Annotated in this window: 89 protein-coding genes, 1 tRNA gene and 2 pseudogenes; 46 read left to right on the top strand and 46 right to left on the bottom strand. The window is 63.9% G+C overall.

What is annotated here, in order from left to right; translation table 11 throughout:
* From EYQ35_02850 to EYQ35_02840, 3 genes are all read right to left on the bottom strand, one after another.
* Positions 1 to 263, bottom strand: a 263-nt coding sequence (locus tag EYQ35_02850; protein ID HIF63081.1) for a hypothetical protein, incomplete at its 3' end; no start/stop codon positions are given.
* Positions 264 to 398: 135 nt separating this feature from the next.
* Positions 399 to 1,643, bottom strand: coding sequence for a hypothetical protein (locus EYQ35_02845; protein ID HIF63080.1), 1,245 nt, complete (start codon positions 1,641 to 1,643; stop codon positions 399 to 401).
* 3 nt (positions 1,644 to 1,646) lie between these two features.
* The gene (locus EYQ35_02840; protein ID HIF63079.1) at positions 1,647 to 2,180 is read right to left on the bottom strand and encodes a hypothetical protein; all 534 of its coding nucleotides are present in this window, start codon (positions 2,178 to 2,180) and stop codon (positions 1,647 to 1,649) included.
* Positions 2,181 to 2,236: 56 nt separating this feature from the next.
* Here EYQ35_02840 and EYQ35_02835 point away from each other — a divergent pair.
* The 3 genes and pseudogenes from EYQ35_02835 to EYQ35_02825 all read left to right on the top strand — a co-directional run bounded on the left by EYQ35_02835 (position 2,237) and on the right by EYQ35_02825 (position 4,160).
* Positions 2,237 to 2,341, top strand: a pseudogene (locus EYQ35_02835) (IS6 family transposase).
* A gap of 138 nt (positions 2,342 to 2,479) precedes the next feature.
* Positions 2,480 to 3,643, top strand: coding sequence for an amidohydrolase (locus EYQ35_02830; protein ID HIF63078.1), 1,164 nt, complete (start codon positions 2,480 to 2,482; stop codon positions 3,641 to 3,643).
* Between the two features lie 4 nt (positions 3,644 to 3,647).
* Positions 3,648 to 4,160, top strand: a complete 513-nt coding sequence (locus tag EYQ35_02825; protein ID HIF63077.1) for a hypothetical protein — start codon at positions 3,648 to 3,650, stop codon at positions 4,158 to 4,160.
* Between the two features lie 115 nt (positions 4,161 to 4,275).
* Here EYQ35_02825 and EYQ35_02820 read toward each other — a convergent pair whose 3' ends face one another.
* The gene (locus EYQ35_02820) at positions 4,276 to 4,782 is read right to left on the bottom strand and encodes a MarR family transcriptional regulator (protein HIF63076.1); all 507 of its coding nucleotides are present in this window, start codon (positions 4,780 to 4,782) and stop codon (positions 4,276 to 4,278) included.
* Between the two features lie 135 nt (positions 4,783 to 4,917).
* Here EYQ35_02820 and EYQ35_02815 point away from each other — a divergent pair, with 135 nt between their 5' ends.
* The gene (locus EYQ35_02815; protein ID HIF63075.1) at positions 4,918 to 6,168 is read left to right on the top strand and encodes an amidohydrolase family protein; all 1,251 of its coding nucleotides are present in this window, start codon (positions 4,918 to 4,920) and stop codon (positions 6,166 to 6,168) included.
* A 38-nt stretch (positions 6,169 to 6,206) separates the two neighbouring features.
* Here the strand turns inward: EYQ35_02815 and EYQ35_02810 are convergent, their stop codons facing one another.
* From EYQ35_02810 to EYQ35_02800, 3 genes are all read right to left on the bottom strand, one after another.
* Entirely contained in the window at positions 6,207 to 6,653 is a 447-nt protein-coding gene (locus EYQ35_02810; GenBank protein ID HIF63074.1) for a nuclear transport factor 2 family protein, read from the bottom strand.
* Between the two features lie 37 nt (positions 6,654 to 6,690).
* The gene (locus EYQ35_02805) at positions 6,691 to 7,614 is read right to left on the bottom strand and encodes an alpha/beta hydrolase (GenBank protein ID HIF63073.1); all 924 of its coding nucleotides are present in this window, start codon (positions 7,612 to 7,614) and stop codon (positions 6,691 to 6,693) included.
* 147 nt (positions 7,615 to 7,761) lie between these two features.
* Entirely contained in the window at positions 7,762 to 9,102 is a 1,341-nt protein-coding gene (locus EYQ35_02800) for a class A beta-lactamase-related serine hydrolase (GenBank protein HIF63072.1), read from the bottom strand.
* Between the two features lie 158 nt (positions 9,103 to 9,260).
* Here EYQ35_02800 and EYQ35_02795 point away from each other — a divergent pair, with 158 nt between their 5' ends.
* Complete coding sequence (locus tag EYQ35_02795; GenBank protein HIF63071.1) at positions 9,261 to 10,058, top strand: enoyl-CoA hydratase/isomerase family protein; 798 nt, start codon at positions 9,261 to 9,263, stop codon at positions 10,056 to 10,058.
* A 29-nt stretch (positions 10,059 to 10,087) separates the two neighbouring features.
* Here EYQ35_02795 and EYQ35_02790 read toward each other — a convergent pair whose 3' ends face one another.
* On the bottom strand, positions 10,088 to 12,253 hold the full coding sequence (locus tag EYQ35_02790; protein ID HIF63070.1) for a hypothetical protein: 2,166 nt from the start codon (positions 12,251 to 12,253) through the stop codon (positions 10,088 to 10,090).
* A 125-nt stretch (positions 12,254 to 12,378) separates the two neighbouring features.
* On the opposite strand from EYQ35_02790, the gene EYQ35_02785 reads away from it, so the two are divergent.
* The 9 genes from EYQ35_02785 (at position 12,379) to EYQ35_02745 (ending at position 23,385) form a co-directional block, all read left to right on the top strand.
* Positions 12,379 to 13,653, top strand: a complete 1,275-nt coding sequence (locus tag EYQ35_02785; protein ID HIF63069.1) for a sulfotransferase — start codon at positions 12,379 to 12,381, stop codon at positions 13,651 to 13,653.
* Positions 13,654 to 13,697: 44 nt separating this feature from the next.
* The gene (locus EYQ35_02780) at positions 13,698 to 14,804 is read left to right on the top strand and encodes a DUF1214 domain-containing protein (GenBank protein ID HIF63068.1); all 1,107 of its coding nucleotides are present in this window, start codon (positions 13,698 to 13,700) and stop codon (positions 14,802 to 14,804) included.
* A 113-nt stretch (positions 14,805 to 14,917) separates the two neighbouring features.
* Positions 14,918 to 16,873: a DUF3604 domain-containing protein gene (locus EYQ35_02775; GenBank protein HIF63067.1), complete on the top strand. Its 1,956-nt coding sequence runs from the start codon at positions 14,918 to 14,920 to the stop codon at positions 16,871 to 16,873.
* 2 nt (positions 16,874 to 16,875) lie between these two features.
* Positions 16,876 to 17,640, top strand: coding sequence for an SDR family oxidoreductase (locus tag EYQ35_02770; GenBank protein HIF63066.1), 765 nt, complete (start codon positions 16,876 to 16,878; stop codon positions 17,638 to 17,640).
* Positions 17,641 to 17,906: 266 nt separating this feature from the next.
* Complete coding sequence (locus tag EYQ35_02765) at positions 17,907 to 18,704, top strand: serine/threonine-protein phosphatase (GenBank protein ID HIF63065.1); 798 nt, start codon at positions 17,907 to 17,909, stop codon at positions 18,702 to 18,704.
* Between the two features lie 2 nt (positions 18,705 to 18,706).
* Entirely contained in the window at positions 18,707 to 19,483 is a 777-nt protein-coding gene (locus EYQ35_02760) for a DUF1295 domain-containing protein (protein HIF63064.1), read from the top strand.
* A gap of 167 nt (positions 19,484 to 19,650) precedes the next feature.
* Entirely contained in the window at positions 19,651 to 20,955 is a 1,305-nt protein-coding gene (locus EYQ35_02755; protein HIF63063.1) for a DUF1329 domain-containing protein, read from the top strand.
* 103 nt (positions 20,956 to 21,058) lie between these two features.
* The gene (locus EYQ35_02750; GenBank protein HIF63062.1) at positions 21,059 to 22,072 is read left to right on the top strand and encodes an acyltransferase; all 1,014 of its coding nucleotides are present in this window, start codon (positions 21,059 to 21,061) and stop codon (positions 22,070 to 22,072) included.
* Positions 21,775 to 23,385, top strand: coding sequence for an acyltransferase (locus EYQ35_02745; GenBank protein ID HIF63061.1), 1,611 nt, complete (start codon positions 21,775 to 21,777; stop codon positions 23,383 to 23,385). The genes EYQ35_02750 and EYQ35_02745 overlap by 298 nt, the downstream gene beginning before the upstream one ends.
* Here EYQ35_02745 and EYQ35_02740 read toward each other — a convergent pair.
* The 4 genes from EYQ35_02740 to EYQ35_02725 form a co-directional block, all read right to left on the bottom strand.
* Positions 23,288 to 23,695, bottom strand: a complete 408-nt coding sequence (locus tag EYQ35_02740) for a hypothetical protein (GenBank protein HIF63060.1) — start codon at positions 23,693 to 23,695, stop codon at positions 23,288 to 23,290. The two genes, EYQ35_02745 and EYQ35_02740, sit on opposite strands and share 98 nt — an antisense overlap.
* 7 nt (positions 23,696 to 23,702) lie before the next feature.
* The gene (locus EYQ35_02735) at positions 23,703 to 24,359 is read right to left on the bottom strand and encodes a hypothetical protein (protein ID HIF63059.1); all 657 of its coding nucleotides are present in this window, start codon (positions 24,357 to 24,359) and stop codon (positions 23,703 to 23,705) included.
* Positions 24,360 to 24,372: 13 nt separating this feature from the next.
* Entirely contained in the window at positions 24,373 to 24,621 is a 249-nt protein-coding gene (locus EYQ35_02730; protein HIF63058.1) for an acyl carrier protein, read from the bottom strand.
* A gap of 127 nt (positions 24,622 to 24,748) precedes the next feature.
* Complete coding sequence (locus EYQ35_02725) at positions 24,749 to 25,315, bottom strand: class I SAM-dependent methyltransferase (GenBank protein ID HIF63057.1); 567 nt, start codon at positions 25,313 to 25,315, stop codon at positions 24,749 to 24,751.
* Between the two features lie 118 nt (positions 25,316 to 25,433).
* Between EYQ35_02725 and EYQ35_02720 the strand changes: the two genes are divergently transcribed.
* Entirely contained in the window at positions 25,434 to 26,141 is a 708-nt protein-coding gene (locus tag EYQ35_02720; protein HIF63056.1) for a single-stranded DNA-binding protein, read from the top strand.
* A 14-nt stretch (positions 26,142 to 26,155) separates the two neighbouring features.
* Here EYQ35_02720 and EYQ35_02715 read toward each other — a convergent pair whose 3' ends face one another.
* The 4 genes and pseudogenes from EYQ35_02715 to EYQ35_02700 all read right to left on the bottom strand — a co-directional run bounded on the left by EYQ35_02715 (position 26,156) and on the right by EYQ35_02700 (position 30,707).
* Positions 26,156 to 26,905 (bottom strand): TerC family protein, encoded by a 750-nt coding sequence (locus EYQ35_02715; GenBank protein ID HIF63055.1) that lies wholly within the window; start codon positions 26,903 to 26,905, stop codon positions 26,156 to 26,158.
* 94 nt (positions 26,906 to 26,999) lie between these two features.
* Positions 27,000 to 28,621: pseudogene (locus tag EYQ35_02710) on the bottom strand (hypothetical protein).
* Positions 28,614 to 29,363, bottom strand: a complete 750-nt coding sequence (locus tag EYQ35_02705) for an SDR family oxidoreductase (protein ID HIF63054.1) — start codon at positions 29,361 to 29,363, stop codon at positions 28,614 to 28,616. The pseudogene EYQ35_02710 and the gene EYQ35_02705 overlap by 8 nt, the downstream one beginning before the upstream one ends.
* Before the next feature lie 30 nt (positions 29,364 to 29,393).
* A complete protein-coding gene (locus EYQ35_02700) occupies positions 29,394 to 30,707 on the bottom strand; it encodes an amidohydrolase (GenBank protein HIF63053.1) in 1,314 nt (437 codons plus the stop codon).
* A gap of 230 nt (positions 30,708 to 30,937) precedes the next feature.
* On the opposite strand from EYQ35_02700, the gene EYQ35_02695 reads away from it, so the two are divergent.
* The 4 genes from EYQ35_02695 (at position 30,938) to EYQ35_02680 (ending at position 34,099) form a co-directional block, all read left to right on the top strand.
* Entirely contained in the window at positions 30,938 to 31,624 is a 687-nt protein-coding gene (locus tag EYQ35_02695) for a hypothetical protein (protein ID HIF63052.1), read from the top strand.
* 125 nt (positions 31,625 to 31,749) lie between these two features.
* Positions 31,750 to 32,469, top strand: coding sequence for an SDR family oxidoreductase (locus tag EYQ35_02690; GenBank protein HIF63051.1), 720 nt, complete (start codon positions 31,750 to 31,752; stop codon positions 32,467 to 32,469).
* The gene (locus EYQ35_02685) at positions 32,466 to 33,299 is read left to right on the top strand and encodes a TIGR03619 family F420-dependent LLM class oxidoreductase (GenBank protein ID HIF63050.1); all 834 of its coding nucleotides are present in this window, start codon (positions 32,466 to 32,468) and stop codon (positions 33,297 to 33,299) included. Before EYQ35_02690 ends, EYQ35_02685 begins: the two co-directional genes overlap by 4 nt.
* The gene (locus EYQ35_02680) at positions 33,239 to 34,099 is read left to right on the top strand and encodes an SDR family NAD(P)-dependent oxidoreductase (GenBank protein HIF63049.1); all 861 of its coding nucleotides are present in this window, start codon (positions 33,239 to 33,241) and stop codon (positions 34,097 to 34,099) included. Before EYQ35_02685 ends, EYQ35_02680 begins: the two co-directional genes overlap by 61 nt.
* Before the next feature lie 30 nt (positions 34,100 to 34,129).
* On the opposite strand, the gene EYQ35_02675 is transcribed toward EYQ35_02680, so the two are convergent.
* From EYQ35_02675 to EYQ35_02660, 4 genes are all read right to left on the bottom strand, one after another.
* Positions 34,130 to 34,714, bottom strand: coding sequence for a hypothetical protein (locus EYQ35_02675; protein ID HIF63048.1), 585 nt, complete (start codon positions 34,712 to 34,714; stop codon positions 34,130 to 34,132).
* Between the two features lie 128 nt (positions 34,715 to 34,842).
* Positions 34,843 to 37,032 (bottom strand): hypothetical protein, encoded by a 2,190-nt coding sequence (locus tag EYQ35_02670; protein HIF63047.1) that lies wholly within the window; start codon positions 37,030 to 37,032, stop codon positions 34,843 to 34,845.
* Position 37,033: 1 nt separating this feature from the next.
* A complete protein-coding gene (locus EYQ35_02665; GenBank protein ID HIF63046.1) occupies positions 37,034 to 38,704 on the bottom strand; it encodes a hypothetical protein in 1,671 nt (556 codons plus the stop codon).
* Positions 38,704 to 40,632 (bottom strand): endonuclease/exonuclease/phosphatase family protein, encoded by a 1,929-nt coding sequence (locus EYQ35_02660; protein ID HIF63045.1) that lies wholly within the window; start codon positions 40,630 to 40,632, stop codon positions 38,704 to 38,706. The genes EYQ35_02665 and EYQ35_02660 overlap by 1 nt, the downstream gene beginning before the upstream one ends.
* A 245-nt stretch (positions 40,633 to 40,877) precedes the next feature.
* On the opposite strand from EYQ35_02660, the gene EYQ35_02655 reads away from it, so the two are divergent.
* From EYQ35_02655 to EYQ35_02635, 5 genes are all read left to right on the top strand, one after another.
* Positions 40,878 to 42,032: an acyl-CoA dehydrogenase gene (locus tag EYQ35_02655; GenBank protein HIF63044.1), complete on the top strand. Its 1,155-nt coding sequence runs from the start codon at positions 40,878 to 40,880 to the stop codon at positions 42,030 to 42,032.
* Between the two features lie 97 nt (positions 42,033 to 42,129).
* Positions 42,130 to 42,558, top strand: a complete 429-nt coding sequence (locus EYQ35_02650) for a Zn-ribbon domain-containing OB-fold protein (GenBank protein ID HIF63043.1) — start codon at positions 42,130 to 42,132, stop codon at positions 42,556 to 42,558.
* Between the two features lie 63 nt (positions 42,559 to 42,621).
* Entirely contained in the window at positions 42,622 to 43,764 is a 1,143-nt protein-coding gene (locus tag EYQ35_02645) for a thiolase family protein (protein HIF63042.1), read from the top strand.
* 121 nt (positions 43,765 to 43,885) lie between these two features.
* Positions 43,886 to 44,854, top strand: a complete 969-nt coding sequence (locus EYQ35_02640; protein ID HIF63041.1) for a hypothetical protein — start codon at positions 43,886 to 43,888, stop codon at positions 44,852 to 44,854.
* Positions 44,851 to 47,061, top strand: coding sequence for a metallophosphoesterase family protein (locus tag EYQ35_02635; protein HIF63040.1), 2,211 nt, complete (start codon positions 44,851 to 44,853; stop codon positions 47,059 to 47,061). The genes EYQ35_02640 and EYQ35_02635 overlap by 4 nt, the downstream gene beginning before the upstream one ends.
* Positions 47,062 to 47,067: 6 nt before the next feature.
* Here the strand turns inward: EYQ35_02635 and EYQ35_02630 are convergent, their stop codons facing one another.
* The 7 genes from EYQ35_02630 to EYQ35_02600 are packed head-to-tail and all read right to left on the bottom strand — an operon-like array spanning position 47,068 to position 54,987.
* Positions 47,068 to 47,880: an amidohydrolase gene (locus EYQ35_02630; GenBank protein HIF63039.1), complete on the bottom strand. Its 813-nt coding sequence runs from the start codon at positions 47,878 to 47,880 to the stop codon at positions 47,068 to 47,070.
* Complete coding sequence (locus EYQ35_02625; protein ID HIF63038.1) at positions 47,877 to 48,854, bottom strand: hypothetical protein; 978 nt, start codon at positions 48,852 to 48,854, stop codon at positions 47,877 to 47,879. Before EYQ35_02625 ends, EYQ35_02630 begins: the two co-directional genes overlap by 4 nt.
* Complete coding sequence (locus EYQ35_02620; GenBank protein HIF63037.1) at positions 48,851 to 50,038, bottom strand: acyl-CoA dehydrogenase; 1,188 nt, start codon at positions 50,036 to 50,038, stop codon at positions 48,851 to 48,853. The genes EYQ35_02625 and EYQ35_02620 overlap by 4 nt, the downstream gene beginning before the upstream one ends.
* Positions 50,039 to 50,055: 17 nt before the next feature.
* Positions 50,056 to 51,288: an MFS transporter gene (locus tag EYQ35_02615; protein ID HIF63036.1), complete on the bottom strand. Its 1,233-nt coding sequence runs from the start codon at positions 51,286 to 51,288 to the stop codon at positions 50,056 to 50,058.
* A gap of 29 nt (positions 51,289 to 51,317) precedes the next feature.
* Complete coding sequence (locus tag EYQ35_02610) at positions 51,318 to 52,541, bottom strand: CoA transferase (GenBank protein ID HIF63035.1); 1,224 nt, start codon at positions 52,539 to 52,541, stop codon at positions 51,318 to 51,320.
* Positions 52,538 to 53,791: a hypothetical protein gene (locus tag EYQ35_02605; protein HIF63034.1), complete on the bottom strand. Its 1,254-nt coding sequence runs from the start codon at positions 53,789 to 53,791 to the stop codon at positions 52,538 to 52,540. Before EYQ35_02605 ends, EYQ35_02610 begins: the two co-directional genes overlap by 4 nt.
* Positions 53,788 to 54,987, bottom strand: a complete 1,200-nt coding sequence (locus EYQ35_02600) for a CoA transferase (GenBank protein HIF63033.1) — start codon at positions 54,985 to 54,987, stop codon at positions 53,788 to 53,790. Before EYQ35_02600 ends, EYQ35_02605 begins: the two co-directional genes overlap by 4 nt.
* Before the next feature lie 68 nt (positions 54,988 to 55,055).
* Here EYQ35_02600 and EYQ35_02595 point away from each other — a divergent pair, with 68 nt between their 5' ends.
* On the top strand, positions 55,056 to 55,862 hold the full coding sequence (locus tag EYQ35_02595) for a glucose 1-dehydrogenase (GenBank protein HIF63032.1): 807 nt from the start codon (positions 55,056 to 55,058) through the stop codon (positions 55,860 to 55,862).
* Here the strand turns inward: EYQ35_02595 and EYQ35_02590 are convergent.
* Both EYQ35_02590 and EYQ35_02585 read right to left on the bottom strand, forming a co-directional pair.
* On the bottom strand, positions 55,859 to 57,532 hold the full coding sequence (locus EYQ35_02590; protein HIF63031.1) for a hypothetical protein: 1,674 nt from the start codon (positions 57,530 to 57,532) through the stop codon (positions 55,859 to 55,861). The two genes, EYQ35_02595 and EYQ35_02590, sit on opposite strands and share 4 nt — an antisense overlap.
* Before the next feature lie 13 nt (positions 57,533 to 57,545).
* Positions 57,546 to 58,751 carry a hypothetical protein gene (locus EYQ35_02585; protein HIF63030.1) on the bottom strand — a complete coding sequence of 402 codons (1,206 nt, stop codon included), beginning with the start codon at positions 58,749 to 58,751 and terminating at the stop codon, positions 57,546 to 57,548.
* Positions 58,752 to 58,918: 167 nt separating this feature from the next.
* On the opposite strand from EYQ35_02585, the gene EYQ35_02580 reads away from it, so the two are divergent.
* From EYQ35_02580 to EYQ35_02570, 3 genes are all read left to right on the top strand, one after another.
* Positions 58,919 to 61,033, top strand: coding sequence for a hypothetical protein (locus tag EYQ35_02580; protein HIF63029.1), 2,115 nt, complete (start codon positions 58,919 to 58,921; stop codon positions 61,031 to 61,033).
* A 49-nt stretch (positions 61,034 to 61,082) separates the two neighbouring features.
* Positions 61,083 to 61,544, top strand: coding sequence for a VOC family protein (locus EYQ35_02575; GenBank protein ID HIF63028.1), 462 nt, complete (start codon positions 61,083 to 61,085; stop codon positions 61,542 to 61,544).
* A 156-nt stretch (positions 61,545 to 61,700) separates the two neighbouring features.
* Positions 61,701 to 61,955, top strand: a complete 255-nt coding sequence (locus EYQ35_02570; protein HIF63027.1) for an RNA-binding protein — start codon at positions 61,701 to 61,703, stop codon at positions 61,953 to 61,955.
* 82 nt (positions 61,956 to 62,037) lie between these two features.
* Here the strand turns inward: EYQ35_02570 and EYQ35_02565 are convergent, their stop codons facing one another.
* The 5 genes from EYQ35_02565 to EYQ35_02545 are packed head-to-tail and all read right to left on the bottom strand — an operon-like array spanning position 62,038 to position 67,162.
* On the bottom strand, positions 62,038 to 63,153 hold the full coding sequence (locus EYQ35_02565; protein ID HIF63026.1) for a pilus assembly protein CpaD: 1,116 nt from the start codon (positions 63,151 to 63,153) through the stop codon (positions 62,038 to 62,040).
* Positions 63,153 to 63,989, bottom strand: a complete 837-nt coding sequence (locus tag EYQ35_02560) for an enoyl-CoA hydratase/isomerase family protein (GenBank protein HIF63025.1) — start codon at positions 63,987 to 63,989, stop codon at positions 63,153 to 63,155. The genes EYQ35_02565 and EYQ35_02560 overlap by 1 nt, the downstream gene beginning before the upstream one ends.
* Positions 63,990 to 64,032: 43 nt before the next feature.
* Positions 64,033 to 64,998 carry an acyl-CoA dehydrogenase gene (locus tag EYQ35_02555; protein ID HIF63024.1) on the bottom strand — a complete coding sequence of 322 codons (966 nt, stop codon included), beginning with the start codon at positions 64,996 to 64,998 and terminating at the stop codon, positions 64,033 to 64,035.
* 8 nt (positions 64,999 to 65,006) lie between these two features.
* A complete protein-coding gene (locus EYQ35_02550) occupies positions 65,007 to 65,969 on the bottom strand; it encodes an acyl-CoA dehydrogenase (protein ID HIF63023.1) in 963 nt (320 codons plus the stop codon).
* Between the two features lie 47 nt (positions 65,970 to 66,016).
* Positions 66,017 to 67,162 (bottom strand): acyl-CoA dehydrogenase, encoded by a 1,146-nt coding sequence (locus EYQ35_02545; protein HIF63022.1) that lies wholly within the window; start codon positions 67,160 to 67,162, stop codon positions 66,017 to 66,019.
* Between the two features lie 110 nt (positions 67,163 to 67,272).
* Here EYQ35_02545 and EYQ35_02540 point away from each other — a divergent pair, with 110 nt between their 5' ends.
* From EYQ35_02540 to EYQ35_02520, 5 genes are read left to right on the top strand one after another with little or no spacing between them, the layout of a single operon-like run.
* Positions 67,273 to 68,970 (top strand): long-chain fatty acid--CoA ligase, encoded by a 1,698-nt coding sequence (locus EYQ35_02540; GenBank protein ID HIF63021.1) that lies wholly within the window; start codon positions 67,273 to 67,275, stop codon positions 68,968 to 68,970.
* The gene (locus EYQ35_02535) at positions 68,939 to 69,691 is read left to right on the top strand and encodes a TetR/AcrR family transcriptional regulator (protein ID HIF63020.1); all 753 of its coding nucleotides are present in this window, start codon (positions 68,939 to 68,941) and stop codon (positions 69,689 to 69,691) included. Before EYQ35_02540 ends, EYQ35_02535 begins: the two co-directional genes overlap by 32 nt.
* Positions 69,688 to 70,950 (top strand): cytochrome P450, encoded by a 1,263-nt coding sequence (locus EYQ35_02530; protein ID HIF63019.1) that lies wholly within the window; start codon positions 69,688 to 69,690, stop codon positions 70,948 to 70,950. The genes EYQ35_02535 and EYQ35_02530 overlap by 4 nt, the downstream gene beginning before the upstream one ends.
* A gap of 2 nt (positions 70,951 to 70,952) precedes the next feature.
* On the top strand, positions 70,953 to 74,813 hold the full coding sequence (locus EYQ35_02525; GenBank protein HIF63018.1) for a hypothetical protein: 3,861 nt from the start codon (positions 70,953 to 70,955) through the stop codon (positions 74,811 to 74,813).
* A 22-nt stretch (positions 74,814 to 74,835) separates the two neighbouring features.
* Positions 74,836 to 75,777, top strand: coding sequence for a Rieske (2Fe-2S) protein (locus tag EYQ35_02520; GenBank protein HIF63017.1), 942 nt, complete (start codon positions 74,836 to 74,838; stop codon positions 75,775 to 75,777).
* Here EYQ35_02520 and EYQ35_02515 read toward each other — a convergent pair.
* Entirely contained in the window at positions 75,765 to 77,273 is a 1,509-nt protein-coding gene (locus tag EYQ35_02515; protein ID HIF63016.1) for an acyl-CoA synthetase, read from the bottom strand. The two genes, EYQ35_02520 and EYQ35_02515, sit on opposite strands and share 13 nt — an antisense overlap.
* Before the next feature lie 129 nt (positions 77,274 to 77,402).
* On the opposite strand from EYQ35_02515, the gene EYQ35_02510 reads away from it, so the two are divergent.
* From EYQ35_02510 to EYQ35_02500, 3 genes are all read left to right on the top strand, one after another.
* A complete protein-coding gene (locus EYQ35_02510; GenBank protein ID HIF63015.1) occupies positions 77,403 to 78,281 on the top strand; it encodes a TIGR03619 family F420-dependent LLM class oxidoreductase in 879 nt (292 codons plus the stop codon).
* A gap of 11 nt (positions 78,282 to 78,292) precedes the next feature.
* On the top strand, positions 78,293 to 78,742 hold the full coding sequence (locus EYQ35_02505) for a nuclear transport factor 2 family protein (protein ID HIF63014.1): 450 nt from the start codon (positions 78,293 to 78,295) through the stop codon (positions 78,740 to 78,742).
* Between the two features lie 169 nt (positions 78,743 to 78,911).
* On the top strand, positions 78,912 to 81,833 hold the full coding sequence (locus EYQ35_02500; GenBank protein HIF63013.1) for a hypothetical protein: 2,922 nt from the start codon (positions 78,912 to 78,914) through the stop codon (positions 81,831 to 81,833).
* On the opposite strand, the gene EYQ35_02495 is transcribed toward EYQ35_02500, so the two are convergent.
* Complete coding sequence (locus tag EYQ35_02495) at positions 81,823 to 83,127, bottom strand: MFS transporter (protein HIF63012.1); 1,305 nt, start codon at positions 83,125 to 83,127, stop codon at positions 81,823 to 81,825. The genes EYQ35_02500 and EYQ35_02495 overlap by 11 nt on opposite strands.
* Positions 83,128 to 83,141: 14 nt before the next feature.
* On the opposite strand from EYQ35_02495, the gene EYQ35_02490 reads away from it, so the two are divergent.
* Both EYQ35_02490 and EYQ35_02485 read left to right on the top strand, forming a co-directional pair.
* Positions 83,142 to 83,582, top strand: coding sequence for a PPOX class F420-dependent oxidoreductase (locus tag EYQ35_02490; protein ID HIF63011.1), 441 nt, complete (start codon positions 83,142 to 83,144; stop codon positions 83,580 to 83,582).
* Positions 83,579 to 84,655, top strand: coding sequence for a c-type cytochrome (locus EYQ35_02485; protein HIF63010.1), 1,077 nt, complete (start codon positions 83,579 to 83,581; stop codon positions 84,653 to 84,655). The genes EYQ35_02490 and EYQ35_02485 overlap by 4 nt, the downstream gene beginning before the upstream one ends.
* A 37-nt stretch (positions 84,656 to 84,692) precedes the next feature.
* On the opposite strand, the gene EYQ35_02480 is transcribed toward EYQ35_02485, so the two are convergent.
* Entirely contained in the window at positions 84,693 to 85,220 is a 528-nt protein-coding gene (locus tag EYQ35_02480; protein ID HIF63009.1) for a hypothetical protein, read from the bottom strand.
* Between the two features lie 179 nt (positions 85,221 to 85,399).
* Between EYQ35_02480 and EYQ35_02475 the strand changes: the two genes are divergently transcribed.
* Positions 85,400 to 85,984: a hypothetical protein gene (locus EYQ35_02475; GenBank protein HIF63008.1), complete on the top strand. Its 585-nt coding sequence runs from the start codon at positions 85,400 to 85,402 to the stop codon at positions 85,982 to 85,984.
* Positions 85,985 to 86,046: 62 nt separating this feature from the next.
* Here the strand turns inward: EYQ35_02475 and EYQ35_02470 are convergent, their stop codons facing one another.
* The 5 genes from EYQ35_02470 to EYQ35_02450 form a co-directional block, all read right to left on the bottom strand.
* Complete coding sequence (locus EYQ35_02470; GenBank protein HIF63007.1) at positions 86,047 to 86,838, bottom strand: sulfite exporter TauE/SafE family protein; 792 nt, start codon at positions 86,836 to 86,838, stop codon at positions 86,047 to 86,049.
* 56 nt (positions 86,839 to 86,894) lie between these two features.
* On the bottom strand, positions 86,895 to 88,247 hold the full coding sequence (locus tag EYQ35_02465; protein ID HIF63006.1) for a DUF1329 domain-containing protein: 1,353 nt from the start codon (positions 88,245 to 88,247) through the stop codon (positions 86,895 to 86,897).
* 66 nt (positions 88,248 to 88,313) lie between these two features.
* Positions 88,314 to 89,222, bottom strand: coding sequence for an NAD(P)-dependent oxidoreductase (locus tag EYQ35_02460; protein ID HIF63005.1), 909 nt, complete (start codon positions 89,220 to 89,222; stop codon positions 88,314 to 88,316).
* Between the two features lie 50 nt (positions 89,223 to 89,272).
* Positions 89,273 to 89,731 (bottom strand): low molecular weight phosphotyrosine protein phosphatase, encoded by a 459-nt coding sequence (locus EYQ35_02455; protein ID HIF63004.1) that lies wholly within the window; start codon positions 89,729 to 89,731, stop codon positions 89,273 to 89,275.
* Between the two features lie 70 nt (positions 89,732 to 89,801).
* Positions 89,802 to 90,794 carry an NADPH:quinone oxidoreductase family protein gene (locus tag EYQ35_02450; protein ID HIF63003.1) on the bottom strand — a complete coding sequence of 331 codons (993 nt, stop codon included), beginning with the start codon at positions 90,792 to 90,794 and terminating at the stop codon, positions 89,802 to 89,804.
* A gap of 163 nt (positions 90,795 to 90,957) precedes the next feature.
* Here EYQ35_02450 and EYQ35_02445 point away from each other — a divergent pair, with 163 nt between their 5' ends.
* The 3 genes from EYQ35_02445 (at position 90,958) to EYQ35_02435 (ending at position 92,667) form a co-directional block, all read left to right on the top strand.
* Entirely contained in the window at positions 90,958 to 91,578 is a 621-nt protein-coding gene (locus tag EYQ35_02445; GenBank protein HIF63002.1) for a class I SAM-dependent methyltransferase, read from the top strand.
* A gap of 237 nt (positions 91,579 to 91,815) precedes the next feature.
* Positions 91,816 to 92,034, top strand: coding sequence for a redoxin domain-containing protein (locus EYQ35_02440; protein ID HIF63001.1), 219 nt, complete (start codon positions 91,816 to 91,818; stop codon positions 92,032 to 92,034).
* A 75-nt stretch (positions 92,035 to 92,109) separates the two neighbouring features.
* On the top strand, positions 92,110 to 92,667 hold the full coding sequence (locus EYQ35_02435; GenBank protein HIF63000.1) for a thioredoxin family protein: 558 nt from the start codon (positions 92,110 to 92,112) through the stop codon (positions 92,665 to 92,667).
* Between the two features lie 31 nt (positions 92,668 to 92,698).
* Here EYQ35_02435 and EYQ35_02430 read toward each other — a convergent pair whose 3' ends face one another.
* The 4 genes from EYQ35_02430 to EYQ35_02415 all read right to left on the bottom strand — a co-directional run bounded on the left by EYQ35_02430 (position 92,699) and on the right by EYQ35_02415 (position 96,754).
* Positions 92,699 to 93,799 (bottom strand): prenyltransferase, encoded by a 1,101-nt coding sequence (locus tag EYQ35_02430; protein ID HIF62999.1) that lies wholly within the window; start codon positions 93,797 to 93,799, stop codon positions 92,699 to 92,701.
* Between the two features lie 5 nt (positions 93,800 to 93,804).
* A complete protein-coding gene (locus EYQ35_02425) occupies positions 93,805 to 94,533 on the bottom strand; it encodes a class I SAM-dependent methyltransferase (GenBank protein HIF62998.1) in 729 nt (242 codons plus the stop codon).
* The gene (locus EYQ35_02420; protein HIF62997.1) at positions 94,527 to 95,798 is read right to left on the bottom strand and encodes a glycosyltransferase family 1 protein; all 1,272 of its coding nucleotides are present in this window, start codon (positions 95,796 to 95,798) and stop codon (positions 94,527 to 94,529) included. Before EYQ35_02420 ends, EYQ35_02425 begins: the two co-directional genes overlap by 7 nt.
* A 182-nt stretch (positions 95,799 to 95,980) precedes the next feature.
* Positions 95,981 to 96,754 carry a crotonase/enoyl-CoA hydratase family protein gene (locus EYQ35_02415; GenBank protein ID HIF62996.1) on the bottom strand — a complete coding sequence of 258 codons (774 nt, stop codon included), beginning with the start codon at positions 96,752 to 96,754 and terminating at the stop codon, positions 95,981 to 95,983.
* Between the two features lie 256 nt (positions 96,755 to 97,010).
* On the opposite strand from EYQ35_02415, the gene EYQ35_02410 reads away from it, so the two are divergent.
* The 4 genes from EYQ35_02410 to EYQ35_02395 all read left to right on the top strand — a co-directional run bounded on the left by EYQ35_02410 (position 97,011) and on the right by EYQ35_02395 (position 101,229).
* Positions 97,011 to 97,751, top strand: a complete 741-nt coding sequence (locus EYQ35_02410) for a hypothetical protein (GenBank protein HIF62995.1) — start codon at positions 97,011 to 97,013, stop codon at positions 97,749 to 97,751.
* A gap of 866 nt (positions 97,752 to 98,617) precedes the next feature.
* Positions 98,618 to 100,123: a hypothetical protein gene (locus tag EYQ35_02405; GenBank protein ID HIF62994.1), complete on the top strand. Its 1,506-nt coding sequence runs from the start codon at positions 98,618 to 98,620 to the stop codon at positions 100,121 to 100,123.
* Between the two features lie 451 nt (positions 100,124 to 100,574).
* Positions 100,575 to 101,009 carry a nucleoside deaminase gene (locus tag EYQ35_02400; protein HIF62993.1) on the top strand — a complete coding sequence of 145 codons (435 nt, stop codon included), beginning with the start codon at positions 100,575 to 100,577 and terminating at the stop codon, positions 101,007 to 101,009.
* 130 nt (positions 101,010 to 101,139) lie between these two features.
* Positions 101,140 to 101,229: transfer RNA gene (locus EYQ35_02395), tRNA-Ser, on the top strand.
* Positions 101,230 to 101,290: the final 61 nt, after the last annotated feature.

The raw sequence follows: 101,290 nt of genomic DNA, 5'->3' as shown, positions 1-101,290 counted from the left end.
GGCACCATGCCGGCTTCCTCGCCGCTGGATGATTCCTGTCGTGGCCGCGGCGCGAGGCCGGGCATGGACCAGGTGTCCAGCATGGCCGGTGGCGCGACTATGCCGCCGTGCACGCTTTCGGCCGCGAACGCGGGGTCGGTGTACACCGGGTTGTGATCGGTCATGGCGTCGCACCAGTGCCGTATCATGGCCTGGTTGACGTCGTCGCGGGTCACGCGCGGCTCGGTAGCCACGCCCACGACCCTGCCCAGTGCCGCCAGCAATGCGTCGGGTGTCTTGTTCTTGTTATCGTCACTCACTGTTGTCGGGGTGCCGGTCGGCTTCCGGTGGAGATAGTGCCGTCTCCGCAGGTGGTACTCAAGGGTTGAACACCGGGGCCAGGCGATATCCGGGCCGGGTCAGTCCTCCACGGCTGTTTCCCCGAGGGCCGGTTCCTGGGAGACCGTGGTGTATGCTCCCTCCCGAACCTCGCGCAGGCGCGCGCGGGCCGCGGCCTTTTCGGGAGATACCGCTTCGGAGAAGCGGAACCCCGTATACATCACCCGCCGCTCGCGCTTAGCCGGGGGCTGGCTCATGTGCAACGTGCAGCTGAGGTGGGCCGTGATGTCGCCGGTACGGGTGGGCAGGTCGATTTCGGGCAGGTCGTGGTTGCCGGGACCGATGAGCGAAGGCCATAACAGTGCCCGGTGCGAACCGGCGGTGACCCGTAGTTGCCCCGAGTCCGAGTCGGCGCCGGTGACCGAGATCCCCACCGTCAGGCTGCAGCACTCGTAGCTGTGCCGCCCCAGGCTGCAGTCCTTGTGCCACGGAACGTCGGATATTCCCTCGACGACGCCAATGGGTTTGACCAGGGCCTCGATGCGGTTGTTCTCCAGCCCCGCGTGTACGTGACCATCGCCGGTAATACCGCCTATACTCAGAAAACGATCGTTCTGTAGCAGTTCCGCCGCGCCCTCGGACCGTTCGTCAAAAGCCTGCATGCGCACCAGCTGCCGTTTGCCGTCCCCGGTGGTGGCCCACCAGCTTCGCCCGTCGCCTTCCTCGTACGAAGGCCGGGCAAGGTCCATCTCGCTGGCAATGCGCGCCATTTCTTTTTCCCCGAACATGCCAGTGATGTGCAGGTAGCCGGCCTCGTGAAGGAACCATGACATCTCGTCAACTGGATCGTCGGGACCGAAGGCTCGGTGCAGGTCCAGTGCTTCTCCCTGCCGGTCAACGAAGGAGACCGCTCCCGGTGTGTGAAGGGTTCGTGAGTCGAGCGCGCCGCGCAGCACAAGCCACCAGTCGAGCAGGTGCCCGATGTTGCCCTCGGGCATGTCGAGCGCGCCTGAGACCATGAAGGTTATGGGCGTGAACTGGTCGCGGACAAGCCCGGCCAGTTGATCGTCCTTGAACTTGACGCGAGCGGCCCCCCGGGCCGGACCCGCTTGCACTACGACCCGGTCGCTGTCCCACGAAAGCGACCACGCATCGCCGCCGCTTTCGATGGTGATCGGTCGCAGCCCGAGCAGGCTCGCCCCGGGCATGACCAGTTCATGGTTGGCTTCGAGTGCAGCCGGAAGCTGGTCGGAAAAAAACTTCCCGGGGTCAAAGGCGGCAGGCTCGCCGTCTGTCCGGGTGCGGAAGTCTACGGACATTTTCATTGCTTACTGCGCATCCTGGGCACGCGGTTCGGCGGTTATCCCCTCGCGCGAAGCGTTCGCCAGCGCCCACCAGCCGATGATCGGAGTAACCACGGCCGCAAGCATGGCCGCCCACACGGCCTTGAACAGCACGAAGGAGTCTACGCTGAACGGTTGAGCCTGGCCGAGGGTGAGGGCCCACACTACCGGCACCGCGCCAAAGACAACTCCCAGTACACCGAGAAACAGGCCGCGCCTTGGAACAGAACGCTCGAACCAGCGCGAGTGGGGAAACTGTTGGTCGGGTAGCGGGGAAACCTTGCCCGACTTTACCTGTCGCGAGACCAGCGCGCTTACTATGACGCAGGTCAGAAAGGGCAGGATGAATCCCGTGGCCAGCAGGTCAACACCAACGCTCTGTTCACCCCACAGCGGTACGTTCTCCGCCCCCCTGAACAACGCCCACACGATCAACCCGTTGAGGAGGAAGTTAAAAATCGTCGGGCCGATGCCCTGGTCGACCAAAAGAAAACGACGGTGTTGTTCAGACAGTTGCACCCGGGTACCTCCAGCAGAGGGATGACGATAGTCGCGGGCCGCGCGCACGCAAGCCCGCCGTCTACAATTTATTCAATCCTGGGCGGCACCTGGTATCCGCAGATCACTATCGGAATCCCAGGATCAGTGCGTTCGCCGAATGGAGTAGGGCGGGTGCTTGAAGCCGGGAGCTAGGTTTCTGCGGTCGGGAGGCATCAGCTTGCCAATACCGTACCCTGAATATATATCTTGCTGGAAAGATATATTGAGGTTTACTACAAACAGAGAAGTTTGTACCAGGCAGTGATGGAGACATACCTATGCGCAACGGTTTAAAGGTGTTCGACGCCGACGCCCACGTGATCGAACCAAAGAACCTTTGGGAACGCTTCCTCGATAAAAAATACCAGCACCGCGTTTCCTGGAAGCAACCCTTTGAAGGTATGGACCGCTTTCGTCCAGCCACCGTCGATGGCCGTTATACCCAGAGTCACAAAACGCTCTACGGCCGTCAGCAAGAAGCGGTGCGCTGGAGCACTGATGAGATGCGCAAACGCTTTGGCGAGGTCATTGATAAGCAGTTCGATGGCCCAAGTACCGCTGCTGCCATGCGTCGTGAGGGAGTCGATCTGGCCGTACTCTACGGTCCCGGCTACGACATGTGGCTGGAGGGCATCGACCCCGACCTGCAAGCTGCCATGGCCCGAGCCTATAGTCGCTGGGGAGAAGAAATGCGCGACACTTCCGGCGGACTAATCCTCACCGCCGGCCCGGTACCGTTGAACGATATTACCCGGGCAGTGGAAGAAGTTCGCTACGCCTACGAACACCTCGGTACCCGATGCTTCTGGGCGCGTCCAAATCCATTTAACAAGCGTACCCTCGGCGATCCGTACTACGACCCCTTGTGGGAAATCCTGCAGGACCTGGACGTCAGTTTTGCCACCCATGAGTTTATGGGCCTGAATGGCTATTCTGCCAGTAGCGAACGCTTCGACAGCTTCGTTGAGTGGCACACCTGCGTACACCAGATGGAGGCGCAAATGGCTATGCTGGCGATGATTGTCAATGGTGTGTACGAACGCTTTCCCCGATTAAGAGTGGCCTATATGGAAGCAGGCTCCGCCTGGGTACCCGCCTGGCTGCATCGCATTGAAGAGCATGTTGAATTGGCCGGGTGGCTGGAAACTCCCCAGTGCACCAAAGCGCCCATCGAGTACTTTAAACGCAACTGCTTTGTCACCACGGAACCAGACGAGCATCTCGTTTACCATGCTATTGAAGAGCTAGGTGACGAGCGCATACTATTCGAAACCGACTTTCCCCACCCCGATTCCAGTTACCCCCACGCGGTAGAGGAATTCCTGAGCCAGGAGCGTCTGACCGATCAAAGCAAGCGCAAGATACTCTGGGACAATGCATTGGATTTTTATCGTTTTCCTGACAGCCACATGCCCACCGACTTCATAGAAGTGGAAGAGTAGAAACATGACCGGCACTGTTTACCACATCGCACCCATCCCGCCCAATAAAGAACATACCACCTATGTTGAAGCCGGCACGTTACGTATAGGCGTGGAATACCGCCTGCTTGATGATGCGGAACTCGCCACCCACTATACGGGTGACGACATGGACGTAATACAGGCGGCAACCCAGGGCGTGGCCGTGGAGGACAACGGTGTTTCTATCCACATCTTCGGCAGCGATGATGGCCACGAATACCTTCGCTTTGATATGTTCGAGCGAGAGCCACACTATCACTACATTGAGCCGAGCGGCGAAAAGCAAACCATCGTCGATTACGACCGGGCAGCCTTGGGCGACATGCTGACCTGGACTCTGAATCAACTCGCAACGCGCCTACCTGAAATGCTACGTTTCGCAGGTGGTGCCAGGCTGGCCTCCACACTGGATACCCCAGCAATCACCGAGAGCCTCAACAAGGTGAACGACCTGGCACGGGAAGCCGAGGCCGTCCTGCGCGCGCAGCACAACTAGCCTTGGGATATTGCACCCGGTAGCGAGAGGATAGCGCGGGGATCTGGGTTTACGGGAAATTTTGGTTTATCAAATACCAGGTAAGCATTCGGCAAACGGGTGCGAGCTTTCGAGGTTAACCCCGCTGGTAATCCTCAAAGGCTCGCACCAGGAATTGCAATGAGCGGTCCAACGTCTTGCCTCGTGTCACAGAGGCATCCTCCAGTAGTGCGTTTGAGCCCTCAACAAAGCGATGAAATGCCTTACCGTGGATATCGAAACCACGTTTGGTCAAGCGCACCAGGCTACCCCTGCCATCGGCGGGATCAGGTAATCGCTCTACCAACTCCATGGACTCCAGCCTCTTGATCATCTTGGTCATCCCCCCCGAAGAACGCTCCATGACGTTATACAGCGTACTGGGCGTAGCCTGGTAGGGTGCGCCCAGTCGTCTCAGGGACGCAAGCACCATAAAGTCACTCATGACCAGGTCCAGGGGAGACAAGCATTGCTGCTGGAAAGTAGCGAGAAGCAGATCCAGCCGAGCCAACCGTGTCATGGTTTTGAGCGCGGTGGTATCCTCGTCGGGAAATTCCCGTGCCCACGCCGAGAAAATATCTTCCACCCAATCCTGTTCTTTCACGTTCTTTCGCTCCCCGGCTGACAGGCTTCAAGAGTGACACTAGTAACGCCAAAAACCTGTCTGGTAAGACAGTTTCACCCTATACCGAGTTAATAATACACTAACAGCACGGCTTGGCCGTGCGAAGGAATTACCGTGAGTCGAATCGTTTTTACAAATGCCAGGCTATTGGATGGGGATCATCCTGCGCAGCCAGGCCAGACCGTAATTGTCGATGGAGGCCGCCTGGTTTATGTCGGCGACGACACTACTGCCAGGTTGGACCCGAGTGACCAACAGTTTGCATTGGATGGTCGCACCCTTATGCCAGGCATGTTTCAGGCTCATTGGCATGGTTCCTACAAGGGCCTGGATTTCAAGTGCCTGCCGGTTGGACTGGAACAACCCCCCGGCTACCTGATGCTGCTCGCTTCCACCCAGGCAAAATTGGCTTTGGATTGCGGGTTCACCAGCGTCATTGGGGCCGCCACCGGAGCCGCGTTGGATGCGCAGCTAAAAATGGCAATCGCAGATGGTATTGTCGAAGGACCCCGTATCTTTGCTTCCGGACGATGGCTTATCACCACCGGTGACTCTAACGATTTACCGGAGTATTCCTGGTGGGGCCTCACCAGTATGGGTGCGCAACGCATTTGTGACGGCCCTGACGAGTTTCGCAAAGGTGTGCGTCGGGAGATCCTGGAGGGAGCAGAGGTCATCAAGATATTCAACGACAGTGGCCACGCACTGCTCTACGGCTCAAGCTTTCTTTCCATGAACGCCGATGAACTCACTGCAGCAGTCGAAGCCACGCACCAACGGGGTAAACTGATTCGCTCTCACGTTACCGGCAAACAGGCCATTCTCGATTGTATCGACGCGGGTGTCGACATCCTGGATCACGTCGACCAACTCGATGTGGAGTGTATTGACCGTATCGTTGAAAGCGACACATTCGTCTGTCCCAGCGTCTACCTGCTGAAAGCCATTCTCGAAACCGTGAGCGCCCAGGGCGACGGCACCATCGACCAGCCGTTTTTCGAGGTCATGCAGCAGGACTTTGACAATATGTGCCGGATGCTGCCGCTGGCCGCCCGTGCCGGTGCAAAGTTCATGATTGGTGATGACTGGGGTACGGCGATGACACCCCACGGTGACTATCATAAAGAGATGCAACTCTACGTCGATTGCGGAGTAGCTGAATTGGACGTCATCCGCTGGGCAACCAGGCATCCAGCAGAATCCATGAATATGGGAAAAGAACTGGGCACAATCAGCACGGGTAAAATAGCCGATTTACTCGTGATCAACGGAGACCCCAGCGAGGATATCAGCGTCCTGGGAGACCAGGACAAACTGCAGCTTGTTATGACAGAAGGGAAAATTTGTAAAAATAACCTGGCGTAAATGTATAGGGCTAACCTGGCTTCAGGGCGCGCCCGGCTTTAATCGGTTGCCCGACTCCATGACGTGCCTGCGGGCACCAGGTACTCCATGTGCACGGCACGACACTTAAACTTCCACTGACCGTCAATACGCACGTAGTCGTCTTCGTAATACCCGGACCCGATCATACAGCCGCCTTCAGTTTGGCTGCGCAAATCGATATAGACATATCCACTTGCCTTATCACCGTCGAGATCAATCAGGTGATTGTGGACGAAAGGTTGTAACCACTGCTCTTCAACTTTTTCTTGCAACAGGGACCGCAGCTTCTCACGTCCCGAAACTCGCCCACCATAAGGTCCAAAATCGATAATGCCATCATCAGAAAAAAGATCGGCGGCCTCCAGTGGTTTTTCCTGCCAGATACAGTGTGCATATCGATGAACGAGGCCCTTGATATCTTCAAGGTCATTGAGTCGTAATATTTGCGATTCTATTTCAGTCACATTTCTATCCCCGTCCCTTCAGTTAACCAGCCCCTCTTTACATCCTTGTCCTGTCCAGTATGTAGCCACGAATTTTTGCCCACGCAGCAGTAGCCTCCGGTACTCCCGCATTCACCAGGCCATGCCAGCCCTGGATCATGCCAGGCCAGCTCTCCATGGTGACCTCCACGCCCGAACGCAGGGCGTTGATGGCAAGTGAAATTGCCCCTTCGCGGACTGTATCGAACTGACCTATCTGCAAATACATGGGAGGTAGGTCGCTCAAATCAGCAAATGCTGGCGACACGCGTGGATCATTGAGGTTCATTTTCCCTGCCACGTAATCTCGACCTCGATTGCGAACCCACTCCGGGGTCAAGAACGGATCTCGGCCATCTACTGATTCTCCAGAGACAGACAGGTCAAACCAGCCTGTCAGTGATACTAAGCAAGCCGGCATCGGCAGGTTCTTCTCTCGCAGCTGCAACAGTAATCCTACCGCGAGGCTGCCGCCGCAGGATTCCCCCAGCAGTATGACGTCGTCTGGATTTACGCCACTGTCCAGTAGACCACGGTAGGACTTGAAGCAGTCGTCAGCTGCGGCTGGGTAGGGGTACTCTGGAGCCAGCCGATAGTCAGGCATTACTACCCTGCAACCAGTCTGGCGTGCAATGATTTCGGCGTAGAAATGGTACTCATCAAGCGGGGTAGAGACGAAAGCACCACCATGGCAATGGAATACTATCCGGTTGCTTTCGTGTTCCTCCAACTCGTACTCGCCGCAACGAACGCCGCCGTACTCCGTTATCGTAATTCGTAAATCATCACCGACAGGATGGCCGTGGAATGGGGCGAACATTTTGCGCACGGCATTGTAGTCAGCCGCTGGATCGGCAAAATCGGAAGGTATGGCATCGATGATTGCTTGAAGTTCTTTACTGACAGGCATGACTGCTCCACTGTGATTGTGGAGGAGTAGCATAGCAGTCGAGTTTTAAATACGCAGGGCGCATCACCTGCCCTGGTCGACCAGGAGAAAACGACGGTGTTGTTCAGGCAGTTGCATCCGGTTACCTCCAGCAGGGGGATGACGATAGTCGCGGGCCGCGCGCACGCAAGCCCGCTGGCGTTACAACCCGAAGAAGGCGAAAGACTGGGCGATATAAACCGGGTAGGGCCGGCCGCTGTACGGGCCCGGCTGGTCCTGGGCGAGCACAACGCCCACCAGCCCCGTGGTGGGGCTGACTATGAACGTCGTCCCGAAGTATCCCGACCACCAGAAGTCGCCCTTGCGGTCGGTCATGATGGTGGCGTCGGGGTCAACCACTACCGCCATACCCAGGCCCCAGCCCAGCCCCTCGATGTCTTCTTCGGCGAGCACGCCCGAGGCGACGTGCGCGCGCGTCATCAGGCCAACGGTCTCGGGTTGGAGCAGGCGCACTCCGTTGTAGCTGCCCCGGTTCCACAGCATGAGCGCAAACTTGAGATAGTCGCCCGCCGTCGAGACCAGGCCACTACCGCCCGGTGTCCAGTCGGCCGGGTCGTGGTGAGGGTGCTCCACCAGCAGGAGGTCGCCGTCTTCGTCTTTCGTGTACACGCGCGCCATGTCGGCCTGCTCGTTGACCGGCGGCAGGAAGCCCGTTGAACTCATGCCCAGGGGTTCGAACACGCGCTCGACCAGGAACTCACCGAAGGGCTGTCCGGCGGCGACTTCGACCACGCGGGCCAGCACGTCGGCCGTCCAGCCGTAGCGCCAGCGCGTGCCGGGTTGTTCGTAAAGCGGCGCGGTGAGTATGCGGTTGACGCGCAGCTCCAGCGACCCCGCGCCCGCGTAGATGTCGCGCTCGGCCCACAGCCTGCCCAGGGGCGAAGGGTCTTGTTCGTGACCGATGCCGGCCGAAAAGCTCAGCAGGTGGCGTACGGTGAGCGGCTCTTGCAGGGGCTCGGTTGCAAGCGGTTCACCTGGAGAACTGTCGGTGGCCACGCGCAGGCTCGCTGCTACCGGCAGGTAGAGCGACACCGGGTCGTTGAGCGAAAGACGGCCTTCTTCAACCAGCATCATGGCGGCCACGGCGGTTACCGGCTTGGTCATCGACGCCAGCCTGAAGCGGGTGGACAACTGCATGGGCAGCCCGGCCTCGACGTCGGCGTAGCCAGCCGTGTGGGCGTGCACCACGCGACCGTCGCGGGCGAAGACGGCCACGTAACCCGAGTTAGTGCCGATGGCGGCGTTGAAATCGAGGAAAGCGTCCAGGGCCGCGGTCGAAAGGCTCGACAGTGCCTCGGGTTGGGCCAGGGCGGGGTCGGCGGCAGCGATGTTGACCGCCGCTTCGCTGTCCTGCCGCGTGGGCCCGCCGCAGGCAGTTGCGAGCAGGCAGGCAGCCGCACAAACGGCGAGCAGGCCGGCCGTTTTCCGACCGGCGGCGCTTTGCTGCCGCTGCCTGCCATTGACTGTGCGTTGCTGATGCATGATCCGGATGCCGGCCACAGTATAGCTGTTGCGCTTTCTGTTCCTATGTCGCGAGGGAGTGTCGCGTTGGGCTTGCTTCTCCGGGCCCCGCGGTTAGCGCGGTTCAGTTAGCCTGTGCGACTGCGCTATAGGGTGACTGCTGGCAGGCGGAGGGCGACATGCAGGTTCCATCTTTCAACACGATCGAGATCTCAGCGGCGGGCAACAGGGGCACGCTTGAGCTCGACCGCCCCGACAGTCTCAACCCGCTGGGCCCCGAGACCCTGGCCGAGCTTGCCCGGGCGGCGGATTTCCTGGCCGCTTGCTCCGAGCTGAAGGTCGTTGTCGTTTCGGGCAGGGGGCGCGCATTTTCTGCCGGCGCCGACGTGACGGCCTTTGCCGGCGGCGGGGGAGACAGTCCGACTGACCCCAGGGCCATGGCCGATCTCGGCCGCTTGATGGCCGACGCCATCGAGCGCATTCCGGCGGTGACGGTGGCCCGCATACAGGGACACTGCGTTGGCGGCGGCCTGGTGCTGGCGGCGGCCTGCGACCTCAGGGTGGCCGCCGATGACGTGCGTTTCGCGATACCCGAGATAGATCTCGGCATACCGCTTGCCTGGGGCGGCATCCCGAGGCTGGTGCGCGAGATCGGACCGGCGCTTACGAAAGAACTGGTAATGACCTGTCGTCCGTTCACAGCCGAGGAGGCGCGCGCCGCCGGTTTCGTCAACCGAGTGGTCGAGCCATCAAAACTCGAAGAGGAGACCGAGGCGTTGGCGGCCGAGCTGGCCGAAAAGCCCGCGCTCGCGTTGCTGTCGACCAAGCGCCACGTAAACGCCGTCACCGAGCAGGCCTGGGGCACGGCGCGAAGCTGGGCCGACGCCGACGGCCTGCTGGCAGGCCTGCGCGACCCCGAGGGCCGCGAGTCGGCCCTGCGCTATCTCGAAGGCCTGGCCGCGCGTCGCCAAGGCTGACAGCTCCGTCGCGTCGCCACCGGCCCGTCTCAGAAGCCGAAGCCCCCGAGCAGCGGCCACGGGCAGGGCTCCGCGTCGGGCTGGGCTGGGTACACGAAGGCGGCGATGAAGCACATTTCGTCCTCAGATAGCGCCCCGAAGTCCAGGTCGCAGTCGCGACACTCACCCGTTGTCGTCCCGGGGGGGCAGTCGGCGTCGGTGAAACACACGTAGTTGTTAGCTCGATCGCAGCTTGACGGGGAGCTGGTCTCACCCGGTTGCACGCAGCGGCGGGTGGTGTCGATAAGGACGCCGTTGTCCCACTCGCACTGGAACCACAGGCTCTCGCCAATATCCAGGTGCAGCGGCGGGTCGGTTACCAGTACGTCGGGGTGGTCCCAGTCGGTGGAGTAGTAGACCTGGTCGGTGGTGTCGCTCCAGCCGGTCGGCTGGCTGGTCCAGATTTTTATGCCGGTGCCGCGGCGGTGCTGGTGCGAGCTTACAGCGAAAGCGCACAGTCCGGAGGCCCCGCCGTTGGTGTACTGGCTGACGTCGCTGGTGCCTACCTGGTCCGGGGGCACGATGAACGCCAGGTTTCCAGGGAACGCCAGGCCCGCGGTGGCCAGGGTAGGCGTCGTAGACCCGTGGAAGTTGACGTATATCTCGGGGTATATGTCCACGTTGAAGTGGTTGACGTAGTGCGGGTTGAAACCGAACACCTGGCCCGGGATTATCTTGTAAGCGACGTTCTCCGGCAGGGTTAGTTCACCCACGGCATCCTGCGTGCCGATGCGGAAATACTTCTGCGCGAAGTTGTTGGCACAGCCTGCATCCAGGGGATCAAACGCTGTTGGTGTCGCCGGCGGTCCGGAATCGGGGATGTCCTCGAACAGTATGATGTGGTGGGTGCCGCTGTTGGCAATGATTTCTATACGGTCGATGTACCAGTCTTCGGTGACAGACGCGGGTACTTCGATCCACTGGCAGCCTTGGAATTCGGTGCCCGGTGCCACCGTAAACCCGGAAGGAGCCTCCATGTGCATCTGGAAGCCCTCGCCCGGGGCGGGCGGTGCGGGTGGGTCGACCGGGGCCCAGATGTCCTCGGGCTCCCCGCAGGTGGCGCCTGCCGGCCAACCGTCAAAGGGCGCGCCGGCCTCTATCCAGACCTTGAGCAGGTTGAGCTTGCCGGTCGAGTAAGTGTCTGAGCCCGGCGGCATGTTCTGTCCCAGGCAGCCGGCCGCTTGTCCGCCGGTCGTACACAGGGCGTCGAGCTGGTTGTTGGTCAGCAGCAGTTTTTCGTACATCAGGCTCTGTGAACCCGCCGTGCCCAGGCCAGGGTCACCAGGCATTATCCGGGCCATGCCCAGCGCGGTTGCGCCCGGCAGCAGCGGTGTCTCGCTTACGAGTTCGTCGTAGAGCGCCGCGGCGCCTATCTCGTCAATGTTGAGGTTCATGCCGCCCGCTGGCGCGCCGCCGCTGTGACACACGGTGGCCGCGGCGCAGCCGGTCTTGAAGACGATGTCGGCTATGTGTTCAAAGGCGCTGGCCGACGGGCAGTCGGTACACCTGAACTTGAGCTTGTCGCTGTCTTTTATGGGCTTGTTCTTTGGCGGCGCCGGTTCGGTTGTGACCTTGACCTTGAGTCTCTTTTTGCCCTTCTTGACCGAGGTGTCTACCACTATGGTGGCCTGGCTGGAGGTGCATTGCAGGCAGTTGCCACCACCGGCGCCCGGGTTTGCGCATGGCACGCCTGTGCTGCCCAGCAAGGCGTCGGCTGCCACCTGTAGCTCGGCCGCACCGGCGTCGTACTTGGGGTGGCCCAGGGGTTTGTTCTTTACCGCGACGCCACCCACAGGAATGCCGGCCGGCGTGCACAAGCCCATGTCTTCGTCGTCGGCCAGGCAGAGGCCCACGTTGAAGCTGCACAAGCCGTTGACGAGGCCGTCGCTGTCGCAGGCCAGGTCACCGTCGGTGCAGGCCAGGTCTTTCTGCTTCTTCTTGGGCGGTGCCGGGTAGTTCAGCTCAAGTCCGGTTTGGAAGAGGCTCACGCAGTCGGTTTTAGGACTGCCGCCTCCCTCGATGAGCCCGTCTTCGCTGGGATCGTCGTGCGCGATGGCGGCGATGGGGCCCAGAAGGAAGGCGGCTGCTGTGAGCAAGGCAGCGGCAAATAACAGCGCCGCTGCAGCCCGCGGGCGTACGATCGCATTAGTTGGCATGAAACTCCTCCCCGATCCTCAGCCGCAACGGAAGGGGCGGAGGGACCAAGCATCATTCAACTGCACTTGGCAGGGGTAACGCAAGGGGTTTTTATTTTTCCCGATGTCCGGGGGCGCGGGATTGCATGCGGCTGGGATGCTGCGTAGTTGTCGTCGGTAGGCTACGGCTCGGCCGGGCTGGCCGGGCTGGCCGGAAAAGACGGGAGAAGCAGGTGGCAGGGACTGATTTTAACGCAGAACAGCTGCTCGGCGAGGCGGCCGGGGACACCGGGCTCGAGGATTTCGGTGGACCGTGGCCGGGTCGGCAGGCCGACGGCAGCCTGCGTGAGGCTCTCGAAGTGCTGTGCGAAACGTACAAGGCCAACCCCTTCACCGAGCGCGGTCGTCGCCGCAACCGCCGCCGCCTCGTGCAACTGCTCTCCACCCGCTTGCGCGTGGAGAAGGCCTTCGTCGATCACCCCGAGATACTCGAGCAACCGTTGGCCGCACCAATGATACTGACCGGCTTGCCGAGGTCGGGTACCTCGGCCTTGTTCAACCTGCTGGCTTGCGATCCGTCGGCGCGAGCCTTGCTCCTGTGGGAGACGCAGTTTCCCGACCCCGCCGAGGGGCTGGCCCCGGGCGATCCTGACTCGGGCAAACACGACCCGCGCCGGCAGATGATAAAGGACTACTACGAGCAGGCTCGACAGAAGAACCCGGAGTTCACGAAGATCCACTTTGCCGATGCCGATACGCCCGAGGAGTGCGTGCTGTTGCACGCTTACTCACTCAACGGGGTGCACCTGGGAGTGGAGCCCATGCTCGAACCCTACGCATCCTGGTACAGGCAACAGGACCTGTTGCCGATGTACCGATACTATCGCGCCCAGTTGCAACTGCTCCACTGGCAACGGCCTGGTGAGCGATGGTTGCTCAAGGCGCCGGCGCATATGTGGGCCATCGACTCCCTGCTCGAGGTGTTCCCGGGTGCGAGCGTACTGTGGAGTCATCGCGACCCCCTGGCCTGCACGGCGTCTATCTGCAGCATGACCGACGCCATCCCGGCGGGAACGCTGGAGTGGGACAAGGGCAAGCTCGGCCCCCTGGTGATGGACTTCTATGCCAGCTCACTGGAGCGCGGGCTCGCCGTTCGCGACAAGAGTCCGGCCGGCCGGTTTTACGACGTGGGCCATGATGATTTTGTCGCCGATCCAAAGCTGCTGGTCGAGGGTGCGTATAAACACTTCGGCCTTGAGCTGGGCCAACAGGCGACCGACTCCATGCGGCAGCACACGGCGGCCAATCCCAGGGGTCGCCATGGTAGCCACGATTACAGGTTGGAGGAGTGGGGTATTTCGACAGGCGAGGTTCGCGAGCGTTTTGCTCCCTACATCGATCGCTTCGGTATAAGCTGCTGAGCCGTGGTGCAGTTTGATGGCAATGGCATAAGGAAAAATTGAACATGGACGATAGAGAAATGGCGCTTGCCAAGGTAGACAGTGGCCAGGCTTGGACCGAGTTCTGCCAACTGCTCGAGAAGGCCGGTGAGATTATACTGCGCCCCGACCTTGCTCGTTCCACTTTCGATCGCGCCGAGGGACTGCGCTACCTCAACCGCCTGCTCAGGGCTGGCTCGCAGACCTTCGCCGAGCAGACCGGGCCGAAATACCCGGCGTTTCGGGCCATGCCCGAGCTCGTGAAGATGGGCTTGGACAATCCGGACAACTACTACCTGGGCGCTTCGATCCGCGGCGACCTTGACTACAGGATAAGCGGCAAGCGTGGAAGCATTCACTACATGAGTTTTGCCGCGCAGAACCAGAACTTTGCCGCCAGCGATCGTATTACCGGCGGCGCCGGCCACCTCAACGACTCCGACCTCGTGCTCGAAGACGACGGCAGCTTTGAAATAATCGTGAGCGCCCGTGAGCAGCCGGGCAACTGGCTGCAGATGAACGAGGACACATCGCAGGTGTTGCTGAGGCAGACCTTCCTCGACCGCTCACGCGAGACCCCCGTGGAGGTGGCCATTGAGTGCCTGCAGGCTGACGGCCCCGCGCCGCCGTTGGATCCCGCGCGCGTGCCAGGGCAACTGTCGGGCACAGCCATGTACGCGCTGGGCTGTGCCGGCTGGTTTGCCGACTGGGTGACGGGCATGAGAGAGAAGGCGGAGGTCAACAGCTTTCACCTGCCCGACGCCGAGCATCATCGCCTCGTGGGCGGCGACCCCAACGTGCGCATCTGGCTGGGCCTGTGGGAACTCGGCGACGACGAGGCGCTGGTCATAGACCTCGAACCGCCCGCCTGTCGCTACTGGAACTTTCAACTGGCCAACTGCTGGGCCGAGTCGCTCGATTACGCCACGCGCCGCGTCCACATCAACAACGGCTCGGCCGTGGCCGAAGCCGACGGCAGTGTGCGCCTGGTGGTGGCCCATCGCGATCCGGGCCACGCCAACTGGATAGACACCGCCGGCCACGAGCACGGCAGCATGTGCGTAAGGTGGGTGCTTGCCCGTGAGCACCCGCAGCCGGTAACCAGCGTTGTGCCGCTGAGCGAGCTGGCCTGAAGCGCCGCCGGTGGTGAGGCTGGTTTTACGGGGCTCAAGAGGTTAATCAATGTCAGCCGCTCCGCGGGTGTCCGTCCACGCGGGTTACCGCCCTGGCTGGGCAAGGAGAATCCATGAAAATCACGACAGTTTTGTCCGCTGCGATGATGGCGTTCACGTTGCTACCCGCTTCGGCCCTGGCCGGCGACCAGGCGGCCGGTGACCAGCGCCCCTACGAGATCACCGAGCAACGCGAGGCTTGTGCCGACTACGACCCGCTCAGGCGGCCTTTTTTCGGCGACCTGCACGTGCACACCGGCTACTCCATGGACGCGGCCACGCAGTTTACCCGCAACACGCCGCGCGACGCCTACCGCTTTGCCCGCGGAGAGGAGGTTGGCCTGCAACCCTTCGACCGCGAGGGCCGCCCGCTGCGCCACGCGAGGCTGCGTCGCCCGCTCGATTTTACCTCGGTGACCGATCACTCCGAGATGCTGGGCGAGGTCAGGATCTGCAACAGCAATGACCTGCCCGGCAGTGACTCGGACATGTGCTGGCTCTACAAGCGCCTGGGGCCCCTGGCCACGCTGCCCATGCTCGCGCGCACCATGGTTGGACGCGAGCGTATGAAGTTCTGCGGTGAGGGGGGCAAGCTCTGCCTCGACGTGGCCGCCGACGTTTGGCAGGACATCCGCGATGCCGCCGAGGAGGCCTACGATCGTAGCCCGGAGTGCAGCTTCACGAGCTTCGTTGGCTACGAGTGGACGTCGATACTGGGCATGGGCATCAACATGCACCGCAACGTCATCTTCCGTAACGAAAACGTCCCCAACTTGCCGGTGAGCTGGGTAGACACACCGTCGGCCTACAACCTGTGGGAGCAGTTGCAGGACAAGTGCATCGATGGCGTAAAGGGCTGCGACGCGCTCACCATTCCCCACAACTCCAACCTGAGCGGGCCGGGCCTGATGTTCGAGTCGGCAAAGCTGGAGGGTCCGCTGCAGGCCGGTATCGAGGTGGATGCGGCCGAGGCCACGGCGCGCAGGCGCTGGGAGCCGCTGGTCGAGATCATGCAACACAAGGGCGATTCGGAGTGCATGATGGGCGGTGACACCACCGACGAGGCCTGCGGTTTTGAAAAACTTCCCTACGATAACTTCGCCGGCGTGGGGCGCTTTCGCGGCGTGGGTGCCGTGGCGGGAGGACACAAGTCGTCGATGGTGCGCGAGGCGCTCAAGAAGGGCCTGCTGCAGGACGAAAACGGCGTCGGTAACTCCCTGAAGTACGGCATAATTGCGAGCACCGACACCCACCTGGGCACGCCCGGCCTCGTGGCCGAAGACGAGTCGAAGGGGCACGGTGGCGCGGGCAATTCGGCGAGCACAGGGGTGCCCATCGGCCTGCCCGACAACTTCGAGTTCAACCCCGGTGGCCTGGCCGTGGTGTGGGCAGAAGAGAATGCCCGCGACTCCTTGTACGCGGCCATGACCCGCCGCGAGACTTACGGCACCAGCGGCACGCGCCCGGTACTCAGGTTTTTTGGCGGCTGGGGCTACGACGAGCAGATGTGCGATGACGATGGCTTCGCCTCTGCGGGCTACGAGGGCGGGGTACCCATGGGATCGGACCTTGCAGCGCGCCCCGACTTGGCGGGCAGTCCCTTGTTCGCGGTGCAGGCCATGCAGGACCCGGGCACGAGCGAGCACCCGGGTACGGCGCTTGACCGCGTGCAGATAGTAAAGGGCTGGGTCGAAGACGGCAGCACGCGCGAGAAGGTATACGACGTGGCTGGCGGCAATCTCAGGGCGTCGGTAAACGCCCGCACCTGTCGCACCAGCGGCATTGGACACTCGTCGCTGTGCACGGTGTGGAGCGACCCCGACTTCGACGCCGAGCAGCGCGCCTTTTACTACGCGCGCGTACTCGAGAACCCGGTCTGTCGCTGGAGTCAGAAACTCTGCGTCGAGGCCAAGGTTAATTGCTTGTGGCCCAACAAGGTGCACCCCGGTTTTGCAGCCTGCTGCAGCAAGGCCCACCGCAAGGTCGTGCAGGAGCGCGCCTGGTCGTCGCCGATCTGGTACACGCCTTGACGCTGACCCACAGCAGCGATGGCCGCAGTGTGAGCGGGCGGGCGGCGCTCATCACCGGTGCCGGCAGCGGCATAGGCCGCGCCACGGCGCTGTTGCTGGCGGCCGAGGGTGCGCGCGTAGCGGCGGCTGATTGCAACCTCGAGGCGGTCGAAAGCGTGGCGGCCGAAATAACGGCGGCCGGCGGCGAGGCCCTGGCCTGCCAGCTCGATGTCTGCGACGACTCGCAGGTGCGCTCCGTGGTGGCGCAGACAGTGGAGGCTTACGGCGCACTCGACATACTGGTCAACTGCGCGGGCATAGCCCTGCCCGCGGCCTTCGGCGACGAAGAGGCCTGGGAGCGTACGCTCGACGTCAACCTCAAGGGCAGCATGCGCACGATTCGCGCAGCGCTGCCCCAGCTGCGTGCTAGCGACGCTGGGCGCGTGGTCAACATCGCTTCCACCGACGCCCAGGTGGCCACGCCGATGATGAGCGCCTACACGGTCAGCAAGCACGGCGTAGTGGGGCTCACCCGCGCGCTGGCCGTTGAGCTGGCCGACAGCGGCGTGACCGTGAACGCGGTGATGCCGGGCCCGATCAATACCGGCATGACCGCGGCTATTGGAGAAGACGACCGGCGCCGCTTTGCCCGGAGGCGGGTGGCCCTGCGCCGTTACGGCGAACCCGGCGAAGTGGCCCAGGCCATACTCAACCTCGTGCTGCCCGCATCCAGCTATACCCAGGGCGCTTGCCTGCGCGTGGACGGCGGCATGCTGACAGTGGCCTGACCGCTGTCATGCGGCGGTAAAGCGGCTGACTCCCGGGGCAACGGGCCTCACGATGAAAAGCAAGGTTCCCAGTGTAGATAGTTTCGGCCTGGCCGAGGGCCAACGCGTGGCCGGCTGGGAGGGGGAAGTCTAATTGGTGCGCGAGATCGGCACGGGCATAGAGCGCAAGCTGATAACCCGCAAGTTTCGCACCGCCGGGGCGCTGCGGCGCTTCCTGGAGACAGCCGAATGGGAGTAAGCCGGCGCCCGCGTGCTAGAATCCTTGTATGCTCTCGTCCCTGCTTTTCAGCCGGGCCGACTGCGACCGGCCGCTAGCCACGGACTTCCTGGGTGCGGTCGCGGTTGCGTTCACCCGTCGCTCGCCCTCGCGCGAAACCTGCAACGAGGACGCTCTCGGGGTGTTTGAGTGGAACGGCAAGAGCGGTGTGTTGGCCGTGGCCGACGGCCTGGGCGGTTTGCCGCGCGGCGAGGAGGTCTCCGAGCGCGTGGTACAGGCACTGGCCGCCGCGCCGCGTGGGGGCACACTCGACCCGCTCTGCGATCGCGTGGAGCAACTCAACGGCGAATTGATCGAGTCTGATTTTCCCGGCGGCACAACGCTGGCGGCGGCCGTCGTGCGCGACGGTGTGCTCACCACCCACCACGTGGGCGACTCGGCTGTGCTGGTTGTTGGCCAGCGCGGCCGCGTGCGCCGCCACACCGTGGGGCACTCGCCTGTGGACAGGGCTTTGCGCGCCGGCCGTCTGAGCGAGCGCGACGCTCTTTTTCACCCCGAGCGCCACCTCGTGGGCAACATGGTGGGCGACCCCGACATGTGGGTCGAAAGCGGTCGACCGCTCTCGTTGGGGGCTCACGACACTGTGTTGTTGGCCACCGACGGCTTGTGGGATAACTTCTACCTGGCCGAGCTGGTCGACGTTATCAAAAGCGGCGACTTGCTGGGGGCGGCCGTGCATCTCGTAGATGAGCTCGCGGGTCGTATGCGCTCACCGGGGCGCGACCAGCCGGGCAAGGCTGACGACGTGGCCTTCGTACTATACCGGCCGGGAGCAAAGGGGAGCTGACTATGAATGGGCTGGTGACAAGAGAATTTTTTGACTGCTTCCTCGTGGCCATGACGGTCCTGGCCGTGGGCGTGTTCGTGTACCTGCAGCGCGCACCGGCGGGCTACGGAGTGCATCGCAGCCGGGCCTGGGGTGCAACGGTAGACAACCGCCTGGGCTGGGTGCTGATGGAGTCGCCGGTGGTGCTGGGCATGGCGTGGCTGTGGCTGGCCTCGGATCGTAGCTGGCTGGTGACACCGCTGGTGTTCATGGCGCTGTTCAACCTGCACTACTGCCAGCGCAGTTTTGTCTTTCCGCTGCTCATCCGGGGCCGCGGCGAGATGCCCTGGTCGATAGTCGCCAGCGGCGCGCTGTTCAACTCGGCCAATGCCTTCATGCAGGGAACCTGGATATTCTTTCTGTCGGCCGACGATCGCTACACGGCTGCCTGGCTTGCCACGCCGCAGTTCGTGCTGGGCACGGCCGTGTTCCTGTCGGGCTGGGTCATCAACCTGCATTCGGACAGCATCATCCGAAACCTGAGGCAGGCGGGCGACAGCGGCCACTACATTCCACGCGGCGGCATGTTTCGCTACGTGACGTCGGCCAATTACCTGGGCGAGCTGGTAGAGTGGCTGGGCTGGGCACTGCTCACCTGGTCCTGGGCCGGGGCGGTGTTTGCCTTGTGGACCTTTGCCAACCTGGCCCCGAGAGCCGCCACCCACCACCGCTGGTACCAGGAAAAATTCGGCGAGGACTACCCGGCCCGGCGAAAACGCCTTATACCCTTTATTTACTGAGCCTGTTCACCCGGCGCGGCGGCTTTTGCGACATATTTTTCTGGCCGGCATTTTTCTGAAAGTGACACTTCCGAAAGCCCGGTGCGCTTGCTAGACTGCGGGTTTGGCTGTCGCTGCAGTCGCGGCTGTGCAGCAATTTGTTAGTAAAGAGGGGACCATATCGCGATATGAAGACAATTAAATTGATGTTGGCTGCTGCCCTGTCGGTTGTTACAGTGATGGCCAGCCTGTTGCCCACGGCTTCGTCGGCCAATGATCTCAAGCCGGGTGAGACCATCAGCCGTCTGAACGTGGAGCGCATAAAGGACCTCGTATCGCCCGGCATCTACTGGACGGTAGAAAATGGCATGGACATGAAGATCGTGCCCTACCAGAAGATTTCCCCACCCCAGTTTTTTCTTGACGCCACTGAGAAGTACGGGTCCCAGGTCAGTCTCGAAGACGGCAGGTACATCCGCAACTGGGTCGCCGGCTTTGCGTTTCCTGACATCGACCCCAACGACCCGGATGCAGCGGTCAAGGTCATGTACAACCAGGAGCGCGGCAACTACTACATTACCGACGACATGCACGTGCACTCGGCCGACGCCGATACGGGTAGCCTGACGATTGATTCCAAGGGTGACCGTCACTACAGCGTGGAGCGGCACTTCATCGCCGACTGGATTCGCATGCTCAAGTACGAGGGCCGCCTGGTGCACGAGCCCATGCCGGCCATCACCGACAACCACGACGAGGTGCTGACCAAGCGCGGTATGTACCCGCTCATCGAGCCCTTCGACCTCAGGGGCGTGGGCACGGTGTTGTTTCGCTACAAGGACACCGCGCGCATGGACGACACGTGGCTGTACATACCCATGATTCGACGGGTACGACGCATGTCGAGCGCGCAGCGTAGCGACGCTCTTTTCGGACAGGACATCGACCAGGACAGCTACGGTGGATTTCGCGGTAACGTGGGCGAATTTGACTGGAAGCTGCTGGGCGTCAAGCCGGCGCTGGCTTCGTTTCACGGCGAAAACCTCCCGCCCAAGGTCTGCGAGCGCGACGGCGGCCTGACCTACTGCGAGAACTGGGAAGTCAGGCCCGAGGTCTACATCATCGAGGGCAAGCCGCTGATTCCCAGCTACGCGTACTCCAAGCGCATCATCTACGTGGACAAGGAAATCTTCATGGTTCCTTACGCCGACATGTACGACCGCGGCGAGCAGTTGTGGAAGAGCGTGTTGCTGAGCACCCGCTACTCGAAAAAACCCAACCCCAACACCGACTACGAGTACGATCGCGAGCGGCTGTTCGTGTACGCCTTTACCGTGATAGACATGCAGCTCATGCACGGCACGCGCGCGGCCATACCGGGAATGCAGTTTCCCGAGGAGACCGGTTGGTATCTCGACATAGGGCCGGAGGCTCCCCAGTCGGTGAGCGAGGACTGGTGGACCATAGCCGGTCTGCTCACGGGTACCCGCTGAGAAGCCCGCAAGGGCATAAGCAGGCAGGCCGATAACAACCGGGCGGCAGAAAACGGGCAGTAGCCCGTTGCCCGCCGGGTAAAAGACGGCTAACTTTTTAAGGGTGAGCGCCGCATCAGCCAATCAACGATTGCACTGGGCCGACTACGGCCGAGGCGTAGCAATATTGCTCGTCGTCAACGTGCACAGCGCTGCCGGCGTACAGGGCAGTACCCTGCCGATGCCCGAACCGTTCGGCACCTACTACTACGTGGGCATCACTTCTTTCATAATGCCCATGTTTTTCCTGTTATCGGGCCTGTTCGCCCGACGGTCTCTTGACCGGGGGCTGTGGTCCTACACGCGCGGCAAGTTGTGGGCAATCCTGTATCCCTACCTGCTGTGGTCTGTCGTGCTGGCGGGTGCCCGCTCGGTACTGGGGGCTTACGCAAATCAGCCCATGACCCTGGAGAGGGTGGCAAGCATCGCCTGGGATCCCATACAGCAGCTGTGGTTTCTCTACGTGTTGATGTTCTGCTTTTTGCTTTACGTGCTGCTTGCCCGGCTCCCCACCTGGTTACACCTGGCCGTTGCGATGGCGTTGCAGGTGGCACAGACAGGATTTCACCTGGGCATTCTCGACAAGTGCCTTGGCCACTACATCTATTTTGCCGTGGGTGTGGCCCTTGCCGGGAAGGCAGCGTCGATACTTGAGCGCATGCCCCCCCGGCAGGCGCTCGCCCTGGTGGGACTGTTTGCCGTGGCCTGCGCCCACTACATGTGGATGATGGTCACGCCCCTGCGCATCGAGACTCACCCGGTGATCGGCGTCTACCCGCAGTGGACCCACGTAGCCCTGCTCGGAATTTTTGCCACCCTCGCCGTCGGCGAGATGCTCGATCGCTGGAAGCCCCAAGCCTGGCTGATTTATATCGGGCGCTTATCAATGCCCATTTACCTGGCCCACCTCATAGCCACCGCCGGCACGCGGGTGGTGCTGCTGAAGTTTTTCGACCTGCAGGATGTTACCCTGCATATTATTCTGGGTACGGCCGCCGGCGTGATATTCCCCATATTGCTCTTCAGGTTTTCAAAGAGGCTCGGGGCAGAGCGCTGGTTTGGTTTTGGCACTGCCTGACCTTCTCCCGGGTCCGATCCCTTCCCCAGAGCCCTCGATTCGAGTTTTTTGGTACCCGCGCGTTTCTATGTAGCGCGGCAGTCACTCGCCGGCTTACCATAATAGAGGCAAGCCGGTCCCGGGGCTCGCTTGGGGATTCTCAGCTGCTTTCAATAGAAAACGACAATTCTACGCGCCTGGGCTGGGTGGACTACGCCCGTGGGGTCGCGATCCTGCTGGTGGTCAATGTTCACTGCGCGGCTGGTATACAAGGAAGTACGCTGGCGATGCCCGAGCCGTTCGGGTCGCTCTACTACGCGGGCATGCTCGGGTTCGCGGTGGGCCTCTTCTTTTTCCTGTCGGGCGTGATGGCTTCCGGGGCCACGGAGCGCAGCCCGGGTGTTTACCTGCGCGGCAAGTGGTGGGGAGTAGGGTACCCCTACCTGTTGTGGTCAACGGTACTGGTTGTGGGCCGCTCGGTCATGAACAACCAGGTGAACAACCCCATGGAGATCGACCGTCTCGCTACCATAGCCTGGGATCCCGTCCAGCAGATGTGGTTTCTCTACGCCTTGTTCTTTTGTTTTCTCGCATACGCGGTATTGCGGCGTCTCCCGTGGTGGCTGCATCTGGGCGTGGCGCTGGCCATGAATATGGGCCAGTCGACATTCCACGCGGGGGTACTCAACGAGTGCCTGGCCCACTACCTGTTCTTTTGCCTCGGTTCCCTGTCTGCGGCCTGGCTCAAGAGAGCAGCCGGGACGGTCAGGATGGGGCATGCCGTCGGGGTGCTGTTGGTCTACGGAGTGGCCGTGACCCACTACGTTTTTAGTATAGTGATGCCAGACATGTGGGGGGCGCACCCGGTGGTGGCTACCATGCCGCGGTGGATCCACGTACCGCTGCTCGGTACAGCTGCAGCAGTCGCTGTGTGTGCCGTGGTTGCTCGAGGCAGAACAGCCCCGTGGCTTGCCACGCTGGGGCGTTACTCGCTGGCCATTTACATGACGCATCTCTTTGCTACCGCGGGTACTCGTATTGTAATGCAGCAGGTACTCGGCGTTGACGGCGTGGCGATGCACGTGTTAGCAGGGACGATGGCTGGCATCGTATTTCCCCTGGCAATTTGCTTCCTGTCCCGCTCGCTGGGCGTGGGGTCCTTGATGGGTTTCGGTTCTGCGGCTGTTTCACCCACGACCCCCGGGGTATCGCCGTCGAACCCTCTCACCCCGGTCGTCAGTTCGGGGGAGCTTGTTCAACAAGCTCGACGAGCTGTTGCTCACCGGATAGCAGGAATACGATCCTCCTCCCGTCGAACGCTACAGCAGGGGTAGGGCGGGTCACCGGAAAGGCACCCGCCGCGCGCAGGTCGTTGACCGCGGCCTCAAGGTCTTCTACCTCGTAGCAGGTATGGTAGGTTCCTCCGTTTTCGGAACCCACGTAGCGTAGTACTGGCGAGTCGTCAGCCGCCGCCTCTACCAGCTCCACCCGAAAACCGTCGGGCTTGACGAAAAACTGTACGCGGACTTTCTGCAGGGGGTCGTGGATGATTTCGCTCTCGGTAGTGAAGCCCATTACGTCGGTCCACCAACCGGCGCTGTCGGCTATGCTCTTGACGGCGACTCCTACGTGGTGAAAACGCATGGCTCCGTTACTCCTGGCGGTCGACCCACACGTCGACGCGGTCGGGGCCGGTCTTCTGCACGTTCCAGCCCAGCCGCTTGTAGAGTATCAGGCTACCGAGGTTGCGCGGCTTGACGCTGCCGCCAAGTCGACCCGCTCCGGCGCGGAATACTTCGCCGGCAAAAAACTCGACCAGCCGTTCGGCGTGGCGTCCACCGCGACAGTCGGGGTGCACTGCCACGTCGAGGAAGCGCGCCTCGGGAAGCTCGCTTGGAGTGATGCCTGATTTTTTGAGGGTGTCGTCGGCGCGGGCCACGAAAATCTTCGAAACAAAGCCGAGGCGTTCGCCAATGCCTTTGCGCACGGTGGCCTCGGTGAACAGCCCGCGCACTACGCCGCTGGCAAAGGCCGCAAAACTACGGCGCAGCAGGCCGGTGTGAAAGGCCGGGTTCAGCGTGCCGACGGCCAGGCCCTGTATGTGCCCGTCGTCGTCCTGCAGTACGCAGGCTACGCTCTTCGGGTCATCAACCGCGCGTGAGTAGAGGGCTCCTATGGCCGCGTCGCCTAAGGCGGTCAGGAAATATCCTTCGAAACAGGCCTTGTGTAGCTCCACCACCCCGGCAAGGTCGGTAGAGGTCATGAGCCGGGGCTGGGTACGAAACCCGTTGTTTTCCTCGTTGCTCATGTCGCGCCCGCGGCTACCCGGCGTTGCTATAGCGCAGCATGGTGGCAACGACCTCTGGGAAGGACACCATTTCAAGCGCGTCGTCCACGTCGATCTGCACGCCGAAGTCCTCTTCAAGCGCCATGATGAGGTTTACGTGTTGCAGGCTGTCCCAGTTCTCGACGGTTTCCAGTGACGAGTTCTCGTCTAAGTCTGCCTCGTCGACGGCAAATATACCGGACATTATTTCTCGGACCTTCTGTTCAATTTTCAGCTGTGACATGGGTTGGCCAGGGCTCGCGCGGCGGCGGGCAGATCCTGTGTATCCAGTATAGCGGGCGCTGCGATGTTGTCGAGATGGTTTGGTGAGGTATGCGCCCTCGGGACTCGCCCCGGGTGGGGGAGCTGCATCAGCACCGCGCGAGCAGGCGCGCCACCGAGGACGCGGGCAGTTCAACTTCCTCGTACTTTATCTCTTCGAGCGCCGAGTACAGTTGCCTGAGCTCGCCCGGCGCCAGGGCATAAGATCGGCTGCGCAGGTGATTGTCTTCGCGGTCGCACTGAAGGTGGCTGAAGGTTTCGTAGACCAGGTGGCCACCGGGGGCTAGTGCTTCGAGCACGATGCCGGGTAGCTGTTCGCGGTCGAGGAAGCGTACTACCACCACCAGGTCGTAGGCCTTCTGTTGCGGTCGCCAGCTGTCGAGGTCGGCGGCTATCCAGTTTACCGACAGCCCGAGTTTACGGGCCCTCGCCTCGGCCAGCGCCAGCCCGGTGGGCGAGATGTCCAGCGCGTCGACCGTCCAGCCCTGCGCAGCCAACCAGGTCGCGTTGTGGCCGGTGCCGCAGGCCAGCTCCAGGGCGCGCCCCGGGGCGAGGCCAGCCACGCTGTCGGCCAACCAGGGGTCGGGCTGCGCAGGGGCCGCAACGCTGCGGCCCTCGTACTTTTCGTCCCATCGTCTGCGATCTGAATCGGCCATGCGCGGTGTTGTCGCGGCAGTGTTGTCTGCCGCGCATCGTCATGTTGCAGGCAGCGGGCGCAAAGGCAATGGTCGTCGCCATCGTGGCTGGCGAGAGAAAAACCGCGAAGAGCGAGCGATGCTGAAGCAGATCACCGATGAGCTCGTGGCTGACCTCGATGGCCTCACCTTCGGCCCGCCGGTCACGCACGTCTACAACCCCCTCGTTTACGCCCGGGAGGCGTGGGACTTGTACTGCGAAAAGTACGGCCAGGGGCGGCGGGAAATACTGCTTGTCGGGATGAATCCCGGGCCTTTCGGCATGGCGCAGGTCGGTGTGCCCTTCGGAGATATCGCCCTTGTACGCGGATGGCTGGGTATCGAGACGCCCATCGGCAAGCCAGCTCGCGAACACCCTGCGCGCCCTGTCCAGGGCTTCGACTGCCCCAGGAGTGAGGTCAGTGGGCGGCGGCTGTGGAGTTGGGCCAAGGACACCTTCGACACGCCCGAGGGATTTTTTTCTCGCTTCTTCGTGACCAACTACTGCCCGCTGGTCTTCATGGAGGAAGGGGGGCGCAACCGCGTCCCCGAGAAATTACCGAAAGCCGAACGCGCATTGATGTACAAGGCCTGCGACCGAGCGCTGCGACGGACGGTCGAGAGTTTCGAGCCGGAGTTTGTCGTGGGTGTTGGCAAGTTTGCCGAGAAGAAGGCCCGGGAGGTCGTCGGCGACCTCGACGTGATCATAGGCAGCCTGCCGCACCCGAGCCCGGCAAGTCCGTTGGCCAACAGGGGGTGGGCGTCGCTCGTCCGTCCCGCGCTGGAAGCAGTCGGAGTCCGCCTGTAGACCCGGCCCGGGCCTCAGTCGCCGGGGGGTAGTACTCGCCGCGGGTCGCCGGACCTGGCCATTCCCGTGCCGCGCATGCGTATATTGAGCATCTCGACGAAGAAGGAGAACGACATCGCAAAGTAAATGTAGCCGCGAGGAATGTGTACGTGCATTCCGTCGGCAATAAGCGCCACGCCCACCAGCAACAGGAAGCTGAGCGCGAGCATCTTGACGCTGGGGTGGCGGTTGACGAAGTCTCCCACGGAGGCGGCAAAGAACATCATGAAGCCTATGGCGATTACCACCGCCGCCATCATCACCTCCAGTTGTTCGGCCATGCCCACCGCGGTGATTACCGAGTCGATAGAGAACACCAGGTCGAGCACCAGTATCTGCGCCAGCACGGCAGCCATCGTGGTCCTGGACGACTGGCCGGCTTCTTCTACGTCGCTTTCCATGGTCGCGTGAATTTCTCGCGTGGCCTTGGCCAGCAGGAACAGGCCTCCCCCGGCGAGTATCAGGTCCCTCGGAGATATCTCGCGGCCCAGGGCCACGAACAAGGGTTCGGACAAGCGGATAATCCACACCACCGTAGTCAACAGCAGCAGGCGGCCGACCACCGCCCCGCCCAGGCCGGTGATCCTCGCCCGGTGCCTCTGTTCCTCGGGAAGGCGGTCGCAGAGAACGGTAATGAAAATGATGTTGTCTATGCCCAGCACTATTTCGAGCACTGTAAGGGTGGCGAGTGCCAACCAGGCTTGGGGGTCGGTGAGTAGTTCCACGGTTGTGGGCGCCGAGGGGCGCCACTGACAAGCAGTTTAGCACGTGCGGGCAACTGCGCGGCAGCCCGGCCTGTGTGTGGACCAGCGCCCGCGATCAGTCGCGGGCGAGCAGGAGGCACCCTGCCAGGGGGCCTCCTCCGGCCGCCGTAACGGCCACGGCGGGGTCGCCGGCTACCTGGCGGTCTTCGCCACGGCCCCACAGCTGTATGCAGGCTTCGTGCAGTAGTCCGTAGCCGTGCAGTCGCCCGCCAGACAGCTGGCCCCCATTGGTATTCAGCGGCAGTTCGCCGTCGAGCGCTATGCGTTGGCCGCCGTCGATGAAAGCACCGCCCTGGCCTCGTGGGCAGAAGCCCAGCGCTTCGAGCCAGGCGAGGGCTATGAAACTGAAGCCGTCGTATAGCTCGGCCACCTGCACGTCGGCGGGCGACAGGTCACTGCGTTTCCACATCATCGTGGCCGCGTCGCGGAGCGCCATGGTAGTGAGGTCGTCCCACTGGTCCCAGCTCGGGCGTCCGTGGATGGCCGAGCCCACGCCTTGTACCACCAGCGGTGGGTTGCGGGTGTCCGCTGCCGGTTCGACCGCCGACACGATCACGGCCGTTGCCCCGTCCACCGGCACGTCGCAGTCGTAGAGGCAGAACGGCGTGGAGATCATGCGCACCGACATGTAGTCGTCCAGGGTCATGGGGTCTCGGTAAATGGCGGCCGGGTTGAGGGCTGCGTTACGCCTGTCGTTGAGCGCGATCCACGCGAGCTGTTCCCGCGTGGTGCCGAACTCTATGAAGTGGCGCTGCGCGTACATGGCTATCCAGCAGGCGGCCGACGCCGCGCCGAAGGGCAGGCTCCACTGCATGTCGCCCGTGGCTCGAAAGTCTGCGCCCTGCGATGTGCCCAGGCCGGCGCGGTGCCCCTCGCCCTGCGCGGTGGATTCCCACACCGTGCGAAAGCAGAGCACGTGGCGGGCCAGCCCCGTGGCTACCGCCATGCACGCGTTGATCACCGAGCCGAACTGGCCGGGCTGTTCGAGGCCCCCGCAGTACCAGTCAAGATCAAGGCGCAGCGCTTCCTGCACCTGGCTCACGCCCGCGCCGCTGAATCCCGGCGCGCCGGGAACCATGGCCCCGGGGTAGGTAGACAACCCGTCTATGTCGCCGCGCTCGAGGCCGGCGTCTTCGAGGGCCTGCAAGCAGGCATCGACGGTGAGCGCCAGCGGGTCACGGCCCAGGCGGCGGCCGACCTCGGACTGGCCTATCCCGGTGATCGCGGCGTTGCCTTCCAGCGCGGTCGTCACGCGGGGCCGTCCACGGGTTTGAACAAGGGCAGGAAGACTCCTTCGCCCGCATTTTCAAACACGACCTCCAGTTGCAGTCCGTCAACGAGGTTTTCTATTTTGCAGTCGACGATATTGGTCATCAGTCGCAGGGTCGGCTGTTCTTCGATCGCCACCAGGGCGATGACGTAGGGAGGGTCGAAGCCCGGTATCCACGGCTGGTGATTGACCGTCCAGCTCAACAGCGAGGCGCGCCCCGACACGGAGCGGACCTCCAGGTCTCGTTGCATACACAGCGGGCAGTTCGGAAGCGGGGGGTGAACGTAGTGGCTGCAGGCGGCGCAGTGGAGAAAGTTGAGCTTGTTCTCGCCGCCGCCTTCCCAGAAGTGACGGTTGGAATCGGTCAGCAGCGGCAGCAGCCGGGTGACGCTGCCGGTTTCAGGCACGGATTATCTGTCCGCCGTCTACGGCGAGTATCTGGGCGGTGACCCAGGACGCGTCGTCCGACAGCAGGAACAGGCAGGTGCCTACCATGTCGGTGGGTTGACCCACCCGCTTGAGATGCAGTCCATTGACGATGTCGTCGATGATCCCGTCGGGTACCACTCCGCGGGTGGCCGCGGTGTCTACGGGCCCGGGAGCGATCGCGTTTACACGTATGTTGCGCCAGCCCATCTCGGCCGCCAGCGAGTGGGTTATGCCGTGCAGGGCCAGCTTGGCGATGCCGTAGTACCCCGCCGCCATCCACGCTGCGGTGGACGACTGGTTGACGATGGCTCCGCCACCGCGCTCGGTCATCGACTCGTAGACGGCCCGTGTTGCCAGCAGTGCGCCGTTTACGTTCACGCGCATGAAACGATCCCAGTAGTCCATGGGCATGTCGAGCATGGAGTGCATTTCCATGCCCGCGTAGATGGCCGCGTTGTTGACCAGGTAGTCGACGCCGCCGAAGGCTTCGACGGCCGCCTTGCCCATGGCAACGGTAGACTCTTCGTTGGACACGTCGGTTTCAACGAACAGCGCCCGCCCGCCCGCCGCTTCGATTTCGCCGGCCACGCGTTGGCCCTGCTCGGCGTTGAGCTCGGCCACCACGAGGGCGGCGCCCTCGGCAGCCAGTCCCTTGGCGTAGGCTTCGCCTATGCCTTGTCCCGCACCAGTGACCACGGCCACCTTGTCCTTGAAACGCATATTTTATTCTCCTCGTGTTGTGGGTTGGGGTCAGGCCTGTTCGAAGGGTGACGCGAAGGCCGTCGAAAGCTGGTCAATGATGTGCTGCGAAGTGACCGCTGCGTTGGGGTCATCCACGGGTGGGTTGCCGCCCTGGCTGCGGGGCTCGAGGTCCACGTGCCCGGCCCTGGCTCTCAGCGCCGCCACCGTGCATTCCTCGCGCGACAGGGTGGCGAACGGGTCGAGACGAAAAACCCTGAGCGCGTTCTCAAACGAAATCTTGTTGACCTCGTCGTCGGGGACTCCTTCCAGGCAACGGGCGAGGCTCTCGGGAGAGTGCGGCCAGGTGCTGTCGGAGTGCGGGTAGTCACACTCCCAGGTAATGTTGTCCACGCCGATGTGGTGGCGCAGCTCCACGCCGGTCTTATCGTCGATGAAGCAGGTGGTTATGTGCTCGCGAAATACCTGGCTGGGGGTTTTGCCGGCAAAGTCCTGGTGCGTCCACAGGTGGTGCTGCTTGTACACGTAGTCCATGCGTTCGAGAAGGTAGGGAATCCATCCTATGCCGCCCTCGGACAGCACTATGCTCAGGTCGGGGTAATCTCTCAGGACTCTAGACCAGACCAGGTCGGCAGCGCAGCCGAACACGTTGATCGGAGACACGGTTATCATCACGTCCACCGGTGAGTCCATGGAAGTAAACACCATGCCTTCTCCCGAGCCGATGTGTATGCACACCGAGGTGCCTTCGTCCGAGCAGGCCTGCCACAGGGGGTCCCAGTAGTGATCGTGGAGGCTGGGGAAGCCCAGCTTGGTCGGGTTCTCAGAGAAACTGATGGCGTGGCATCCCTTTTTGGCCAGTCGGCGGATTTCGTTGCCCATCTCGTCGGGGTCCCACAAGATGGGCGCTGCCAGTGGGATGAACCTGCCGGGGTGGGCACCACACCACTGGTCGACGTGCCAGTCGTTGTAGGCGCGCAGCATGACCAGCGCGAGTTCCTTGTCTTCGCAGTTGGCCCACAGCTGGCCGGCGAAGGAAGGAAAGGAAGGAAAACACATGGAGGCGAGCACGCCGTTGGCGTTCATGTCGTCGATGCGCGCGTCGACGTCCCAGGTCGCGCGCCTGAGCTGGTCGTAGGAAGTCGGCTCGACACCGTACTCTTTGGGCGGGCGACCGGCCACCGCGTTCAGCCCGATGTTGGGGATCTGTGCTCCCTCGAACAGCCACACGTCGCAGCCGTCCTTCTTGCGCACCACGCGCGGCGCGCGTGATTTCCACTTGTCGGCAAGGTGTTGCTCGAACATGTCGGGGGGCTCCACGACGTGGTCGTCCACGCTTACCAGAATCATGTCGTCAACTTGCATAGAGCTATTCTCCCAGGGTGCGGCAACGGGTACTTAAAACTGCGGCCGTGCCAAGTAAAGTGCCTCGTCGCCTGGCGCTCGCCCGGCGCAGTGATAATGACGGGACACCTGCTCGTGAGGCTACGCGGAGGGCAGCCTATGGATGGAACACTCGGTTGCTGTCCTCCGGTGTTATAACCGTGATATGGTCGAGCTGCCTTGGTGGCAGCATTTGGTGGAGGGCTTCGCAGTTGGTGAAATTACTGTTCTTCTGTTCTCGCTTGCCGCAACTCACACGGGCCGATTACGCCCGTATGTTGCTCGGCGACCACGTACCGCTGGCCCTCAAACATCACCCGACCATGCGGCGCTACACCGTTAACATTGTCCGGGACGAAGAAGGGGGGGCGTCGCCCGCGCCCGTGGACAGTATAGGGCAACTGTGTTTCGACTCCCTGCAGGATTACCAAGAGCGCCTTTACGACTCAGACGAGGGCGCCCGCGTGGTTCACGAAGACGTTGCCCGGTTCATGTCAGCGGCAACTTCCTGGGTTACCGGTGAGCGTGTCGTAAGGGCCGCGCCAGCAGGCGAGCTCGCAACAGTGACGGAGAACGACAAGTTGGTCGTGGCCCTTCGCCGAGTCGCGGGGCTGTCGGCCGAGAGCTTCGTTGACAGGCTGGCCAACGATCACCTGCCGTCGCTGATGACCGCTTGTCCGGGGCTGGTGGGTTGCGTGGCCAACGAGGTTGAGGATAGGTTGTCGGAGGGTGGTGAACGGTGGGATGCTTTTATCGAGTTCTGGCTGGCCCCGGGGGTCAGAGGCCTGGAACAGGAGCTGGCCGCGGCGCCTGGCCACGACGTGCTGCGTGCCGACTACGATCGCCTGGTCGCCGATCGTTGCCAGTGGAGCGTGCGGGAGTACGTTCAAAAACGCTGAACGGTCTGGTTCTTCACTTCGCGCTGGCGGGTGGATAGGTTGAACGCGGTGGGGAGTCAGTGAAAGGGACGCTGGACGGCAAAGCCGCGATTGTGACCGGTGCTGCGCGCGGGCTGGGACGCGCCATGGCGCTGGCGCTTGCCGACGCGGGAGCGTCGCTGGCCCTTTGTGACCGCGAGGGCGACGAGATTGCCCTGCTGGCCGAGGAGCTGCGTTCGCGTGGTAGCAAGGTGGTCGACGTCTGCCTTGACCTTCGTGACCCTGACGCTGTGCGCGCCTTCGTGCAGGCCGCGGTCGAGGGGCTGGGCCGTCTCGACGTGGTGATCAACAACGCCGGCGGCACCTTCGCGGGTGAATTTGTCGGCCTGAGCGACAAGGGCGTGGACTCCCTGGTCGACGAAAACTTCGGCAGCGTTGTCAACGTGATCCGCGCCGTCTCCGCACACCTGGGCGAGGGCGCTTCGATAATCAACATCACGTCGGTAGAAGCCCATCGCGCGGCGCCCGGGTTTGCCGTGTACGCGGCGATGAAAGCCGCTGTAGAAAGCCTCACCCGCTCGCTGGCCCTCGAACTGGGCGGGCGCGGTATAAGGGTCAACTGCATAGCCCCCGACGCTATCGTTACCGAGGGCATGCCGGTGGTCCCGAGCGGGTTGCCGCTTGCGCGCGAGGGCAGGGCAGAGGACGTGGCTGCTGCCGCTCTCTTCCTGGCCGGTGACGGCGCGGCTTTCATCACGGGAGACACGCTGCACGTTGACGGCGGCGAACACTGCGCGGGCGGATGGAGCAGGGGCGAGGACGGTTCGTTCCATCTTCCCACTTCGGTCGAGGACGACGAGCAGTGAAACTGGGGGTCGCTCTCGGGGTGCTCAACCCGGCCTTTCATCTCGAGGTGGCGGTGGAAGCCGACCGGCTCGGTTTCGAGTCATTGTGGTTGCCCGAGCACCTGGTTTTTCCCGTGGCAATGTCGGGGTCTCCGCTGGCCGGCGATCATCCGCCGGTCCCCCCCGACACGCCGGTGTTCGACTGTTTTGCGTACCTGTCCTTCCTGGCTGCACGCACCGAGCAGATAAAACTGGGCAGCCACGTCTACCTGCTGGGTCTCAGGCATCCGCTGGTCGGCGCGAGGGCCGTGCAGACGCTCGACCTGCTGTCGGGTGGCCGGGCGCTGTTCGGGGTCGGCGCTGGTTGGCTTGAGAGTGAGTGCCGGGTGGCTGGCGTGGAGTTTTCATCTCGTGGCCGGCGCCTCGAAGAGGCCATAGTCGTGTGCCGTCGGTTGTGGAACGAACGTGAGATCGAGCACCACGGCGAATTTTTTGACTTCGAACCCGTGATGTTCGAGCCCAAGCCGCCGACCGTCGGCGGACCCCCGGTTCACGTGGGGGGGCAGTCCAACGCGGCCTTGCGTCGAGCCGCCCGCGTGGGTGACGGTTGGATAGGGGTGGGTAACACCCCCGCGCAGTCGGCCGAACTGGTCGAGCGCCTGGATAGCTACCGCCGCGACGCGGGCACTGAGGCCAGGCCGTTTGAAAACTCGGTTGGCGCGGGAGTGGTCAGCCGCGACGACCTGTGCCGTTACGAGGACGCCGGCGTTGACCGGCTCGTGGTCGCGCCTTGGAGCAGGTCTCCGGAAGCGATCGACTCGCTGCGCGGCCTGGCCGAGGAATTGCTGTGACCGTACCCGCCGACTCCCGTGTCATCACACCTGGCGGCTCGGCCCTGGTCACGGGGGCGTCGAGTGGCATAGGCCGCGAGTTGTCCTTGGCGCTGGGACGGCGTGGGATGAAGCTGGCGCTGGTCGCCCGCCGCTTGCCCGAGCTCGAACTCCTGGCCACCGAGCTGATCGAGGCGGGCGCGCCGCGGCCACTGTTGCTCGACTGCGACGTGGCCGATCGCGCGCGCGTGGAAGAGTGCGCGGCCATGCTGGAGCGCGAGCTGGGCGCGGTCGACCTGTTGGTCAACAACGCGGGCTACGGGCATCACCGGTCCTTCCTGGACTGGGACCTTGACGATATGGAGAGAATGATCAGGGTCAACTACCTCGGCTCGTTGTACTGGACCCGCTTGTTGCTGCCGGCCATTGTTGCCAGGGGCCGCGGTCGCCTGGTCTTCGTCTCTTCGGTGGCCGGGCGCCTGGCGGTGCCCGGGGAGAGCGCCTACGCGGCGAGCAAGTTCGCGCTGAGCGGCCTTGCCGAGGCGCTGTCGTTGGAGCTGGAAGGCAGCGGCGTGAGCGTGCTGACGGTCTATCCCGGCACCGTGCGAACAGCGTTTTTTGACGATGAGGCGCTGGCCGCCATGCCCGCGGTGGCCAAGCGCAGCATGGTCGAGACCTCCGAGCTGGTGGAGCAGGTGCTGGCCGCCATCGAGAGCGGCCGTCGCGAACTGACCTGGCCGCGCTTCATCGCGGCGGGTTACGTGTTGCGCGCGTTGCTGCCGGCGTTATTCCGGCGCAGCGTATTGCGCAGCACTTCGTGACCCGGCACTTTCACCAGGCCACGAAACGGATCAGGGAATTAGGACTCCCGAGGCGCCCACCATCAGGCCTGTTTTGCAGGGGTTGTTGGGGTCGTCTACCACCGTGCCACCAGCATCGATGACAAGTTTGCAGGCGGCCCAGTCAGCCGGGAGGGGAGGTTCGTAGATCTCGAGCTTGTCTAATACCGCGGCCCGGTGAACCCCGGCGGGTATCAGCGCGAACTGCGACGACTGGTCAACCTTGGCGGCTCCCTTGCCCGACTTCAGTTCAACTGCAATGTTGAATTCAAAAACAGTTCCCATGCCGGGGAAGTTGCCGCCGAGCACCACGATGTATTCGTCGCCGGTCACCACGCCGGTGAGCTTCATCGAGTTGTCGGTACTAACCGGTATGCCCACTCCGTCCGTGACACCGGACAGTTTGGCCTTGCACTTGCCGTTGCCCTTCATCAGGACCTTGCCCGCCGCCATAGTCGGGAAGGCCGTGGCACCGGCCATGTCGGCAACGACAGGCACTACGCTTGACTGGTACTTGGTGCTTGCGGCCTGCGCGGAAACGGCAGCTATAACTACTACTGTGATAGCGACTGCGAAGATACTTAGATGGCGTGTCATGTGTGGCCTCCCTTGGCTTTCTCTGCCAACTGTAGTTCCACGGGGTGGTTTACGTCAAGGGCAGAGATCATGGCTACCCCCCCGACCGGGTGGGTCGGAACGCTGCACCGGCTGAAAAAAGAGCCGGTTCAGGGGCAGACGGCGGGCCGGGCGCTATTGATGGCCAGAAATTTTCCTTTTCCGTTGACGCCGGTGCCCTGATCAACCCTGAGGGTTCCTCCCCACAGGGCACAAACGAAGGGGTCGCTGCCACCGCCAGTGGTGAGGGCCACGGCCAGCGAGCCCTGCCCCGCTTCGTTTAGGGTGAAGTTTATAGTGGCACCTTTGCACAGGGCCTTGAACACTTTGCCCACCACCAGCTTCACCGACTTGCAGGCGCCGTTGACCTGTTGCGAGTCCTTGTAGCGGTAGCCCTTGGAGCCGGCCGGCTGACCGAGGCCTTTCCAACCGGAAGCCGGCAGTGAGAAGACCTGCTGCTCGGCCGTCGAAGGGTTGTAGAGTCTCAGCTCGGCACCACCGGTCAGTGGGTCCTGCGGTTGTCCGGCGACCGGCACCACCAGTTCCTCGTCCTTGCTCAGCACCAGGAGCTTTCGCTTGTCGGGGCGCAAGTCGAAATCCTTGAGCGACAACTTTCGTCCGCTCCACAAGCCCGCACAGCCGGGGGTCCCGGCCGCGCAGAACGCGTAGACCTTCGAGGGGACGTTGGCCACGATGGTCGAAGCGCTCGAAGTGTTGGCCGATCGTTCCCCCAACCCGTGTCCGATCACGAGTGTTCCGCCAGAAACTACTGCCGACGATGCCACCGAAGACCCCAGGTAGCGAGTGGCCAGCCGCTCGCCGCTGTCGGCGTCATAAAAACGCAACACGTTGGTGAACACCGTGCCCACCATGACCAGCCCGGGCACCGCGCTTACCGGCCCGAAGTTGGCGTCGGCGTGGCCGCCCCTCTCGCCGGTGTTCTGCCAGGTGACGCTGCCGTCGTCCATGTTGATGGCGTGTACCGTGGGCTGCTGCGGGTTGATGATGTCGAGTCCCGGCGCGGTGGCCGCGTAGACGAGGCGGCGGTCTTCGTCGATGGCCGGCGATGCCGTCATGCCACCGGCGTAACCACCGGGCACCAGGTTGGTAGCCCAGTAGGGCAGCGCCGAGGGGTCGACGTCGTCCCAGGCAACGCCCGTCGACTCGTTAACTCCGTCGCGGTCGATGACGTAGTAAGTGCCGTCCTTGCCCCCGATGCCCACGACCTCGCGGTCGTCGCCGTCGAAGTTTATCGTGAACAGGTTGGGGCTGGCGCCGAAGGCAAGGTCGAGGTTGTCTACCTCGCGCGGTCGCCACGTCCACGCCGGGGTGCCATCAAGATTGAGAGCCACCAGGGCTTCGTCGTACAGCGGCATGGTGGGGCCGGGCTTGGGCGTAGCCGGATCGCTGTCTGTGTTGCAGTTGCTGCTGCCGAAGTAGACCAGCCCACGTCCCTGGTCGACCGCGGCAGCCGACCACACGTTGCCGCAGCCGGTTATCGAACGGTCGAAGTCGCAGCCGGCTCGGGTTGACAGGAATCCTGCGGGCAGGCCCAGTTCTCCCTCGGTGTGGTATCCGTCAAAGCCGCGTATGTTGTCGGCCGGATCCGGCGTACAGGTGGCGCCGGTCTCGAGGTCAAAGTACCAGGCCAGGCGCCCGTCGGCGGCGTCGACGGCGAAGAATCCGCCTTTGCCGGTTTCCTGGTCGTTGACGTCCATGCCGAACATCACCATGCCGTTGGTTAGCACTACGGCAGTTTCGATCTCGTTGCGTTCTCCGTCAAAAGAACACAACCCAGGCGGGTCGGCACAGCCGGTGCCCGCCTCGAAGTGCCAGTTCTCTGTGCCCGTTGCGGCGTCGAGCGAGTACATGGTCTCGCCTCCCGAGACGAATACGGTGGTCGTGCCGCCCACGTCTTCGACATGGGCGGTGGCGGTGTTTGGATAGGAGGCGCCCGGTTGATCTGCAGTGACAAATCTCCACAACTCGCTGCCGTCGGCGAGGCGAAGTGCGTAGACGTTGCCGTCCCACGAGGAGATGAAAACCATCGGCACGGCGCCCTCGCCAGCGACTTCTACGGTGGCCACCGCAGGGGTGGCCGAGACTATCTTGCCGGTCTGGAAGGACCACTTCTCGACCAGTTGCGGGAGGTTCTCACGGGTGAGCGTGGTCTCGGCGGGGTTGTAGTAAGTGCGCAGAGGGCCACCTCCGAGCGCTGGCCAGTCGGCGGCGGCACATGGAATCGTTGGCAGGAGCAGGGCAACGGCGAGCAGGGCCAGCCCGGGTATATTGGGTTTCACGTCAGGGTGCCTCCAGGTCGCCGGGGAAGACCGCCACGCCGTCGGGAAACGAGAGGCCCGACTTTATGATTTCGGGGGTTCTTCCGTTGCCAGCCAGGTCGAGGCCTACGCGGCGGATCTTGCCGTCGGGGCCGGGACCGAGGCTGCCGCCGCTCACGACAAGGTTCATGTCGGCGTAGTAGATGTTTCCGTTGCAGTCGACGGCCACTTGCTGGGGGTGCCCCACGGACAGCGGAACCCCGGTTTCGTCCGGGTCGGGTTCGACTATGCGTCGCAGGAAGTCGCCGTCGCTGTTGTACTCCGAAATCATCCCGGTGAGGACGCTCGATATGTACCAGTTGCCGCCGGGAGCCGGGGTTATGCCAGTGGGCGTACCCACGTTCTCGGGGTCGGCCACGAACACCTCTACGGTGACAGTGTCGGCCATCGGGGCACCGGTCGAGTCCAGCGAGCCGCAGCCACCGGCCGCGTCGGGGCCGGTCGGGAAGGGTGGCGAGTATCGCCGTACGTGCAGGCCCCGCGCCGAAGCAACGTAGATGCGGCCCAGTTCATCGATGGCCACGTTGCCGGCTGTGCCGATATCAGTGGCAATTTTGCAGGAGTTGTTGCTGAGGTCGTTATTTGGGTAAGTCCCGGGGGCGCCTGGGTAGTGGTCAAAGGGCGCGAACCACATGATGAGCTGCCCGTTGAAAACCCCGCTGGCCTGGTTGCCCACCGAGGTGGTGAACAGGTTGCCCGACACGGGGTCGACCGCGCAGCCGTAGGGTTCCGGCCCGGCGTCGGGATAGCTGGGAGTGAGCTTGCCCACCTGTGTGCCGTCGGCCTCGAATACGCCCCAGCCCGCGGGAGGGGTGGGCTGGCCGGTATCTTCGCCGGCCACGAACCTGCCGCTGCCGTCGGCCAGTGCGCAGATCATGCCGTTGATGTCGCGGTTGTCGGCAAGCGACAGGCGACGTTCGTCGCCCGCGGCGGCAATGAGAATGTCTTCGAGCAAGGGGCCGTTGTCAATGGTGTCGAGATCGTAGCGGTGCAGGCGGTTGCCCTCGGCGCCGTAGAGTAACTCCGGGTCGCAGGCAGGCTCATCGGAGGGCACCAGCCCCTCTACTAAATCGTGGATGTCGTCCTCGACGGCGTTTCCGTTGCCGGTTGTTATGCACCCGCCCTTGGAATCCGCCTTGCCGAAGATCTTCTGCAGCTTGCTTCTCGCCTTGCGAAAAGACTTACCGAACTTCACCGCGTCGTTCTTTATCGTTTCTTTTGCTACCCCCTTTAACATGCCCGAGGCGGCCTTGCCTGCCACCTTCAGCTTGTCCGATCGGCACTTGTTGTCGCCGCTACCCGCGTCAAGCGCCGCTTCGATCAGCGCGTGCCAGCCGTCTATGGCAGTACCGACCGTGGCTTCGTCGCCGGGTTCGGCGCAGGTGACTTTCTTTTCGGCCTTGGCAAACAGTTTGGAGAACTTCGAATCGGCGGTGGCAAGGCAGCCAGCGTCGGTAGTTGCGCCGTCGCGCGCGGCCTTCGAACTGCACTTGGCCAGGCCCAGGGTCTTGACGGCAGCCGCCTTGTACTTGCCGGCCTGGCACTTGAGATCCGGGTCAACGCCCGCCGTCGAATTCGTGGCAACCGCCAACGCCAACCCGACCAGGCCCAGTACCGAGAAAGTCTTTACCATCAGTTCTTCCTCCGAGGGGTCGGGGTTTCAAGCGAGATAGTGGTCTGCAGCCCGACATGATCCGAGGTCCACAGCGTGGTTGCGCAGGTATCGGGGGCAAGGTCGCCAGGGCAGTCGCCGTCGGTGAGGCATGATACGGGCGTATCCCTTCGGCAAAGCGGCGAAGGGTCGTAGTCTTCGCAGTGGCTTCCGGCCGGGCATTCGCCGTCAACAGCGCAGGGCAGCGCCGGCTCGAAGCTACACCGGGCGTTGCCGTCCACGCCCGGTGTATCGGCAAAGCGAGTCGTCGGCCCGGTCTCGCTCGCGTCCGAAACAGTTCCCGACAGGGGGTGCAGTGCCGCAGGTACCAGCATGATGTTGTCGATGCGGCTGGCGGTCGTATCGGCGGCGTCGGTGAGGTTGTCTATGCCCGAGGTGCAGCCGCTGCGGTCGACGGGGGCGTTACAGGGAGCGTCGCTTCCGTCGAACAGGGTTGTCCAAGCGAGGGCCTCGAGCGTGAGTATGGCGGGATCGCTGCTCGCCTGCTGGTCCCCCGCGCTGCCCTTGTGGGCGTTGAAGTCAGCGCCTACCACGGCCGGGTGTCCGCTGCTGTGAGTGCGCGCCACGAAGTCGGCGAAGGAGGCTGCCTGCACATCGCGCTCGCTGTCATTGCAGAAGGCGCAGAGGTGGGCGGGGTATACGTCGAGTTGTCCCGCGGGCGACGAAACCACTATGCGGCCGAACACGCGGCGGTCGGGAAACGAGGCCACCAGTTCAATGTCGGGGAGTATCTCCCACTCCTCGGCCGACGCCGGCCAGCGACTGACCACCGCCTGTCCCGAACCGAAACCGTGTTCGGCGTAAAAGTAGGTGAGCCCGTGCGTTGCCGCGAGTTCGGCGACCAGGCCGGCGGCTGAACCGTTGGGTCCCAGCACCACCTCCTGCAGGGTGATCACGTCCGGGTCCGCGGCCACGACCTGCGCTGCCAACAGGGTAATGCGGTCGTCGATGTCGTCGTAGCCCACAACACCCGGGGTTATGTCCTGCAGCATGTTGAGGTTCGCCAGCTTGATGGCGAAGGGGAGCTCGGCCGTGCAGTCAGCGGCGCAGCCGTCGCCGTTGTCGTTGTTGCCGTCGTCGCACTGCTCACCCGGCTCGTTGATGAGCCCGTCGCCGCAGCCCTGCACCGACACGGTGGGCACGCAGAGCATCTTCTCCTTTACTGAGTCGAGCTTTTCATCGCCGAACTGGTTGGCCGTGAAGGTGTCGCTCACCTTGGCGAACTTGGCCTGGCCTTTTACCCTCTTGGCCTGGTAGCAGAGCAGGTGCGCGTCGGAGTCCTTTATGCCCTCTCCGTTCTTGTCCACGGGCAGGCACAGGCGCTTGGGTTTCTTCAGCTCGAGGTCGACAGGTTGGTTGAACGAGCTGTCCACCTGCACGGCTGCCGGCACGGTGTAGCCGCGTGGCTTCTTGACCTTGTAGCACTTGAAGTGATCGACGTCGTGGTTGAGGGGGTCGGGTGCCACGGGCGGTGCGGCGCTGCTGGCGGCCGTGGGTACCATGAGCGACTCGGCCTTGACCGTGTCCATGAAGTGCTCGGCAAACTGGTCGACCACCCGGTAGCTGCTTCTGCGTTCGTGTTTTGGCGAAGCCTTGGGAGCCTTGCCCTTGTAGCTTTCAAGGTGGGTGCTGTCGTCGGCGGGCGTGACTCCGTCCAGGGTCGCGGGCAGACAAAGTGACGCGGCTTTCTTGAGGTCCAGGGGAGTAGTTTCAAAGTGATCGCTGAGGGCAACCCCGGCAGCGCCGCCGAATTTCGTGGACCCCTTGGATTTTTTCGCCTTGTAGCAGACAAAGGCGTCGGTGGCCGCCAGCGCATCGGTGGCTGACAACGGCTGCAGCTCGGCGCCGGGCAACGCTGCGAACGCTGCCACGCTAAGGGCCGCCGCCATGAGTGGACGGCGGCCGGGGATGCGCGATATTGTCTTCAAGCTACGCCCCGGCCGGGGGGCACGAGCCCGCTCGGCCTTATAACCACGCGCAGCAAATCCGCTTTCTGTCAAGGGCAAAATACCGGGTCGCGGCACTGGTCTGCGGTTCCCGGGGGATGTGCCCTGCTGCGGCGAGCCCTTCCAATGGCCGCCACTGTTGACTAGAAAAGGGATTTGCGGGGCCGTTTTCCCCCGGGAGAAGGAGTTTGGACGCAGGATTTACAGATGAACAGCAGCTTTTGCGCGACAGCGCGCGTGGCTGGCTGGAGCGCGAATGTCCGATGGAGCTTGTGCGCTCGGTGCTGCTCGACGGCGAGGATGTTCCGGCCTCCTTCGGCCGGGGGCTGGCCGACATGGGCTGGAGCGGGCTGCTGGTTCCCCCCGAAAACGGGGGTACCGGCCTGGGTGCGGTCGAGCTGGCGCTGCTGGCAGAAGAGATGGGGCGCGTACTGGCGCCGGGCCCTTTCGTGGCCTCGAGTGTAGTCGGCGTGAGCGCGCTGCTCGCGGCCGCACAGCCTGGCGCCGAGAACAGCAGCGCGGCACACGAACTTGCTGCCGCGGTGGCCGACGGTAGCCGCACCGTCGCCTTGCTGGGCCAGGGCGCGGCCGGGAGCTCGGACAGCCTGCGCTGCTCGCCCGACGGAGGCGGCTTCGTGCTCGATGGCGTGATCGAAGCCGTGCCGGGTGTCGGCGACGTTGGCCACTTGCTCGTACCGGTGTCGCTTGAAGACGCGCCCGCGTTGTTGCTTGTCGACGCGGGCATCGAGGGCCTGGAGATCACGCGGCACGATTACATAGACCGTGGTCGGCGGCTGTGCACGGTAGCGTTCGCCTCTGTGAAGGCCAACGCCGACTGCCTCCTCGCTTCGGGCGAAAAAGCACTGGCAGCGGTCGCCCGCGCTTCTGATCTCGGTCGCGTCGCACTGGCTGCCGAAGCCTGTGGACTTGCGTCGCGCGTGCTCGAAATTACGGTCGACTACGCGAAGGTGCGCGAGCAGTTTGGTCGCCCGATAGGCAGCTTCCAGGCCATACAGCACAAGTGCGCCGACATGCTGGTGGCCGTCGAATGCGCGCGTTCGGCGGCTCTTTACGCTGCCTGGGCTTGCGATGCGGGTGAGCCTCACGCCCACGTGTCTGCCTGCATGGCCAAGGCAGCGGCGTCGCAGGCAGCCGTCGAGGTCGCCGAGCAAGGCATACAGGTGCACGGTGGCATGGGCTTTACCTGGGCGAGTGACATTCATCTTTTTTTCCGCCGGGCAAGGGCGCAGTACCACGAGCTCGGCGACCCTTCCTGGTGCCGCGAGCAGGTGGCCCGCGCGATGCTCGACGTTGGTGCCTACAGCTGCGCGTCGCACGGCTGACACGCCCGGCGGGGTTCCATCAACCACCGCGCACTGCTAGTCATCAAAACGTGTCGCGGCATGGTGGCGCAGGCCTGAACAGGAGTCCGGAGAGCAGATGAGTGAAAAAGTAGAATCGAGTGGCCCGCTGCCGGCGGTGCCTTACATCAAGTTGCCAGAGGGCGCCGACCCCTACCTGGAAGGACAGAAGTGCTCGTCCTGCGGGGCGGTGTACCTGGGCCAGCGCATGGCCTGCGGAAAGTGCTTTTCGCGCGAAAAGTTCGAAGCTGTAAAACTTTCGGATCGCGGCACCCTGCACGTGTTTTCTATCGTGCACCGGTCGTTTCCCGGCGTGGAGGTCCCTTTTGTTTCGGCCATAGTCGACCTCGAGGGTGGCGGTACAGTGAAGGGCAACCTCGTTGGTGTTGAGCCCGAGCCTGGCTCGGTGGAGCTGGGCATGCCCGTAGATGTGTTTTTTGACGACGCCGGTCGCAAGGACGGCGACGGTAACAGTTACGTTTCGTATTTTTTCAGGCCGGCAGCCTGAAGGAACAGCCGTTGACAAGCCGGCCGGCGCGAGCCGGGTAGAACAGGACAGACGAGGAACAAGATGGGTGACGTATATATACAGGGCGTAGACATGATCCGCTTCGGGCGATTTCCCGATCGTAGCCTGACATCACTGGGTGCCGAGGCGGCGCTGCTGGCGCTCGACGACGCGGGCCTGAACATGGGCGACATGCAGGCCGCGTGGTGCGGCAATCTCGGGCAGGCAGGCGGCATGGTAGGCCAGCGCGTTCTGCAGGAGATCGGGCAGACCGGCATACCGGTGGTCAACGTGGCCAACGCCTGCGCAACCGGTGCCACTGCCTTTCGCGAGGCCTGGATGGGGGTGAAGGCCGGCTTGTACGATGTCGTGCTGGCGGTCGGTGTCGAGCAGATGGGCCGTGGCCTGCTGGGCGGCGCGGGCGGTTCCAAGGGAATCTCGAAAGAGGGTTTGCTGGGGTCGGGCATCATGCCCTGCGTCTTTGCCGAGGCCGGCGTGGAGCACACGCGTAGTTACGGCACCACCTTTGAGCAGTTCGCCCAGGTGTCGGTCAAGAATCACCATCATTCCACGATGAACTCCAAGGCCATGTACCAGAAGGAGACCCCGCTCGAAGACGTGATGGGCGCCGAGATGATCTCGTACCCCAACACCAAGCTCATGTGCTCGGTCAACGTCGACGGCGCGGCCGCGGCGGTACTGGTGTCGGAAAAAAAGGCGCGCGAGCTGGGCTCGGGGCGCGCCGTCAAGGTGAGGGCGTCGGCCCTTACCAGCGACCCGTACAGTGACCGCGATCTCGTGATGCCGGATATCAACACCTGCACCCGCAACGCGGCCGCGGTGGCCTACGAGATGGCGGGCGTCGGGCCGGACGACCTCGACCTCGTTGAGTTGCACGACTGTTTCGCTACCGCCGAGATTCTTCACTACGAAAACCTCGGACTGTGCAAGGACGGTGACGCCGGCCGCTTGATAGACGAGGGCGAAACGGCGCTGGGCGGACGCATACCGGTCAACGTTTCCGGAGGTCTGCTTTCCAAGGGACACCCCCTGGGGGCCACTGGCATAGCCAACATCTACGAGGTTTCTACCCACCTGCGCGGCGAGGCCGGCGCGCGGCAGGTAGAAGGTGCCCGCCTGGGCCTGACCCACGTCATAGGGCTGGGCAGCGCCTGCGCGATTCACGTGTTGGAAAAGCCAGCCTGAGCGACAAAACCGGGGCCCGGCGGACGTCCCGGGTCATAAAAACCGACTTGGCCCCCCGACCGGGGGGGCGCTGCTCTGGACAAGCGGCTGGTAGCTGGGTTAACACTGGTGGGCTGCCCCCATGCAGGTTTTGCTCTACAGGTTTCTTGCCGTCGCCTCGATCGGCTTCTTCGCAATCGCGCAGCCCTGGGCAGGTGCCCAGCTGGCTCGTGCGCACAGCGACAAACCAGAGTCTATCGTGCGCCTGGGCGAGCGCGTGGCTGACCAGAACCTCGCCGCTCGCTACCGCGCAAGACAGCTGCTCAAGCGTGCGCGTTTTCACCGCGCCCGGGGCGAAGCCCGACAGGCACTGGCCGACCTCGAACTCGCGCGTGAGCTGGGATTAAAAGCACGCTCAGCCCGGGGTGAGCGTGGGCTCGTGTATGAAATACTCGGCGAGAACAAAAAGGCGCTTAGTCGTCTTGATAGGTTCCTCGCTAAGGGCGAACCCACGGTGGCCACTCTTAACGCCCGCGCTCGGCTGCTGGTCGCGGCGGGGCGCAAGCTGGACGCGCTGCGCGACTACGCGTCGTCGTTGCAGCTGGTCCCCGACATCGTGGTTTTCGTCGCCCGTGGTAAATTGCTCGAGGAGCTGGGCGACTACGACGCCGCCGTGGCCTGTTACCGCGAGGGCATAGGTCGCCTGGGCAGGGCAGTGCTACTCGAGATGGCGCTGGTCCGCTCGGAGCTTGAGCGTGGCCAGGGCGTAGCGGCACTAAGGATCATAGACGATCCGCGGGCGCCGGATCGCAAGGGTGCCGCGTGGAGCATCCTGCGCTCGCGCGCACTTCAACTAGGCAAACGGACGGACGACGCGTCTGCCGAGCTCGACCGCGCGTTGACCGAGGCAGGCCGACGGGTAGCTATCCGTGACACTGCCATAAGCAGGCTGGATCGCGCGCGCGTCCACGAGGCAATGGGTAACGCCGTGGCCGCGAGGGCCGACGTCGAGGCGGCGCTGAAACTCGCGCCCGCGTTGCAACGCGCGCTGGAAATGAAATCGAGACTGGCCACCGTGGGTGGAAATACCGGCGGTGAAGAAGAGGGATGACCATTATGAACACGAAGAACCCGACAGATTTTCTGGGCAGCAACATCGGACGGGCCGAGGGGGCCGTGTTGCCCGTACTGCTGGCAGTGGGGGTCGCAGCACTCGGCCTGCTTGCGGCGGCTCAGCCGGCGCAGGCGCAGCTCGACCGAGACCCTTACCTGCAGGCACTGTCGGGCACCTCGGCCACTATCTCCTGGCGCACCAGCACGCCGGAGGACAGCCGGGTACAGTACGGTTCAGCCCCGGGCCTGCTCACCAGTGAATCCACGCGCCTGCCGTCGGTCAAAACCCACGACGTCTCGCTCACCGACCTCGTACCCGGCACGCGCTACTACTATAGCGTGGGCAGCAGCAGCACCGTACACGCGGGCGACGATGCCGACCACTGGTTCGACACCGCCCCGGCCGCGGGCAGCGCGGCCCCGTTCACGGCCTGGCTGATCGGTGATTCGGGCAGCCTCGGTGTTTCGGGTGCGGGCATCAACCAGTTGATCATACGCAACCAGGCGCTGGCCTTCATGGGCGGTAACCCGGACATCGTCATTCACGCCGGAGACATCGCTTACCCCTGGGGTACACTGACTGCCTTTACCGACAACTACTTCGGGGTCTACGCCGATATCCTGCGCAACCACGTGGGCTGGCCCACGCCCGGCAACCACGATGAAACCGGGGTCACCGGATCAGACCCGGTGACCGAAACCGGCCCTTATTTCGAAGCTTTCTCGCCGCCTACCGCTGGCCAGTCGGGGGGCGTGGCGTCTGGCACCGAGCTCTACTACTCGTTCGACTACGGCAATGCTCACTTCATCTCGCTGGACTCACATTTCTCGTCTGCCACGGCCGGCTCGGCGATGATGCAGTGGCTGTTCGAGGATCTTGCGGCGACCACGCAGCCCTGGCTGATCGCCTTCTGGCATCACCCGCCCTACACCAAGGGTACCCACGACTCGGACCTGTTCAGCGACGGCCAGGGCCGCCACCAGAATATGCGCGAGAACGCGTTGAGCCTCCTCGAAGCCGGTGGCGTTGACCTCGTGCTCACGGGGCACTCGCACGCCTACGAAAGATCCTTTCTCGTTAACGGCGTCTACTGTCCTTCCTGTGGCGCGGCGCCTGATCTCGCCACGCCCGACTTCGCCACCATCTCGGCTGCCGGCCACGTGCTCGACGCGGGCGACGGCAGTCCGGCCGGTGACGGCGCCTACTCCAAGTCGCCGGGCCTGAACTCCAACGAGGGGGCGGTGCACATCGTAGCCGGTCACTCGGGCGGCTATCGCCTGGGCCTGGCCTCCCTGCACCCGGTGATGTATTTTGCCGAGGACGTTGGCGGATCGGTGGTGCTGGATTTTAACGGTAGCTCGGTGACCGTGAGCAACATCCAGCAGGGCGGTGCGGTGAGCGACAGCTTCACCATGGTCAAGCGCGTGGAAGCTTGCGCCCAGGATTCCGACTGCGATGACGCCAACCCATGCACCGACGACAGTTGCACGCTGCCGGCCGGCGACTGCGCTTACACGCCCAACAGCGCGGGTTGTTCGGACGGTGACGTGTGTAACGGCGTTGAGATATGTGACGGGGCGGGCGGCTGCATTATAGACGTGGCTCCGTTGGTCTGTGGTGACGGTGACTCCTGCACGGTGGACCTCTGCGACGCGGTCACCGGTTGCAACAACGTAGCGGTGGCGGAATACAGCTGCCTCGATGCCGCCAAGGTCCAGTTCGCCGTGAGCGACAAGGACGACGACAGCAAGGACAAGCTCAAGTGGGCCTGGATAAAGGGCGAGGCCCTCACCGTGGCTGACTTCGGGGACCTCGACGAGGAAACGACGTATTCCCTCTGCGTTTATGACTACCAGGGTGGCACCGCTGTTTACTCCACGCAGCTCGACGTGGGGCCCGGGGTACCCTTTGCCAAGGCAGGCAACAAGGGCTGGAAGTACAAGGACAAACTGGGAGTGGCCGATGGGTTGTCGAAGATAAAGATGGGCTCGGGTGCCGCCGGCAAGTCGAAGATCATAATGCTGGCCAAGGGCGCAAACGTGCCGCTGGCGGCTTCATTTTCTGCCGAGGCCATGTTCGCGGCTGACACCCAGCTCGGGGTGGGGTTGATCAACAGCGACGGCCAGTGCTGGAGAACCGTGTTTACTACTGCCGACGTAAAGAAGAACACCGCCTCGACGTTCAAGGCGAAGGCCAAGCAGTAGACGGGTTCAGCCGTCTTCGCCGAAGAACAGGCGTGCGGCGTTGCCGTGCAGGTAGGCAGCAAGAGTACTGTCGTCCAACTGCAGGCGGCGGGCTTCTTCCACGCAGCGGCCGATCGGGATCGCCGGGTGGTCGCTGGCAAACATGACCTTGCCCGGCGCGCGCTTTTCCATGAAAACCAATAGCTCGGTGGGCAGGTACTTCGGCAGGTAAGCCGAGGTCATCATGTAGAGGTTCGGGTACTTCAGCATCAGCCGGCAGGCAACACCCCACCAGGGGTCGGCGCCGTGCGCCATCACCAGCTTGAGATCAGGAAAATCCAGGCACACCCGGTCAAGGTGCAGTGGGTCCTGGCAGGCCGCGGGTGCGGGTGGGCCGGGTATGCCGGTGTTGATGGTCAGCGGCAGGCCGAGTTCGATGCACTTACTGTACACCGGGTAGTAAACCGGGTCGGTGGGCGGCAGGCCAAAGTAGAACGGCGTGATACGGGCCAGCACCAGCGGCTGCGACGCGGCCATGGCCGCCAGCTCGTTCACCGTCTTCATCAGCCGGCGGGGGTCCAGGTGCACGCCCAAGGCAAAGCGGTCGGGCTGTTTTTCGATGAAGGACAGGACGTGGGCCGAGGGCTTGCTGACGTCGGTGGTCAGGATGGCTCGCTCCACACCCAGCTCGTCCATGGTGGCCGTCATCTCTTCTATGCTGTAGTCGCGGAAGAAATCGTCGCCCTGCTTGAAGTATTTTTCGGCGACCTCGAGCAGGTAGTCGGGCGTCCCCAGCTCCGACATGTTTACGTTGACCCAGGCGTCTATTACCCGCTTCATGACCTAACGGCTCCCTCGCTGAAAAACTGGGACATCCACTGCCTGTAAACCGACAGCGGGCCGTCGGCTTCGCAGAGCAACGGCCGGCGGTGGTAGCGCTTGTGTTCCCAGATGACGATGTCCTGGGCCATCTGTTTTTCAAGATCGCGGATGATGGAGGCACCGATTCCCTCGATGAGCTTGTCGTCGCCATCGGCCTTGATGCTGTACGCAAAGCTCACGTCGGTGAGTTCATCGTCTATGGGAGTGGCGGTGTTGATCATCAGGGTTTCGAGTTCTCCGTGCACGCGTACGACCTGGAAGCCGGGGCCGTGGTCGTCGGTGTCGATGCCGCCGTCAATCTTGCCGCGGGGAGTCGACATCTTCATGCGCGAGCGGCACTTGAGAAGGTGGCCCTCGACCTCGGCAGTGGTGGCCGGTTGCGTAGCGGTGCCGTGTACATACTCAAAGTGCGCCTGGTCGACTGCGTTTTCGTTCATGTCGAGCCAGCGGCTCTTGATGGTCCACCTGCGTACCACCAGCGGAGACCAGTCTGCTGACTCCAACTCGGGTAGGGTCGGGATTTCAAAGGTGGGCGGGAGTCCGGCGTCGTGGTGCCAGGCCATGATGATGCCGTTGCTCTCGGACAGTGCCCAGCAGTGTATGCGGGCCCGTGGCGGAATGTGATCGCTGTAAGGAATATCACCGCAGCTGCCGTCGGCTTCCCACAGCCAGTTGTGAAAAGGGCAGCGTATGCCCGAACCATCAACCTTGCCGCCGTGGCCAAGGTGGGCACCCAGGTGCGGGCAGTAAGCGTCCACCGCGTGCGCGCCGCCCTCCTCGTCGCGGTAGAGCACCAGTTCACGGTCGAGCAGCGACAACGGCAGTACCTGCCCGGCAGCGAGTTCGTCGGAGTAGGCCAGGCGAAACCAGCCGTTCGCTACAGCGGGAAAGGGGAAGCGCCTATCGTCGGAGGTCGATTTGGCGGTGGTCATCGTCTTGGCAGCCCCAGTACTCGGTTTGCGATGATGTTGCGCTGGACTTCGGACGTGCCGGCATAAATGGTCGCGGCGCGCGACCACAGCAGTTCGTAGGCCCAGTAGCCCTCGTCCACCGCGTCGGGGTCGCCTGCGGGAATCATCGCCCGCGGCCCCAGCAGGTCGATGGCGGCTGACTTGACCTCCTGGTCGAGCTCGCTCCAGAGGATCTTGAGCGTGGAGCCTTCGGCGCCCGGCACGCCGCCGGCGTCAAGCGTGCTCGCGTGTCGCCAGGCCGACATGCGCAGTATCATCATGCGCCCGGCGAAATCGGCCAGTTGCTGTCTCACCAGCGGATCGTCGGCCGCGCGGCTGCCGTCTGCTCGCGGTTCGCGGGCCGCCTGTGCCAGCCTGTCCAGCTGCAGGGCCAGGCGAGCGTGTTGCGAAGAGCTGCCGCGTTCGTGGGCAAGGGTAGTCATGACCACGTTCCATCCCTGGTGAAGCTCGCCGACCAGGTTTTCCCTGGGCACGCTCACCTGGTCGAAAAAAACTTCGTTGAACCACTCGTGGCCGGTCATTTCCTTGAGCGGTCGCACCGTGATGCCCGGGCTGTTCATATCGACCAGCAGGAAACTCAGCCCGCGGTGCCGTTCGGATTCGGGATCAGTGCGCACCACGAGGATGCACCACTGCGAGTGGTGGGCAAAACTGGTCCAGGTTTTCTGGCCGTTGACGACGAAGTGGTCGCCCTCGAGATCGGCGCGTGTCCTCAGCGACGCGAGGTCGCTGCCGGCGCCGGGCTCCGAGAATCCCTGGCACCATATCTCTTCGCCCTTGAGCACGGGTTCGAGAAAGCGGCGCTTCTGCTCGTCGCTACCACAGGCGATCAGCGTCGGGCCAACCAGCGCCGCACCCACCGACATGTTGATCATGTTGGGAGCGTCGGCCAGCGCGTATTCTTCACCGAAGATCATGCTCTCCGCCACGCTCGCGCCGCGGCCCCCGTATTCGCTGGGCCAGTCGAGCCCGGCCCAGCCGCCCTCGTAGAGCTTGAGCTGCCACTGCTTGAGAAAGGCCACAAGTGCCTCTGGATCGTCGGGTTCGCGCACGGTCTTGCCCCAGCCAGCGGGCAGGTTGTCGGCCAGCCACTGCCTGAGTTCGGCGCGGAAGGAAGCCTGTTCTGGATTGTCGTGTAGGTTCATCGTTTTGCCACGCTCTTTTACAGCACGGTGGCTGGTCTGAGGCGGGTGAGGGCGGCCAGCGCGAACCCATTCAAGGTTGCGAACAGGGCAAAGGCAAGGGTGTAGCTCCCGGAGAGGTCAAAAATCGAGCCCGCCAGCCACGAACCGAGTACGCCGGCCGGAAAAAGCGTGAACATCAGCGCGCCGTATATACGCGCGAGGTGCTGCTGGCCGAAGCAGTCGATAAGTGCCATCGGCATCACCACGTTCTCGGCGGCCGTGGCCACGCCGTGGGTAAGAAGGAAGGCGAGCAGCATTGCGGGGTGCGCCGCGCCGAGCAGCAACAGTGAGGCCAGCGTTATGAGCGCGAAGTTGGCCAGCAGCACGCTGCGCGCTGGCAGGCGGTCGGCGAGCAGGCCAACGGCGAGCTTGCTCCCCACGCCCAGCGCCACGGCCAGTCCAAGGCCGGCGGCGGCGCGGGCGTCGTCGTAGCCGATGTCTCCCAGGTAGGCGACCAGGTGCTGGTTGACGGCCAGGTAGTAAAAATAAAAACTGAACAGCGCCCAGGCGAGTATCCAGAACGCGGGGGTTCGAAGCGCTTCGGGAAGGTCGACTCCGCCTGTAGCGTCGGCTCTCGTTGTGCTGCCCGCGCTTGCGTCGCCGCCGGCCAGATCGGTGTCGGTGTCGGGCGAATCAAGTGGCCGGTCGCGGACGGCGAAAAGCGCAAAGGGGAGGATGATCGCGGTGGCGCCGATGCCTATCCACCACACCGCCTCTCGCCAGGAGTACGCGGCCGCCAGCTGGTCGGCCAGGATGGGGACAAGGGCGCCGCCGGCGTTGGAGCCAACGTATACGAAGGCCAGCGCCAGTCCGCGATTGCTGCTCACCCAGCGCGAGGTGACGGCACCAACGGCAACATCGCCGCAGCCGGCCAGCGCCAGCCCGAACATCGCCGTGTAGAGGTAGAACTGCCACAGGTTCTGCACCGTGCTGAACAGCATCAACGACCCACCCAGTAGCAGGACGGCCGACGACAAGACCGCCCGGGCACCGGCGCGTTCGACCATCTGGCCAACCAGGACCTGGCCGCCGCCCATGGCGAGCAGCAGCGGCGCCGCCGACAGGGAGAAAGCCGCGCGCGACCATTCGAACTCGGCCACGATGTGCTTGAGCAGGGCCCCGAAAATGTATCCGCAGCCCAAGCCAGCCTGGCACATGAAGCAGCCCAGCAGCACCGCCGCCAGTGTCGCCCTGTTATTAATCCTGTTCACGGTGGGCAACGGCCGGTCAGCAGGGACGCTTACGCGAGTACGCCCTGTTCGCCCAGCTGGTCGATTTCGTCCTGGTCAAGACCCAGCAACTCGCGCAGCACTTCGCTGCTGTGCTGTCCGAGATCGGGGCCCGGCTGTTCAATCTTCGCGGGCATGTCGCTCACGGTGAAGCCCACGCGTTCGAGCGCGAGCTCTCCCAGGCTCTCGTGCTCAACTCGCGTAAAGTAACCGCGGGCGGCCAGCTGCGGGTCGTCGTCGAGCCGGGCCAGGTCCATGACCACTGCCGCCTCGATGCCGGCTTCCTGGAGCTCGCGCGAGAGCTCGTCGGCGTCACGCGTTGCCGTGTACTCCTGCAGGCAACGATCGAGTACGTCGGCCTGTTCGAGGCGCAGCTCGAGCTTGTCGAGGCCTTCTTCCATCATCCAGGCGGGGCGGCCCAGTAACTCGCGCAGCATTTTCCAGCGCACGTCGTCGAGCACGGCCACGGCAATCCAGCGGTCGTCGCCCTTGCAGCGGTAGACGCCGTGCGGCGCCATGCGCTGGTCGCTATTGGCTCGACGCTCGATGTTTTCGTCGTTCGCACCCTGGCGCACTATCAACTCGGAGAGGCTGTATACCGCCGCTTCTATCTGCGAGAGGTCAATACTGCAGCCTTCGCCCGTGCGCCGGCGTCGCAGCAGTGCGGCCGACAACGCCACGGCCAGGTAACGCGGTGACAGCGAGTCGGTTATCGTGGCCCAGGGGCCGTGCGGCTCCATCCCCGGCTGGCCGGTGAGCTGGTTGAAGCCGGCGATGGCCGAGCCCTGGCCGCCAAAACCGGGGTAGTTGCGCTCGGGACCGGTGGCGCCGAAGAGGCTGCTGCTGGCCACGACGACCGCCGGGTTGCGCGCGCGTATGGCGGTCGCGTCCATGCCCCATTTTTCCATCACGCCAGGGGCAAAGTTGTTGATGACCACGTCGGCGCGCTCGATGAGTCGCCAGGCCAGCTCGCGACCCGCCTGCTCGGCCATGTTGAGGGCGAGGCTCTTCTTGTCGGCGTTGAGCAGCACGAACATCGGCGAGTTGTCCAAGGCTTGCTCGCCGCCGCGGTTAAGGTAGCGCAGGAAGTCGGGTCGCGCGCGAGATTCGATCTTGACCACGGTGGCACCCTGTTGCACGAAGTAGCGGCTGGCCATGGGGCCGGCGGCGCCCGAACCGAACTCGAGAAAGAGCAGGTCCTTGAACACATGGCCCGCCGTCGTGTTGTTGTTCACGCTACGCCCTCGTCGATGAGTAGCTGGCGCTGTTCGTCGGACAGATTGAGTTCGTCGAGAATGGCCGGGTTGTGTTCGCCCGGCAGGGGCGCGCGTCGCAACCCCGCACGGCTACCACCGAGCATGGCAAACAGGGCGGGGTGCTCTACCGATGCCCCGAGCCGGGGGTAGTCGATGGTCACGAACATCTCTCGGCTGCGAAGCTGGGGCTGGGCGAGTATCTCGCGGGCCCCGTTGCAGGGGGCCAGTAGCACGCGGCGCTGGAGCGCCTGCTGGTACAACTCGGTCATGGTCATGGTCGAGAAAAACTTTTCGAAGGCGGCTTCCACGCTTCGCAGCTTCTCGTCGTCCACGGCGCCCGGGTCCCAGCTGTCCCAATCCTGATCGCGCAGGGTGGGCGCGAGTTTGCCGAGCTCTTCCATCCAGTTGCAGACCGCGCGCAGGTTGGCGGCGCGGGCAGGTCCGCCGCGCAGGCCGAATGATATCCAGCCGTCCGCGGCGCGCCATATCTCGCGACTGGCCCCGGTGCGCGCTCCACTGCGTTGTCCGCGGCCACGCCCGAGCGCCTGTTGACCGGCCGCGGTAATGAGGGTGGCTAGCTGGCATTCCTGCATCGAGAGGTCCACGAGTCGTCCGAGGCCGTCGAGCTCGCGTGCGTGCAATGCCTGTAGCGTGCCAACCACGGCCTCGGGCGCGGCGTGGTAGTAGGACGAGGGCATGCTGCAGCGCAGGGGCGGTCCCTCGGCGTCACCGGTCATCCAGGCGTTGCCACCTGCGGCCACTACCACGAGGTCGTGGCCGTCGTCACCGGCGCGTGGTCCTTCGAGTCCGAACGGTGTTATCGAGCAGTATACCAGCCGGGGAAAGTCGGCGTGCAGGCGTGGCCAGTCGAGCCCCATGCCCTCCGCCCACGCGACGCCCAGGGAGAGCAGCAGTACGTCGGTTTTCTCGAGCAAGGCGTTGAGCACCTGCATGCCCGCCGGGTGACGCAGGTCGAGGGCGAGCGAACGCTTGCCGGTATTCATGGCCAGCCAGGGAAGCGAGGCTTCGGGCTTCTCGACGCCGCCCAGCCAGGGGCCGTACGCGCGCTCAGGGTCGCCAGCGGGCGGCTCTATCTTGGTGACCTCGGCGCCGAGGTCGGCCATTATCTTGCCGGCCAGGAATCCACGTTCATCCGTGAGCTCTGTAACGCGCAGGCCTGCCAGCAGCTGCGTTTCCTCGGCCGCGGGGTTTTCCCGGGGGCTTGTCACGCCACGTTTCCCTGCTCGCGCAGCACGGCGATTTCCTTTTCGTTGAGTCCGAGTTCGGCCAGCAGCTGGTCGCTGTGCTCTCCCAGCAAGGGCGAGGGCGAGTGCAGCTCGGCGGGGGTGCCTTCAAAGCGGGCCACCGGCCCAGGCACGCGCATGGGCCCGCAGTGGGGGTGCTCGATTTCCTGCAGCAGGCCATTGGCAAGGATTTGAGGGTCGTCGATGAGCTGCTCGCTGGTGTTGACCGGCGCGCAGGGCACACCCTCGGCCTCCAGGCGGGCCAGGAAGTCGGCGCTGGCCAGGGTACTGGATACCTCCTTGATGGCCGCCGACATTTCGGCGCCGTGCTCCATGCGCGACTGCAGCTCGGAGAAGCGTGGGTCGTCGACCAGTTGGGGTTTGCCCAGGGCGCGGGCGAGCCCGGCGAACTCTTCGTCGGAGATGGCCAGCACGGCAACCCAACCGTCGGCCGTGGGCTGGGCGTCGAGCAGGTCGGCCAGCGGCGCGGGTGCCGACACTCCGTCTCCCAACCAGCTGCGGTCCTGCATGACGTCGGGCCACAGGAAGGCGACGCTGGCGTCGAGCATGCAGAGTTCGAGTTGCTGTCCACCGGCGCCGCGTTCGCGCGCGAACAAGGCGGCGGAGATGGCCTGGGCCGCGTAGATGGCCGAGGTCTTGTCGCAGACGATGTTGTGCACGAACTCGGGGCGGCCGTCGCGGCCCTGGCTCGCCGCCATGCCCGACAGGGCCTGGATCACGAGATCGTACACGCGCTGGTCGGCGCGCGGCCCGCTGCTACCAAAGCCGCGTATCGACGCGTAGACCAGCTCCGGCTTGACGGCCAGCAGCGCCTTGTAGCCCAGGCCCATGCGTTCGGCCACGCCGGGACGAAAGTTTTCTACGACGACGTCGGCGGTCTTTACCAACTCCAGCGCGAGCTCCAGTCCGCGCTCGGTGGAAAGATCGAGCGCGATCGAACGCTTGTTGCGGTTGATGGTGTTGAAGATGGCCGACATGCCGGCTCGCGAGCAGCCGATATAACGAATGAGGTCTCCCGAGCCGGGCTGCTCGACCTTGATCACGTCTGCGCCCTGGTCGGCCAACAGGCTGGTGGCCATGGGCCCCGACACCATGGCCGAGAAGTCCAGCACGCGAACCCCCTGCAGGGGACCGCCGGGGGTTTTGTATTTTCCAGCCACGTCGGGCGTGATACTAACACGCGTCGCGCCAGTGGCCACCCCGGCCGGTGGGGCGCGGGAGCCTGAAGATGGAAACAAGTCCGCTATTTGATCTGAAGGGTAAGACGGCGCTGGTCACCGGCGGTGGCCGCGGCATAGGTGCGTGGGCGGCCGCCGGGCTGGCAGAGGCCGGGGCCGACGTGTTCGTGGCCTCGCGCAAGCTCGACAACTGTAGTGCCGTTGCCGAGGAGCTGGCCGGCCGAACCGGCCGCCGCGTGGAGGCTCTGGAGTGCAACCTGGTGGAAGAGGGCGCGCCGGCGGCCCTGGTCGACGAGGTGATAGTCCGTGCCGGGCGCCTCGACGTGCTGGTCAACAGCGCGGGCATGGTGTGGTCGGCTCCCACGCTGGACTACCCCGAGCAGGGCTGGGACCGTGTCTTCGCGCTGAACGTAAAAGCGCTGTGGCTGGTGTCGCAGGCGGCAGCCCGCCACATGGTCGGTGCGGGCGGCGGCTCTATCATCAACATCAGCTCGATTTCGGCCATGCGCGGTTCGCGCGAGGTCATACAACCGGTGGTGGCCTACAACGCCAGCAAGGGCGCGGTCGAGTCGCTCACCCGCGACCTCGCTGTCAAGCTGGCCGACAAGGGCGTGCGCATAAACTCGATAGCGCCGGGACCGTTTGCGACCGACATGATGCGCTACCTCGACGACTCTCCCGAACTCAAGCAGCAGTTCGCCGACACGATTCCGCTGGGCCGCATGGGCGGCGAAGCGGACATCAAGGGCGTGGTGGTGTTCCTGGCGTCCGAGGCGGCGGCGTTTGTGACCGGTTCAACGCTGGTGGTTGACGGTGGTATGCTCGCCGTCGACGCGTTTCCCGCCCCGCGCTCTTAGCGGCGAGCGTAACGGTGGCCGGCGATGTCGGTGCCGCCGTCGGCCGACAGCCGCGACAGCGCGAGTTCCTTGAGCGGCTCCACCTTGAGCTTGCTGCTGCCCGTGTACTCGGCTTCGTGGGGGGCCAGTACCACCACGGCGCGCGGCACCTTGTAGGCCGATAGTCGCTCGCGCAGCCAGGCGCGCAACTGCTCGCCGTCCAGCTCGGAGCCGTCAACCGGTACCGCGACCAGCACCAGGGCTTCACCCAGGGAGGGGTGGGGCAGGCCCAGCGCGGCGCTGGTCTTGAGCCCGGCGAAACCTGCCGCGACTTCTTCTACCTCGGCCGGCGACACGTTGGCGCCCCCGGTCTTGACCAGTCCCGTCAAGCGGCCCGTCCAGCGCAACAGTCCGTCGTCGTCGATCCAGCCCCCGTCGCCGGTGTGAAACCAGCCGTCGCGGTCAAACACCAACTCGCGTTCTACCTTGTAATAGCCTCGCATCATGGTGGCCGCGCGCAGGATTATTTCGCCGCGTTCACCATCCGCCAGTGCGGCACCACTGTCGGGGTCCACTATCTTCAGCTGGTTGCCCGGCAGCACGGCACCACTGGTGGCGCTGCGTAGCTCGGCCGGGGCCGATGCGGGCAGCGAGGTCGCTACGGTAAAGGTTTCGCTCAGTCCGTAAGCCCCGTAGGTTCCCCAGCGGTCTTCGTTGAGTCCGGCCAGGGGGGCGAGTGGCGAGCTGAACTCTATGTAGCGCAAGCTTGACAGGTCGTGGCCGGCTGCGGCGTCGTGCTCGGCCATGGATTTTTCCTGGTGCGGCCAGGCGTGCAGCGTCGTGATCTTTTCACGTTCGATGGTCGCCAGGGCGGCGGCCGGGTCAAAGACCTCGGTCGTGTACAGTCGCGCGCCGGCCGCGAGCGATGCGCCCAGCGACATGGTAATACCGGCTGTCCAGAAAAACGGCTGCGCGGTGAGCACCCTGTCGCTGTCGTCAAGGGCCATGTACTCGGCGAAGCGCCACGACTGCACGACCGGCGCGCGATGTTCGTGCAGCACCCCCTTGGGCCGGGCCGTGGTGCCGGAGGTGTAGATGATCATTGCTTCGTCGGCCGGGGTGACCTCGGCCGCCAGCTGGTCGAGCAACGCGTCGGCTACGACTTTTCCGCCCGTGAGCAGTTCGTCCATCGGCGCTGTAGCTTGGCAGTACACCGACCTGAGCAGGGGCAGGTCGGGGATGTGCAGCGAGCCGTTCTGGCCCTCGCGCAGCTGGTCGTAACGGGCCAGCATCTCATCGAGGTAGTGGTTGCCCGCGAGCGATCGCTGCAAGAGCAACACCGCGGCGTCGGAGTGGGCAAGGATGTACTCGCGCTCGTCGGGGGTGGCAAAGGTGTTCACGGGTACCAGCACGCCACCCGTCATGGCCACCGCGAACATGGCTTCAACCCAGGCCGGGCTGTTGCCCATGAGCAGCGCCACGCGCGTGCCCTTGCCGACCCCCGCGGCCACCAGGCCGCGGGCCAGGACGCGGCTGCCCGCCCGCAGTTCGTCGAAACTGAGCGCGCCGTTTTCGCCCACCAGGGCCACGCGGTCTCCGTGTAACGAGCAGACGTCTTCGAGGAAACACGGCAGCGTGTAGCGTCCGGCGTCCGCTTGCAGGGCGAGTTGGAGATCAGCGACGTTGGCCAAGGCAGTCGTTCCGCTAGGCGGCCGGAAGTTTTTCGGTGGGCAGGCGGAGCTCGGCTGTGCCGTTGGCCATGATGCTTCCGTCCTGGGTGGTCATGGTCACCTGTACCGTTGCGAGCGGTTGACCGCTGGACTCTTCTTCTTCGACCTCCAGAACTTCGCCGTTCAGGTAAGTGATGTCGCCCACCAGAGCCGGCGAGCGGAACTGCATGCGACTGTGCACGATGTCGCTCCACTCGCCGGCCCAGTTGGCCAGGTAGTCGAGTATCCACGCGCCCATCGAAGCGCCGTAACCATAGCTGCGCGGCATGCCTATGAGCTGCGCGTAGCGGTCCTGCACGTGGCCGCGGGAAGGCCCGTGGTAGAGTCCGTCGGCAAGCGCTGGGTCGGTCTTGGCTGTTTCGCGGTCACGGGTCATTTCAGGCAGCCAGCCGGCGTCCCACAGGCCGGTGGGGCCGCTGTCGTAACCGAACGCTCCCCAGACCGTCATCAGGTAGGATCGCCACTCGGTGGTGAAGCTGGCCACGCTGTGCGGGCCCAGTGGTCGCGAGGGCAGGCGGTCGCCCTTTTTTACTCCCAGGCGCCGGTCGTGGCCGAGGTCGAGGAAGCTCTGGTAGTACTCGAGTTTCTTGTCCTGCAGATCGTCGAGTTCTGCGTCGCTCCAACTCCGTTCCTTGTCGCCCATGAACTCGCCGCGCTCGCGGGCCACGTCGGCCCGGTAACGTATCGAGGTTGACCGTTGCTTGCAGATCAACGTGCCGTCTTCGGCAAGGTACTCGGTGTCGCCGCGCGAAAACATCGTGGGCCCGGCAAACTTTGTTTCGGTCACGCGGTAGTCGTGCAGCTTACGCTTCTGCCTTACACGGTCGCCGACGCCTATGCGTGGCCCTTCGAACCACCACTCGTCACCGCCAAAGAGCATGTGCGTGCCGGCGATCGCTCCCTGTATTGCCGGTGCAGCGCCGTGGCTGTCGTCGGTGCACACGGCGAAAGACTGGGGAGCAATGATGCGGCCGAAGCGGCTGGCGGCCGCGTATTCTTCGTCGAGGTAGAGCGGGTTGGGATTCTGCATGGCCTGCTCCCAACGCCTGAAATCGTTGACGCCCAACGGGTCCTTGAGCAACCCGCAGCCCAGGTCGACCCCCACCCAGCGGTCTACGTCGCTGGTGTCAAACTCGATTTCTTTTACCGATTCTTCGTTGGTCGCTTCCGAGTCGCTCAATGGTGTGGGGCCTCCTCGTGGTCGGCTTGCCGGTGGCCGTTGCCGTTGCTGCTCTTGGATAGCGTTGTGTGTGGGCTGTGACCAGACCAACGGCAGTCGCTGGATTTTTCCATTGACACTGGTGGGGCTGCCTGAGAGTGTCTCGGGCTGTTCCGGGGGAGGCTGATATGGTCAAAATAACGAGTTGTTTTAAGGGGCTGTTTGTCGTGGGTTTGTTCCTTCTCGCGCCGCTTGCGTCGGTGTCAGCAGTCAACGCGGACGGCGTGGCTGGGGCCTTGGCTCGCGCGGCAGCTGACGACAGGGTAGGCCGGGGGGTGGTAAACGATCTCCGGCGCTCACCCTCGGTGCGGGTGATGGTCGCTTTTTCGCTGGCCGGCAGCGCCGAGATATCCCGTATGACGGCCGCCGTCCGTAATCGGGAGGTCGCATCGGCCAGGGGACGCATACTTTCGCGCCTGTCGGCTGCTGATTTCGAGGTACTGCGCCAATTCCAGTCGGTCAATGCCGTTGCCGGCAACATTTCCGCTTCGGGTGTTGGACTCCTGCTCGATGACCCGAACGTGCTTCGAATTGACCTGGACGAGGGAGGCAGCGGCAACTTGTTGCAGGCGCTGCCATTGATGGATATTGACACGGTCAAGTCTTCCGGCTGGACCGGTGCGGGTGTCACCGTTGCTGTACTTGACAGCGGATATGACACCGATCACGTCGATCTTTCGGATGACCTGGTAGACGAGACCTGCAGGTGCAGCGGAGGATTGGGATGCTGTCCGGGGGGAGGCGCTACGCAATCGGGTGCCGGGTCTGCCGAGGATGACCACGGACACGGGACCAACGTGACGGGCATAATTACTTCCAAGGGTGCCATGACACCCGCCGGGGGTGCCCCGGACGCCGACATCGTCGCGGTAAAAGTACTGGACAGCAACAACGCTTTCTGTTGTTCGTCTGACGTGGTGGCGGGCCTGGACTACATAATCAACAACCGTCCGGACGTTGATATCGTGAACATGAGCCTTGGCACCAACACAATGTTCAGCGGGACTTGCGATTCTACTTACTCGTGGACTATAGCGTTCGCGACAGCGATAGACACGCTTCGAAACAACGGCGTACTTACTTTCGTTTCTGCGGGTAACAACGGATCCGGTACCCAGATGTCAGCGCCGGCCTGCATTGCCAACTCGGTGGCGGTAGGCGCGGTATGGGACTCCAACGAGGGGCCGGCCTTTTTCTCCGCCTGCACTGAATCCTCGACCGCGGCCGACCAGGTTGCCTGCTTCAGTAACAGTAATTCCACTACCGACCTGTTCGCGGCCGGCGCTTGGACGAGATCGGCTGGCATGGGCGGTGGTTCGTCGACTTATGCGGGGACCTCGCAGGCTTCGCCCGCCTCGGCCGCGTGCGCAGCTAACCTGATGCAGGCTGCCCCGGCCGCGACGCCCGCGGAAGTGGAAGCCGCGCTGGAGGCTTCGCCGGTGTCGGTTACCGACGCGACCAACGGGCTTTCGTTTCCGCGGGTGGACTGCGATCACGCGCTGTCGGTAGTCCTGGCCGGCCAGACGACTACGACCACGACGACTTCGACCACCACGACCACTACGCTTCCAGACTTCGCGCTGGAGCATTACCTTTGCTACAAGGGGGCGGCGAAGTGGTCGGGCACGGTAACCCTGACGGATAAGCTTGATGGGCCGGCTCCGTTTGAAGTGAAGAAGTCAGCGGGCCTCTGTACGCCGGCTAACAAGAACGGCGAGGGTGTGCTCGACGCTGACACCCACCTGCAGGCGTTCAAGCTCAAGGGGCTGCACCTGCGACGGGAAGGCGTGACAGTGAGCAACCAGTTCGGCAGCTACCTCTACGATACCGTCAAGACCAAGTTGCTGATGCTGCCCGCGGGCAAGAGCCTGGATTCGGCGGTCGTGCCATCGTTTCCCGGTCCCCTGGACGTGGCCACCGACCACTACCGTTGCGTCAAGGTCAAGAGCAGCAAGGGCGCGGCCAAGCTGGACAAGGACGTCAGTGCTTCGGTCGTAGACCAGTTCGGTACAAGGGCGGTCGCGATAAAAAAACCGGCGCTGCTCTGCGTGGCCACCGACAAGAATTCCGAGGGGATGAGCACGCCCGACGAGCACCAGATGTGCTACAAGATCAAGCCCGAGCCAAAACACGGGGCAACGGGTGTGCTGGCCGCCAACCAGTTCGGCGAGTTCCTTTTCAAGAAGCTGGCCAAGGAGAAGCTGCTCTGCGTACCGTCGCTGGTCGTGCTCCCGGAGCAGTGACGTCGCCCGGCCTGTGGCCAATGCTGAACTGAAGGCCTATGCTGGCGCCATGAGATTTTCGCACCTGGGTATATGCGTGAGCGATCTGTCGGCGGCGCTGGCGTTTTATGGAGACCTGCTCGGATTTGAGCAGGTGTCGGTTTTTGAGACCTCGGGCGACCCGCCTTCACAGCTCCTGGGCCTGCCTGCGTGCAGCCTGGAGGCGGTCTACCTTCGGCGCGACGGCGTTACGATAGAACTGCTCAAGTTCGAGGAGACCGAAAAATCGGCAGATCCTGTCGGCCGTCCCATGAACCGTCCCGGCTTGACCCACTTGTCGCTCAGGGTCGACGACCTGCACGCTACGCTGGACGATTGTCGCCGACGAGGTGTGACCGTACTCGAGGAAACCCTTGTTTTCTTTGAGGAATTTGCTGCAGGCGCAGTTTTTGTACTTGACCCTGACGGTGGCCGGGTAGAGCTCGTGCAGTCTCCGGGGCCGCAGGATCTGTTGCCGGGGCAGGAAGCTTGACCACGGCTCGGGTCCCCGCGGTTTGACGTGAGTGGTGTACGATGCAACCCTTGAGGCTGGCAATTCAAACAGGTACCCCGCAATTCATACCTTCAGACCGCGACGGTCCGAGCGGGGCCGATCGTCACAATCACTGTTCGGAGATCATTCATTCTAATGGCAAAGAAGCTTTACGTAGGAAACCTTTCATATAACACCGACGACGCCAGCCTGGAGGCCGCCTTCGGAGCCGACGGACGTTCGGTACTCAGCGCGCGCGTAATAACCGACCGCGACACCGGCCGCTCACGCGGTTTCGGCTTCGTTGAGTTCGACGACGATGGCGAAGCCCAGTCTGCGATGGAGGCCATGGACGGCCAGGACCTCGACGGCCGCACCTTGCGGGTCAACGAGGCCAACGACAGACGCTGATATCTCGGTAGCGGGCCAGCGTGGTGTTAGCACTACGCCGGCCCGCTACCTTTATCTCTTTTCTTTGGTTTACGCCCGCGCTCTAGAGACCGAGTCCCAGGCCCTGCCTGGCGACGATACCCCTCATTATTTCTGAGCTACCCCCACCTATGCTTTCCCAGGTTGATACCAGGTAGAGCAATTCGGGTCGGCTGCCGTGCAGCAGCGCTTCGGGACCACCCAGTTCAACCAGCGCACGGGCTATGGCCTGGCAGGCATCGGTGTGTGCCACCTTGTTGGCCGCCGCTTCTACGCCAGCAGGCTGTCCCTTTTCCATCAGCGCCAGCACGCGCAGTGCGTGTACGCGCGCTTCTTCTACCAGCAGCGAAAGCTCGGCCACGCGGTGTCTGACCAGGGGGTCGTCGGCGAGTCCGCGGGAACTGAACCAATCAATTGCCTCGGCCAGGTCGCGCTGCAGGCGGCCGGGGGGAAACTGTATGTGGCGTTCGTCGGCCAGGGCTTCGCCCATTATGGCCCAGGCCCCGTTTTCGGGGCCGACCCGGCGATCAGCAGTGACGTGGACGCCGTCAAGAAAAATTTCGTTGAGAGAGTCGCCGTCCATTATGGGGATGGGCTTCACGCTTACACCCGGCGCGTCAAGGTCGACGATGAACAGGCTCAGCCCGCGGGCCCGGTCATCCTGCTCACCCGTGCGCGCGAGCAGCCACAGGCAGTCCATGTCGTCGGCGTAGGACTGCCAGCATTTCTGCCCTTCGATCACGTATCCGTCTTTTCGGGGTGTGGCCTTGCACCGCAGGCTGGCAAGGTCGCTGCCGGCTTCGGGCTCTGAATAGCCGAGTGCAAAGTGCAGCTCGCTGCTGCGGATGGCCGGCAGCCATTGGGTTTTCTGTTCCTCGCTGCCGTGGCGTATCAGCGTGCGCGCGACGATACCGGCAGACAGGGGATTGCGCGCCGCGCGTGCCCGCGCCATCTCGTCCCAGAGCAGGTACTCCCAGGCTGGTCCGCGCTCCAGGCCGCCGTATTGCCGTGGCCAGGACATTGACAGCCAACCCCGGCCGGCCATTGCCTTGAACAACTGGCTGACTTGCTTCCACTTGGTTCCCTGCAGCAGGAAACCCTCGAGCTCACTCCAGTCAGTAAGAAACTCACGCAGTTCGGCGCGGAAGTTTTCCTGCTCGGCGGTGAAAGAGAGCTCCATCAGTCCTCGTCTCCGCTCGGCTTGCCGTCATCGTCAGACGAGGCCGAAGGGTCGGGGTTCCAGCGCGGCGGGCGCTTGTCGGTAAAGGCCCTCGGGCCTTCCTTGAAATCAGGGTGCTTCCAGTGTGCGCGCAGAAGGTCCCAGCCCGATTCGAGAGCCTCGGTGTAACCCATTTCCATCGACTGCCACAGCGCGCGCTTGGACGCGTACATGGCGGCGGGCGAGTTGGCGAGCATCGAGGTCGCCATCGTGTTGGCGATCGTATGGGCGGCGGCACGGTCGTCGGCCAGTTCGTCGACCAGGCCCAGCTGCCACGCGCGTTCGGCCGACAGGCGGTAGTCGCGCCCCACCAGCGTCATCCTCAGCGCCGTGCCCAGGGGCAGCCGCCTGGCCAGGCCTATATTTTCGAGCGCGCCTACCATGCCCACGTTGACGTGGGCGTCGAGAAAGGCAGCGTTACGCGTGGCCACCGTGATGTCGGCGTCCACGACGAAGTGAAGGCCGCCGCCCACGCACAGGCCGTTGACCACGCAGATGACCGGTTTCCAGACGTCGTTCTGTCGCGGCGACCAGAACACCGACTCGGCCAGTGGCGCGTCGCGGAAGACATCGTCGCCCTGGTCACCCTCGGCTTCGCCGACATCGAAGCCGGTGCAGAAGTGGCGGTCACCGGCTGCCGAAATTATGGCCACGCGTACCGAGTCATCGTCGCGCAGGTCCTCCCACGCTGCCCTGAACATGTGCTGCATCGCGGGCGTCAACGAGTTGGCTCGTTCGGGCCGGTTGATGGTCAGGCGGGCAACTCCGCCAGCTTTTTCATAGAGCAGCCCGTCCATCGGTGCGTCCAGGTCTATGCCGTATTTTACCGTCATGCTTTTATCATCCCGCCGCGTCCGCGAGGCTTGTCGGAGGCAGCCCGGCCGCTTCGGCGAGCCGCCGCATTGTCCAGCCGGCATTGGGCGGCAATGAGGCCGCTTGCAGCATGCGTCGCGAGTAGTTGAACACGGGCCCTTCGAGACTGACCCCCAGCGCGCCGAAGACCTGGTGACAGGTCCGGGCCGCGGCAACTGCCGCCCGGTCGGCCGAAGCGCGCGCACGCAGCAGCGCGACCATCGCGTCGTCGGCCCCGGTGTCCAGGGCGAATGCCGCCGAGCGTGCCAGCGCAGTCGAGGCGTCCAGTCGTATGACGCTGTCGGCCAGGGGGTGCGCCACCGCCTGGAACGATGCTATGGGGCGTCCGAACTGCTGCCGGGTTGAGGCGTGCTCGGCAGCCATTTCAACCAACCGTCGGCCGGCGGCGGCCTGCCAGGCCGCTAGCGTGAGCAGGTACAGGCCCAGCCCGCGATCGCTGTCGGCAAGCGCGGCGTTGCCCTCGATCGCCGCGCGACCCCAGGGCTCGCCGCCCAGCGTGCTGCTGGTCTGCATGTCGGGGGGCGCGTCGGCCCGCAGGACGACCCCGTCTTCTACGACCAGGAAGTGGGTCGCCAGCGGTCCCCAGGGAAGCAGGGGCGGCTCGGCCAGCGACACCAGCTCCTTGCCGGCAATGATTCCTGCTCGTTCTTTTTTGTCGAGTACGGCGGCACCCAGCACGCAGGCGGCAAGCGGTCCCGGAAAAGCAGCCCGGCCGAGTTGTTCGCTGACAGCGCACAGCGCCGAGGCGCTACCTCCGCTGTCGGGGCAGGCAAGTTCGAGTATCCCGAGCGCCGCCATGTCCTTCCACAGCGGCAAGGGGAACTCGTCGGCGGCGACCCTGAGCAGCTCCGCGTCAACGCGGTCGTGGCAGAACGCGGCCACGCTGTCGGCCATGGCCTGCTCGACGGGGTCGAAGTCGAAATCTATGGCCACGACTTGTCTCAGCCCTCGGCGTCCGTCCAGCGAAGCCTGGCCAGGCTGCGCGCGTGGGCGCCGGCGCCGCCCAGTTCGAGCTTGAGGGTCTGCAATCGCATGGTCCAGTGGTGCAGCGCGTGCTCGGTGGTAAAGCCGATGGCTCCGCTCAGCTGGTGGGTGTCGTCGAACAACAGCGTGGCAGCTTCCATGGTGTGGGTAGCGGTCGCGGCGGCGGCTTCGCCTGGCGCATTGCGCGAGGCGGTTTCCGCGCAGAGCCAGCGCGCCGATTCTACCATCACCGCGCAGTTGGCCAGGCGGTGCTGGACGGCCTGGAATGAGGCTATACTGCGACCGAACTGGCGGCGGTTTTTCAGGTAATCAATGGTAAACGACAGCGCAGCCTGCATGCAGCCGACGGCCTCGGCCGAGGCGGCGAGCTGCCACCAGGCGCGCATGCGATGGGCGCTTACACCTTCCACGATGTCGCCGGCCGCCAGTAGCTCGGCAGGTAGGGTGGCCATCGGGTAGCCAAAATTGCTGTCCACATCGGTCAGGCCGGCAGCCGGCGTTTCGATTATTCGCAGCTGTTCTCCGTCGGCCACCAGCAGGCACACTGCCTGGGCCGCAAAGCGTACGGGGCCGGGCAGGGCGGTGTCGGCCAGCGCGACCGGGCCATCTATGGTGCGCCCGAGCAGTTGGGCGGCCACGATGGCGTTGGCGCCGAAGCTCACGCAGCCGGCCTGCCGAGCAATGGCGCTGGTGAGCAGGGTGGCCTCGAGGGGCCCCATGCCGTCGACCAGCGCAACGCCGGTAAAACCCGCGTCGTTGAGAGCGCGTTCGAGCTCGTGGTCGTAGCCATCAGCCGACTGCTCGCCGGCGTCGGAAAGCGCCGCCAGTTGCTCGGCCCGCGCGGTTCCCGCCGAGCGTGTGAGCAAGGTTTCGGCGGCGTCGAGCAGGGCTCCCTGTTCCGGGTTCAGTTCAAAATCCATCGTATTGCTCGTTTCTGTGTCCAGCGTTCTTTTGCCAGCTCGGCGGTCTACTCGCGGGGCAGGCCCAGCAAGCGGCTGGCCACGAGGTTGAGCTGTACCTCGGTGGCGCCCACGGCGACACCGGCGGTCATGGCTAGTTTGAAATTAGCGTTGGCAAAGGTCCCCGCCTCGAGGCCCGAGCTGCCGGTGAGTTCGAGGGCGAGGTCGCCCACCAGCTTGTCCACCCGGGTGCCCGCTATGCGTGCCACGTTGGTGTCGGCGCTGGGCGGCAGACCGTGCGCGCGTTGGTCTATTACCCTGTAGCTGAGCACTCGCGCGGCTTCGCAGGCGGCCCGGGCCCGGCCGAGCTTCTCGGCCACGGTGGGATCGTCGAGCAGGCCTTTTTGCCTGGCAAGCCCGGCCAGCCGGTCGAGGGTAACCGTGGCACGCGCGTAGCGCGGTGCGCCCACTCGTTCGTACTGCAACGAATAGCTCACGGTTTTCCAGCCCTCGCCTTCCTCGCCGAGCAGGCAGCTCCTCGGCACGCGCACGTCGGTGAAGAAGAGCTCGTGGAAGTAACGCTTGCCAACCACCGACGGTATCTCGCGTATCTCTATGCCCTCGCTGTCCATGGGGAGCAGGATGACCGACAGGCCGTGGTGGCGGCTCGACTCGGGGTCACTGCGCACGAGGAGAAAACAGTAGTCGGCGTGGTTGGCGTAGGACGTCCAGATCTTGCTGCCGTTGATGACGTAGTCGTCGCCGTCGGCTACCGCCGATGTGCGCAGCGCGACCAGGTCGCTGCCCGCTTCGGGTTCGGAGAAGCCCTGGCACCACAGCACCCGGCCCTCGCTTATGGCGGGCAGGTGCAGCGCCTTCTGCTCATCGCTGCCGTGCTCCATTATCGTGGGGCCGATCCAGTTGACGTTCATGTACTGCGGGCCGCGGGGCTCTCCGCGTGACCACAACTCTTCACCCAGCACGGCGTGACTCCACGAGGTGGCAGATTTGCCCCCGTACTCGGTCGGCCAGTGGGGCGTGAGCCAACCACGCGCGGCCAGCGCCGCGCAGAACCCAAGTGAGAACTCGGCCTGGGCGTCGCTACCCGGCCCTTCGCGCGAAATCTCCTGCCAGTCGTCGGGTAGCTCGCTTTCGAGAAATGCCACCAGGTCCTTCCTGAACCCCTGGTCTTCCTTGCTCCACGCGAATTCCATCTGCTTGTTTCGGGGCTCCTCTAACCATCGATTTGACGGATACCCGTGCGCGAAGCTATATCGGTGGTCGCACATGGTGCAAGTGCATAGGGGCGGGGAGCAGGTTTTTTATGTATTCAAGCGGTGAGATCCCGGTGCTGGACTTCAAGGCAACCGTGCCGGCTTTTCTGCGTCGGCAGGTCAGCTTGCACGGGCAGCGTGACTTCGTGGTTACGGCCGATAGCCGTCTTGGCTATCTCGAGGCCGAGCGCGAGTCGGCTCGCCTGGCGCGGGGCCTGTTGGCTGCCGGGGTTGGCAAGGGCAGCAGGGTGGGCCTGCTGGCGCCCAACGGACCCGCGTGGGTGGTGGCCTGGTTGGCCGTGGCGAGGCTGGGAGCCCTGCTGGTGCCGCTCAATACTTTTTCGAAGGCCCGCGAGTTGGGCTGGATGCTTCGCCACGCCGACGTGCAGTTGTTGCTCTGCGTAGATTCCTTTCTCGGCCACGACTACCTGGCTCGACTCGAGGAGGCGGCGCCCTCGCTCACCGCGGCCGAAAACGCAGAGCTGCTGTTGCTTCCCGAGTTGCCGATGTTGCGCAGGGTATACGCCTGGGGTGACGGGCGCCGGAAGTGGTTGGCGGGCGCTGTCGAAGAACTGGCCGAATCGGGCGATGTCCCCGAACAGGACGAAGGGTTTCTCAGCCGCGTGGAGGACAGCGTAGAAACAAGCGACCCGATGCTCGTGGTCTACAGTTCGGGCAGCACGGCCGATCCCAAGGGTGCGGTGCACGGCCAGGGCTCACTGTTGCTGCACGCGTTCAATCTCAACACGTTTCGTGGGCTGCGGGCCGACGACAGGCTGTACTCGCCCATGCCGTTCTTCTGGGTAGGCGGCTTCGTATTTGCGCTGCTGGCGGCCATGCACGCGGGCTCCTGCCTGCTCTGCGAGGAGAGTTTTGAACCCGGGCGCACTCTCGACCTGCTCGAACATGAGCGGGCGACCTTCGTCACCGGCTGGCCGCATTACGGCAAGGCCATGGCCGACCACGAGAGTTTTGCCGGCAGGGATCTTTCCTCGCTTCGCGGTGGCAACGTCTACGACCTGTTGCCCCCGGGGGTCGCGCCCGAGGATCCTGAGCTGAGGGCCAACTCGCTGGGCATGACCGAGACCGGCGGGCCGCACACTATGTACGACATGACAGTTGACCTGCCCGATAGCCTGCGGGGGTCGTTCGGTTGCCCGGTGCCCGGGCTCGAGCACAAGCTGGTCGACCCCGACAGCGGTCTCGAGCTGGCCGGCATGAACGACAGGAGCGCGGGTGAAAAGAGCGCGGGCGAGGCTGGGGAGATCTGCGTTCGCGGCTACAGCCTCATGCAGGGTTTGTACAAGCAGCAGCGCGATAGCGTGTTCGATGAGGCGGGCTGGTACCACACCGGTGACGGCGGCAGCTTCAACGAGCAGGGCCACTTGTTTTTCGAGGGCCGCCTGGGCGACGTGATCAAGACAGGTGGCGCCAACGTGTCACCGCGCGAGGTGGAAGTGCTGCTCGAGGCCGTGGACGGGGTGAAGGCGGCGCACGTGGTGGGCCTGCCCGACCCCGACCGGGGGCAGACTGTCGCGGCTGTCGTGTTGCTCAAGCAGGGCGTGGAGCTCGACGGCGAGCAGTTGCTGGCAGCCCTGCGCGACGAGCTTTCAGCCTACAAGCTACCCCGGCAGATCTTTTTTCTCGGTGAAAACGAGCTGCCCATGACCGACAGCGGAAAGATCAAAAAATCGGCTCTAGTCGGGCAATTACAGGATCTTTTCAAGGCCGGGCGGGGCGGGGCTTGACAAATCTACCTGCGCGCAGGTAGAAAGTGTGGTGGCCGTCCTTCCTTCCAGTGAGCGGGGCAACAGCACCCGCGTCGCCATACTGCAGGCAGCCGAACGCGTTTTTGCCGAGCAGGGCTTCGACCGTGCGCGCCTGGAAGATGTTGCCAGTGAGGTGGGTATCCGCCGGGCCTCTATCGTTTACTACTTCCGCGACAAGAGAGAGCTCTACCACACCGTGCTCGCGGACATGTTTGCCGAGTACGCCGTGGGCCTCGAGTCGGCGTTGTTCGGTCCAGGCGACGTTGTTGAGAGGCTGGAGGCAGCGGTGGTGGGCTGGGTGGATTTCGTGGCCGCGCGACCGACCTTTGCGCGGGTGTTACTGCGCGAGTTGGCCGATGCCGGCGGCGATGGCCTGCCCGGTATGGTCGAGCACAGGGGCGAGGCACAAAAAATTGTCGAGCGTTTCGCGTCCGAGAACTCGGGCGACCCGTTGTTGTCGCGCATCGACGTGGATCCGGCTCACATGGTGGCCAGTGTCGCCGGTGCCACGCTGTTCTTGTTCGTAGCAATGCCGGCGCTCATGCCTTCGGGCGACTTTGACCCCCTTGAACCGGCGCAGGTAGAAGCCCATCGTCACGAGGTACTGAGGACCGCCAGGCGGTTGATGGGGACCGGGCTCGCGGTGAGAACAAGACCGGCGCGGGCCGAACGGCCTCCAAAGCCAGGGAGAAGCAAGTGACCAAGCCAAACCAAGAAACAGGGCCAGACGCCTTCGAACGCTTTAACAAGGCCCAGGGGGTCGGTACCGTGCGCGACCCCTACACCCGCTGGGCGGAGTTGCGCAGGATGGGGCCGGTACTCGAAGTCGACCCGCGTGAATGGACCGGCGACCAGGAGTTCATGTCCGGGGGGCACAAGGCACCCGAGGGTTTCAAGATCTGGTCGGCCGTGAGCTACGATGCCGTTCACGACATCCTCGCCGACTCGCGTAACTTTACCTCCAGCGGTTACGCCATCACGATGGGACCGGTACTCGGTCGCACCATACTGGAGATGGACCCGCCCGATCACACGGTTCACCGTAAACTGCTCAGCCAGGCCTTCAGTCGCCGCGCCCTGGAATCCTGGGAGACGGGGTTGGTGGCCGAAACGATCAACGGCTTGATCGACGGTTTCGCAGAGCGCGGCAGCGCCGACCTGGTGCGTGAGCTGACGTTTCCGTTCCCGGTAACGGTGATCGCCGGAATGATGGGTGTGCCGGCTGATCGTCTCCGTGATTTTCACCGATTGGCCGTGGAGCTGGTCAGCGTCACCATAGACTACGACGGCGCGCTGCGGGCGTCGCAATCGCTGCGCGATCTCTTTGCCGACCTGCTACGGGGCAGGAGGGCTGAGCCTGGCGACGACATCATCAGCGTGCTGGCAAGCGCCGAGGTGGAAGGCGAGCGTCTCGAAGACGAGCTCATCTATTCCTTCCTCCGGCTGCTCGCTCCGGCCGGTGCCGAGACCACCTACCGGTCGTCGAGCAACCTGCTGTGCGGGCTGCTCAACAACCCCGACCAGCTCGAATTGCTCAGGGCCAACCGAGACCTGCTGCCCCACGCTATAGAGGAGGGCGTGCGTTGGGATCCCCCGTTGACCGGTATAATGCGCATGACCACGGCCGACGTTACCGTGCAGGGTGTCGAGATTCCGGCCGGCGCGGTGGTGCACGTCAACATGGCGGCAGCCAATCGCGACCCCAAGCGCTTTGAAGATCCCGATCGTTTCGACGTGACGCGCAAGTTCAAACAGCACCTGGGTTTTGCCTTCGGCACCCACGCTTGCCTGGGAATACACCTGGCCCGAATGGAGACCCACGTGTTGCTCAACGCCGTGCTCGACCGCCTTCCCGGACTCGCGCTGGATCCCTCGGCGGGCGAGGTCTTCGTGAGCGGACAGGTTTTTCGGGCGCCGTCGGCGCTGCCGGTGGTTTTTGAGACAGGGCGGGAGAGCTGATCGTGGGCGGACGTTACCTGGCAGGATTGGACATGGGCGGAGGCGGTGTGCGCTGCCTGTTGTTCGACCCCGAGAGCGGTCGCGTTCACGGGGCGTCGCGCCCTTGCCCGCCCGTGGTGGTGGAGGGTGGCGCCGGATTGCAGGTGGAGCTGGACACCGGGCTCGTAATCGATCGCATGGGCGAGGCCGTGCGGGCGGCGCTGGCCGAGGCAGGGGCCGGGCCCGACGATGTAGTGGCGGTTGCGGCCACGGCTACGCGTCACGCCATGGTTCTTGTCGACTCGACCGGCGAGGTATTGCTGGCGGCTTCGAATCGTGACGCGCGCGCGGCGCTCGAAGCCATGGAGCTGGGGGAGCAGCACGGCGCAGAGCTGCTGGGGGTGACCGGCCACTGGCCGACCGCGATACAACCCGGACCGCGTCTGCTGCAGCTGCTGAAGGCGCAGCCTGCGCTGATTGAACAAACCGCCCACGTGTTGTCGGCCAGTGACTGGTTGGGTTTCTGGATGACCGGCAACGCGGGCTACGAGGCCTCGCAGGCGAGCGAAACTCTACTGTTCTCGCTTAACCAGCGTGGCTGGTGTGCGGACTGGATAGGGAGGCTGGGGATTCCCCGCGATATTTTCCCCGATCCTCTCGACGCTGGCTCGCAGCTGGGCGAGCTGGGTCCACTGGCCGCCGAGAAGCTGGGGCTGGCCGAGGGCACCACTGTGGCCGTGGGAGCCGCCGACTCGCAGTCGGCCTTGCTGGCCGCGGCCTGCGTCGAGGCCGGCGAGTTGTGTGCTGTCACGGGCAGCTCGCTGCCCGTTCAGTTGGTGATGGACGTGCCGGTCACTGACCCCGACGGTGCGCTATGGACTTCGCACCACGCGGTGCCGGGCCTGTGGGTGCTCGAGAGCAACGGCGGTCCGATGGGTGAATCCCTGGAGTGGGCCGCGCGCCTGCTCTTCGCTGATTCGCCGAGGCCCGTGGAACGATTGTTTGCCGAGGCGGCTGCTTCTGTTGCCGGCGCACGCGGTATGCAGTCGAGCCTGGGCGCCCACCTCATCGACTGGAAATCACCTGGCCTGCCCGTCGGAGAACTGCTGCTGAGTCACCTGGTGGGCGTTCCCGGCGATGATCCGAGGCGCGACGTGGCACGCGCTCTCGTAGAGGGTATGGCCTGCGGTGTGCGGGCCAACGCCGAGCGCGTGTGTGACCTGAGTCACAACCAACCCGAACTGTTGAGGGTCTCGGGTGGCATGTTGCGCAGCAGCCTCTGGCCCGAACTGCTGGCCCAGGTCACCGACCTCCCCGTGCACGCGGCCAGTGCTTGCGAATCGGGAGCCATGGGCGCGGCGCTGTGTGCGGGCGCAGGGGTCGGGGTATTTACCGACCTGGCCGAAACCGCCCAGGCTGCTCCGCTGGCCGCGACCGTGGTGGCCGAGAGAGCGGAAGTCGCGACCATGCTGCAGGTCTATGGCAGGTGGAAGGGCCGTAGCGAGCAAGCACCGGCGGCGGATGGCGATGCCGTGGGCGCGCTGACTACTGCCATGCTCGAGGCCGGCGAGGCGGCGGGCGTGGCGCGCAAGAAGAAGTTGACGCCCAGCCTCCTGGTCACCGCCCAGTTTGACGAGGAATCGCTTGCCCGCCTGGCGCGGTTGGGAGAGCTGGAGTACTCGGATTTTCGCAGCAGCATGCGACTGCTCACCGGCGCTGCCCTGGTAGACGCGCTTGGCGATCACGATGTTTTTGTAACCGAGGTCGACCTTGTCGATGCCACGGTACTGCGTGACACGCCGGGCCTGAGGGTGGTGGTGAGCTGTCGTAACGATCCGGTCAACATCGATCTCGATGCCTGCAGCGCTTTTGGCGTACCGGTGCTCAACGCGCCGGGACGCAACGCTGTAGCCGTGGCCGACCTGGCGGTGTCATTCATGTTGTCGCTGGCCCGTTGCAGCGCCGCGGGTGGCGATTTCCTCAGGCAACCGGGCTCGGTGGCGGGCGACATGGGTCGCATGGGGCAGGCCTTCAGCCTGTTCCGCGGCGTAGAGCTGTGGAACCTGACCGTCGGACTGGTGGGCCTGGGGGCGGTAGGGCGCGAGGTCGCGCGGCGGCTGCGCGGTTTCGGCTGTCGCGTGCTCGTGTCCGACCCGGCAGTGGACGCCATGGAGGCGGCCCGCCACGATGCCGAGCTGTTGGGCCTCGAAGAGCTGCTGGAGCGCTCGGACGTGGTGAGCCTGCACGCTGCGGTCAATGACCAGACCCGCGGAATGATAAACGCCGAGCGACTAGCGGCCATGAAGCCGGGTGCGATGCTGATCAACACGGCGCGGGCGGCTCTCGTCGACGAAGAGGCGCTGGTGGAAGCGCTGCGCGACGGGAGGCTTGGCGGCGCGGGGCTCGATGTGTTTGCCGAGGAGCCGCCGGCTTCCGACCATCCGTTGCTGGCCATGGCCAACGTCATTGCGACTCCCCACCTCGGCGGCAACACGGCCGAGATCGCCGTGCACCAGGGTCGCATCATCGCCGACGAACTCGAACTCATGGCGGCAGGCTCAGCGCCGCGGCACTGCTTGAACCCCGAGGTCCTGGCCGACTTTGATTGGTCGGCCGACCGTCGTGAACCGGGCGATGAAGAAATAGCAGGCTTGCTCGCAAAGGCTGGTCCGGCGGTTTCTGATCTCCAGCGTGAGAAGCCTGGCGCCGATGACGCCGTCGTTGAAGACGCCGCCGTTGAAGAAGACGATAAAGCGGCCGAGCTGTCCGCCGCCGCTGCCGATCTACGCGAGGGTATGAGCAGACAGTTGGAGGCCTGGGGAAGGGCTGTTTCTGCCAGCGAAGAGTTGGCAGCCGAGGCCGAGAACAACCAGGTCACGATGCAGTTCGAGTTGCATGACCTCGCCCTGACCTTTCACCTGCAGCTTGCGGCCGATGGCGCGAGCGCGGGCCTGGGGGCCATTGTGGGAGGAGCCGACGTGCGCTTGAGCATGGGCGCTGCCATATTCGACGGAATGTTCGGTGGCGAACTCAACGCCATGGAGGCTGCCATGGACGGCCGCCTGTCTTTTACCGGTGACGCCGGCAAGGCGATGACCCTGCAGCACCTCGAGCCCCTGCTGGCGGCCACTTACAAGGCCGCGCGCGAGGAAGCCGGCGACCTGGGCGACCTGTCGGCCCTGGCCGTCCCGACGACGGCGGAAAACGGCCGAAGCCATGGAAGTGGAACCGCGGATCTGGGAGCTGACGGCGGCGAGGCAGCCACGGCACTGTGCGAGGTGGTGGACGAGCTTTACGCGAGCGGCCTGATCACGGCCACCGGCGGCAACGTGACCACGAGGGTGAGCGCGGGTGCCGATGAACTCTGGATTACCCCCAGCCAGTCTTTCAAGGGCAAGCTGGATCTTTCGCAGCTGGTGCGCATCGATCTCGACGGCGATCCCGTGGATTCGGGTGCCCGTTCGCCGTCAAGCGAGCGCCTCATGCACGCGGTGGTCTACCGGGTGAAGCCGGAGGCCGAAGCGGTCATACACTGCCACGCGGCCAACGCCACGGTGCTGGCCAACAGCGGCTTGCCCTTCGTGCCCGTGTCTACCGAGGCTGCGTTTTTTGGCGAGATACCGCGGGTGCCCTTCATCATGCCGGGCACCGTTGAACTCGCCGACGCGGTGGCCGAGGCCATGAAAGACAGCTGGGCCGTTATGCTGGTCAACCACGGTCTGCTGGTCGCCGGCCGTAGCCTCAGGCGGGCGGCCGACATGGCGTCGGTTATAGAACGCAGCTGCGAGGTCATACTGGGCTCGCACGCGGTAGGAAAGCCGCCGCCGGTGTTGCCCGACGACGTACTCGAAAAACTTCGTAATATAGGTGACATGATCGCCTGACCCAGTGGGAGTTAGAAAAAAAATGGATAGGGAGTTTCCGTTTCCGCTGCCTTTCAGCTGGTACCAGGTCGCGTACTCCGACGAAATCGGGGTCGGCGAGCTGAAACCGATACACTACTTTGGCCGTGAGCTCGTCCTGTTTCGCGACATGGCGGGCACGGCCCGGGTCTTTGACGCTTTCTGCCCCCACCTGGGCGCGCACATCGGGCATGGTGGTGAGGTGACCGAGCAGGGTCTGCGCTGCCCCTTTCACCACTGGAGTTTTTCGCCCGAAGACGGCCGCTGCGTGGACATCCCTTACTGCAAGCGCATTCCCCCCAAGGCTGCCGTGGAGGCGCTGCCGGTGTGCGAAAAAAACGGCATCATCATGGCCTGGTACCACCCCCTGGGTGAGCCGCCCGAGTGGGAGATCCCCGATCTACCCGAGTATGGCGACCCGGCCTGGACCGAGTGGACCCGGCGCGACTGGATGGTGAAGTCGCGCAACCAGGAGCTGGCCGAGAACACTGTCGACGCCGCTCACTTTTTATACGTGCACGGCACGAAGAACATCGCCACCACAGACGTTGTGGATTCGGACGGGTATTTTCTCAACGTGATCTGCCAGTCGAGGGTGGATACATCCAAGGGCGAAGCCGACGGCACGATAGACATTCGTACCTACGGTCTCGGTTTTGGCTGCACGCGCTTCAAGGGCGTCGTTGAAACCCTGGTCATGACCTCGGGAACACCGGTGGACGACGAGTACGTTCACATGCACTTGTCGTGTGCGCTGCGCAAGCTCGGCGACGAGAGTACTACCAGCGGGGTGGGCAAGGCTTTTGTCGGCGAAATTGAGCGCCAGTTCGGCCAGGACATCCCCATCTGGGAAAACAAGGTGCACCTCGAGAAGCCGATACTCTGCGACGGCGATGGTCCCATTGGCGACCTGCGTCGCTGGGCCAGCAAGTTCTACGTCGAGTGACCGGTCCCGCTGGCCGGGCCTGAAGGCTCCTGGTCATAGCGCGCCTTGAGCAGGTGCTTTCTCAGCTTGCCCGCCTCTGTGCGCGGCAGGCGGTCCACGAAGTCAATGGAGCGTGGGCACTTGAGCGGCGATATTTTATCGCGGCACCAGGCCATGAGTTCGTCGGCCAGCTGCCCGCTGGCCGCCAGCGGGTCAATGGCTTCGACCACCGCTTTTACCTGTTCGCCGAAGTCGCTGTCGGGCAGCCCGAACACGGCCGCGTCGGCTACCAAGGGGTGCTCCAGGAGGCAGTTCTCGGTTTCCTGGGGGTAGATGTTGACCCCGCCCGATATGATCATGTCGGCCTTGCGGTCGGTGAGGTAGAGGTAGCCCTCCTCGTCGAGATAGCCGATGTCTCCCACGGTGCTCCAACCGCGAGCGTCCAGCGAGTCGGCGGTTTTTTCGGGGGCGTTGTGGTATTCGAAGCTGCGCCCGCCTTCGAAGTAGACCGTGCCGATCTCGCCTGCCGCCAGTTCCTCACCATCGTCGTCGACCACGTGCACGCGGCAGCCCAGCTCACGACCTACCGAGCCCTTGTGCGCAAGCCACTCCTCGCTGCTTATCTGTGTAGCGCCGTTGCCCTCGGTGGCGCTGTAGAACTCGGTCAGTATCGGGCCCCACCAGTTAATCATCTGCTCCTTTACACTCACCGGGCAGGGCGCGGCGGCGTGCAGGGCCAGGCGGTGGCTCGAGAGGTCGGCCTTCTCTCGCAGCTGTTTGGGTAGCTGCAGCATGCGACTGAAGTGAGTGGGTACCCACTGGCTCATGGTCACCTGGTGTTGTCCCAGGAGTTGAACCGCGCTCCTGGCATCGAACTTTTCCATGACGACGCAGGTCGCGCCCAGTCGCTGCAGGGCCATGTTGAACCTGAGCGGCGCCGAGTGGTACAGCGGGGCGGGCGACAGGTACACGGTGTTCTCGTCGGCGCCGTAAGCGACGGCGAGCGCCGCCGCCATCGGCGAGATTGCACCCACGCTGCGATCGGGGAGCGGGTTGCGTATGCCCTTGGGGTAACCCGTGGTACCCGATGAATAGAGCATCTCGCAGCCCTCCAGCTCGTCGTCCACGGGGTGGTCGGGCATGTCGTCGAGCTCGCCTTCAAGCGACCGATAGCCCGGCAGCTCGCCACCGCAGACGAACCAGGCCTGCACGTCGGGGCAGAGTCCGGGCAGGTCGGCCGTGTTGTCGGCCTGCTCGGCGCTGGTCACGAAGGCCCGCGCACCGCAGTCGTTGATGATGTAAGCGATCTCAGCGGTCGCCAGGTGGGTGGCCACCGGTGTGTAGAAAAGACCCGAGCGCTGGGCTCCCCAGCACACGGTGAAGAACTCGGAACGGTTTTCCATCATCAGGGCCAGGGCTGCGTCGTGGCCCAGTCCGAGGTGTCGCAACAGCTGCGCGAAGCGGTTGGAGCTGCGATCCAGCTGGGCGTAGCTGGTGGCCCGGCCGCTACCAGCCATGACAAGGGCTGCCTTGTCGGGAAACTTATCGAGCTTATCGAAGGGGTACACGCTGTTGTCTCGGGCGCCGCTTGTGTATAAGCGGTCTCACTGCGCGGCGTTCGCCCGGCCACGCAGCAGGGAGCATCAATGCGCTTTTCTTACGCTGAGTCCATGACCGATCCGACTTTTTTTCCGGCGCTGGCCCGTGCCGCCGAGGACTCGGGCTGGGATGGGTTCATCGTGCCCGACTCGATATGCTATCCCGAGGTCTCGGATTCAAAGTATCCCTACACGCCGGACGGTGATCGCGGGTTCCTCGAAGACAAGCCCTTCATCGAACCGTTCACCCTGGTGCCGGCGCTCGCGGCTGTGACCAGCCGCCTGCGCTTTCAGACCTTTGTTATCAAGCTGCCCGTGAGGCACCCGGTGCTGGTGGCCAAGCAGGCCAGCTCGGTGGCCGTGCTGTCGGACAACCGCTTCAGCCTTGGAGTGGGCGTCAGCCCATGGCCCGACGATTATCGCGTGATGGATGAGCCCTGGCCGGGTCGTGGTCGTCGCATGAACGAGATGATGGAGATCATCCGCGGCTTGTGCGAGGGAGGGTTCTTCGAATACCACGGTGAGTTTTACGACATCGAGTCGATCAAGATCTGCCCGGTGCCGAGCAAGCCGCTGCCCCTGCTCGTGGGCGGCCACTCCGAGGCGGCGCTCAAGCGCGCCGCTCGCCTCGGCGACGGCTGGATGCACGCCGGGGGTGACCCTGCAGAACTGGAGTCAATGATAGCGAGGCTCCACGAGTTGCGAAAAGAATACGGCCGCGAGCAGCAGCCCTTCGAGGTGCACGTCATATCGCTCGATGCTTATAGCGTCGACGGCGCCAGGCGATTGCAGGACGCGGGTGTCACCGACTGCATCGTGGGTTTTCGCAACAGCTACGAGCGGGGGGTCGACACCGAGCCCCTGCAGGTAAAGATAGACGCGCTGCGGGTGTTTGCCGACGACGTTATCGCGGCCAGTAGACGCTGAAGGGAGAGGACATGAACGGTAAAGAAATTTCTGATCGAATCGATATACAGGACCTGCTGGTGCGCTACTGCACCGCGATAGACACGCAGAACTGGGAGCTGCTCGACACCTGCTTCGTGGCCGACGCCAGGGTTGACTACAGCGCGTCGGGCGGCACAGCGGGAGACTACCCCGAGGTGAGGGCCTGGCTGGCAAAAGCCCTGGCCCCGTTCAAGACCATGATGCATTTTATCGGCAACAGCAGCGTCACCCTGGATGGTAACAGCGCGTCGGCCCGAACCTATGTCATCAATCCCATGGGTATGGACGACGGCAAGGGCGGCGTCTCGTTTTTTACAGTGGGCGCGATCTACGACGACGACCTCGTGCGCGTGGAGGCCGGTTGGCGCATAAGCCGACGCGACGAGGAATTGGTATACATGGAGGGCGCCGTGCCCAGCGGTTTGGAAGTTTCGTCCTGAGCTACCACCCAATCGGGGGGGTAAGTGGCTGGCCCAGCGTGATTGTGGTGTCGCAGCCATTGACAAGAGTAGCGATTGTTTTCTAGTCTTCTGGTGGAGTGGGTTGGTTTCCCCGAGCGGGGGACAGCCGCCCGACCTTGAGCCGCCAGTGAATCGTTGTTGGAAGCTTGTGTCCCTTGTTGCAGCGCTGCTGATTCTTTCAGCCGCGCCGGCCTCGGCCCAGGTTAGCAAGAACGAGGGCAAGTGTGCGGGCAAGATGGCCAAGTCGGCAGGCAAGCTGGCCGCCACGGTGACCAAGGGCACGGCCAAGTGTCGTGACAAGGAGATCGCCGGCAAGTACGTTGGCTCCTGTCCCGGGGTCAAGGAGCAGGTAAAGATCGACAAGGCTGTCGCCAAGGTCGGCGCGACAGCTACCAAGAGCTGCGGCAGCGTGTGCAGCAGTTCCACGTTCATAGGCTGCCTGGCCGACTCGGATTGTCCGCCCACGGCGGGACTCGACGAGACCTGTGGCGGCGGCGCGGTAAACAAGCCTTTCGAGATCAGCAATATCGGGTTTCCGGGGCCTGCCTGCATAGCGGCGGGCTATTCGACGATAGATACGGCTGATGACCTGGCCGGCTGCGTGGGAGGCGTCGCGCTCGAAATCGGCGAGGACCACCTTGCCCTCATCTACGGAAGCAGCTCGTCGTCCAGTGGGCTGTCTTCGGCGGCCGCGTCATGCCAGGCCACCCTTGCTAAGTCTGCTGTCAAGTTGGTTGCCACGGTAGTAAAGGGCGTGGCCAAGTGCCGCGACGCCATAAACAAGGGTAAGAGCAGTGGCAGTCCCCTGGAGTGCGCGACGGCTGATGAAAAACTCGCAGCGAAAATAGCCAAGGCAGAGGCAAAGTTCGGCTCGGGCATCGCGGCTAAGTGCAGCGACGCGGGCGTGGCCGAGCTCGACATATGCGGCCTCGGCGTGGGTGGGGTTACTAGCGTGGGGGAGGCAACGGCCTGCCTGCTGGAGGCTTCCCGCGAAATTTCTGACGCGGTCAACCTTCCAGCCGACCGCACTTATGCCGCCCGGTCGTTGATCGAAGCTGCCTACCCACGCGAGGCCGTCTGCGGCGATAATTCGGTCAACCAGCTTCCAGGCAATCACCTGTTGCTTGGCGAAGAGTGCGACGGCAGCGATGACTCGGCCTGTCCGGGCGAGTGTATGCCGCCCGGAGACCTGTTCGAGTGCACCTGCGGGGACGTGCCCAGGGCCAGGTGGTGGAGCATCACCCAGGGTTCCGAGACCGACGCGGGCTGGACCGGCGCTACCCACGACCAGAGGCTGGGTGAGGGCGCCGGTTACGTGCTCGACCTGCTCAACTGTGATTGCACTGAGTTCACCGGCGCAACCTGCACCGGTGTCAGTGTCGACCCGGTGTGCGACCTGGCTGGCAAGCAGGCCCCGCGTTGCTCCTGGGAACCTTTGAGCGCGTCAAGCTGTGACGACCGCGGCGACGGCGACGGTGGAGACGAAGATAGCGACTGCGCGATCTGCGACGCCTGGAGTGTTAACGCCGGTGCCAACTGCGTCCTGAGCACCGATTGCCAATCGCGCTGTTACACGGCTGCCGGAGTCGATGCCGGCAGCGATTGCGATTCGCAGGCCAACTGCGCCGCCGGCGAGCAGTGTCGGGGCCGATGCGACAGCTCGCCTCACTGTATCCTTTCGCCAAACGGGGGACCTTTCGCCGTGGCGACCGCGAGCACTACTGCCTGCAACTTGCAGAATCATGTCCAGGACGTGACCGGTACCTTGAACATCATTACGGGCGAAACCTCCACGGCTTATGAATCGTCCAACAGGCCCTACATCGGCGAGCGCTCACATCGCCCCTGCCCGGTGTGTGGGGGCTACTGCGAAGGCGGAGACAATGCCTACCTGATCTGCGAGGGCCGTTGCGAGACCAGTGGCGATGTATGCCGTTTTGACGAGGACTGTTCGATCGAAGGCGAACTCTGCGGCTCTGCTACCCCCGATTGTCCAGGCGGTGCCTGCGAGCTGGGACTGGTCTGCATAGCCGACGTGCAGGCTTTGCCGGGGGCCGTGTCGGGCCGCGCGTGTCGCATCGAGTACGTGGACCCCTTGTACGGTGCCATGTCCGGCGACTGTCCGCCGCATCCGGGTAAGTACCTGGGCGGAAGTGTGGAGTCGATTCACGCCGCCCACACCAGTCACCCCACCTCGCTGGCCTCCACCTTACCTTGCACTGAGCTTGGCTTTGAGCTGTTCGACTGCCCCTGTCCGCCAGGAGTTTCCAACCGGCAGACCAGCCCCAACCTGTGCCGTACGTCCTGTGACGCCGGCGCAGAGCTGGGCACCGGCTGTGCCGATGGCAACAACGCGGGCGGCGAGTTCACGACCTGCGCCGGGGGCGGCAACCAGGGCTTTGCATGTGACGAGGACAGCGATTGTCCCGGCGGTACCTGCTCGGCCAACCCGACGCACTGCAGCGGCGACCCGGCCTTCGAGCGGGTCACGTGCAACGGCGATGCCGACTGCGGTCTGGGCACCTGCGTGGACGCGTGTCCTTCCGGGCGCTGCGTACCCCAGTGCCTGCCCAAGGTCGGCGACGGACTGGACGGCTACTGCCCGGCTGGCCCCGACGTGTTTCATTGCGAAGGAGCGTTGGACGCTTTCAGGGCCTGTCCGGCGACGGCGCTCGATGAGAGCTGCAACTCAACCTGCAGCGTGGCCGGCACGGCCTGCAGCTCGGACACCGAGTGCCCGCCCGGTGAGCAGTGTACCGGCGAATGCCTGACCCACATTAACTGTGAGTCCGGGATAGACGGTTTCCTCGGAACACCGGATGACAATGTCGGTGCGGGGCCCTGCGTGCAGGCGGTGCGAGAGTGTTTTACTAACCCGATTCTCGCCGAAGGTGGAAGCACTCTGAACGGCCTCGGCGATCCCACCAACATTCTTTCGGCCACTATCTACTGCATCCCGCCCACCAGTCGCGACGTGATCGACCTTGTGAGTGGCTTCGGTGGACCCGGCCGTAGCACGGAACACTTTACGGTCTACGTGAACGTCGGTTCCATCCCCGTTACTCCCTGAAGTGCGCGCCCTCAGCGAGGGTGTCCTTCCTGGCCGGTGTGTTTTCGAGCTGGGCCGCCCTGCGTGCGGCGGGAACAACCAGCACCAACGCAGCCAAGCTCAGCATGCCCACCTCCGGGCCGAGGGCCGGAAGGCCACCTACGGCGGCCACCTTGCCTCCCAGCAGTGGGCCCAGGCCGTAACCCAGCGTTGACGCGCCCACGGCAGCTGTCGTCCACCTGCCCCAGCGGTCGAGCACCGCGGCTGTGCCGGCGAGGTAGGGTAGAGAAAAAAAGAAAGTGAAACCCCAGGCTGCCTGCGACAGCGCGTAGCCCTCCGGGCTGTCCACCTGGACAACAGTCCAGCGCATGATTGCCACGGCCGCCATTCCAACCACCAGCGTGGGCACGCGGCCGTAACGCGTGCCGATGCCCGCAGCCAGGGCCGCCCCGGCAAGCCCAGCCAGGGTAGCCAGCGACAGTACGGCCCCGGTCCACTGCGGTTCCACGCCAGCGGCCAGGCCAAGTCGCTCGGAAAAAGCCCACAAGGACTGTTCTGCCCCCGCTCCGAGTACTACGCCCGCGAGCAGGGCCAGCCCGACCACGGCGTGGCCGGCGGCGGGGGCGTTGCCGTCTGCAGCCGCGGTCCGGGCCCTGAGGGGACGCCGGATAAGAAAACCGGTCGCGGCCACTGACAGCAGTGCCATCGCGGCGAAGCCGGCCTTGTGGCCCCAGGGCAACATCAGCAAGGGCGCCAGCGCCAGCAGGCAGGCACCGATGAGGCCCACGGCTATCATCAGGCGGGCAAACACGCGGTCGGGGTCTGGCAGCGCGGCTATGGTCGAGTTGCAGGCTGCCACCAGCAGCCCCGAACCCAGGCCTGCTACGGCGCGGGTGACCAGCAACAGTTGCCAGGAGTCGACCAAGGCTGACGCGGTGTTGCCCGTCAAGACAATTACTGCGCCGGTTATCGCCAGTGCTTGCCGGGAGATCAGGGCCACGCGCGGGGCGATCAGCAGCGCCGTTGCGGCCATGGACAGGAGCTCGGCCGAACCCACGGCTCCGGCCTGCGCGGGATCCAGCCCCAAGCCGTCGATGAGCGATCCCAGCAGCACGGGCATCAGCCAGGTACCGGCAAAGGCCAGCGCGTCGGCTGCCACCAGGGAGACAAATATCTCGCGCTCAGGGGGTGAGGCTTGTTGTCCTAGCAGGGGCATGGGCGGAAGGCACGTGGATACACCACGTGGCCTGCTGTATACCTGTGTCGGCGCGCTGAATATACGTGTGCGAGGATGGTTTAGTGGACACGCGAGCATCAAAAGGCGAAGACCTGGCCGGCGACGCGCTGGCCGGCGAGCAATACCTGAACCTGGTGACCTTTCGTCGCGACGGCAGTCAGGTGGCCACCCCGGTATGGTTTGCCGGTGAGGACGGCTGTTACTACGTGTTTACGGCCGGCGACGCCTGGAAGGTGAAACGCCTGGGCCGTGACCGGCGGGTGAGGGTGGCGGCTTGCGCCGTCCTGGGGCGAATCACGGGACAGTGGCTGGACGGTAAGGCACGGCTGTTGGACGGCAACGACGCCGTTGACGTGGAAGTCGAGGCCAGGGGGTGGGCGTTGCTTAAGCAGAAATACGGTTGGCAGCTGGCAGCGGTTGACCTGCTTTCTACGCTCGGTGGCAGAAAGGGCAGCCGGCGCATGATAGAAATAACCTTGGCCGTTGCGGGGGCTACGCCACCTGTAGAAAGCCCGCAAGGAGATCTCGCTTGAAAAAATCAGCAGCGTTGTGCCTGGTGACCCTGTTCGCTTTTTCGTGGACTGTGGGGGTGGGTGCGACAGCGGCAGCCGTCTCGGTGCCCGACGGATACAGCGTGGAGCGCGAGAAGCAGTGGTTTCTGCTGAGGCACTGGTTATCCGGTGGCGTGGTTGTGCATGAGGCTGAGTCTGTGGCGCCCGTGCCCGACGAGTCGTTGCGCCGCCTGGGGGCTGAGCTGTTCGGTGTTTACTGCGCCAACTGTCACGGCAAGCAGGGTGGGGGAGACGGCCCACGCGCGGCCGCCCTGCAACCCCCGCCACGGGATTTTACTGCCGGCCTGTTCAAGTTCAGGTCGACGCCAAGCGGCTCGCTCCCCACGCGCGATGATCTTTTTCACACCCTGAGCGGGGGCCTGCGTGGTACGGCCATGATGCCCTTTGCCGACCTCGCTGAGATCGAACGCTGGGCCCTGGTGGAGCAGGTGCTGGTGCTGGCCGCCGGGCAGCACGGCGATGCGGCTGCCGCGCTGACGCTTCCGTCGGCTGCGGGCCGGGCCGAAGAAGGCAAGGCTTTGTATGTGAAGCTGGAGTGCGCGAGTTGCCACGGCGAGCGCGGCCGCGGCGACGGGCCATCGGCCGCCGCGCTCGAAGACTGGAGGGGCAGACCGTTGCCACCCCCCGATTTTGCCACCCGGCCGTTCAAGCGCGGACCGTCGGCTGACGATGTCTACCTGACCCTGGCCACGGGGCTGGATGGTACGGCAATGCCGGCTTACGGCGAAGCGGCGACGCCTTCGGAGCTGCGCGACCTTGCAGCCTGGGTGCTGTCGCTTAAGCAGGAGGTGTCGTTGGAGGCCGGGCCCGCCGAGCAGGCCGAGGCCAGGGCTATCATGCAGGTCCAGGCCAGCCAGGGCTCACACGCAGTCGTGGGTGGCTGCGGCTGTAAGGCCCGCCGCGCCGCCAGCCAGGCCAAGGCGGGGGCTGCCTCCGGGGCTGCTCCCGCGGAAGGAGGCTGTGGCAAGATCGAGGACTGCGCAGCAGGCGAGGGCTGCGGTGCTCCCAGTGCTCCCAGCGCCTGCGGCCAGTAGGAATACCTCCGAGTAGAGGACGCCAGGCAGCTCGGCGTCAGCCGCCCGTAGTTACCGGGTGGATCTCGGTAGCCGCCATGTCGGGCGCCGGAACAAGCGGCTGCGACGAGGCGTCGCTCGAGTCTACCGGGTTGACGTTAAAATCGTCGGGCCCGGGCTGACTCTCGGCGGTTACCACGCAGGTGGCGATGTCGGCGGGTGTGGCAAAGCCCGAGATATCTATGACTGCCCCCGAAAGCAGTCCGCCACCCTTATTGTTGAAGGTGGCGATGGCCCCGGAAAACGGGCTGCTGCACTCTACGTCGCCACCCACGCCCGAGAACTCCCCGCCGCTGTAGTTGACGTCAAACTGTAGCGCAGCGACGTTGGCAATGGGGTTGCGTATTGCAAAGGTTACGGCGAACTGGTTGGCAGATTCAACAGCTGCAGCAGGGGTTTGCAGCGCTTCTCCGGCCGGAGGAGTGGCACCTTCCTGGCAACCTGCCATAGCGGCGAGGAAGGCCACCAGGGCTATGCCTGCGAGCGTGATCGGAACCTTGGATATCATCCTGAATTCAATTGGCATCACCCCTTTATAGCATCCTTGGCCGATGATTTCTAAAGGGGGACGCCCCCCCCTTTAGTGGGCGTGGACAAGGGGAGTGGGCTGGGCTAAAAAAGAACCTTGCCGTACAAGGCTTTTCGATCAACATTCACCCGGGACTAATCGCCCGGAATTAATCACCTTGGACCGAGGGGGCAGAGATGAAGTTTATTTCCCGATTGGCAGTTACTGTATTCGCCGTGAGCATGCTGGCCATGCCGGCACCGGCGCTGGCCGGGGACGACGGCGGCGAGGTCGAAGCGGCGGCCAACGGTTGGTACGTGAGGGCCGGTGGCCAGTTTACCGATCTCAATGACCACGGATCCAAGGGCTACAGCATTCACGCTGGCCGTGAACTCAGCGGGATCAGCGACTACCTGGCCGCCGAAATCGGCTGGCTCCATGTCCTCGACGCCGAGTTTGCCAGCGGAAAAGACGACGTCATGGGCGTACACGTCGCGGGCGTACTCACCTATCCCATGAGCATCCTGTTCAAGTCGCGTAACGAGGGACCGTTGGATCTCGTGTTGGGTGGTGGACTGCTGTTCTGGGAGAAAGACGACAGCGGCGAAGACGGGCAGGATTTTACCGCCACCATTGGCGTGCAGTGCCGGGCTTCTGATCTGCTCAAGGCCCGCCTCACTTTTGACAAGGTGTGGGGTTTGCCCAACGGCAGTGAGGCCGCTCCTAACTCTTCTAACGCTTCGCTCGACTCGGCGTCGCTGACGTTTATCTACGACTTCTGATCTTTGCTTGATGCGCGGCGGCTGGGGGGTGGAGACGTCCCCTTGGCGCCGTTGTTTCGGCCTCAGCCGACGAACAACTTGACCCCGGTCGCCGCCAACAGCGCGGCCAGCGCGTAGCGCAATGGGCTCGTCGGTACCACTTGTGCCAGCCTGCCACCCAGCCACGTTCCCGGTATGGAACCCAGGAGCAGCGTGGCAACCATTACGAGGTCCACGTTGCCGCGACTGAAGTGAGCGAGGCCGGCTGTTCCCATGAGAAGGGTGGCGTGTACGAGGTCGGTTCCGATCAGCACCAGCACCCTCAGCTCAGACACCAGCAGCAGTATGGCCATGAGCAGCGAGCCCGAACCGACCGAGGTCAGGCCAACGCCAAGGCCTATGAGTACGCCACCGGCCACGAGTATGACTTCCTTGATCCTGGTCTGCACCAGCTCGCTGCGAATGAATTCAGAGTCGCGCAGCCGGCCGGCAAAGAAGCGTCGCTCGAGAGCCGACACCACTCCGATCACGACCAGCATGACGCCCAGGGCGCGGGTGGTGAACGCGTCCACGTCAACGCCACTGCGCTCGAACCACGGGGTGAGCACGAATACGGCGAACAACGCCGAGGGCACCGACCCCAGCGCCAGCCACCTGACGTAGGGGAAATTAACTTGCCCGCGCTTGATGTACTGCCAGGATCCGAAGAGCTTGGTAATGGTGGCGTAGACAAGGTCGGTACCCACCGCGTGCAGCGGCCGCACGCCGAACACCATGATCAGCAACGGCGTCATGAGTGCGCCACCGCCAACGCCGGTCATGCCTATGAGCACGCCGACGACAAAGCCGCTCAGGCTGAGCCAGGGATCGAACATCCACTAAGGCTAGCGAACAGCAGGCCAACCCACAATAGCGCTGGCCGTCGAACTCGTCAGCGGCCGGCGGAGATCAGCCCCGGGATCGTGAACCAATTTTCTGATGGCGAGTTCTCGTGGTCAAAACCAATGTCAATGTACCAGCCGGGTTCATCGGGAAAAGCCATGCCGGGTATGGCGGCGCGCGTGCCGTGCATCATCTGCATGTCGATCACGGAGAAGGCGTAGATGAACATGCGCGGTTCGTCGTATTCGTAGTCTACCATGGGGTTGGGGCGCTTGGACGTGCGTATGCTCTGCATGACGACCTTCCACAGTTCGCCGCCCTGGTCGTAGAGGTCGGAGTAGACGATAAAGTAGGTCTCCTTGTCCACGAAGATCACGCGCTTGGAATAAGCGTATGAGGGGGCCATGGGTGTGCCCTCAATGACGTACACGTTGGGGCGCAGCTCCCAGTTTTCGCAGAAGGTCATGCCGCCGTCGTCCTTGCAGGGCTCCGGGGGCAGGCGCACGCCGTGCAGCGAGGCGTACATGGGCTTTTCCCCGAGGAGTTTCCACTTGAACCAGGGAATCTGGCCGGCGTAGCCGCCGTGACTGTCCACGTCGATATCCTGTCCGAACAAAGCATCGCTGCGCTGGGCCGTAGACATACGACGGACTCTCCTCAGCGAGGGTATATACAACCAGGTGTCGTCGTGGTGGATGAGATCCTGGTAACGGATCGTGACACCACCTACTCCCTTGAGGTCGAACGGTTCTATAAGCGGGTACAGGCCGGCTTTCTGAAAGGCCTTGTCTGGATTGTCCTGCGGGCTGTACGATGGTGTTGGTTCGTGGTGAAGGCGTCCGTCAAAACGCATCAGCCTGATATACTCCGCAACGAAGTGTCTTTCGACATTGTAGTGTCGTTGTCCCTTGGAATCGACGTAGAGCGAGCCGGTATCGGCATCGACAAGATGAAGATTGATGTCATCGCTGAAGTAGTGGGTACGATGAAAGTTGTACATGATCTTGTTGGGGGCCGTGGGATCATTGGGGTCAACATCAGGAAAGGGCCTGCCAGCCACCCAGTTGAGCAATTCTCCGTGATCGCCGATGCTGGTCTGTCCTGAGTACTTTTCAGTAGCCGCTTTGTAGGGGCTCGGCACGGGAATGTGCTCGTAGGGGACGATGTCGAGTTCCATGCCGTTCTGCACTGCCCAGTAAACGCCCTCGGCAACCATGCCCTTTACCTTCTCGGCGTTATGACGGGTGATGACGTCGCCGGGCTTGGCCTCGGCCTCGGCCCGCGTGGGCAGGGCGGCCGAAGACAGCAGCAGCGCCAGGGTCATCACGGCGCTGAGGGCAGCCGACTGGATCATAGGGGCAGGGGATCGACGGTGGGGTGTAGTCATGTGCTGGCCTCGCATGGTGGCGCAGAGAAGCGCGCCGTGGTTGTCGTACCCGGGCAAAATAGCGCAACAGCCGGGGGTAGGTCAAGCCAGTAATTCGGGGTGGAGCGCGGCAACCATGCGCTTGATACCGTCTTTCCAACCCACGGTTGAGCGCGGTCCGGTTATCTCGTTGAGCCGGGTGGGGTCGGTGATCACGCTTTCCAGTGTGGCGTCGCTGCGCGCAAACCTCGGCTCCAGGCCGGTGAGTTCGCCCATGTAATTGCACCAGTCCTCGATGCCCACGGTTTCATCGCCACACCAGTTGACGGTGGTGGCGGGCACGCTGGCGGCTCCGAGCAGCGCGGGAATGGTAGCCGTGTAGTCGTCTTCGTGTATGGGGCTGTACAGGCAGGGGCCGTCGCTGCTGTGCAGGGGGATCTCCATGCCCGCAGCCATCATTTCGAGATGGAAGCCAGGCCAGCCGCCGTTGTTACCGTAGGGCACGTTGAGTCGGCAGATTATAGAAGGCAGCTCAAACTCACGCGCGCAGAACCTCACCATCGATTCGGCGGCGATCTTGCCGATACTGTAGGTGGCAAACAAGGCGCGGTGATTGTCGCCCAGGGGGTCGCTCTCGCTGAAGGCATGGCGGCCGTTGGCTTCGTACACGGCGGTGGACGAACAGTAGAGAAACGCTCGCGCGTCGCGGCAGCGACTCATCAGGCGGCCCACGCCCTCCACGTTGGCGCGCAGGTCGTAGTCAAAGCTGCCGGTCTTTACGTTCGCAAAATTGAGAACGTAGTCGAGCCCGTCGGGAAGGTGGTCGAGCGCGTCGTCGGCAAGATCGGCCGCGAGGGTTTCAATGCCTACCGCTTCTACTTTCTTGCGGTCATCGGGGTTAGACCAACGGGCGAGGCCGTATACCGTGTTGTTGCGGGCGAGCTCGCGGGCGATCGGAAAAGTGGCCTGGCTGGCAGGGCCGGTAATCAGTATCCTGTTGTTCTTGAGCAAGGGGGTACCTTCTAGCCTGCCGACAACGCTGTTTCCAGCCCATCGCGACCCTATTTCATACGTTTTTTGATGGCCTCGAGCAGGCCCGCAGTACCCGCGTCGATGAGGTCAAACACTCGCGCGAAACCGTCGCCACTGCCGTAGTAGGGGTCCGGCACTTCGCTCAACCCCAGTTGCGGTGCGTACTCGAGCAGCAGCGACAGGCGGTCGCGCAGGTGGACGGGACAGGCCGAGTTGAGCAGGTCCATGTTGTGGCTGTCCATGGCCACCACGAAGTCGAAGGTATCGAAGTCATCGTCGCGCACGCGGCGGGCGCTGTGTTCCGACAGGTCCACGCCGCGGCTGGCCGCCGTCCGGGCTGCGCGCGTGTCGGCGCCTTCGCCCTCGTGCCAGGCCCCGGTGCCGGCTGATTCTATGTCGACCAGCTTCGATAATCCTTCGAGCTCAACGCGGGCGCGCAGCAGCGCCTCGGCAGTGGGCGAACGACAGATGTTGCCCATGCAGACCATGAGCACGCGCACTACATCTGCATCGGGCTTGGCGCTGTCAGGCTTGGTGTCGCCCACCCGGTCCTCGCCCTCAGGCAGCCTCGATGTTGTCGGTCACAAGCACTACCTTGCCGCGGGCCTTGCGGTCGAGGATCAAGCGTAGCGCTTCGCCGGCGCGCTCCAGCGGCACTTGCTCGCAGACGTGGGGATTAAGCGCACCCGACGAATACCACTCGCCCAGTTGTGCCATGTTGGCCGCGTTGGCCTCGGGCTCGCGCATGGTGAACGAACCCCAGAACACGCCTACCACCTGGCAGCCCTTGAGCAGGGCCAGGTTCACGGGCAACTCGGGTATACGGCCGCTGGCAAAACCGATGATGAGCATGCGGCCTTCCCAGTTGATCGCCCGGATGGCCTTGTCGAAGTAGTCGCCTCCCACGGCGTCGTAGATTACGTCGGCTCCCTTGCCGCCGGTGAGTTCTTTCGTGCGCTGCTTGAGGTCTTCGCTGTCGTAGTTGATGACTTCGTCGGCGCCGCGCTCACGGCAGAACGCCAGCTTCTCGTCGCTGCCCGCGGCGGCTATCACGCGCGCGCCCATGAGCTTGCCCAGCTCCACGGCGGCAATGCCCACGCCGCCCGCGGCTCCGAGCACGAGCAGGGTTTCACCCGCCTTCAGCTTCGCGCGGTCCTTCAGTGCGTACAGCGAGGTGCCGTAGGTCATGGTCACGCCGGCGGCGGTTACCATGTCCAGGCCCCCAGGCACGGGCATGCACGAAGCGGCGGGCACGACGGCCTCGTCGGCAAACCCGCCCGTGAGCTGCATGCAGACCACTCGGTCGCCGACCGACTGGGTCGTAACGTCGTCGGCCACCTCGGTCACCACACCGGTGAACTCTCCACCGGGTGTAAACGGCAGCTCGGGTTTGAACTGGTAGAGGTTCTGTATGATCAGCGTGTCGGGAAAGTTAACGCCCGCGGCGTGGATGGCAACGCGCAACTCCCCGCCGGCCAGGGGCCTTGATTGGGTTTCTTCCAGGACCAGCTTTTCCGGCGGCCCGTGTTCCTTGCATACGACGGCTTTCATTCCGCCCAAGTAACAGGCCCGCGCCGATGAACCAAGGCAGGGTACTGATCCCGCCCGCCGGCAAAGCCGCAGCCGTTGCTTTTGGGCTGCCATCCAGCTTGGATGCCCGCATGGTGTGGGTGCGATGGCCGTCGAAAAAGTAGAGTCCCTGGGAACCCGCGAGATGGATCCCTTCGCGCGCGAGGTCGCGCGCAAGGCCAAGGGCTTCATGGCCGAAGAAGAGGGCCTGCGCCTGTACGAGCTTGCCCGCGAGGGCGCCCGGCTGGGCCCGGTGCTCGAGGTGGGCAGCTACTGCGGCAAGTCGTCGATTTTTCTCGGCTGCGGCGTGCGCGAGGTGGGTGGGCGGCTTGTCTGCCTCGACCATCACCGCGGCTCCGAAGAAAATCAGCAGGGTCAGCCCTGGCACGACGAAGAACTGTGGGACGAGAAGGTGCACGCCATGGATTCGGTGGGTGAGCTCCGGCGCAACCTGAGGATAGCCGGCCTGGAGGACAACACTGTACTGCTTGTGACCACCACCGAGGTGGCTGCGCCGCTGTGGACCGCGCCCCTGGGCATGCTCTTTATCGACGGTGGGCACACCTTCAGGGCCGCCCACGGTGACTACGAGGCCTGGTCCGACCGGCTGCTGCCCGGCGGCATACTGGCCATCCACGATCTTTTTCCCGACCCCGACGAGGGTGGGCAGGCTCCCATAGAGGTCTACCGCCGTGCGGTGGCCTCGGGCGACTTCGAAGAGCTGGAGCCTACGCTGACCCTCGGCGCCCTGCGACGCAAAAAATAGACCGAGGATGCTTTGATGAGTAAATTTATCCTGATCGACGACGAGAAGTTAAGCGACGGGGGACGAACTCCCCTCGGGGCCACGGAACTGGATCTTGAGCGCGACGGCGACCGCGTGTTGTTGAAACCGGCCGACATAGAGCGTGCGCTCGGCTGGTCGCTCAAGGAGCAGGGTCTCTGCCGTGGCGACGTCTGCCTGGCGATCTCTGGCGGTGAATCGAGCGACGGTACGTCGTCCATGGATCTGGAGACACTGGCCGAGCTGCTCGGGCGCCCGCTGGCCATCGACCAACAAGAGGGCGTTGCGCTGCTTGGCACGGGCATAGAAGAACGCGTGCTCTCGCTGGCCGGTGGGCAGGCGCCGGACTTCGAACTGCCCGATTTATCGGGACGTATGCACAGGCTGTCAGATCACCGTGGCAAAAAGGTGCTGCTCATCGCTCACGCCTCCTGGTGAGGATGCCGGGAGGATCTGCCGGTCTGGCAGGCGCTGTACGAGGAGCTCGGTCCCGACAATTTTGTTCCGTTCACCGTGGCGTTCGATCGCTGCGCCGACGATGTCCGAGAGTTCATCGAGCGCGCGTCGCCCACGCACCCCAGTGTGATCGACACCGAGCACCTGGTCGCCGAGCTGTACCACGTGGTCAACGTACCGACCATGATCTGGATCGATGAGCAGGGGCGTATCTGTCGTCCCCACGATTCCCAGTTCGGCACCGATATTTTCACGGACTTTCACGGCAAGCTGTCCGAGCCTTATCTCGACATGCTGCGCGCCTGGGTCCGCACGGGCGAAGGGGCGCTTCCCCGGGACGAAGTTGATTCGCTGCGCATCGAACCCGACGCGGCCAGCCAACTCGCGCGGGCCGAGCGCGCGCTGGCCTGGTGGTTGCACGGGCAGCAAAGAGGAGAAGCGGCCGAGCGCCACTTTGTTCGCGCCGACGAGCTGGCGCCGAGCGATTGGACGATACGACGTGGCTCCATGCCCATTCGCGGCAAGGATCCCTTCGGGCCGGAGTTTTTTGCCCTTGCTGAAGAGGGCAAGCCCGACTACCCGATGGAAGCCCTGACACCGACGCGCAAAGACTGACCGCCGCCGCGGCAGCAGTGGGCGCTGACGCTCAGGCCGTGACCGGAAGCGAGTCGCCGGTGCCGGTGGGCTTTATGTCCTCGCCCAGGAAGTCGTCGCCATCGAGAGAGCGAAAGAACTCGGCGGTTGCACTCTGCTGGGCGAGCACGTCGTCAGCCAGCAACACGGTGGCCGCGTTCCAGGGCGAAAACTCGTCGGCCGGAAAGTAGGCACGCTGGGGCAGCACGATGCCCATCTGGTAGGCCCCGTGCTCGGTGCGGTGTTCGAGCACCCAGCGGGCGACTTCGCGTGCGCGTTTATCAAGGCCAAGCGCGTCGAGCGCCATGGCATACTCGAGGGTCTCGGCCACGGTGAACCAGCGGTTTTCGGCGACGCAGCGCAGGCCGCTTCCTTCTTCGAGAAAGCGAGCTACCTGCTTGTCGTCGAGCAGCAGCTGGCGGCCTGCCACGCCGCGCACGGCGCCACCAAGGACAGGGTAGTACCAGTCCATCGAGAATCTTCCCGGCGGGTCGGGGGCCAGTGTTTCCCGGTAGTAGCGCTGCAGGTCGTCGCGCAGTATGTCACCGAGCGCCAGCACCGAGCGCTGCCACTCCGGTTTGTCGTGGCCCAGCAGCTCGGCGATGCGCAGCCCACACACCAGGCTGCCGTGCGTTGAACTGTTGCAGGTGAGAAGCGGGTAACGCGCGGGCCGACCGTTCTTCTTGCGGGCCCAGGCCACGGAGCCGTCGTTGAACTGCAGCGCGACCACGAAGTCGAGAGCGCGCTCGACCATGGGCCAGGTCTCGGCCAGGAATTCTTCGTCTTCGGTGGCCAGGTAAAGGTGCCACAGACCCGAGGCTACGTAGGCCGCCTGGTTGGTCTCGTGGGCGGCGTCGGTTATGCGTTCGGCCACCCGCCAGCGCGGCCAGGCGCCGTCGGCTTCCTGGGTGGCGGCGAGGTAGTGGAAGGCTTTTCTCGCCTGCTCAAAATGCCCGGCCACCGCCAGGCCCATGGCCCCGTGCACGTGGTTCCATGGGTCAAACTTGCCGCCCGGCAGCCACGGCAGTTCGCCCTTCGACTCCTGGGCATCGACCAGCCAGAGGCCGGTCTGCGTAGCCTGTTCCGGGGTCAGCAGCCTGCTGTTATCGTTCATCAGCTTCATGCCCTCACCGCGTAGAAGACCACGCTCTTGCCTATGAAGGGGCTGAGCGTGTTCTCCATCACCTGCGTGATGAAGGGTTTTTTCATCAGGTCCCACACAAGCAGCCGGTGGTAGAGGTCAATGGGCCATATGCCCTCGCGCGAAGGGCCCACCAGGCACTTGAGCCACCAATAGGGAGAGTGCAGTGCGTGGGCGAAGTGGCTGGCGACGACCTCGTATCCGCTATCCACGAGCAGCTGCCTGAGTTTGTTACGGCGGTAGATTCGCACGTGGCCGCCTTCCGAATTGCGGTACTCGCTCGACAGCGCCCAACATACGGCTTCCGGTCCCTCGCGGGGAACCGAAAGAGCGAGTGTGCCGCCGGGCTTGAGCACCCGGTGCACCTCGGCCAGGGCGGCGCGGTCTTCGTGCAGGTGCTCGAGTACCTCGGAAAAAATCACGCAGTCCAGGCTCGCGTCGGCAAACGGTAGCTCGTAGGCGCTGCCGCGCACCACGGTCCAGGGGCCCGCGTCGGGGGATACGCCGCCCATGGTCTCTGGCGTTTTGTCCATCTCTTCGAGCGTGTTGGTGGTGCGGCTGGTCTCGCCTTCGCCTATGTCCATGGCGTAGGTGGACACGCCCGGCAGCCGCCTGGTATGGCGCGCGTGCCGACCGTCGCCGCAGCCGAGATCAAGCACGCGCGAGCCCGGTCCGAGCGGCAGCCTGTCAAACTCTACGGTCAGCACGAAGATGTCCGTTTTTCTTCGAGGGCTTCGCGGTACACGTCTACCGTGCGCTCGGCCGCTCGCCGCCACGAGAAAAGATCGACCACGCGTTTGCGTCCGGCCTCTGCCAGGTCGCGGCGGCGCTCGGGGTCGTTGAGCAGGCCGTCAATGGCCTCGACCAGGCTCTTCGAGCAGCCCGGCTTGATGAGCATGCCCGTGGTCCCGTCGGTTCCCACCACCTCCGGCAGCGCCCCGGCGGTCGTAGATATGACAGGCACGCGGCAGGCCATGGCCTCGCCCGCCGGGAATCCGAAGCCCTCGTACAGCGACGGAACAACCGCCAGGGCGGAGCGGGAGTAGTGCTGGACAATATCCTCGGCCTCTACCTTGCCAGTGAAGTGAACGCTGTCTTCGAGATCGAGTCCGCGCACCAATCTCGCAGTGTTGGTGTGTTCTCCCGGCGCGCCGATCACTGTGAGCCGCAATGCCGGCCGCCTGCGCTTGAGCTCGGCCATGGCGTGCAGGAGGTACGAAAACCCTTTCAGCGGCGAGTCGGCCGACAGGGTGGTCATAATTCGGTTTTCGTCGGCTGGCGGGCCGTTCAAGGGACGGAAAGTTGCCAGGTTGATACCGTTGCCCACGTTGCGCATACGCGAGCGGTCAAGCTTGAAGTCGTGGGCGATGTCTTCGGAGGCTGCGTCGGAGATCGTGAGGATGCGGTCCATGCCGCGCGCGACTTCCATCTGCATGGGAAGAAAGCTGTACCAGCGGTGCATGCCCAGGCGTTTTACGGGGGACCATGTGGATTTCAGGGCTATGTCCAGGTCGCGGGTGATGGGGTGGTGAATGGTGGCGACCACCGGTGCGTAGCGCTTGAGCTCGAGCAGGCCTGGGCCCAGGCTCTGGTTGTCATGGATGATGTCATAGGCGTCTTTCACGCCGTTGGAGTGAAAGCGGCGCGCTACACGCTGCGAGAAGGTCAGCATCTCGGGGAAACCGCCGGTTACTGTTTTGTAGTACTCGGTACGGTTGATGGGGTCGCGCCACTCCTCTCGCGTGGGCAGGCGAAAGCCTCGCTTCTTGCGTGTCCACAGGTCCATGCTGGGAATTTCTTCCAGGCCTACGCCGTCCATCAACTCCGGGTAGGGCTGGCCGCTCCATACGTCGACCTCGTGGCCCATGTCGACCAGCTCGCGGCTGAGCAGGCGCATGTATATGCCTTGGCCCCCCGATCTCGGGTTGCCTCTATAAGTAAACATGGCGATGCGCAGGGGTGTGCCTGACATGGAAATATACTGTCGCTTTGTCCTTTTTCGGGTGGGTGAAGAACTGTGATCCCGGCCCGTTTCAGCCGCAGCTGGGGGCGATCGAACCCGATCCGCAGCACCCCTCAATACAGCCGCTCACCCGCCGTTGCAAGAAGGGGCCGTGGGTGGGTGGAGAAAGGGGCGGTTCCAGTGCCCACAATTTAACCGAGGTCGTTGAAGCTGCCGTGCCTGCCCGCGCCGCGGCTGAAGCGGGCAGCCCCTTCCCGGGCTTCGCCCGCGTTGAGGGCCTTCATGCCGTGGCGGTACTCGTTGGCCAGTGCGGCTGTTTCGTCCAGGCTCCACTGTTGCTGCGCCGAGGCCCGGTCGGCCCGCATGCACTCGGGCGGAAACGCCGCGATCTGTGCCGCCAGGCTCTCGGCCTCGCGGCGGGCGAAACCGTCTTCGACCACGCGGTCGGCCAGGCCCATGGCCAGGGCTTCTTCGGCCGCCACCGGCCGGCCGGTGAGTATCATGTCCATCGCCCGGCCCGCGCCCACCACGCGGGGCAGGCGCACTGTGCCACCGTCTACAAGTGGTACGCCCCAGCGACGGCAGAAAACGCCGAACACCGCCGAGCGCGCGGCCACTCTCATGTCGCACCACAGCGCCAGCTCCAGTCCACCTGCCACGGCGTGGCCTTCTACCGCGGCCAGTACGGGTTTGGACAGCTGCATGCGGGTGGGGCCCATGGGGCCGTCACCGTCGGCGGTCACGCGATTGCCGCGGCCCTCGGCCACGGCCTTGAGATCGGCGCCTGCGCAGAACGTTCCGCCTGCGCCCCAAAGTACGGCCACTGCCAGGGCCGGGTTCCGCTCGAAGTCGGCAAAGGCCCCGGCTAGCTGTTCGGCTGTTTCCCGATCGACGGCGTTGCGCCTCTCGGGCCTGTTGATGATCACGGTGCAGACCTGTTGGTCGGTTTCTATTCTTACGCTCATTGCTGCTCCTCCCACCTGGGGGGGGGTCGGCGTCCTGTTAGTGTTGATACCGACTGCCGTTATAAACAGTCTCCACCAGTTGCAGTAGTAACCGGGCGCGGGGGTTGGTGCGAGCCAGGAACTAGCTTTGACGCACAGCGTAGGGCATAGGGGGGGCGGCCTTTTTTCCCTGACTTAGCCCAACGGGCAGTGGTACAATTGAACAAGTATCAAGGCAGGGGCAGGCTCCGGACCCCCCTCCACGGGAAGCACGACTATGCAAAATAATCTCCATCTGCCGGTTCGCTGGCATTTCTTTTATACGGCCGGGGTTGCGACGGTAGCGCTATCGGTCTGCCTGCTCGCGTCGTCCTCGGCACTTGCGGCGGCTTGCGGCGACAACGTTGGCGGACAACGCGTGGCCTGCTCCTGCGGCGACGTGCTGGTGTCCAGCGCAACACTGCGTGCCGACGATCCGGTCGTGGCCGACGCGCCCTGTTCACACAACGGATTGACTATACGCGCGCCGCGGGGTGCCCAGACCGTTACCCTCGACCTGGGCGGTAACTCGTTGCTGGGGTCGGGCCTGGGCACTGGCGTTAACGTCGTGTCGGGTGGTGTCGGTGGCGCCCTGGTAAGAGGCGGCGCTGGTTCCGAAATAGTTGGATTTACTTACGGCCTGAGAGCCGGCGGTCGTTCGAGCCTGGCCAGGGTAGAAGATCTTGGCCTGCGCGCCAATCGCCGCGACGGCCTCGTGGCCAGGGGCGACGGGGTAGAATTAGTAAACGTGAGCAGCAGCTCTAACGGTCGTCATGGTCTCGACCTGGGTGGCAACAACGGCGTACTTCGCGGCGTGAGCTCCACGGGCAACCTGAAAAGCGGCGCGCGGCTGGCCGGAACGGGCAACAGCGTGCAGGCCGATCTTGCCGGCAACGGCGAGCAGTCACGCCTCAGGGCGAGCGGTAACGACCTGAGTGGCGTTGAGAACGACGATAGCAACGGGGAGGTGGCGCGATGAAATATTACAGCCACAGCTCGCTTGGCCGCGTTGCCTTCTCGTTGGTCTCGGCTCTCGCCTTCACTTTGACATCGGCGCTTCCGGCAGCCGCGGTCACAACGGCCGACGAGATCTGCCTGGTCACAGACGACCCCTGCGTCATAAGCTCCACGGTGTTAATTGACAGCGCGGCGATCATCGACTTTGGCCTGAGGACGGTGAACCTGGTAATCGGAGGCAAGCTCGACTTCGGCAACGGCGCCGGCACGCAGTTTCTCTGCGGTGAGTTCAACGTAACTGCCACGGGCAACGCGTTGAAGATGCGAGGCAAGGACTCTTTCGGAGATTGGGAAGGAGCCACGGCCATCATCGCTACCCGTCGTGCTTGTTCGGGAGACGGCAGCACACCCTGCGTGAGCGACGGCACCTGCACCGTGCCGGGTGGCCCGGGCGGCACCTGCTCGGCCGGTAGCACGGGCAACATGACCATAGGCTCAAACATACAGGCCAACGCCGATTTTCCAGCGGCACTTATTTTCCTGGCGGGGGGAGACGTCACCCTGAGCGGTAACAACAACGTTTTTGGTACTTCGGTGCTTGAAGAGTCCGTCGGTGGTGATTTTACCGTCATCGCCAGGGGAGATGCCGCCGTCAACGGAAAAATCGACGCTAACGGCAAGAGCTTCGGCTGGGGCGGTACCATAGAAATTCGGTCGCTGGCTGGGAGTGTCAGCACTACTGCGGAGTTGACCAGCAAGGGCGGCGGCGGTGGCGGAGATATCACCCTGGACGGTGGCACGGTGGTAACGGTATCCGAAGACATTTCGGTTAACGCTACCGGGGACGCCGAGGATGGTGGCTCGATAAGCATCTACTCGGGCGGTGACATGATCCTGAGCGGTGGGACCAACGCCAACCGCGTGATCTTGAGCTCCGACGGGCAGGGGCCGGTCGAGGGCTTCGGCGGTTGGGGCGGAGACTTTGACCTGGACGTACAGGGCGACATCGTGTTGGGCGAATTTGTGCGCCTGAGCGCTGTGGGCGCTTTGCCCGACGGTGATGGCGGGGCCATAGACCTGTCTGCCTCCGGCAATATCACGGTCGATGGACAGATAAGGGCCAACGCCAAGGGTTCCGAGGGTACCGGCGGCGACGTGTCTATAGCCGATTTTTCGGGCAACGACGTGACACTGGGGACCAGTTCGGAAATAGACGTGAGCGGCGGCTTTGGTGGAACCGTGTCCCTGGACCCTGATGGCGCTCTCGTCGTGGACGGCTTGATAGACGCGTCGGGAACGGCAGGCGAGGGAGGTTCGGTCGACCTCGGTGCCACGACAGGTGACACTGCCTTGTCAGGCACGGTGAAATCTACCGGCACCGCCCTTGGTGTCGCCAACGGATCGATCACGCTTGACCTGTGTCGTTTGAGCACCACCTCTACGGCCGACCTCAACACCAATGGAGATTACGGCATTAACACGATCACCCTGCGCGAGAGCGGTGGCTTCGCCGCGGGCAGCAAGCTGCAGGCTGGTGTCGTCGGCGGCCGGAACGAGGTCATTTATCGTGACCCGGCCAAGGTACCCACGCTTGCCGCAACGGCTACTCCCGCGGTTGTACTGTCGCTCGACGAGACCCTGATCGGATGCCCGGTATGTGGTAACAACGAAATCGATTACAGGGAGAGCTGTGACGACGGCAACCTTGTTGACGGTGACGGTTGCGCGGCAGATTGCCAGCTGGAGACCTGCATAGCTCAGACCCCGGGTTATCCCGGGGTACCTATCTGCGACGATGGCAACGGCTGCACGGTGGACGTCTGCGATCAATCCAGTGGGAATTGCCTGCATCCAACGAGCTGCGATGACGGTGTTGTCTGCACCGATGACAGCTGCGACCTTGGCACCAACACCTGCGTGAACACGGTGTCCCACGCGAACTGCGATGACGGTAACGTGTGCACCAACGACAGCTGTGTGCCGTCCGGATGCCTCCATACAGAGGCATCGGGTTCCTGTGACGACGGTGACACCTGCACGAGCGCCGATGCCTGCGTGCTGGGTGTGTGCCAGGGCACTGACAACGGAACTTGCTCGGCCTGCGGAGACGGCACTGTTGACCCCGGCGAGGCTTGCGATGACGGCAATGCCACCTGGGCGATGGGCGAGGCCTGCGGCGTTGACTGCCTGTCGGCGGTTATCTGCGGTGACCCCAATAACGATACTATCGTGACTGCATCCGATGCACTGTTTGCGTTGCAGGCGGCCGTGGGCAGCCAGGTTTGTGCCCTGAGCGTGTGCGACGTTGACGCGGGCGGCAGCGTGACTGCCAGCGACGCCCTGCGTTTGCTGCAGAAGTCGGTTGGCCAGCCGGTGACCCTGACCTGCATTTAGCGGCCCACCGGCGGTGCGTTTCTCCCCGTGGGGGTGCGCGCGCGCCCGGCTTTCGCTAAGCTGGTGCACGGGGATCGGAAACTATGCCACGCGCCTGGGGATATATTTTTGTTTTAGCAGCTGTGGTGGCTGCCGTCGGCGCGCTGCTGTACCCGTTGCCTGAAACCTACGAGCAGCCGGGTCCGGCCGCGATCGAGGTCAAGCCTGCTGCGAAGCCTGCCCGGCGCGCAGCCCAGAAGGCAGATTCGTCGGCCAGGCCTAAGAGGGTTGTGCCGCCGCCCAAGGCCGCGCGACCGGCCTTGCCTCCAAAGCTACCGTCGCGCGATACCACCAAGGCCAGGATATTGGTGCCGCCCCGTCCCGCGGCTAAGTGAGCCGCTCTGAACAGAGATCTCCGGTGGCTGATACTGCGGCGGCGAGTTCGTCCAGCAGGGCGATAGATACCGAGTACATGCGCTCGGCCCTCGGCGAAGCACGTTCGGCTGCGCTGGCCGGTGAGGTTCCGGTGGGCGCATTACTGGTAGTGAAGGGCAGGGTGGTCGCGACCGGTGCCAATCGAACAGTGGGCGACACCGACCCCAGCGCGCACGCCGAGATAGTCGTATTGAGATCTGCTGCCGCCAGCCTTGGTAACCACCGCACGGGGGGTACGCTCTACGTAACGCTTGAGCCTTGCATCATGTGCATGGGGGCGCTTGTGCAGGCGCGCATAGAACGCCTGGTGTACGGTGCCCTCGATGCCAAGGCCGGTGCGGCCGTAAGTCTCTACCGTCTTGCTGAAGACGAGCGGCTCAACCATCGTTTTACGGTAGAAGGCGGGGTGTTGGCCGAAGAGTCAGCTCGATTGCTCGGCGAATTCTTCGCTGAGCGCCGGGGCAGGGGCTGAAGGTGGGCGGGTTGAAGAACTGCGGCGTTGACTCGCAGCGGCCGGGCGGCAGGCGTGTTTGCTTAGCCCGCTCTGCGCGAAGTATAGTCCCCGTGTTTGGCCGCGTTACCGGCCGCTGAAAAGCTTTAATGGAGAGGTGTCCGAGTCCGGTTGAAGGAGCACGACTCGAAATCGTGTGACCCTCCGGGGTCCGTGGGTTCGAATCCCACCCTCTCCGCCAGCTCTACAGGGCGGCTATTCAAGACATCGATTGCCTCTCGGATTCCTCGACGTCTCGGAAT

The organism is Candidatus Binatota bacterium, assembly GCA_012960245.1.
In the GTDB taxonomy this organism is placed as follows: domain Bacteria; phylum Desulfobacterota; class Binatia; order UBA1149; family UBA1149; genus UBA1149.
This window is presented reverse-complemented; position numbering and strand designations above follow the sequence as displayed.

Coding starts and splice junctions, on each gene's coding strand:
- EYQ35_02845 (HIF63080.1), bottom strand. CDS start 1,643: ATGAAAATGTCCGTAGACTTCCGCACCCGGACAGACGGCGAGCCTGCC.
- EYQ35_02830 (HIF63078.1), top strand. CDS start 2,480: ATGCGCAACGGTTTAAAGGTGTTCGACGCCGACGCCCACGTGATCGAA.
- EYQ35_02825 (HIF63077.1), top strand. CDS start 3,648: ATGACCGGCACTGTTTACCACATCGCACCCATCCCGCCCAATAAAGAA.
- EYQ35_02805 (HIF63073.1), bottom strand. CDS start 7,614: ATGCTACTCCTCCACAATCACAGTGGAGCAGTCATGCCTGTCAGTAAA.
- EYQ35_02800 (HIF63072.1), bottom strand. CDS start 9,102: ATGCATCAGCAACGCACAGTCAATGGCAGGCAGCGGCAGCAAAGCGCC.
- EYQ35_02795 (HIF63071.1), top strand. CDS start 9,261: ATGCAGGTTCCATCTTTCAACACGATCGAGATCTCAGCGGCGGGCAAC.
- EYQ35_02790 (HIF63070.1), bottom strand. CDS start 12,253: ATGCCAACTAATGCGATCGTACGCCCGCGGGCTGCAGCGGCGCTGTTA.
- EYQ35_02785 (HIF63069.1), top strand. CDS start 12,379: ATGCGGCTGGGATGCTGCGTAGTTGTCGTCGGTAGGCTACGGCTCGGC.
- EYQ35_02780 (HIF63068.1), top strand. CDS start 13,698: ATGGACGATAGAGAAATGGCGCTTGCCAAGGTAGACAGTGGCCAGGCT.
- EYQ35_02775 (HIF63067.1), top strand. CDS start 14,918: ATGAAAATCACGACAGTTTTGTCCGCTGCGATGATGGCGTTCACGTTG.
- EYQ35_02765 (HIF63065.1), top strand. CDS start 17,907: ATGCTCTCGTCCCTGCTTTTCAGCCGGGCCGACTGCGACCGGCCGCTA.
- EYQ35_02760 (HIF63064.1), top strand. CDS start 18,707: ATGAATGGGCTGGTGACAAGAGAATTTTTTGACTGCTTCCTCGTGGCC.
- EYQ35_02755 (HIF63063.1), top strand. CDS start 19,651: ATGAAGACAATTAAATTGATGTTGGCTGCTGCCCTGTCGGTTGTTACA.
- EYQ35_02740 (HIF63060.1), bottom strand. CDS start 23,695: ATGCGTTTTCACCACGTAGGAGTCGCCGTCAAGAGCATAGCCGACAGC.
- EYQ35_02735 (HIF63059.1), bottom strand. CDS start 24,359: ATGAGCAACGAGGAAAACAACGGGTTTCGTACCCAGCCCCGGCTCATG.
- EYQ35_02730 (HIF63058.1), bottom strand. CDS start 24,621: ATGTCACAGCTGAAAATTGAACAGAAGGTCCGAGAAATAATGTCCGGT.
- EYQ35_02725 (HIF63057.1), bottom strand. CDS start 25,315: ATGGCCGATTCAGATCGCAGACGATGGGACGAAAAGTACGAGGGCCGC.
- EYQ35_02720 (HIF63056.1), top strand. CDS start 25,434: ATGCTGAAGCAGATCACCGATGAGCTCGTGGCTGACCTCGATGGCCTC.
- EYQ35_02705 (HIF63054.1), bottom strand. CDS start 29,363: ATGCGTTTCAAGGACAAGGTGGCCGTGGTCACTGGTGCGGGACAAGGC.
- EYQ35_02700 (HIF63053.1), bottom strand. CDS start 30,707: ATGCAAGTTGACGACATGATTCTGGTAAGCGTGGACGACCACGTCGTG.
- EYQ35_02690 (HIF63051.1), top strand. CDS start 31,750: ATGGCGCTGGCGCTTGCCGACGCGGGAGCGTCGCTGGCCCTTTGTGAC.
- EYQ35_02675 (HIF63048.1), bottom strand. CDS start 34,714: ATGACACGCCATCTAAGTATCTTCGCAGTCGCTATCACAGTAGTAGTT.
- EYQ35_02665 (HIF63046.1), bottom strand. CDS start 38,704: ATGGTAAAGACTTTCTCGGTACTGGGCCTGGTCGGGTTGGCGTTGGCG.
- EYQ35_02660 (HIF63045.1), bottom strand. CDS start 40,632: ATGGCGGCGGCCCTTAGCGTGGCAGCGTTCGCAGCGTTGCCCGGCGCC.
- EYQ35_02650 (HIF63043.1), top strand. CDS start 42,130: ATGAGTGAAAAAGTAGAATCGAGTGGCCCGCTGCCGGCGGTGCCTTAC.
- EYQ35_02645 (HIF63042.1), top strand. CDS start 42,622: ATGGGTGACGTATATATACAGGGCGTAGACATGATCCGCTTCGGGCGA.
- EYQ35_02640 (HIF63041.1), top strand. CDS start 43,886: ATGCAGGTTTTGCTCTACAGGTTTCTTGCCGTCGCCTCGATCGGCTTC.
- EYQ35_02635 (HIF63040.1), top strand. CDS start 44,851: ATGACCATTATGAACACGAAGAACCCGACAGATTTTCTGGGCAGCAAC.
- EYQ35_02630 (HIF63039.1), bottom strand. CDS start 47,880: ATGAAGCGGGTAATAGACGCCTGGGTCAACGTAAACATGTCGGAGCTG.
- EYQ35_02625 (HIF63038.1), bottom strand. CDS start 48,854: ATGACCACCGCCAAATCGACCTCCGACGATAGGCGCTTCCCCTTTCCC.
- EYQ35_02620 (HIF63037.1), bottom strand. CDS start 50,038: ATGAACCTACACGACAATCCAGAACAGGCTTCCTTCCGCGCCGAACTC.
- EYQ35_02595 (HIF63032.1), top strand. CDS start 55,056: ATGGAAACAAGTCCGCTATTTGATCTGAAGGGTAAGACGGCGCTGGTC.
- EYQ35_02580 (HIF63029.1), top strand. CDS start 58,919: ATGGTCAAAATAACGAGTTGTTTTAAGGGGCTGTTTGTCGTGGGTTTG.
- EYQ35_02575 (HIF63028.1), top strand. CDS start 61,083: ATGAGATTTTCGCACCTGGGTATATGCGTGAGCGATCTGTCGGCGGCG.
- EYQ35_02570 (HIF63027.1), top strand. CDS start 61,701: ATGGCAAAGAAGCTTTACGTAGGAAACCTTTCATATAACACCGACGAC.
- EYQ35_02565 (HIF63026.1), bottom strand. CDS start 63,153: ATGGAGCTCTCTTTCACCGCCGAGCAGGAAAACTTCCGCGCCGAACTG.
- EYQ35_02560 (HIF63025.1), bottom strand. CDS start 63,989: ATGGACGGGCTGCTCTATGAAAAAGCTGGCGGAGTTGCCCGCCTGACC.
- EYQ35_02550 (HIF63023.1), bottom strand. CDS start 65,969: ATGGATTTTGAACTGAACCCGGAACAGGGAGCCCTGCTCGACGCCGCC.
- EYQ35_02545 (HIF63022.1), bottom strand. CDS start 67,162: ATGGAATTCGCGTGGAGCAAGGAAGACCAGGGGTTCAGGAAGGACCTG.
- EYQ35_02540 (HIF63021.1), top strand. CDS start 67,273: ATGTATTCAAGCGGTGAGATCCCGGTGCTGGACTTCAAGGCAACCGTG.
- EYQ35_02520 (HIF63017.1), top strand. CDS start 74,836: ATGGATAGGGAGTTTCCGTTTCCGCTGCCTTTCAGCTGGTACCAGGTC.
- EYQ35_02515 (HIF63016.1), bottom strand. CDS start 77,273: ATGGCTGGTAGCGGCCGGGCCACCAGCTACGCCCAGCTGGATCGCAGC.
- EYQ35_02510 (HIF63015.1), top strand. CDS start 77,403: ATGCGCTTTTCTTACGCTGAGTCCATGACCGATCCGACTTTTTTTCCG.
- EYQ35_02505 (HIF63014.1), top strand. CDS start 78,293: ATGAACGGTAAAGAAATTTCTGATCGAATCGATATACAGGACCTGCTG.
- EYQ35_02495 (HIF63012.1), bottom strand. CDS start 83,127: ATGCTCGCGTGTCCACTAAACCATCCTCGCACACGTATATTCAGCGCG.
- EYQ35_02480 (HIF63009.1), bottom strand. CDS start 85,220: ATGCCAATTGAATTCAGGATGATATCCAAGGTTCCGATCACGCTCGCA.
- EYQ35_02475 (HIF63008.1), top strand. CDS start 85,400: ATGAAGTTTATTTCCCGATTGGCAGTTACTGTATTCGCCGTGAGCATG.
- EYQ35_02470 (HIF63007.1), bottom strand. CDS start 86,838: ATGTTCGATCCCTGGCTCAGCCTGAGCGGCTTTGTCGTCGGCGTGCTC.
- EYQ35_02465 (HIF63006.1), bottom strand. CDS start 88,247: ATGCGAGGCCAGCACATGACTACACCCCACCGTCGATCCCCTGCCCCT.
- EYQ35_02455 (HIF63004.1), bottom strand. CDS start 89,731: ATGGTCTGCATGGGCAACATCTGTCGTTCGCCCACTGCCGAGGCGCTG.
- EYQ35_02450 (HIF63003.1), bottom strand. CDS start 90,794: ATGAAAGCCGTCGTATGCAAGGAACACGGGCCGCCGGAAAAGCTGGTC.
- EYQ35_02445 (HIF63002.1), top strand. CDS start 90,958: ATGGATCCCTTCGCGCGCGAGGTCGCGCGCAAGGCCAAGGGCTTCATG.
- EYQ35_02440 (HIF63001.1), top strand. CDS start 91,816: ATGGATCTGGAGACACTGGCCGAGCTGCTCGGGCGCCCGCTGGCCATC.
- EYQ35_02430 (HIF62999.1), bottom strand. CDS start 93,799: ATGAACGATAACAGCAGGCTGCTGACCCCGGAACAGGCTACGCAGACC.
- EYQ35_02420 (HIF62997.1), bottom strand. CDS start 95,798: ATGTCAGGCACACCCCTGCGCATCGCCATGTTTACTTATAGAGGCAAC.
- EYQ35_02415 (HIF62996.1), bottom strand. CDS start 96,754: ATGAGCGTAAGAATAGAAACCGACCAACAGGTCTGCACCGTGATCATC.
- EYQ35_02410 (HIF62995.1), top strand. CDS start 97,011: ATGCAAAATAATCTCCATCTGCCGGTTCGCTGGCATTTCTTTTATACG.
- EYQ35_02405 (HIF62994.1), top strand. CDS start 98,618: ATGATCCTGAGCGGTGGGACCAACGCCAACCGCGTGATCTTGAGCTCC.
- EYQ35_02400 (HIF62993.1), top strand. CDS start 100,575: ATGCGCTCGGCCCTCGGCGAAGCACGTTCGGCTGCGCTGGCCGGTGAG.